The 115,343-nt window shown below is 69.9% G+C and carries 93 protein-coding genes and 7 pseudogenes (1 of these 100 running past the window's edge); 55 read left to right on the top strand and 45 right to left on the bottom strand.

Translation table 11 applies throughout. The annotated features are described in order from the left end of the window. From AC067Z_RS28770 to AC067Z_RS28745, 6 genes are all read left to right on the top strand, one after another. On the top strand, positions 1-354 hold the 3' portion of the coding sequence (locus tag AC067Z_RS28770; RefSeq protein WP_478792537.1) for a UBP-type zinc finger domain-containing protein. It extends 6 nt beyond the left edge of the window; the window shows 354 of its 360 coding nt (coding positions 7-360); its start codon lies beyond the left edge, outside the window; its stop codon occupies positions 352-354. A gap of 101 nt (positions 355-455) precedes the next feature. Then, positions 456-890, top strand: a complete 435-nt coding sequence (locus AC067Z_RS28765) for a hypothetical protein (protein WP_478792536.1) — start codon at positions 456-458, stop codon at positions 888-890. Between the two features lie 93 nt (positions 891-983). Beyond that, positions 984-1,556, top strand: a complete 573-nt coding sequence (locus tag AC067Z_RS28760; protein ID WP_478792535.1) for a YceI family protein — start codon at positions 984-986, stop codon at positions 1,554-1,556. Positions 1,557-1,970: 414 nt separating this feature from the next. After that, on the top strand, positions 1,971-3,218 hold the full coding sequence (locus tag AC067Z_RS28755) for a PP2C family protein-serine/threonine phosphatase (RefSeq protein ID WP_478792534.1): 1,248 nt from the start codon (positions 1,971-1,973) through the stop codon (positions 3,216-3,218). Positions 3,219-4,119: 901 nt separating this feature from the next. Next, positions 4,120-4,905, top strand: coding sequence for a CAP domain-containing protein (locus AC067Z_RS28750; protein WP_478792533.1), 786 nt, complete (start codon positions 4,120-4,122; stop codon positions 4,903-4,905). 141 nt (positions 4,906-5,046) lie between these two features. Then, positions 5,047-5,544 carry a hypothetical protein gene (locus AC067Z_RS28745; protein WP_478792532.1) on the top strand — a complete coding sequence of 166 codons (498 nt, stop codon included), beginning with the start codon at positions 5,047-5,049 and terminating at the stop codon, positions 5,542-5,544. Between the two features lie 252 nt (positions 5,545-5,796). Here the strand turns inward: AC067Z_RS28745 and AC067Z_RS28740 are convergent, their stop codons facing one another. After that, complete coding sequence (locus AC067Z_RS28740) at positions 5,797-6,204, bottom strand: hypothetical protein (RefSeq protein WP_478792531.1); 408 nt, start codon at positions 6,202-6,204, stop codon at positions 5,797-5,799. Between the two features lie 36 nt (positions 6,205-6,240). Here AC067Z_RS28740 and AC067Z_RS28735 point away from each other — a divergent pair, with 36 nt between their 5' ends. Next, positions 6,241-7,197, top strand: a complete 957-nt coding sequence (locus AC067Z_RS28735) for a hypothetical protein (protein WP_478792530.1) — start codon at positions 6,241-6,243, stop codon at positions 7,195-7,197. A gap of 48 nt (positions 7,198-7,245) precedes the next feature. Here the strand turns inward: AC067Z_RS28735 and AC067Z_RS28730 are convergent, their stop codons facing one another. From AC067Z_RS28730 to AC067Z_RS28710, 5 genes and pseudogenes are all read right to left on the bottom strand, one after another. Continuing rightward, positions 7,246-7,644 (bottom strand): hypothetical protein, encoded by a 399-nt coding sequence (locus AC067Z_RS28730; protein ID WP_478792529.1) that lies wholly within the window; start codon positions 7,642-7,644, stop codon positions 7,246-7,248. Positions 7,645-7,867: 223 nt separating this feature from the next. After that, entirely contained in the window at positions 7,868-8,146 is a 279-nt protein-coding gene (locus AC067Z_RS28725) for a hypothetical protein (RefSeq protein ID WP_478792528.1), read from the bottom strand. 156 nt (positions 8,147-8,302) lie between these two features. After that, positions 8,303-9,136 (bottom strand): cyclase family protein, encoded by an 834-nt coding sequence (locus AC067Z_RS28720; RefSeq protein ID WP_478792527.1) that lies wholly within the window; start codon positions 9,134-9,136, stop codon positions 8,303-8,305. A 394-nt stretch (positions 9,137-9,530) separates the two neighbouring features. Next, positions 9,531-10,712 (bottom strand): cytochrome P450 family protein, encoded by a 1,182-nt coding sequence (locus tag AC067Z_RS28715; RefSeq protein WP_478792526.1) that lies wholly within the window; start codon positions 10,710-10,712, stop codon positions 9,531-9,533. Between the two features lie 117 nt (positions 10,713-10,829). After that, positions 10,830-11,632, bottom strand: a pseudogene (locus AC067Z_RS28710) (methyltransferase domain-containing protein). A 532-nt stretch (positions 11,633-12,164) separates the two neighbouring features. On the opposite strand from AC067Z_RS28710, the gene AC067Z_RS28705 reads away from it, so the two are divergent. Then, entirely contained in the window at positions 12,165-12,800 is a 636-nt protein-coding gene (locus AC067Z_RS28705; protein ID WP_478792525.1) for a GNAT family N-acetyltransferase, read from the top strand. A gap of 571 nt (positions 12,801-13,371) precedes the next feature. On the opposite strand, the gene AC067Z_RS28700 is transcribed toward AC067Z_RS28705, so the two are convergent. Beyond that, positions 13,372-14,646, bottom strand: coding sequence for a phosphatase PAP2 family protein (locus AC067Z_RS28700; RefSeq protein ID WP_478792556.1), 1,275 nt, complete (start codon positions 14,644-14,646; stop codon positions 13,372-13,374). Between the two features lie 597 nt (positions 14,647-15,243). Between AC067Z_RS28700 and AC067Z_RS28695 the strand changes: the two are divergent. Beyond that, a pseudogene (locus AC067Z_RS28695) lies at positions 15,244-15,539 on the top strand (GNAT family N-acetyltransferase); the annotation flags it as partial. Positions 15,540-15,608: 69 nt separating this feature from the next. Here the strand turns inward: AC067Z_RS28695 and AC067Z_RS28690 are convergent. Continuing rightward, on the bottom strand, positions 15,609-16,922 hold the full coding sequence (locus tag AC067Z_RS28690; protein WP_478792524.1) for an IS4 family transposase: 1,314 nt from the start codon (positions 16,920-16,922) through the stop codon (positions 15,609-15,611). A 302-nt stretch (positions 16,923-17,224) separates the two neighbouring features. Here AC067Z_RS28690 and AC067Z_RS28685 point away from each other — a divergent pair, with 302 nt between their 5' ends. Both AC067Z_RS28685 and AC067Z_RS28680 read left to right on the top strand, forming a co-directional pair. Further along, entirely contained in the window at positions 17,225-18,430 is a 1,206-nt protein-coding gene (locus AC067Z_RS28685) for an NAD(P)/FAD-dependent oxidoreductase (protein ID WP_478792523.1), read from the top strand. A 292-nt stretch (positions 18,431-18,722) separates the two neighbouring features. Then, positions 18,723-19,619 (top strand): RNA polymerase sigma-70 factor, encoded by an 897-nt coding sequence (locus AC067Z_RS28680; protein WP_478792522.1) that lies wholly within the window; start codon positions 18,723-18,725, stop codon positions 19,617-19,619. Positions 19,620-19,846: 227 nt separating this feature from the next. On the opposite strand, the gene AC067Z_RS28675 is transcribed toward AC067Z_RS28680, so the two are convergent. Then, positions 19,847-22,354 (bottom strand): tetratricopeptide repeat protein, encoded by a 2,508-nt coding sequence (locus AC067Z_RS28675; protein WP_478792521.1) that lies wholly within the window; start codon positions 22,352-22,354, stop codon positions 19,847-19,849. Positions 22,355-23,030: 676 nt separating this feature from the next. On the opposite strand from AC067Z_RS28675, the gene AC067Z_RS28670 reads away from it, so the two are divergent. The 5 genes from AC067Z_RS28670 to fxsT all read left to right on the top strand — a co-directional run bounded on the left by AC067Z_RS28670 (position 23,031) and on the right by fxsT (position 31,570). Next, the gene (locus tag AC067Z_RS28670) at positions 23,031-23,213 is read left to right on the top strand and encodes a hypothetical protein (RefSeq protein ID WP_478792520.1); all 183 of its coding nucleotides are present in this window, start codon (positions 23,031-23,033) and stop codon (positions 23,211-23,213) included. 56 nt (positions 23,214-23,269) lie between these two features. After that, positions 23,270-25,510, top strand: coding sequence for an FxsB family cyclophane-forming radical SAM/SPASM peptide maturase (locus AC067Z_RS28665; protein WP_478792519.1), 2,241 nt, complete (start codon positions 23,270-23,272; stop codon positions 25,508-25,510). A 180-nt stretch (positions 25,511-25,690) separates the two neighbouring features. Further along, a complete protein-coding gene (locus AC067Z_RS28660; RefSeq protein WP_478792518.1) occupies positions 25,691-26,350 on the top strand; it encodes a TIR-like protein FxsC in 660 nt (219 codons plus the stop codon). 1 nt (position 26,351) lies between these two features. Then, a complete protein-coding gene (fsxC, locus tag AC067Z_RS28655; RefSeq protein WP_478792517.1) occupies positions 26,352-27,578 on the top strand; it encodes an FxsC protein in 1,227 nt (408 codons plus the stop codon). Beyond that, on the top strand, positions 27,575-31,570 hold the full coding sequence (fxsT, locus tag AC067Z_RS28650) for an FxSxx-COOH system tetratricopeptide repeat protein (RefSeq protein WP_478792516.1): 3,996 nt from the start codon (positions 27,575-27,577) through the stop codon (positions 31,568-31,570). Before fsxC ends, fxsT begins: the two co-directional genes overlap by 4 nt. Before the next feature lie 494 nt (positions 31,571-32,064). On the opposite strand, the gene AC067Z_RS28645 is transcribed toward fxsT, so the two are convergent. Both AC067Z_RS28645 and AC067Z_RS28640 read right to left on the bottom strand, forming a co-directional pair. Beyond that, the gene (locus AC067Z_RS28645; RefSeq protein WP_478792515.1) at positions 32,065-33,699 is read right to left on the bottom strand and encodes a sodium/solute symporter; all 1,635 of its coding nucleotides are present in this window, start codon (positions 33,697-33,699) and stop codon (positions 32,065-32,067) included. Continuing rightward, entirely contained in the window at positions 33,696-33,878 is a 183-nt protein-coding gene (locus tag AC067Z_RS28640; protein ID WP_478792514.1) for a hypothetical protein, read from the bottom strand. The genes AC067Z_RS28645 and AC067Z_RS28640 overlap by 4 nt, the downstream gene beginning before the upstream one ends. Positions 33,879-34,402: 524 nt before the next feature. Here AC067Z_RS28640 and AC067Z_RS28635 point away from each other — a divergent pair. The 3 genes and pseudogenes from AC067Z_RS28635 to AC067Z_RS28625 all read left to right on the top strand — a co-directional run. Next, positions 34,403-34,562: pseudogene (locus tag AC067Z_RS28635) on the top strand (IS256 family transposase); the annotation flags it as partial. Positions 34,563-35,015: 453 nt separating this feature from the next. After that, on the top strand, positions 35,016-38,750 hold the full coding sequence (locus AC067Z_RS28630; RefSeq protein WP_478792513.1) for a S8 family serine peptidase: 3,735 nt from the start codon (positions 35,016-35,018) through the stop codon (positions 38,748-38,750). 137 nt (positions 38,751-38,887) lie between these two features. After that, complete coding sequence (locus AC067Z_RS28625; protein WP_478792512.1) at positions 38,888-39,886, top strand: transcriptional regulator TrmB; 999 nt, start codon at positions 38,888-38,890, stop codon at positions 39,884-39,886. A 461-nt stretch (positions 39,887-40,347) separates the two neighbouring features. Here AC067Z_RS28625 and AC067Z_RS28620 read toward each other — a convergent pair whose 3' ends face one another. Continuing rightward, on the bottom strand, positions 40,348-41,385 hold the full coding sequence (locus tag AC067Z_RS28620) for a DUF2332 domain-containing protein (RefSeq protein ID WP_478792511.1): 1,038 nt from the start codon (positions 41,383-41,385) through the stop codon (positions 40,348-40,350). A 109-nt stretch (positions 41,386-41,494) separates the two neighbouring features. Here AC067Z_RS28620 and AC067Z_RS28615 point away from each other — a divergent pair, with 109 nt between their 5' ends. Both AC067Z_RS28615 and AC067Z_RS28610 read left to right on the top strand, forming a co-directional pair. Then, the gene (locus AC067Z_RS28615) at positions 41,495-41,860 is read left to right on the top strand and encodes a hypothetical protein (protein ID WP_478792510.1); all 366 of its coding nucleotides are present in this window, start codon (positions 41,495-41,497) and stop codon (positions 41,858-41,860) included. 46 nt (positions 41,861-41,906) lie between these two features. Continuing rightward, positions 41,907-42,965, top strand: a complete 1,059-nt coding sequence (locus AC067Z_RS28610) for a phosphotransferase (protein WP_478792509.1) — start codon at positions 41,907-41,909, stop codon at positions 42,963-42,965. Between the two features lie 624 nt (positions 42,966-43,589). Here AC067Z_RS28610 and AC067Z_RS28605 read toward each other — a convergent pair. The 3 genes from AC067Z_RS28605 to AC067Z_RS28595 form a co-directional block, all read right to left on the bottom strand. Next, positions 43,590-44,111, bottom strand: coding sequence for a hypothetical protein (locus AC067Z_RS28605; protein ID WP_478792508.1), 522 nt, complete (start codon positions 44,109-44,111; stop codon positions 43,590-43,592). 84 nt (positions 44,112-44,195) lie between these two features. Next, on the bottom strand, positions 44,196-44,513 hold the full coding sequence (locus AC067Z_RS28600) for an anthrone oxygenase family protein (RefSeq protein ID WP_478792507.1): 318 nt from the start codon (positions 44,511-44,513) through the stop codon (positions 44,196-44,198). Next, positions 44,513-44,701, bottom strand: a complete 189-nt coding sequence (locus AC067Z_RS28595; RefSeq protein ID WP_478792506.1) for a hypothetical protein — start codon at positions 44,699-44,701, stop codon at positions 44,513-44,515. The genes AC067Z_RS28600 and AC067Z_RS28595 overlap by 1 nt, the downstream gene beginning before the upstream one ends. 438 nt (positions 44,702-45,139) lie before the next feature. On the opposite strand from AC067Z_RS28595, the gene AC067Z_RS28590 reads away from it, so the two are divergent. The 3 genes from AC067Z_RS28590 to AC067Z_RS28580 are packed head-to-tail and all read left to right on the top strand — an operon-like array spanning position 45,140 to position 49,088. Continuing rightward, complete coding sequence (locus tag AC067Z_RS28590) at positions 45,140-45,832, top strand: FadR/GntR family transcriptional regulator (RefSeq protein ID WP_478792505.1); 693 nt, start codon at positions 45,140-45,142, stop codon at positions 45,830-45,832. Further along, positions 45,832-47,229: a hypothetical protein gene (locus tag AC067Z_RS28585; RefSeq protein ID WP_478792504.1), complete on the top strand. Its 1,398-nt coding sequence runs from the start codon at positions 45,832-45,834 to the stop codon at positions 47,227-47,229. Before AC067Z_RS28590 ends, AC067Z_RS28585 begins: the two co-directional genes overlap by 1 nt. Further along, positions 47,226-49,088 carry a GMC family oxidoreductase gene (locus AC067Z_RS28580; RefSeq protein ID WP_478792503.1) on the top strand — a complete coding sequence of 621 codons (1,863 nt, stop codon included), beginning with the start codon at positions 47,226-47,228 and terminating at the stop codon, positions 49,086-49,088. The genes AC067Z_RS28585 and AC067Z_RS28580 overlap by 4 nt, the downstream gene beginning before the upstream one ends. A gap of 109 nt (positions 49,089-49,197) precedes the next feature. Here AC067Z_RS28580 and AC067Z_RS28575 read toward each other — a convergent pair whose 3' ends face one another. After that, complete coding sequence (locus AC067Z_RS28575) at positions 49,198-49,917, bottom strand: DinB family protein (protein ID WP_478792502.1); 720 nt, start codon at positions 49,915-49,917, stop codon at positions 49,198-49,200. Between the two features lie 432 nt (positions 49,918-50,349). Here AC067Z_RS28575 and AC067Z_RS28570 point away from each other — a divergent pair, with 432 nt between their 5' ends. Then, positions 50,350-51,738 carry a (2,3-dihydroxybenzoyl)adenylate synthase gene (locus AC067Z_RS28570; protein ID WP_478792501.1) on the top strand — a complete coding sequence of 463 codons (1,389 nt, stop codon included), beginning with the start codon at positions 50,350-50,352 and terminating at the stop codon, positions 51,736-51,738. Positions 51,739-51,808: 70 nt separating this feature from the next. Here AC067Z_RS28570 and AC067Z_RS28565 read toward each other — a convergent pair whose 3' ends face one another. Then, entirely contained in the window at positions 51,809-52,195 is a 387-nt protein-coding gene (locus AC067Z_RS28565; protein ID WP_478792500.1) for a VOC family protein, read from the bottom strand. 329 nt (positions 52,196-52,524) lie between these two features. Here AC067Z_RS28565 and AC067Z_RS28560 point away from each other — a divergent pair, with 329 nt between their 5' ends. Further along, on the top strand, positions 52,525-53,220 hold the full coding sequence (locus AC067Z_RS28560) for an alpha/beta fold hydrolase (protein WP_478792499.1): 696 nt from the start codon (positions 52,525-52,527) through the stop codon (positions 53,218-53,220). A gap of 47 nt (positions 53,221-53,267) precedes the next feature. Here AC067Z_RS28560 and AC067Z_RS28555 read toward each other — a convergent pair. Continuing rightward, positions 53,268-53,405 (bottom strand): annotated as a pseudogene (locus tag AC067Z_RS28555) (IS5 family transposase); the annotation flags it as partial. 54 nt (positions 53,406-53,459) lie between these two features. Between AC067Z_RS28555 and AC067Z_RS28550 the strand changes: the two are divergent. Continuing rightward, on the top strand, positions 53,460-54,314 hold the full coding sequence (locus AC067Z_RS28550; protein WP_478792498.1) for an alpha/beta fold hydrolase: 855 nt from the start codon (positions 53,460-53,462) through the stop codon (positions 54,312-54,314). A 137-nt stretch (positions 54,315-54,451) separates the two neighbouring features. On the opposite strand, the pseudogene AC067Z_RS28545 reads toward AC067Z_RS28550, so the two are convergent. Together AC067Z_RS28545 and AC067Z_RS28540 are read right to left on the bottom strand one after the other, a co-directional pair. Continuing rightward, a pseudogene (locus AC067Z_RS28545) lies at positions 54,452-54,607 on the bottom strand (IS630 family transposase); the annotation flags it as partial. A 114-nt stretch (positions 54,608-54,721) separates the two neighbouring features. After that, positions 54,722-55,375: a M15 family metallopeptidase gene (locus AC067Z_RS28540; protein ID WP_478792497.1), complete on the bottom strand. Its 654-nt coding sequence runs from the start codon at positions 55,373-55,375 to the stop codon at positions 54,722-54,724. A gap of 480 nt (positions 55,376-55,855) precedes the next feature. Here AC067Z_RS28540 and AC067Z_RS28535 point away from each other — a divergent pair, with 480 nt between their 5' ends. The 3 genes from AC067Z_RS28535 (at position 55,856) to AC067Z_RS28525 (ending at position 58,349) form a co-directional block, all read left to right on the top strand. Next, entirely contained in the window at positions 55,856-56,059 is a 204-nt protein-coding gene (locus AC067Z_RS28535; protein ID WP_478792496.1) for a hypothetical protein, read from the top strand. A 492-nt stretch (positions 56,060-56,551) separates the two neighbouring features. Then, entirely contained in the window at positions 56,552-57,379 is an 828-nt protein-coding gene (locus AC067Z_RS28530) for an SDR family oxidoreductase (protein ID WP_478792495.1), read from the top strand. A gap of 466 nt (positions 57,380-57,845) precedes the next feature. Further along, positions 57,846-58,349, top strand: a complete 504-nt coding sequence (locus AC067Z_RS28525) for a hypothetical protein (protein WP_478792494.1) — start codon at positions 57,846-57,848, stop codon at positions 58,347-58,349. Positions 58,350-58,811: 462 nt separating this feature from the next. Here AC067Z_RS28525 and AC067Z_RS28520 read toward each other — a convergent pair whose 3' ends face one another. Next, a complete protein-coding gene (locus tag AC067Z_RS28520) occupies positions 58,812-59,150 on the bottom strand; it encodes a DUF6204 family protein (protein WP_478792493.1) in 339 nt (112 codons plus the stop codon). 287 nt (positions 59,151-59,437) lie between these two features. Between AC067Z_RS28520 and AC067Z_RS28515 the strand changes: the two genes are divergently transcribed. After that, complete coding sequence (locus tag AC067Z_RS28515) at positions 59,438-61,408, top strand: DUF5107 domain-containing protein (RefSeq protein ID WP_478792492.1); 1,971 nt, start codon at positions 59,438-59,440, stop codon at positions 61,406-61,408. 63 nt (positions 61,409-61,471) lie between these two features. On the opposite strand, the gene AC067Z_RS28510 is transcribed toward AC067Z_RS28515, so the two are convergent. Further along, positions 61,472-61,978, bottom strand: coding sequence for a MarR family winged helix-turn-helix transcriptional regulator (locus AC067Z_RS28510; RefSeq protein WP_478792555.1), 507 nt, complete (start codon positions 61,976-61,978; stop codon positions 61,472-61,474). A 105-nt stretch (positions 61,979-62,083) separates the two neighbouring features. On the opposite strand from AC067Z_RS28510, the gene AC067Z_RS28505 reads away from it, so the two are divergent. Beyond that, complete coding sequence (locus AC067Z_RS28505) at positions 62,084-62,452, top strand: HGxxPAAW family protein (RefSeq protein WP_478792491.1); 369 nt, start codon at positions 62,084-62,086, stop codon at positions 62,450-62,452. Positions 62,453-62,860: 408 nt separating this feature from the next. Here the strand turns inward: AC067Z_RS28505 and AC067Z_RS28500 are convergent, their stop codons facing one another. Continuing rightward, entirely contained in the window at positions 62,861-63,325 is a 465-nt protein-coding gene (locus AC067Z_RS28500) for a barstar family protein (RefSeq protein WP_478792490.1), read from the bottom strand. Positions 63,326-63,414: 89 nt separating this feature from the next. After that, on the bottom strand, positions 63,415-64,542 hold the full coding sequence (locus tag AC067Z_RS28495; protein ID WP_478792489.1) for an NADH:flavin oxidoreductase: 1,128 nt from the start codon (positions 64,540-64,542) through the stop codon (positions 63,415-63,417). A gap of 104 nt (positions 64,543-64,646) precedes the next feature. Here AC067Z_RS28495 and AC067Z_RS28490 point away from each other — a divergent pair, with 104 nt between their 5' ends. Beyond that, positions 64,647-65,081, top strand: coding sequence for a MarR family winged helix-turn-helix transcriptional regulator (locus AC067Z_RS28490; RefSeq protein WP_478792488.1), 435 nt, complete (start codon positions 64,647-64,649; stop codon positions 65,079-65,081). A 278-nt stretch (positions 65,082-65,359) separates the two neighbouring features. On the opposite strand, the gene AC067Z_RS28485 is transcribed toward AC067Z_RS28490, so the two are convergent. Continuing rightward, positions 65,360-65,581: a hypothetical protein gene (locus AC067Z_RS28485; protein WP_478792487.1), complete on the bottom strand. Its 222-nt coding sequence runs from the start codon at positions 65,579-65,581 to the stop codon at positions 65,360-65,362. A 103-nt stretch (positions 65,582-65,684) separates the two neighbouring features. Here AC067Z_RS28485 and AC067Z_RS28480 point away from each other — a divergent pair, with 103 nt between their 5' ends. Next, on the top strand, positions 65,685-65,831 hold the full coding sequence (locus AC067Z_RS28480) for a hypothetical protein (RefSeq protein WP_478792486.1): 147 nt from the start codon (positions 65,685-65,687) through the stop codon (positions 65,829-65,831). 194 nt (positions 65,832-66,025) lie between these two features. On the opposite strand, the gene AC067Z_RS28475 is transcribed toward AC067Z_RS28480, so the two are convergent. From AC067Z_RS28475 to AC067Z_RS28455, 5 genes are all read right to left on the bottom strand, one after another. Beyond that, positions 66,026-67,105, bottom strand: a complete 1,080-nt coding sequence (locus AC067Z_RS28475) for a C40 family peptidase (protein WP_478792485.1) — start codon at positions 67,103-67,105, stop codon at positions 66,026-66,028. A 16-nt stretch (positions 67,106-67,121) separates the two neighbouring features. Further along, the gene (locus tag AC067Z_RS28470) at positions 67,122-67,604 is read right to left on the bottom strand and encodes a poly-gamma-glutamate biosynthesis protein PgsC/CapC (protein WP_478792484.1); all 483 of its coding nucleotides are present in this window, start codon (positions 67,602-67,604) and stop codon (positions 67,122-67,124) included. Between the two features lie 64 nt (positions 67,605-67,668). Next, positions 67,669-69,147, bottom strand: coding sequence for a poly-gamma-glutamate synthase PgsB (gene pgsB, locus AC067Z_RS28465; RefSeq protein WP_478792483.1), 1,479 nt, complete (start codon positions 69,145-69,147; stop codon positions 67,669-67,671). 7 nt (positions 69,148-69,154) lie between these two features. After that, a complete protein-coding gene (locus AC067Z_RS28460) occupies positions 69,155-71,398 on the bottom strand; it encodes a cache domain-containing protein (protein ID WP_478792482.1) in 2,244 nt (747 codons plus the stop codon). A 174-nt stretch (positions 71,399-71,572) separates the two neighbouring features. Continuing rightward, complete coding sequence (locus AC067Z_RS28455) at positions 71,573-72,751, bottom strand: CapA family protein (protein ID WP_478792481.1); 1,179 nt, start codon at positions 72,749-72,751, stop codon at positions 71,573-71,575. Positions 72,752-72,789: 38 nt separating this feature from the next. On the opposite strand from AC067Z_RS28455, the gene AC067Z_RS28450 reads away from it, so the two are divergent. Further along, positions 72,790-73,758 carry a hypothetical protein gene (locus AC067Z_RS28450; RefSeq protein WP_478792480.1) on the top strand — a complete coding sequence of 323 codons (969 nt, stop codon included), beginning with the start codon at positions 72,790-72,792 and terminating at the stop codon, positions 73,756-73,758. A 71-nt stretch (positions 73,759-73,829) separates the two neighbouring features. On the opposite strand, the pseudogene AC067Z_RS28445 reads toward AC067Z_RS28450, so the two are convergent. Then, positions 73,830-74,198: pseudogene (locus tag AC067Z_RS28445) on the bottom strand (hypothetical protein); the annotation flags it as partial. Here AC067Z_RS28445 and AC067Z_RS28440 point away from each other — a divergent pair. After that, positions 74,128-74,324, top strand: a pseudogene (locus AC067Z_RS28440) (hypothetical protein); the annotation flags it as partial. The pseudogenes AC067Z_RS28445 and AC067Z_RS28440 overlap by 71 nt on opposite strands. Position 74,325: 1 nt before the next feature. On the opposite strand, the gene melC2 reads toward AC067Z_RS28440, so the two are convergent. The 4 genes from melC2 to AC067Z_RS28420 form a co-directional block, all read right to left on the bottom strand. Then, positions 74,326-75,153 carry a tyrosinase MelC2 gene (gene melC2, locus AC067Z_RS28435; RefSeq protein WP_478792479.1) on the bottom strand — a complete coding sequence of 276 codons (828 nt, stop codon included), beginning with the start codon at positions 75,151-75,153 and terminating at the stop codon, positions 74,326-74,328. Positions 75,154-75,172: 19 nt separating this feature from the next. Continuing rightward, on the bottom strand, positions 75,173-75,571 hold the full coding sequence (gene melC1, locus AC067Z_RS28430) for an apotyrosinase chaperone MelC1 (protein ID WP_478792478.1): 399 nt from the start codon (positions 75,569-75,571) through the stop codon (positions 75,173-75,175). Positions 75,572-76,131: 560 nt separating this feature from the next. Next, entirely contained in the window at positions 76,132-77,331 is a 1,200-nt protein-coding gene (locus AC067Z_RS28425) for an IS4 family transposase (protein ID WP_478792477.1), read from the bottom strand. A gap of 101 nt (positions 77,332-77,432) precedes the next feature. Then, positions 77,433-78,431, bottom strand: a complete 999-nt coding sequence (locus tag AC067Z_RS28420; protein ID WP_478792476.1) for a helix-turn-helix transcriptional regulator — start codon at positions 78,429-78,431, stop codon at positions 77,433-77,435. 100 nt (positions 78,432-78,531) lie between these two features. Here AC067Z_RS28420 and AC067Z_RS28415 point away from each other — a divergent pair, with 100 nt between their 5' ends. The 4 genes from AC067Z_RS28415 (at position 78,532) to AC067Z_RS28400 (ending at position 82,629) form a co-directional block, all read left to right on the top strand. Then, positions 78,532-79,839, top strand: coding sequence for an ATP-grasp domain-containing protein (locus AC067Z_RS28415; protein WP_478792475.1), 1,308 nt, complete (start codon positions 78,532-78,534; stop codon positions 79,837-79,839). Next, complete coding sequence (locus AC067Z_RS28410; protein WP_478792474.1) at positions 79,836-81,152, top strand: MFS transporter; 1,317 nt, start codon at positions 79,836-79,838, stop codon at positions 81,150-81,152. The genes AC067Z_RS28415 and AC067Z_RS28410 overlap by 4 nt, the downstream gene beginning before the upstream one ends. Positions 81,153-81,249: 97 nt before the next feature. Beyond that, a complete protein-coding gene (locus tag AC067Z_RS28405; protein WP_478792473.1) occupies positions 81,250-82,221 on the top strand; it encodes an NAD-dependent epimerase/dehydratase family protein in 972 nt (323 codons plus the stop codon). A gap of 36 nt (positions 82,222-82,257) precedes the next feature. Continuing rightward, complete coding sequence (locus AC067Z_RS28400) at positions 82,258-82,629, top strand: VOC family protein (RefSeq protein ID WP_352268581.1); 372 nt, start codon at positions 82,258-82,260, stop codon at positions 82,627-82,629. 157 nt (positions 82,630-82,786) lie between these two features. Here the strand turns inward: AC067Z_RS28400 and AC067Z_RS28395 are convergent, their stop codons facing one another. From AC067Z_RS28395 to AC067Z_RS28375, 5 genes are all read right to left on the bottom strand, one after another. Then, positions 82,787-83,101, bottom strand: coding sequence for a hypothetical protein (locus tag AC067Z_RS28395; RefSeq protein WP_478792472.1), 315 nt, complete (start codon positions 83,099-83,101; stop codon positions 82,787-82,789). Positions 83,102-83,217: 116 nt separating this feature from the next. Then, the gene (locus AC067Z_RS28390; RefSeq protein ID WP_478792471.1) at positions 83,218-84,456 is read right to left on the bottom strand and encodes a mannosyltransferase family protein; all 1,239 of its coding nucleotides are present in this window, start codon (positions 84,454-84,456) and stop codon (positions 83,218-83,220) included. Between the two features lie 96 nt (positions 84,457-84,552). Then, positions 84,553-84,996 carry a hypothetical protein gene (locus AC067Z_RS28385; protein WP_478792470.1) on the bottom strand — a complete coding sequence of 148 codons (444 nt, stop codon included), beginning with the start codon at positions 84,994-84,996 and terminating at the stop codon, positions 84,553-84,555. After that, entirely contained in the window at positions 84,989-85,489 is a 501-nt protein-coding gene (locus AC067Z_RS28380; RefSeq protein ID WP_478792554.1) for a SigE family RNA polymerase sigma factor, read from the bottom strand. The genes AC067Z_RS28385 and AC067Z_RS28380 overlap by 8 nt, the downstream gene beginning before the upstream one ends. Before the next feature lie 289 nt (positions 85,490-85,778). After that, positions 85,779-85,985 carry a hypothetical protein gene (locus AC067Z_RS28375; RefSeq protein WP_478792469.1) on the bottom strand — a complete coding sequence of 69 codons (207 nt, stop codon included), beginning with the start codon at positions 85,983-85,985 and terminating at the stop codon, positions 85,779-85,781. Between AC067Z_RS28375 and AC067Z_RS28370 the strand changes: the two genes are divergently transcribed. The 8 genes from AC067Z_RS28370 to AC067Z_RS28335 all read left to right on the top strand — a co-directional run bounded on the left by AC067Z_RS28370 (position 85,921) and on the right by AC067Z_RS28335 (position 93,664). Beyond that, complete coding sequence (locus AC067Z_RS28370) at positions 85,921-86,790, top strand: hypothetical protein (RefSeq protein WP_478792557.1); 870 nt, start codon at positions 85,921-85,923, stop codon at positions 86,788-86,790. The genes AC067Z_RS28375 and AC067Z_RS28370 overlap by 65 nt on opposite strands. Continuing rightward, positions 86,685-87,890, top strand: a complete 1,206-nt coding sequence (locus tag AC067Z_RS28365; protein WP_478792468.1) for a helix-turn-helix transcriptional regulator — start codon at positions 86,685-86,687, stop codon at positions 87,888-87,890. Before AC067Z_RS28370 ends, AC067Z_RS28365 begins: the two co-directional genes overlap by 106 nt. Positions 87,891-88,434: 544 nt before the next feature. Continuing rightward, the gene (locus AC067Z_RS28360) at positions 88,435-88,788 is read left to right on the top strand and encodes a hypothetical protein (RefSeq protein ID WP_478792467.1); all 354 of its coding nucleotides are present in this window, start codon (positions 88,435-88,437) and stop codon (positions 88,786-88,788) included. Next, positions 88,785-90,899 (top strand): bifunctional polysaccharide deacetylase/glycosyltransferase family 2 protein, encoded by a 2,115-nt coding sequence (locus AC067Z_RS28355; protein ID WP_478792466.1) that lies wholly within the window; start codon positions 88,785-88,787, stop codon positions 90,897-90,899. The genes AC067Z_RS28360 and AC067Z_RS28355 overlap by 4 nt, the downstream gene beginning before the upstream one ends. Continuing rightward, positions 90,896-92,050, top strand: coding sequence for an LCP family protein (locus tag AC067Z_RS28350; RefSeq protein WP_478792465.1), 1,155 nt, complete (start codon positions 90,896-90,898; stop codon positions 92,048-92,050). The genes AC067Z_RS28355 and AC067Z_RS28350 overlap by 4 nt, the downstream gene beginning before the upstream one ends. A gap of 237 nt (positions 92,051-92,287) precedes the next feature. Then, complete coding sequence (locus AC067Z_RS28345; protein ID WP_478792464.1) at positions 92,288-92,527, top strand: hypothetical protein; 240 nt, start codon at positions 92,288-92,290, stop codon at positions 92,525-92,527. 223 nt (positions 92,528-92,750) lie between these two features. Then, complete coding sequence (locus AC067Z_RS28340) at positions 92,751-93,140, top strand: VOC family protein (RefSeq protein WP_478792463.1); 390 nt, start codon at positions 92,751-92,753, stop codon at positions 93,138-93,140. Between the two features lie 320 nt (positions 93,141-93,460). Beyond that, complete coding sequence (locus AC067Z_RS28335; RefSeq protein ID WP_385427059.1) at positions 93,461-93,664, top strand: cold-shock protein; 204 nt, start codon at positions 93,461-93,463, stop codon at positions 93,662-93,664. Positions 93,665-94,078: 414 nt separating this feature from the next. On the opposite strand, the gene AC067Z_RS28330 is transcribed toward AC067Z_RS28335, so the two are convergent. The 4 genes from AC067Z_RS28330 to AC067Z_RS28315 all read right to left on the bottom strand — a co-directional run bounded on the left by AC067Z_RS28330 (position 94,079) and on the right by AC067Z_RS28315 (position 97,381). After that, positions 94,079-95,119, bottom strand: coding sequence for a vWA domain-containing protein (locus AC067Z_RS28330; RefSeq protein WP_478792462.1), 1,041 nt, complete (start codon positions 95,117-95,119; stop codon positions 94,079-94,081). Between the two features lie 184 nt (positions 95,120-95,303). Continuing rightward, positions 95,304-96,104, bottom strand: a complete 801-nt coding sequence (locus tag AC067Z_RS28325) for an endonuclease/exonuclease/phosphatase family protein (protein ID WP_478792553.1) — start codon at positions 96,102-96,104, stop codon at positions 95,304-95,306. A 46-nt stretch (positions 96,105-96,150) separates the two neighbouring features. After that, entirely contained in the window at positions 96,151-96,294 is a 144-nt protein-coding gene (locus AC067Z_RS28320) for a hypothetical protein (protein ID WP_478792461.1), read from the bottom strand. Between the two features lie 193 nt (positions 96,295-96,487). Further along, positions 96,488-97,381: a LysR family transcriptional regulator gene (locus AC067Z_RS28315; protein ID WP_478792460.1), complete on the bottom strand. Its 894-nt coding sequence runs from the start codon at positions 97,379-97,381 to the stop codon at positions 96,488-96,490. 348 nt (positions 97,382-97,729) lie between these two features. Between AC067Z_RS28315 and AC067Z_RS28310 the strand changes: the two genes are divergently transcribed. The 7 genes from AC067Z_RS28310 to AC067Z_RS28280 are packed head-to-tail and all read left to right on the top strand — an operon-like array spanning position 97,730 to position 113,951. Then, the gene (locus tag AC067Z_RS28310; protein ID WP_478792459.1) at positions 97,730-104,485 is read left to right on the top strand and encodes an SDR family NAD(P)-dependent oxidoreductase; all 6,756 of its coding nucleotides are present in this window, start codon (positions 97,730-97,732) and stop codon (positions 104,483-104,485) included. Then, positions 104,478-108,908 (top strand): beta-ketoacyl synthase N-terminal-like domain-containing protein, encoded by a 4,431-nt coding sequence (locus AC067Z_RS28305; protein WP_478792458.1) that lies wholly within the window; start codon positions 104,478-104,480, stop codon positions 108,906-108,908. The genes AC067Z_RS28310 and AC067Z_RS28305 overlap by 8 nt, the downstream gene beginning before the upstream one ends. Further along, positions 108,905-109,207, top strand: coding sequence for a phosphopantetheine-binding protein (locus AC067Z_RS28300; RefSeq protein ID WP_478792457.1), 303 nt, complete (start codon positions 108,905-108,907; stop codon positions 109,205-109,207). Before AC067Z_RS28305 ends, AC067Z_RS28300 begins: the two co-directional genes overlap by 4 nt. 7 nt (positions 109,208-109,214) lie before the next feature. Then, positions 109,215-110,030, top strand: a complete 816-nt coding sequence (locus AC067Z_RS28295) for an alpha/beta fold hydrolase (protein ID WP_478792456.1) — start codon at positions 109,215-109,217, stop codon at positions 110,028-110,030. Further along, the gene (locus AC067Z_RS28290) at positions 110,027-111,193 is read left to right on the top strand and encodes a glycosyltransferase (RefSeq protein WP_478792455.1); all 1,167 of its coding nucleotides are present in this window, start codon (positions 110,027-110,029) and stop codon (positions 111,191-111,193) included. The genes AC067Z_RS28295 and AC067Z_RS28290 overlap by 4 nt, the downstream gene beginning before the upstream one ends. Beyond that, the gene (locus tag AC067Z_RS28285; RefSeq protein ID WP_478792454.1) at positions 111,190-113,049 is read left to right on the top strand and encodes a methyltransferase domain-containing protein; all 1,860 of its coding nucleotides are present in this window, start codon (positions 111,190-111,192) and stop codon (positions 113,047-113,049) included. Before AC067Z_RS28290 ends, AC067Z_RS28285 begins: the two co-directional genes overlap by 4 nt. 5 nt (positions 113,050-113,054) lie before the next feature. Next, positions 113,055-113,951, top strand: coding sequence for a galactokinase (locus tag AC067Z_RS28280; protein WP_478792453.1), 897 nt, complete (start codon positions 113,055-113,057; stop codon positions 113,949-113,951). A 79-nt stretch (positions 113,952-114,030) separates the two neighbouring features. Here the strand turns inward: AC067Z_RS28280 and AC067Z_RS28275 are convergent, their stop codons facing one another. After that, positions 114,031-114,435: a hypothetical protein gene (locus AC067Z_RS28275; RefSeq protein ID WP_478792452.1), complete on the bottom strand. Its 405-nt coding sequence runs from the start codon at positions 114,433-114,435 to the stop codon at positions 114,031-114,033. Between the last annotated feature and the right edge of the window lie 908 nt (positions 114,436-115,343).

Raw genomic sequence — 115,343 nt, 5'->3', positions numbered from 1 at the left:
CACGAGCAGATCCCGGGTATAGATCTCACTGCGCGGCCGAGTGGGGACGGGTGCGCGGAATGCCTGGCAGGCGATGGACCGGGGTGGTGGTTCCACCTGCGGCGCTGCGCGGCGTGCGGGCACATCGGATGCTGTGACTCCTCGCCCTCGCAGCACGGCACGAAGCACGCACAGGCGGCCGGGCACGCCCTCCTGACGAGCTTCGAGCCTGGCGAGTCCTGGTTCTGGAACATCGAGACCGAGCAGTACTACGAGGGTCCGCCACTGACACCGCCCACCTCACACCCCACCTCGCAGCCGACCCCCGGGCCGCAGGACAAAGTCCCGGCGGACTGGCAGCTCCACCTGCACTGATCCGATCCTGAGCGCATAGATCAGTGGGAGTGATCACCCCCGTTTGACATGCTTCGACGGGGTGACAGGGTGGTACGTGGGGCAAATTTGAGAGGCTCCGCATGACACGCGATTCGGCATGGCGTTCTGCAGCGCGACAACTGCCGCTCAGGCTCACGGTCGGCACATTCTTGCTGAACTCCGGGCTCTCGAAACGCGGTGCGGACGAGGCCACCGCCAAGATGCTGCAGCAGTTCGCCGCCACGAGCTACACGTTCCTGGGCAGGTACGACAGTCAGAAGTTCATCCGGCTGCTCTCCGCCGGGGAGCTCGCCATTGCTGCCACGCTGCTCCTGCCGGTCGTCCCTGCCGCTGTCGCCGGGGTTGTGCTGACCGCATTTTCCATTGGCACCCTCGGGCTCTACCTGCGTACGCCAGGGATGCGGGAGGAAGGCAGCCTGCGCCCGACCGAGCAGGGAACTGTGCTCGCCAAGGACGTCTGGATGCTGGGCATCGGCGTCTCTCTCATCGCCGAGGGCGTGAACGAACACCGGTGACGCACCACGAGCACGTCGGCCCACCACTGCCGTGCGCGCTGCGTGGCCCGCCATCGGACCCATCCTGGTTGAAGGGGCAAGTCAGGGGCGCACATGGCCATGACCAAATGGTTCTTCGAGCCCGGTCATACCGCGGCGGAGTTCCGTGCCAGGCACATGATGGTCACCTACGTGCGCGGGCAGCTCAAGAACGTGCACGGCTTGCTGGAGGTCGACCCCGACACGCCGGAGAAGGGTCGCGTCGAGGCGACGGTCGACGCCACCCAGGTGTACACCGGTCAGCCCCAGCGTGACGCCCACCTCCGCAGCGCTGACTTCTTCGACGTCGAGCACCACCCGACGTGGACGTTCGTCGGGTCGAGCATTCACCAGGTGAGCGGAACCGAGTTCGAGGTCACCGGAGATCTCACTGTACGTGGCGTGACGCGCCCCGTGACCTTCGACGTCACGTACTTGGGAGACTGGGACACCCCTTGGTGGGAGGAGGGGCGTGACCTCGGGCCCCGGCGCCGCGCCGGCTTCCTCGCCAGGGCGCGTATCAATCGACATGACTTCGGGGTGAGTTGGAACGATGTCGTCGACCGCGGTGGAGTGGTCGTCAGCCCCATGGTCGATGTCATGGTCGACGTCGAGGCCGTCCTCGAGCCCAGCGAAACGGCCGCCTGAGCACGACCGGCTCGGGCAACGTGCCGCCACGGTGACCGGGGGGTGCCGCCTTCGGGGTGCCGTCCATGTTCCTGGCTTGATTCATTTCGGCCCGCCCGCGTCGCGTGTGCGGAACGGACGTCACCCCCAGCACGGTGGGCGAGGACGGCCACGACCCGGCGGGAGGCGGACTGGTCCGGGGGTGTGGGCGTGTCCGCCGTGCGCTCCAGGCGGAGCGAGCAGCTGCGCAGGGCAGTGTCCCGAGCAACAGGATCCCCGCCCGCCCGCCTGCACGCTCGCACCGCAGGCCAGGGGGGTTGCTGCACCGATGGCATCACGGCGGGCGCGATTGCCGGATGCCTCGTAGGTTGAAACCGGATGCCTCGTAGGTTGAAAGAGGAGAACCGCCGGCCAAGGGAGACGGGCGGGGATTACATGACGTCACCGGAGATCGACTACGGGGCGCTGTTCACCGCGACGCCGAGCCCCTACCTGGTGCTGGACCCAGACCTGATCATCGTGGATGTGAACCGGGCGTACCTGGAAGCGACCGGGCGCACCCGGCTTGACCTGCTCGGGCAGTACATCTTCGACGCGTTTCCCGACAACCCTGCCGATCCTGACGCGGACGGCGTTCGGAACCTGAGCGCATCGCTGCACCGTGTCCTGGCCTCACGGGCGGCGGACACGATGGCTCTGCAGAAATACGACATCCCCGTGGCCAGCCGGCCAGGGGAGTTCGAGGAGCGGTGGTGGTCACCGATCAACACCCCTGTCCGCCGCCCGGACGGGACGGTGGCATGGATCATCCACCGGGTCGAGGACGTGACCGCCTTCGTCCACTCCCGCCGCACGCGCCAACAGCAGGAAGCGGGGGCACTGAGCAGGCGGGAAGAGGAAATGGAGACCGAGCTGTACGCCCGGTCCCGCGAACTGCAGCGAGTGGTCGAAGAGCTGCGCCATTCCCACGCCCGCGAACGTCAGATCGCCCTCACCCTGCAGGCGGCCATGATGCACGCCCCGGACCTGGAACGGCACCGGGACGTGGTGGTGCGCTACCTGCCCGCCATCGGGTCGCTGAACGTGTGCGGCGACTGGTACGACGTCGTCGACCTGCCCGCCCATCGCTTCGCCGTCGCTGTCGGTGATGTCGTCGGCCACGGGCTGGAAGCTGCCACGGTCATGGGCATGCTCCGCAGCGCCCTGTCCGCCGCGACTCGGGCCGTTGACGGCCCTGCCCAGGCGCTGGAGGTGCTCGGGCTGTACGCACGTTCCGTCGTCGGGGCACTGGCCGCCACTGCCGTCAAGGTGCTGATCGACACGAGCAGCCGCGTGATCACCTACAGCAGTGCCGGCCACCCTCCCCCCGTCCTCCTGCATCCCGACGGGACGCATGAGTTCCTGGACCAGGCCACCGACCCGCCACTGGGCGCCCGTCCCGAACACCTTCCCCGCCCCCAGGCCAGTCTCGGATACGGGCCGGACGACACCCTGGTGCTCTACACCGACGGGCTCATCGAACGCCGTGGCGAAGACATCGACGTCGGCCTGACCCGTCTGACCGACGCCCTCTCCCGCTTCGGCCGACTGGACCCTGACCCCCTGGCCGACGCGCTCCTCGCCCATCTCGGGCTCAGCAGCGGTGCCCGCGATGACATCGCCCTGGTCATCGTCCGCCTCTGACCGTCCCGCCACTCAGCTTGACGTCCACCCGGGGCTTCGTCGCCTCGGCCGGAGGAGTGGATGCAGGCGGCGGTGTCCTGCCAGGCGTACAGGCTGTTGCGGTGGGGCAGCGGCTGGACGCGGACCAGGGTGAGCAGGAGGGCGGCGGCTGCGCGCCGGGCCGGGTGCGGAGTAATCGGCGACGGTGACGTCCTGGGGGACGGCTTGTTCCTTGACGTCCAGGAGCCGGGGGACGTTGATGACCGTGCCGGCGGGTGAGGAGGGTGTGCCCGTCGGGCTGTGAGGGGATTGTCCGGAGATAGCTTGGTTTGTTCTGTGCGTAGGCGACTGTGGTCGCGTCCAGGGTGACGACGGCCCCGGTGGTGTCCATCGCCTGCACCCGCACTTCTTGCTCAGGGGTCCCGCCGGGCGCCGGGCAGTCGTCGACGCCGGCGGGCCGGGTGTGCGGGGGTCGGCCTCTCGGCGCTCATGGCCGGAAACAGAAACGGAACCTATGGTTCCGTGACATCCGCCACAGCGGTTTCAGGTATCCAGGAGGGCGGATAGTAGATGTCCCGGTGATGACATGACCGTATTTGTCCACCTCGGTGCGGACATACCGTGCGCGGCGTTCCGGGAGTATTCGGCTCGTTCGGTGCATGTGTCTGCCTGTCGAGCGCGCAGGGCTTTTTGACGGGGTGTCAATAGGTTCGGGAGGCTCACGCGTGCGGGCCTGCATGCCCGTACGCCCGTGGCAAGGGCGGTCCGCACTACGATCGGGAGTAGTAGTGGGTGCTCGTTGCCCTCCTTGTGCAGCGGTCCTAACAATGGCTGCCCGCAAAGGCGTCCCCGCAGGTCACGCGCAGAACGGGCCGGGCCATCCGCTCGCGGTGGCGCTCCGCGACGACGAGTGAGGTCACATATGAGCAAGCACCGCCGAACGACGCACTACCGGAAGGTGACCATCGCTGCCGTCGCCGTGGCGGCCGTGGGTGTGCCCTCTGTCGCGATGGCCTGTATGGACCCGCAGGGGACGCAGGACGGCCAGTGGAAGAGTGCACATTCCGGGCAGCAGTGGGACGGGGACGAGTCCGGCCGGGAGTGGCACGGGGACGAGTCCGGTCGGCAGTGGCACGGGAACGACCGGCAGTGGGACGAGGACAAGCGGAGCCGGAAGCCGGCTGCGCCCGAGTCGCAGACCCCCACCACGAAGCCGGCCGCACCCAAGCCGGCCGCACCCAAGCCCGCTGCACCCAAGCCCGCCGCGCCGAAGCCCGCCGCGCCGAAGCCGGCTGCGCCCAAGCCCGCCGCGCCGAAGCCCGCTGCGCCGGCGTCCGGCAAAGTCGCCCGAATCGTGGCACTCGTCAACAGTGAGCGCAGCAAGGCCGGATGCTCCCCGGTGACGTTGAACGCGAAGCTGACCAAGGCCGCGCAGGATCACAGCAAGGACATGGCAGCCCACCAGAACATGTCCCACACGGGCTCCGACGGATCGGACCCGGGTGAGCGGATCACGCGTGCCGGCTACGCCTGGAGTACGTACGGCGAGAACGTCGCCTACGGTTACGCGACCCCCGAGAGCGTCATGGCGGGCTGGATGGACAGCCCCGGCCACAAGCGCAACATCCTCAACTGCGAGTTCAACGAGATCGGCGTCGGCCTCGCGCAGCCCGGCAATTACTGGACGCAGGACTTCGGCACGGCGTAACAGCTGGCACTGCGAAGCCGGGAGCGACAGCGTCATGCCCCTGCCGTGATCAGACGGCGGGGGCGGCTTCGCCCTTCACCGCACGCTGTCCTCCCGGTCCGTGAAAGGATCTTCTCCCACGACGGACAGGGACCGACCGCAATGACCACGGAAGAAGCCCTTCAGCTGCTGCGGCGACTCGGCCGAGAGCGCGCATTCGGTCGGCACGTCGGATCGGACCGTCTCATCCAGGCAGGACTGGAGGCGCTCCTCGCCGGAGTCGAAAGCCCGTCGATTCCGCGCCTGGCCGGCCTCGGGCGACGTGAAGAGCCCGAAGCCGCGGAGCTGTTCGACGCGGCGCTGGAGGAACTGGGGCTGTTCTTCCGGCCTCCGACGGACCCCGTCGAGGCGAAGTGGGCCATGGCCTACTGGATCGCTGAACAAATCTCGGACGGCTCACTCGACGCGGCTACGGGCTCCTGGCTCATCTGGGCCGAAGCCGCCGATGCCCTGGGGAACCCCGAGGAACTGCAACCCCTCGTGCAGTGCGCCATGATGATCAACAGCTGGGATGCAGACTGGGACGTCTCGATCGAGGTGCTCAAGGCAGACGCCATCCAGACAGCTCAGGACCTGCTGAGGAACCGACGGACGGACTGACGATTCGTCCCGCGCCACACCGGGGGCGAGGCCGTCACGTTCTCATCGCGCCGGTGAGGCGGTAGGTATGTGTTCAGGGCGTGGTCGTCGGTCACGAGATGAGGTTGGCCTTCACAGTTCTAGGGCCTTCACCTGCTGGGATGGCGATTGACGACCGGTCTGCCCACGGTCATAGTGTCCCCGGCCGAGGAAGATCGGCCTGATCAGGGGTGGGGACACATGCACGGCAGCACGGAGACCGAATCGCCGCGTTCACGCGTGCGCGAACTGGTGAGAGCGGGACACTTCGCGCAGGCGCGGCGGGTGGCGCGCAACGATCTCGACGGACCGGCGGTATAGGCGGACTCCGAACTGCATGTCCTGCTTGGCCGGGCGCATGCGGCCGAGGACGACGACGACCACGACGACGCTGCGGAACGCGTCTACCGCAAGGGCCTTGACGCGTTCCCCGACGATCTCGATCTTCTGGCGGCGTACGCGGAGCTGTGTGTGAGGAGCGATCCGAACGAGCGGCCCGTCCGTGTCAGGCGGGGACGTGAACTCCTCGAGCGGCTTCGAGACATCGCGCCCGACGCGCCGCAGACCCGGCGTGTCCTCCAGACGGCCGGGGGCGGCGAGAGAGCGTCGCGGGGACCGTCCCCGGCGCGGACACAGCGTCACGACGCGAAGGCCGCACTCGCAGCCTGTCCGGTGCAGGTGGCCCGTGACAAGGCCGTTGCCCACGCAGACGCCGAGCCGCACGTGGAGCGGGTGCTGGTGCTCGCCGAGACGCTCACGGCCCTGGACCACCCGGGCCGTTCGGCGCTGCGGGTGCTGCTGCTCAGGCCGGCGGCGAGCGACCTGGTCGCAGCCGTGGCAGCAGGCGCACTGCTCCTCGCGATGCCGGCGTGGGACCTGGCGCCGTGGTGGGGCTTCGCGGCCCTGCTGTGCGGTGCGCCGAAGCTGCAGCTCTCGCGGGTACTGCGCGCGGCGCGGCGCCGGGCCGCGGCACGCTGGCTGCCACCGCTCGGTGCGTCAGCTGGTGATGCTGCGGTTCAACTGCCGCCTGTTCCGGCCAGATCCGTGCGGGACCGGGCGATCGGCATCGCCGCCGTTTCCGTGGTGCTCGGCGCGGCCGCTGTATCAGCGGTCTGGTCGTACGACCGCTCCCTGGAGTACCCGCGCTATGAGGTGGCGGCTCCGGAACGCTTCGGCGATCTGGACCTGCTGACCGACACCGCGGTGAGCAGAGTCGTCGAGGGATTGATGGACGAGAACCCCTTTCCCGACGCGGCGCAGAGCTTCCACTTCGTGTATGGCACCGAGGAACGCCCGCTGGGAGCCGTTGTCGTGGGCGGGGTGGGCGATTTTCACGATGTGTCGTACGACGTCGTACGGCAGTTCCGCGCGGGCTTCGAAGCGGGCAGCAGCGGGACCGTTGAAGCAGTGTGGCGGCCCGACCCCGGACGCTACGGCGGAGCCACGGAGTGCATGTGGCTGGACCAGGACGTCGAAAGCGCACGTGCCGCGTGCACCTGGGCCGACAAGGGCAGCATCGGGCTGGTCCTCTCCCGAGGTGACGGTATCCGTCAGAGCGACGCGCAGGTCGCGGAGACCGCCCGTGACCTGCGCGAGGCGATCCTGCACCGGGACGCCGAACGGACCAGCGGATAGACGGACACGCACAGGAATTGGATCGTGGGAGCCCGTGGCGCTGGAGCGTCAGGACTCTCCGGCCCAGTTTTCGGGGAACAGCGGCGTCGGTATCACCAACGCGAACACGACCTGGGCCGTGACCTGGTACTGCATGGGTTCCGCGTGGCTGCCGAACGCGAGTGGCCATGGGCAGGCGGCCAGCGGCGGGATGAGGAAGACGCGGAACTGATGTCTGTCCATCCGGTCGTGCACCGACACTGCGAAAACGGCGATGAGCAGGGTGGGTATCCCTATGAGGAGGGGCAGCCCGCTGAAGCCGAGTGCCATGTTCTCCATGAAGGCGTCACTGGTCGAGGCAATGGCCACCCATGCCGCGGTGTGAAGCATCAACCAGGTCAGTGCGCACCTGCCCATGCGCATCAGTACGCGTCGCATCCCGGGAGCCGTCCCCTGTGCCTGTCGCATCAGCATCTCCTTCGGGCCCCAGGCGTTTGTGCGACTGCGACTGCGACTGCGACTGTGGTCCGCCGCCCCGCTAGATTATTTGAACGTGTTCAACCTAGACGGTGGGCGGCTTCCTGCGCCATCTCTGTCCCAGCCACCTCGAGCATGCTCAGCGCTGAGCGGTTGGCCATTGGGTGATCTTTGGCAACGAGGGCCGAGGTGGGCGTCACACTGCTGGTGGTGATCAGTGGCGTACGCCCAGGTATGCATCGTGCTCGGCGTAGTGGATGACTGCCTGGCACTTCTCCTCGGCGCTTGGCTGGGCGCCGTCCCGCCAGGATGACCACACTTCGAGGACGTCCTGGGCCAGTTCGACCTCGAGCAGGTAGGCAAGGCCCTGCACCGGCGCGTCGAGTGACCCGACGGCGGCGTCCGAGGTGGCCGTCCAGGGCTGCGCCGCGTGGATGATCCCTTCGGCCGGCTGATCGTCAAGGAACTGCAGAAGGTCCAGGAGAGTAGGCATACGAGAGCGAAAGGTAATGCAAGGGGCCGGTTGTGATGTGCCTGCCGGCCTGGATGGTCGCCGGCTCCGCCCGAGCTGTCTGCTTGTCTGCCCGCACCGATGCCCAACTCGGCCTGCTGAGGACCTGCTGTGACGGGATCGAGTCGGCAGTCCGGTTCAGAACAGGCAGAGCGGGTTGACGGGAGACCCTGTACCACCGGGCAGTGGCAAGGGGGCGACGACAAGAAGGAACTCCCACGTGCGCAGTTCGCGACACATTCGGGAAAGACCCTCCACGAGCGGCCAGTCGAGAAGTGTCAGGCCCATCGCGGTCAGTCCGATCTGGTGCAGGGGGAGTGGGACGCGGGGATGAGGCGACGGGAGTGCTTCGATGCAGTCGCCGGCGTAGAGAGCGGCCTCACGGTGATGCAGCCATTCAACGCACTCCACAGCCAGACCAGCTCGGTCGGCCAGTTGCTGGGGCCCGTCAACGGCTTCACGGGCTTCCAGGCCCACCCGGACCAGGACTGCGTCCCCGCTCTCGACCCTGACTTCCTGTAGTGCCTCCGCCGCCTCCAGGTCGGCCGCCGTCACGACGTCAGATGAAGCGAGCCATTCCACTCCGCGCGCACGTGCGACGTCCAGCAGAATCCCTCGAGTGAAGATCCCTCCGCGTTGGGCGTGGACCGAGCCGAACACCAGGCCGTGTGGTGTGAGGATTTCCTCGATATCGCGGCCGTTGTAGCACGTTCCTTCCCAGTGGACATGCGCGACAGCATCGATATGGGTGCCAAGCCCGTGCACGTTCAGTCCCACGTAATCCAGCGCCGCGGTCTCCGGCCTGTGCGGGTCGCGGGTCACCAAGTGCAGCACCGGCTGAGGATTGGTGGGCCCCTGCCTCGTCGACAGATCCCGGGCAAGAGACACCGATCTCCCGGTCCGCACCAAAGCAGCAGCCCGGCGCCGTTTCTCCTCCGTGATGAAGTTCAGCGTCCCCAGCTCGTCGTCCACACCCCACCGCCCCCGGTTCGAGCATCGCTCGAAAAGCGCGGTGACCTCATCACCCTCCACCTGCACCGTCCTCTGCCGAGTGCTTCGCCTGCCCGAGTAACTGCACCGCAACCATCGCGGGCCCTCACCTTGGTGCCTCTCGAGTCCGCCCACATACTGGCCTGCGATCTCACGCAACAGGCGATGCCACTCCGGCCAGGACGCGCATGGCTGTTGTGCCACCAGCGTCGAAGAACGGCCCCTCACCTGGAGAGGTCTTGCTGTGACGTTCCGGATCGAGCCGGGCGTGTGCCGATCACCGGGTACTGGGAGATCGTCGACCCCTACAGGGCCCCTGCAACGGCAGTTGTCGACAGCCGCCTCGAGCACGCACAGCTTCGCGCGCGCCGTGGGCTCAGTAGCGAACGGGCAGGGTGAGCAACCCCCGGGCACGCATCGAAGGTCGCCACCGCAGTTCGCCGTACGGGACGTCGAGCTCCAGCCGCGGAAACCGTTCCAGAAGCGCGGCCAGCGCGATCTCGGTTTCCATCCTGGCAAGCGGTGCGCCCAGGCAGTAATGGATGCCATGGCCGAGGGCGAGGTGACCAGTGGCGTCGCGGCCGATGTCGAGGCGGTCGGGTTCGGTGAAGCGGTGCGGGTCGCGGTGGGCGGCAGCGAGCGAGAGCAGGACAGTCTCGCCCGCCGGGATCACGACGCCGCCGATGGTGATGTCCTCGACGGGGAAGCGGCGGATGGCCAGCGGAACGGGGCCGTCGTAGCGGGCCAACTCCTCTACGGCACCGGCCAGTCGGTCGGGGTTGGCGCGCAGCGCGGCGAGCTGGTCGGGGTTGTTGAGCAAGGCGAGGGTCGCGTTGCCTATGAGGTGGACGGTGTTCTCGTATCCGGCGAACAGGACGAGGAAGGCCAGGGACATCAACTCGTCTTCGCTCAGCCGGTCTTCCTCGTCGCGTACCGCGATCAGGCCGGAGAGCAGGTCATCGGCCGGCTCCGCACGCTTGCGGGCGATGAGCCCAGTGAAGAACGCCAGCATGCTGCCGACGGCTTCCTTCGCCCGGGACGGCTGCGCCGGGTTCGGGGCGACCAGGGCGTCGGTCCAGGCCCGGAAGTCGCGTCGGTCTTCCGCTGCCACGCCGAGCAGGTCGCAGATCACAGTGATCGGCAGCGGTGCGGCGTACGCGGCGATCAGGTCGGCGCTGTCCTGCTGGGCGATGGCGTCCAACAAGCGGTCGGCTGTCTTCCGGACAGGCTCGCGCAGTTGAGCGATGCGGCGCGGGGTGAACGCCTGGGAGACCAGCCGCCGGATACGGGTGTGGTCCGGCGGGTCCATGTTGAGCAGATTCGCGTCCAGCGCCGGCGGCAGTGCCATCCCTCGGTAGCCTCCGGGTGCCGCGTTGCGCTTGTCCAGGGAGAGCCGGGGATCTGCGAGTGCCTGGCGTACGTCGTCATAGCGGGTGACCAGCCAGGCCGGCAGCCCGTCGGTCCCGGTGAAGGGGTGGACGGGCCCGGCCTCGCGGAGGCGCGCGTAAAAGGCGTAGGGGTCGGCCATCATGTCGCTGGTCTGATCATGTAATGCCATGGGCACACCCTAGACAGCCGTCGCCTCGGCCTCTCAAGTACCCAGCTCCTGCTCGGCCTGCTGGTGGCGACGGATCTTCGTGAGGGCGAACAGCGGGGGAGGGTGATCGAGGGAGCGTTACGGGCGGCGTCCCCATGCGGAGATCATCGGGGCGGTGGCCAGGTCCAGGCGTCCGGTGGCGACGTTCGCCAGGTGGCGTCGATCTCCTCGTCTGTGGCGAGCCCTTCCGCCACCAGGCGGCGGCGGATCTGCCGCACAGTGGCAGCCTCGAGGACGGCACATGCCGGCGAGGTGATCGGGAAGTACGCGTCGGCCTGAACATCGTCCAGACCGGCCTGCCGCAGCAGCCTGGGCAGGGTTCGCCCGTAGGCGAGGTCCGCGCCGTGTGCTGCCATCAACGTGCGAAAGCCGGATCGCAGCCGGTTGGCGAGCTGCTGTTCGGGACCCGACTCGTCCGGACACAACAGCGGCTGCAACCCCGGGTCGGCGTCCTCCAGGAGCAGCCAGCCGCCGGGCCGCAGCGCCTGGACCATCTGGCGCAGCGCCTCGGAGCGGTCGGTGACGTGTACCAGGACCAGTCGGGCGTGGACGAGGTCGAAGCCCCCGGGCGGCGGCGGTTCGGCTGCCACGTCGTGGCGAAGCACCTCGATCACGCCACCAGCGAGGTCCCGGGTCCAGGACAGGTCGATGTCGGTGGCGATCACGGTTCCCTCGGGGCCGACTCGCTCGGCCAGCGCGAGGGGTACGGACGGACCGCCGGCACCGACCTCCCAGCACCGCATGCCGGCAGCGATCCCGAGCTGGTCGATGTGCCGGAACGTCACCGGATCGAACAATTTGCTGAGGGCGTCGAATCGGATCCCTGCTTCGGATTGCCGGTTGTCCAGCAGGTAGCCGTGATCTGTGTCGTGCTCGGCCATGTGGCGATTCTGGCAGAGGGCAGTCGGGCCCCGGTTGCGGGTTTCTGGGCCCGCGGTCTCCTGGACAACCTCTGGAGACCACCACCCCGGCCCGTGCCGGATCGGCCCGCCAATCGAAACGCTCGGCCCTGGCAACTCGGACGCCAACCCGCCAACCAGAACGCTCAGCGCAGGTCCACTGAGGCAGCGCGCCGGCCTCGGTCACATCGAGGCTGGGCAGCTCATCCCGGCGTTCGCCGTCCTCTGCACGGTCGACGGCGCGCTCTTCATGAGCCTCTTGCGGCGAGCGACCTTCCTTCAGCGCCGCGGTAGACAGGGGTGCTACCAGGGTCGGGTCAGCGTTGCCCCCACTCCCGTTCCCCTGAGAAGAACCGAACCGATCACCGTTCTCCCAGGTCAGCCGGCCCACTGCGACAAAGCCGGGTTCTCTGCACCGAATTGGATGTTGTTACGCCGCACGCCGACGTAATATGCGCTGATAGCTTTTAGCTATTACCTGTTGCTGCTGTGGCTGATGATGCGGGAGGGCTTGATGGTTGCGGACGTAGTCAGGACCTGGGCGGCGGGCTGGGCTGTATCACGACGGACGCCGCCGCCTGTCGAGAAGCCCTGGGGGTTCTACATCGCGGTGGCCGACAATCCCGCCGAGGTGGGACGCCACGTCCTGCCCGAGGCCGACGAGGCGCTGATCCGCAGCGCCGCTGCCTCGGTGACCGTGCCGCGGACCTGGATGAAGATGCCCGCAGAGCCGCAGGAGATCGAGCCCTGGCTGCTCCCGGGCTGGGTGGCGGCCTACGAAGAGACCGGACATCTGATGGCAACCGACCTCACGGCCACGAACCCGGTCGCGCCCGAGGGGTACACCGTGGCCGTGGAGACGGTCGGAGCCGTCGTCTGCGTGCGGGTGCTGGACGCAGCGGGCGAGCAGGCGGCCAAAGGCCAGATGGCGGTGCTCGGGGAGGCTGCTGTCGTGGACCGGGTGCTGACCGAGGACGCCCATCGGCGGCGCGGATTGGGGCGGTTCGTGATGCGCACGCTCGCCGACCACGCCCTGGACGCGGGCGCCGGCCTCGGCGTCCTCGGCGCGACTGATGCCGGGCGGGCGCTGTACGAGACGCTGGGCTGGAAGAAGCACGCCACCCTGGCCGAATGCATCTACCGGCCCTGACGCCCGAAGCATCAGCCGCACGAGGAATGCCACAGAGATGCCCTGCTCCGGAAATTCCCTTCAGAGGTTCCGCACCCCAGTACGCGCCCCCACCGGGTGCGGCCCTGTTGACCTCGGGGGCGTTACTTGGCCGAAGCGGATCGGCAGGTTCGGGCCCAGCGGCGCCGCGCGGTGAGGTCGGCCATACCCCTTCGGCCTCCAGCAACAGTTGGGAAGTGGTTGAGCGACGCGTTCGGGCCGGCGAGGACTCGGCGCGAGGGGCGAGGGGCGAGGGGCGAGGGCACGGCCACGATCTCGTGCAGGCCGAGATTCACGCACAGGTCGTAGGCGGGCGCCCGACAATCGCCGGCTGCACGTAGAGGGTTCCGGCCGCGCTTCCGTGATGGCTACGCCACGGGACGATCCTCGTGGTCCTGGTATCCGCCCTGCCGCCTGAGCGGCGCGGGGCTCTGTCGGGGAGGGGGACTCGGAGTCGGCGGCAGGCGGAGCCTTCACGGAAGCGCGGTCAGAACCAACCGCACTGCCGGCCCCGCCTGGGGGGCGTTCAGCCCACGCCCCGCTGCAGCATGACTCAAACCAGTTCGGGCTGCGATTCGGGCTGCGGTTCGCGTCGCGGTTCCGGCAGATGCGCCGACGCGGCCTTCCGTTCCCACAGCTTGGTGGTCCGTATGAAGCCGTAGACCACTGAGGTCGTCCCCAGAATGAGCAGCGGCCCGAACACCCACGGATATGCGGCCATCTCCATCGACAGATAGCGATACGACGCCAGGAACGCAGCGAACACTGCGGCGCCGTAGACGACCAGCAGGATTCCCGGCCGGTCCCAGCCGCGGTCGAGCGAGCGCAGCGCCGTGTCGATCGTGAGCGTGAACACCACACCGGCGACGATGTCCGCGCCGTAGTGGTAACCGAAGCCCAGCGTTGCGCCGAGCGTGGCGATAAGCCAGAACGTGCCTGCGACTCGCAGAGCCCGTGGGCCCTTGCGGGAATGAATGAAGATCGCGGTGGCCCACGCTGTATGCAGGCTGGGCATGCAGTTGCGCGGGGTGATCCCGTCGAAGGGCATCGGGTGCGGGGTGGTGACCTGCGGCAGCGTGTCCGGCCACAGGTTGGCCGCCGCCCAGTGCCCGCCGTCGGCGCCGTAGGCGAAGACCGGTCCGACCACCGGGAAGATCATGTAGAAGGCCGGCCCGAGCAGACCGATGACCAGGAACGTGCGCACCAGGTGATGGCCGGGGAAGCGGCGCTCGACCGCCACGTTGCGCAGCTGGTACAGCGCGACGACGACCGCGGCCACCGCGAGCTGCACATAGACCCAGTCGAGAACGCGGAAGCCGACCGGGCCGGTTGCCTCGACGATCCGGCCCACCAGCCACGACGGGCTGCCCAACGCACGATCGGCGGCTGCCATGTACTGGTCGAGCACCATCGGACGGGACTTCGACGTGATCAGCAGCCAGGTGTCGCCGGTCTTGCGGCCGGCCACCAGCAGCAGGCCCAGTCCAACGCCTTTCAGCAGCAGGACACGTTCCCGGCCGGTGCGGCGCGTGACAGCAATGACGGCATGGGCCAGGACCACCCACAACGCGCCGTTGCCGGCCATCATCGGGGCGCCGATCGACCACCGCACGAGCCAGAAGACGACGTCGATGCCGATCGCGGCGCCGACCGCGACGAACCGCTGCCGCCAGGTGAGCACCACCATCATCAACGCCATACCGGCGTACAGCAGCGGCCCTGACTTGGGAGCGAGTATCACCTCTCGCACCTGGTTGGTCATCGGCCCCGGCACGCCGTACCGACGCGCGGCGATCTCCAGTGCGATGAGGAATCCGAGACCCACCACACTCGCCGCGACCCACAGCAGGACGCGTGGTTGACGCCATGCAGCCAAGCGCAGGCTGCCGTCCCCTCGCGAAAACCTTCGCGTTACCGTAGATATCAATTTTTCAACCGATTTGTGATATTTGAACGTGATCATTGAGAGAGCTCGAACATATTAGCGGAGCGGGTGGGTTTCGCCCATCGCCGGTACGTCATGAAGCGGCGATCGGCTTCCCATCGCCCGCCGCCACGGCGGGACATGAAACGCGGCGCGGCCCCGCGACTGGGGCGGCGCAGGCGGCTCGGTGGACGGGAGGGCGGGTGTCGGGTCGGGGCTTGACGGCGCCGGTGGCGATGCCGTGGGCAGCGCGAGCGACACCGGCAGCGGATTGCCGCCGACGAGAGTGCTCGGACTGGCCAACTGCGGGGTTCTGCCCGCGCTTCCGTGATGACCACACCACGGGACGATCCTCGTCCGGGCCCGGCAGCTGCCGCGCTACCGCCTGAGCAGGGCGGGGCTCTGTCGGGGAGGGGGACTCGGAGTCGGCGGCAGGCGGAGCCTTCACGGAAGCGCGGTCAGAACCAACCGCAGCGCTCAGCCGCAATGTCGTGACCGAGCATCGGCGCAGTGGCCGTCGCACCCGACATGCAAGGCCAGGGGCCGGCTCGGCTCGTCGTCACAGCGGCACTTGACCACGCGCGCACGATGGGTCCTCAGCACGCACTCCTGTTCTGCCGGCCTCCCCTCGTGCCGCTGTACCAGCGCCTCGGACGGCGTCCGCTCGACAAGGACGTACTCGTCGAACAACCCGAAACCCGCTTGGTGACCATGCCGCTGCGGACCATCGTGACGCCCCTGGCGACAGCGCGTACTGGCCTTCAGGGCCAGTGCGTCTGTTCTCCCTCCCGATGTGACGGACCCCTGCCGCAGCGGTGTCAGTTCTCGCTGGCATTTCGGCTCTGCGACGCAATGCCGTTGCTTGACTACTGAACTATCGCGGGCTGCAAGGTAATGACCTTGGCTGTGACCCGTCGTGTCGGGCGCCGGTCCCGGGTATTGATCCGGTAGGAGAGCTTCGAGGAGTACTTCGAGTCCGGACGCTTCAGGTGCCGGTCCGCCTCACGCAGGCGCCTGGCGCCGTTGTCAAGTTTCCGACACACCTTCGCCGCCAGCGCAACCAGGAACTCTTTGATCTTCGTGGGCGTGTCCGTGCACTGGCGGACCACACTGCGCCGTGCGTGCTTGAGGACCTTGACGAAGGAGATCCGGTCCGGATCGATTCCGTTGTCGTCGGCCAGAGCGGTGATGACCTGGGTGAGGCAGTGGTGTACGACCAGATGTGCCCAGACTTCCTGACGCACCAGATCCGGGTCGCCCGAGCGCAGGACCTCCGCCGGCCCGCGCTGGAAGGTCTTGATCTGCCGGAACGCCGACTCCGCCTCCCATCTCGCGTGGTAGAGCCCTGCCAACTCCGCCGCCGGACAAGCGTCCGGGTCCACCAGGTCGGTCAACAGCCTGACCACCTCGCCGCCGTCCACGCGGTACTCGATTACCCGGACCAGCACCCCACCGGGGTGCGCGCCTTTCTGCCCGGCCAGGTTCATCCTCGCCAGGTAGGTGCCGTCGGGCAGGTGCTCGACCGGACGCGCCGCGACACTTGAACGCGCCCGGATCAGCAGATGGGCCCCGGCCCCGGTGTATGTCTTCCACAGCGCCACCCCGGGAAAGCCCCGGTCCATGATGACCAGCATCCCGGCGGCCGAGTCGGCCATTTTGATCGCCAGCTCCGGCTCGCCACCGCTGAATCCGCCCACCGCCGCGTCGATCTGCGCGTGCGTGCCGCACTCGGTCAGCGTCACCACCCGCGCCTGTGGGAACCCCGCGGGCTGTCCGTTCTTGACCGGCCCGCCGAACGCGGCCCGGTTGACCGTTGTGTCCGGCGCATCCAGCACGAACCCGTCCACCGCGGCCAGGCGCATCCCACGGTAGAAGGCGCTCTTCAAACCGACGGGAGCCAGCGGGCCGGCCAGCTCGCGGAACAACGTCTCCAAGACCCGCGGACCCAGACGCCTGCGCGCCCGCGTGAACGAAGATTTGTTGGGAATGTTCTCGCTCAACTCAGGTACAGCACCGACCAGTTGCTCGGCCACGTCGTCGTAGGAGTCCTGCTGGAACAGAGTCAGGGCGAGCGTGAAGTAGACCATGAACCCGGCTGGCAGGGCGCCGGACTTCTTGTCGCGAACCCCGCATCTCTCCAGCACGTCACCGACGAGCTCCGGCGTCACCCAGCGGGTCACCAACCCCAGTCGCACATGATCGGATATTCCCACCCAAGGATGCATGCCGGGTCCAACGACCCCATGCCCCCAACGTCACCGCGAACTGCTTGCCCTACTCAAACAACGGCATTGCTCTGCGACGAGCAAGTGCTGCCCGAACGTGGCGACAAACGGAGGCAGCTCCCAGTGGCGAAGCCACGGCCGTCAGGCCGGAATCCGTCCAGGCAGCCACGCCTGTGGGGTGATCTGCCTCACATGCTGTCACAGGGATCGATCAAGAGGTGTCTTGTGCCCGAACCCCTTGAAGCGGAGGAGACACCATGCTGGAAAACACCGATGTGGTCGTGATCGGCGGCGGATACGCCGGCGTCATGGCGGCCAATCGCCTGACACAGCGCGGCGACGTGACGGTGACGCTGGTCAACCCGCGCCCGTCCTTCGTCCATCGGGTCCGCCTGCACCAACTGGTGGGCGGGTCCGACGCCGCGGTCGTCGACTACCGAGAGGTACTGGCCGAGGGCGTCCGGCTGGTGGTCGACACCGTGGCACGGATCGACACGGCCGACCGCAGCGTGGCGCTGGCCTCCGGCGGCACGATCGGCTACGACTACCTGGTCTATGCGGTGGGCAGCGGCAGCGCCGACCCGCGTGTTCCCGGAGCGGCCGAGTTCGCCTACCCGATCGCCGGCCTGGAGGAGGCGCAGCGGCTGCGGCCGATCCTCGACGCCGCGCCCGCGACGGCCGCGGTGACGGTGGTCGGAGCCGGTCCGACCGGCATCGAGACCGCCGCCGAGCTGGCGGAGGCCGGCCGCGCCGTGACCCTGGTCTGCGGAGGGGTGCTCGGCCCGTACCTGCACCCGCGGGGTCGACGCTCGGTGGCCGGGCGGCTGGCCAAGCTCGGTGTGACCGTGCTCGACGGCCCCGACACGAAGGTGACGGCTGTGACCCGCGATGCCGTGCGGCTCGCCGACAACCGCGAGCTGCCGAGCAAGGTGACCATCTGGACCGCCGGCTTCGGCGTGTCGGATCTGGCCGTACGCAGCGGGCTGAGCACCGACGCCCTGGGCCGTCTGCTCACGGACGAGACGTTGACCAGCGTGGACGACGTACGCATCATCGCGGCCGGGGACTCGGCGGCACCGTCGGGCCTGCCGCTGCGGATGAGCTGCCAGGCCGCGATGCCCCTGGGCGCGCGGGCCGCCGACACGGTGCTCAGCCGGATCGCGGGTGAGCAGCCCGCGACCCTCAACCAGTCGTTCGCCGCCCAGTGCATCAGCCTGGGCCGAGGCGCCGGCATCTTCCAGTTCGCCAACCGGTCCGACGTCGCGGTGTGGTTCAACATCGACGGCCGCCTGGGCGCCAGGCTCAAGGAGTTCGTGTGCAAGGGCATCGTCAAGCACCTGGCCGACGAGGCACACAAGCCCGGTGCGTACAGCCTGCACCTCATCTCAGGAGGTGCCAAGCGTCAGCAGCTGCTGCAGGCCAAGCGCAGCGACGCACCCGCCACCGCTGAACGGACGGCCTAGCCAGGCACTCGTGGCCGATCCGTTCTGACCACAAGGGATCCGGAACGCATGTCGTGCGGCGACGCCCTTGTCACGGGCTCCGCAGCAAGCAGGCGCTCATCAGATGCACTTGAGCAAGGGATCGTCGTCAACTCGGCGTGTCACAGCCGTGCGCCGGGTTGTGGCCCACTGTCGACCGCACCCGACAGGTGGGGCAGATCGAACGGCTACTGGCGAAGGAGAATCTTGCTGTGGATGCACGCTTGAAGGCCGTCGGCAATCAGGGCCGGCCGCGAAGGAGAGGGGTCGAGATATGAGCGACCACGCCACCGACCCGGCGACCGAGACGTTCGTCGCCCACCGCAGCCTGCTCTTCACCGTCGCATACGAGATGCTCGGATCGGCCGCCGACGCCGAAGACGTCCTCCAGGAGACCTGGCTGCGATGGGTCAAGGTCGACCTGGCCCAGGTGAGCGACCAGCGCGCCTACCTCGTCCGGATCACCACCCGGCAGTCACTCAACCGACTGCGCGCAATGAAGAGCCGCAGGGAGGCGTATGTCGGCCAGTGGCTGCCCGAGCCGCTGCTCACCGCACCGGACGTCGCCCAGGACGTCGAGCTTGCCGAGAGTGTGTCGATGGCGATGATGCTCGTCCTCGAAACGCTGTCGCCGACCGAGCGCGCCGTCTTCGTGCTGCGCGAAGTCTTCGATGTGGGCTACGACGAGATCGCGGCCGCCATCGACAAGAGCCCCGCGGCCGTCCGCCAGATCGCGCACCGTGCCCGCCGGCACGTCGATGCCCGCCGCCCTCGCCAGGCGGTCTCCCCGAGGAAGACCCGGGCGGCTCTGGAGTCGTTCCAGCGCGTACTCGAGACCGGGGACCTGCAGGGCCTCCTCGACGTGCTCGCCCCGGAGGTCGTCCTCGTGGGCGACGGCGGCGGAATCAAGCAGGCCGCGCTGCGGCCGATCGCCGGCGCCGAGAAGGTGGCCCGCTTCATGATCGGCGGTCTCGGCAAGAACGCACTCCCGCTCACCATCACTCCCACCGTGGTCAACGGCAGTCCGGCACTGCTCGTGCACCGGGACGGAGAGATCGACGGCATCATGGCGATCCGGGTCGAGGACGCCCGCATCACCGGCCTCTACTACGTCCGCAACCCGCAGAAACTGTCCCGCGTCGAATCCGAGACCCCGCTCACGCTGCGATGAATTCGCGGTGGCGGCCTGGCCACTTCGGGCGTCACGTACGCGATGGACGAGGAGGGGGACCCGTCCACACCGACGCCGTCCCCGCCCAAGTCGGAGCAGCCTGGCAGGGGCGTAACAGCCGAGCATCCCCGCAACGACCGAGGGCGGCGCCTGGCGGACGAGCTGACCCTGCTCCGCGGATTTCGGGTGGGGTAAGACGAGCCGGTGCTGCGTCATCATCGGCCGGATCAGAGGGCGTTCAACCGGGCGCGTGTTTCTTCCGCTTCAGGGGACCGCATGGATTCGTACAGGGGCAGGGCCGCCTCCCAGTGTCTCCGCGCGACGGCTTCCTCACCCCGCTGGGCGGCGAGGCATCCAAGTTCGAAGTTGCCTCTGGCCGTACCCGAGCTGTCCCGGATCACCGCGTAGGTCGCCATCGCTCTGTCGATGTGTTCCTGTGCGGCGTCCACGGCGCCGGTGAGACGGTGCAGCGTGCCCAGTTCCAGTTCGGTCCAGGCCAGTCCGCGCCCGTTCCCGATTTCGCGATAGATGGACTGCGCCCGGTCGAGGTACGTCTGTGCCGCCTCGGTGTGGCCACTCACCCGATGAAGGGTGCCGAGTTCGACAAGCGCGTCGGCGATGTTGCGCCTGCCGCCGAGTTGCGTGAAGACCTGCAACGCGGCGGACAGGAGGGCCAGCGCCTCGTCGTGGTCACCGGTCATCCGTGCGACGATGCCGAGTTCACGATCGGCCCACGCCTGCCCGTTCAGATCGCCGGTGCGTTCGGAGATCTGCCGGGCCTCGTGGAAGTGTTGTCGAGCGTTCTCATGGGCGCCGGTTTGGCGGTGAATGGTGCCGAGCTCGCAGTGGATCCACGCCTGGTTGCGTTCGTTTCCGATCTCCGAGAACAGCGCGAGTGCCAGGTCCAGATGTTCGAGCGCGGTGCGGTAGTTGCCTGTCCGCCTGCCCAGCATGCCGAGCAGGCCCTCGTTGTCGGCACGGCCCCGTTTGTCGCCGGCCTGGTGGTACAGGGCGCCCGCTTGTGCCGCATGAGCCGCCGAGTCCTCGAACCTGCACAAATGATGGTCGATGTAGCCCAGTTCGGCATGACAGGCCGCCTGGCCGAGGACGTTGCCGAGTTCCGTCGAGATCGACAACGACCTGTTCGCATGTGAGCGTGCCAGGGTGTACTCGGACATGGTGCGCGCCATCCGGCCGAGCCAGAGATGGCAGGCAGCCTGCCCCGGCCGATCGTCCATGGCGACCGCGAGCTGCAGCGCTGCTTCGTTCAATGCCTCGGCCTCGGGGATGTTCCGGTGCAACCGCATGTAGTAGGAAATCCCGCTGACCAGTTCCCACGTGCCGTTCCACCGCCGGTCGATCGCCAGACGGATCACCGCGCGCAGATCATCGAAGTACACCGACATCCAAGTCAGTGCCTGCGTCTCGGTCATCGGCGGAACGATCGCGGAACCGAGGCTGGGAGGCGGGCTCGTGATCACTGGCGCGTTGATGAGCGCAGCGAGTTCGCAGACGACCTCCAGGCTCGTCCGGAAGAGCCGGGAAAGCGCTCGGTCCTGTTCGTGATCACCGTGGGGACCGCGGTCGTCGGCAAGCGCGAGCGCCCGGACCACGTCATGGAAGCCGTAACCGAACGGATCCGGCTTGTGGATCAGTCCCTGCCGGTGCAACTCGGTCAATGCCTCCTCGGCTTCCGCCGCGGAGACGTCCGCGAGGGTGGCTGCGAAGGTGGCGGTCACATGTGGCCCCGGGTAGAGCGCGGCACGGCGAAGGACGAGCCGCTCACGTGGTCGCAGGCGGCCGAACGAAGCGGTGAAGACATTGGCTCCTCGTCCCTGGTCCGGCATACGACCAGCCTGTGGTCCGACCCCGCCGACGAGCTGGTCGACGGCAAGCCGGATGGTCAGCGGCAATCGGTGGACCGCCGCGAGCTCATGGACGTCCCTTTCCGCCAACTGATACGACGCGCGTCGGACGATCTCACCGATCATCTGCCCGGCCTCTTCCTGGGACAGTCCCTCGAGTCTCAGGTGAAGGTCCGGGTCAATGCCGGCGATGAACCGACGAGCGGTCGAGATGACGAGACACCGGTGGGAGCTGGGCAGCAGCTGGAGTACCTGATCGGCTGTCACCACATCATCGAGGACCAGCACGATTCGGCGGCCCGTCGTGGCCGCGCGCCAGCTGGAGACAAGCCGATCAATATCGAGAGTGGCCAGGGATACTTCCGGGGCGAACGTTCCGAGGACGTCCAGCAGAACGTCACGGACATCCAGACTGCTCGACCGGCCTCCGTGACTACGGAACGCCAGAAAGAGCTGCGCGTCAGGAAAACGGTGAGACAGCCGATGTGCGGCCTGCACCGCGAGCTCGGTCTTACCGACTCCGGGCTCGCCGGTGATCAGGAATACCGCCGCCCGGTGGTCCGAACGCTCCGGCTGAGAGGTACAGCTCTCCAACTCGGGACTGCGCCCCGTGAAGACCGCGCTCGCGGGAGGAAGTGTGGAAATCGTGCTGGTCCGCTCGTCGACTGGTTCCTGCGCATCCATGGGAGTGGGCAGGTACGCGGCTCCGGCCGCACACAGCGAGACAAGCACGACCAAAGAGGCGAACAGCCACCAGTTCCAGTCGGAAGTGATCACATTGGTCACCACGCCCACGGCCGCTCCGAGCACCGGTCCTGAGACGAGGACGAGAGTGTCCCGACGTCGCCGGGCAGCGCGCTGACTGGGCAACCGTTCTCCGGACCTTGTATCGGGGGCTGGACGGCGATGACGCCTCTCCGGGATTATGGCCGACCCGAGGAAGGAATGTCGGACAACAGTGCAATCGGGCCGATCGTCGGCCGGCCGATGCCGGTCTGGTCCAACTCGTGGCCGCCGCAAAGGGATCAGACACCCGTGGGCCCAAGACAGCTTCCCTCAGCAGCAGTAAGCCTTCATCGGCTCCCCGTCCCGCACGCCCCGAACGTCGGACGCACAGTTGGCGGCATGACGCGGAGAGTACGTCTGCCCCACACCGGTGAAGGTGGCGGATCCTGCCGTTCGGCCCGGATCGAGTGCGGTCGGCGTCGGCGCGCCAGGCGAGTTCGCGGGTCATCCGAGTGGCGGTTCCGCCCAAGGGCGCACGCAATGGACTTACCGATGAGGCGCACTGCATCGGCAGGAAGAGGCCATGAGGCGGAGGTGGTTGGACACTTGGCCTGTGGGCATCGAGGTAAGCCTGAGGTGCCGGACAGTCTCGATCCGGTCCCTGAGCGCCTCCCAGGGTCCCCTGCAGCGCACCGAGGGGGTGGTGGTGCCCGTGGTGTCGCGCGTCCCTCGCCCGAGTTGGCCGGTGAGCGCCCTGTCGTCAGGTAACCCGGCAGTCACCATGTGAAGCAGCCCGCAGTCATCCGACCAAGGAGCCCGAATGGACAACAGCGACGAGCCGCAATCCGCGATCGTCCCCGGCGCACTGCCGAACCACAACGACATCCCGCTGCTCCGGGTGCCCGAGTCGGCGCAGACCGCCGTTCTGGCGCGGGTGGGGACTGATCGCGCACTGATTTCGTTTGCATTCCAGTCCGGCGCTTCCGCGCAGCCTTCGTCTTGAGCCACCGGTTGTACGAGCGTTCCGGGCACCTGGGAACTCGGCCATTTCGCCAGTTCGTGCTGAAGGTGCACAGTCGGTGCGACTTGGCCTGCGACCACTGCTATGTCTATCGGCACGCCGATCAGAGCTGGCGCGGCCGCCCCGTCACCATGTCGGACGAGATCTTTCGGCTCACCGCCGAGCGAATCGCCGAGCATGCGGCCGCGCACGCTCTGCCTCACGTCCATGTGGTGCTGCACGGTGGTGAACCACTGCTCGTCGGCCGAGAGCGGCTGCGTGGCTTCGCCCGCACGCTGCGCGTCGCACTGCGCGGCGTGAGCGCGCTCGACCTGCGTATGCAGACCAACGGGCTGCGGCTGGACGACGAGTTCTGCGACATGCTCGCCGAAGAGGGCATCGTCACCGGAATCTCGCTCGACGGCGACCGGATCTCCCACGACCGCCACCGGATCAGGGCCGACGGTTCCGGCAGCTACGACGGCGTCGTGCGCGCCGTTCGGCGGCTCGGTTCACCCGGACACAGACGTGCCTTCGGAGGGCTGCTGTGCACAGTCGACGTCGTGAACGACCCCGTCGCGGTCTACCGTGCCCTGGCCGAAATGAACCCGCCCGGCATCGACTTCCTGCTGCCGCACGCCACCTGGGACCGCCCGCCGTTCCGGCCCCGTGGCGAGACGGACTACGCGGACTGGCTGATCGCCGTGCATCGGCAGTGGAAGGAGGACGGCAAACCGGTCCGCATTCGGATGTTCGACTCGATTTCCCGGCTTTCCCACGGTGGCCTGAGCCTCACCGAGGCACTGGGCCTGGGCAGTTCGGACCTGCTTGTGGTGGAGACCGACGGGGCGATCGAGCAGGCGGACTGGCTGAAGACCGTAGCCCATGGCGCTCCGGAGACCGGCTTCCATGTGGCGCGCGACCGCTTCGACGAAGCCGCAGCGCATCCCGGAATCCTGGCCCAGCGGCGGGGCCTGGACGGTCTGTCGGCGCAGTGCAGGGCGTGCCCGGTTGTCGCGGTCTGCGGCGGAGGGCTTTACGCGCACCGCTTTCGCACGTCGGCGGGCTCGCGGACCCCCGTCGAGTTCGACAACCCCTCGGTGTACTGCGCCGATCTGTTGAAACTGATCCAGTACGTGGAGGGCGCTGACGACAGCACCCCCTTGCTCGGCCTGCGCCGCTCGAACTTCGACGACCTCGCGGCGGGATACGGCAGTCCGTCGGCGGTTCAGGAGCTGGCACGGACACAGAGCAGCATAGGGCGAGTGCTGCTTGCGGCCGCTCATCGGGCGGCGCCGCACTCCTCCGCTGCCTGGCAGTCACTCCTCGGCCTCCCTACCGACGCCCTGGACGCCGTCCTGGCCGACCCCTATCTGAGGGTTTGGGCGCTGGGTGTCTGCGAGGGGACGGCACTCGACGAGGGACGGCCGGCCGAGATCGCCCTGGCCGCGGCCGTGCGGATGGGGAAGCAGCTCAGCCTTACCGTGCCCTTACGGGAAGGCACCGTACAACTGCCCGGCCTGGGCCGACTGGTGGTCGGCGGACCGGGGCGGGCCATGTCCATTGCGGCCGAGGCCGGTGAGCTCACCGTCGACGGCCGAGGACTGGGCGCACTGCCGGACGGCGTCGTTTGGGAGCCGCTGCGGCATCTGGAGGCCGACGGCATACGAGTGGCGCTGGAGGACACCGATCCGTACCGCACGTGCTATCAGACCGAGGTATCGCCCCGGCTCAGCGTGGCCGGATTCCGGTCCTGGCAGCAGGCGTTCCGCGAGGCATGGAGAGTCATCCGGGCCGAGCATCCGCAATACGCCGATGGGCTCGCCGCCGGGCTGCGCGCGGTGACCCCGCTGGCCGTCCCGACGGCGAGTGAGACGTCCCGGCACGCCTTCGGCGCGGTCGGGATCGCGTTGTCGCCTTCGCCCGAGGCGCTCGCCTTGTCGCTGATCCATGAGTTCCAGCACGTCAAACTCGGTGCGATGCAGGACATGTACGACCTGTTCGAGCCGGGCGGTGGTCGGTACTCAGTTGCCTGGCGCACGGACCCCCGGCCTGTCGATGCCGTGCTTCAAGGCGCGTACGCCCACCTGGCAGTCGCCGACGTCTGGTGGACCCGCGCCCGGCGCGGGGCGCAATGCGGGAGCATGGAAGACGCCACCCGCCAGGCGGAGTACTGGCAGGGCGCGGTCCTGGACGCGCTGGACACACTCTCCGGGGCCGGTGCGCCCACCGGTGTGGGGGAGCGGCTACTGGCGGCCATGCGCGCAACCGCGCAGTCCCTCGGCGGGCCGGTGAGGTGAGCCACCGTAGGGGCAGCGCGGGGGCCGGTGGGAGGGCCCGGTACCGGCGGAGCGGCCAACCGGCTCGCTCCGGCCTCTGGCACCGGCAACGGATTTCGCGCTCCAATGGATCCCAAGGCGCCCGCCCGTCGGCTCAACTCGCCAACACGAGGGGGGCATTGACGAGAGGGCGGCGAGGTCATGACGCATCCGATTTCGCACTCGTCGCCGACTGCGAGCACAGGACCCGATCCGTACTTCTACCTCAGCTACGCGCGCATCCCCTCCACCGAGGACACGAGCGGCCGAGAACAACCGGACCAGAATCTGGTCGACTTGTACCGGGAGCTGTGCCGGCACGTCATGGAGCTGACCGACCACGACGGCACCCGGGCGCCCGGCTTCCTGGATCGGCGGATGGCGATCGGCGCCGATTGGGAACGGGACATCAAGCAGGCACTGGCAACCTGTCAGGTCTTTGTGCCCGTCTATACCCAGCGGTACTTCTCCAGGGAATGGTGCGGCAAGGAGTGGGCGGCCTTCGCGAGGCGGCAGGCCGTGCATCGCAGAAGCCGGCCGTACACCATCAACGCGATCGTCCCCGTCCTGTGGGTGAGTCCCGAACATCTAGAACTTCCCCCGGTCGCCGAGGCGATCCAGTACACGCATCCGGACATGGGACTTCACTACCTCAAGATGGGTCTGTACGGACTGCGTGAGAGTGGGCACTCGAGCCAGTACCGCCGGGCCGTGTGGGGCATCGCGCAATCGATCGTCAAGGTGGCCCACCAGGCTCGCCTTGAGCCGTGCGACATCGGACTCTTCGGTGACCTGCACAACGTCTTCGAGCGGGGAAGGTAGTATGCCGCTCTTCTTTCTGAGTCACGCGCGGACCCCCGGCACCCGGCGCACCGAACACGGCCCGGACAAACTGGTCTTCGACTTTTTCGAGGTGCTGCGCAACCGCGTTGCGGTCCACGCCGGAGTACCGAAGGCCGCCTCCGGCTTCGTCGACGAGCCGGGGACGCCTGGAGACGAGTTACTGCGCGCGCTCTGCACCTGCCGGGTCTTCGTCCCGTTGTTCTCGAAGCGGTACTTCACCGATCCACTCTGCGGCCGTCAATGGACCGCTGTCACGCAGCGGAGCCCATCGGGCACCGCGCCCCGGATCGTGCCCGTGCTCTGGACCCCCCACCCGGCGGCCTCCGTCCCGGCAGCGGTCCATGAGACACCGGTCATGCCGGAGGGCAGGGGCGACGCCGAATCGTGCTACGCGGCCATAGGATTGCACCAGTTGCTCGACCTGGATGAGAGGCAGGCGCTCCAGGCCACAGATTGGCTCGCGCGGCGGATCGCTGCATCCGCCCCACTGGGGTCCGGTGTGCAAGGGGTGACCGATCTGGAGGGCCTGGCCCGGCTGCCGGACGCCTTCGCCACGGCCCCGCCCCGTCCACGACTGCGGATCTCCGTACTCGCCCCGTCCCAGGAGCGCTTGCCGATCGGTCGCGGAGCCTCCCGCTACGGTTCCCGGCCCATCGATTGGCGACCCTACGGACCCATCGCAGGCGGCCCAGTCTCTGAGCAAGTCACCGAACTGGCGCGCCACCAGGGCTTCGAGCCGGACATTGTGTCGTTCGACAAGACTCTGGTCGATCTGCCTGCCACCCGCACTCCGGCCGCGCCGTGGATACTTGTTGTCGACCCCTGGGCGCTTCAGGACCCGGAGGTTGCTCGCAAGGTCAGGGCGTTCGACGGAGCCCATCGGTCCTGGACCGCCGTGCTGATCCCACTCGCCGACGACGATCAGCAGTCCAAGGAGCACTTCGAAAGGTTGGCGGCACTGGTGAGTTCCAGTTTTCCGCGCCACCTGCGGGAGGGGACAACAACACAGCAGTTCGCCCTTCGCGGCCTTGCTACGGCCGATGCTTTCGCCCTGTGGTTCGGTGAGTTGGCGGAGTCCGCCTATATGCGGTATCTGAGCTGCATACAGCCGACATCGTCCCCCCGAAGCAGTACGACCGGGAGAATGCCAGGGGTCGATGCCGACGGACTCGGCACCAACGAAGGCGGCGCGGAGGCCAGGCCATGACCAGCGAGGACGCGGGCACGATCATCACGTTCTACTCGTACACGGGTGGTACGGGAAGAACCATGGCTCTTGCCAATGCCGCCTGGATCATGGCTTCTTCGGGCAAACGAGTCCTGGTGGTCGACTGGGATCTGGACGCCCCGGGCCTTGAGCTCTTTCTCCACCCCTTCCTCGACCAGGAAAGGCTAAGGATCACCCCTGGAGTCCTCGACATCGTCAGCCGCTTCAACCAGTCCCTGCTGGAGGAGCAGCGGCGGGGCGAGGTGCAGTACCTGCAGTACCCCGGACTCGACGGAAGTGACCGGGCCACAGTCGTCGACGAGGAATGGATCGCCGAACGCGCTCGCTTCAATCACTGTCTCATTCCTGTGATCTGGGAGTTCCCCCAGCAGGGTCGACTCGACTTCCTCCCCGCCGGCACCAAGAACAAGGGCTATCTGAGCGCGTTCTCGCAGTTCGACTGGAAGCCGTTCATGGACGGCCCGTGGGCGACCGAATTCATCGAGGCCCTCAAGCGCGAGTTCGTCCAGAACTACGACTATGTGCTGATCGACAGCCGCACCGGCCTCAGTGACATCGCCGACATCTGTACGGTCAGCCTGCCGCACACCCTCGTCACCTGTTTCACGCCCAGCAGCCAGAGCATCGACGGAGCGGCGGCGGTCGCGGAACGGATCGATGCGATGTACGGCTGCCGCAATATCCGCCTTCTGCCCGTTCCGATGCGGGTTGACGACACCGACGGACAGGCGGAGCGGCTGGATGCCGCCCGTGGCCGGATCAGGCTGCGGTTCGCCGGCATCCTCAGCCGGCACAGTGACATCCCTGCACAGGATTACTGGGGCAGAGTGGAGATTCCGTACCGCCCGGCCTACGCGTACGAAGAGCTGCTGGCTCCCTTCCGCGACACCCCCGGCACCGGCTCCTCCCTGCTGGCCGCCTATGAGCGGCTCACCGCGGTGATCACCGACGGTGAAGTGGGCACGATGCCGCGGATCGACGAGAGTCTGCGACAGCGCTGTCTCGATCTGTACACCCGACGCCCGTCGCTCGATGTCTCCGACGTGTACATCAGCTACGTCCCGCAGGACCGCACCTGGGCCGAGTGGATCTGCGCCACACTCGAAGCCGCGGGATTCCGGGTTCATATGCCCCCGGACGGCAGCGATGACGTGGCTGATCTCAAGGCCGAAATCGAGCGGGGGGTTGAGTCCACCTCTCACACCCTCGTCGTGCTGTCCACGGCCTATCTCCGTTCCTCCCGCCACAGGACGACATGGGAGGCCGTCTTCTCCGCCGACACCCTCGGACCTCGGCGCACTGTGGTCCCGGTGCTGATCGAACATGTTTCACTGAGCCCGCCGTTCACCGAGCGGCTCGTCGACATGTCCCGCTGCGACACCGAGCCGGTCGCCGCAGAGACGCTGTTGAGTGCCTTCGACCTCGGCTCCGAGCGGCCTCGCTTGCGCAGCCACTTCACCCGGGCGGATCGCCTGGCACCCCGCTACCCAGGGGCAGAGCCGCCCGTCTGGTCGGTGCCGCTGCGCACGACCTCGTTCACCGGTCGCACCGAACTGCTGGAATCCATCAGGGAACAGCTGCGTACCGGGAAGCACACCATCCTCCTCAGGGGGATAGGCGGCATCGGGAAGTCCCTTCTTGCGCAGGAATTCGCCCACCGTTACAAGGGCGACTACGACATCGTCTGGCACATCCAGGCCGAACAGCGAAACCTTGCGGTCGAGCAGTACGCGGCGATGGCCCGGCCCCTCGGACTTCCGGAACGCGAGAACCCCACCGACACGGCACGCGCAGTCCGCCACGCGCTCGACCTCGGGGAGCCCTATCAGCGGTGGCTGTTGATCCTCGACAACGCGGACGACGCCGGAGACCTGCCCGAGCTGCTCGCCGGTGGGCGCTCGGGACACGTCCTGATCACCAGCCAGCGCTCCGAGAGCTGGAACCACCACGCGGAGACGGTCGAGATCGGCGTCTTCCAGCGCTCGGAAAGCATCAGCCACCTGCGCCGCCGGATCCCGGACTGCAGCGCGGACGAGGCTGATCTCGTTGCCGAAGCCCTCGGAGACCTGCCGATCGCCATCGAGCAGGCGGCGGCAGGCATCCAGCAGTCCGGCATGAGCGCCCGCGCGTACGTCGAACTGCTGCAACGGCCGACATCCGGCGCGGAGACGAGCGCCAACGGCGCCCAGACCGCCGTAGTCACCATGGACACCGGTGGCACCTGGGACTTCGCCATCGGCCGACTGCGGGAGAACCACCCGCCCGCGGTGCGACTTCTCGAGCTCTGTTCGTACTTCAGTCCCGAGCCCATCTCCATGGACCTGCTCGCGGGCATCGAGATCTCCCGAGCCCTGGGTGGCACCCGCACTGTGGCCCGTGCCTACCAGGAACTCAGCCGCTTCGCCCTGATCCGCGTCGACCGCGCGGCCAGGAGCGTGCAGGTACACCGGCTCGTGCAGCACTCCATGCGCAACAGCATGACCGCGGAGGAGCAGCGGGAGGCGCGAGAGATCGTCTACCGCGTGCTGGTCGCGGCCAGACCGGGCAAGGACGACCCGGAGGACCCCAACACCTGGGATCAGTACCGGATCATCTGGCCGCACCTGGCCACTCCATGGGCGCTCACCTCGCCCGATGACGGAATTCGAGAGCTGATCGTGGACCGTGTCCGCCAGCTGCGCCGCCGCGGCGAATTCACACAGGCGCTGAGCCTGAGCGAACAGTGCGTGGCCGGCTGGAACGAACAAGGGGACCCCGACGAGCGCTGGGCGCTGCACATGCGTTTCCAGATCGCCAACATTCTGCGCGCGCAGGGCAAGTACGAGGAATCCCTGGCCGTTGATCAGGAGGTGCTGGAGCGCCAGCTCGCGGTCCTCGGCGACAGGGACGACCAGCACCTCCTGATGACGTGCAACAGCATCGCCGCGGACCTGCGCGGTCTCGGACGCTTCTCGGAGGCGCTGGAGTACGACCGCGAGGCCCACCAGAGATACAGCGACGCCTACGGGGAGGACCATCCGCGCACGTTGACCTCGGCCAACAACCTGGCGGTCTCCCTCGCGGCGTCCGGAGACTGCTACGCCGCACGCGACCTGGACCGCAGGACACTTGAGACCCGGGAGCAGATTCTTCTCCCCGACCACCCGCTGACCATTGAATCGGCCGTCAACCTCGGTCGCGATCTGCGGGACTGCGGCGACTACAAGGAGGCGGTCATACTGCTCAGGCGGGCGCATGACCGCTGCCTGCGCAGCCTCGAACTCACCATGGACGGGCCGACAGTCCTCAACACAATGAGCGGACTCGCCGCTTCGCTGCGGCGTGACGGCCGGCCCGCCGAGGCGGAACAGGTCACCCGGCACGTTCTGCTGCACACACCGGAGAGCGACGGAGAGGTCACTCCGGAGCGGCTGCTGCTCGAAATGAACCTCGCCGGCGACCTGATGGCCCAGGACCGGTCGGACGAGGCACTCGATCTCGTGCGCAGGGTGCTGAGCGACCTCCGACGGACGATGGGCGAGGAGCACCCGCACACCATCACCTGCTTCGCGAACTACGCGGTGCATCTGCTGAGGGCGGGTGAAGTGACCGAAGCGGAGCGGCTGTCGGAGAAGGCCGTGGCAGCGTTCACCGAGATCCTCGGTGAGAGCCACCCACATGTGCTGGTCAGCGGGGTCAATCTGGCCTCCGCGCAGGCGGAGGGAGGACGGCACGAGGAAGCACGCAGGACACACGAATCGACCTATGGCCATTTGCGCGAGGTGCTGTCCGCCGGCCACCCCGCCACGCTCGTATGTGCGGGCAATCTCGCCGTCGTGCTGAGGGACATGGGAGACCTGCATGCTGCCGAGGAGATGCGGGACTGGGTCGTGGCCGACATGATCAGGACCCTCGGCACGGACCATCCGTACACGCTGGCGCTCACGTCGTGGCGTCGGACGGGTCTCGAGCTCGAACCGCATCCGATCTGAGGGCTGAGTAACTGTCAGGGGCTTTGCCGCGAACCCAGACCGGCATCCAGAGCCGAAGCGCGCCAACGTTGGTTGCGCGGGCCTGCAGAACCGCCGATGTCCCGGGGATGTGCCACCGGACATTACTGAAGGGATCATGCGCCCCGTGCGAGAGCCACGACCGGCACGCGCCTCGATCCCTCCGGCCTGATGTCCCATGGCTCGCGGCAGGACACGAGGTCGTCCACCCGGCCGGCGGGCCCGGGCGGATCGCTTGACCTGGCGATGGCGGCTGATGCCGCCCCAGGCCCATCCGGGCCACGCCCAGCCCCGTCCGGGATGAAACCCGGTCCGGCGCTGTCACACCGTGATGCGGATGCGGCACGTGGAACAGTGCGTTCCCGCGGACACGTCTGACTGCGCTCATGCCGCTGACGCTATGCCTGGCGCCCCCGTTGACCACGCTCTTGACAGGCGCCCCGGTCACCATGACCCCGTCACGGACCAATGGTCGGTCAGCTCATGAGGGACGAGTGCGCGTTCTCTGTTCCCGGACCTCCACGTCCTCCCTTCCAACGGGGCCTTCCCACGACGCTGCCCAGCCAGCCGAACAGGAAGCCGGTGGGAATCGACACGAGGACGACGGTCTGGAGCGGGAACCAGTCGATGTGCCACTCGGGGAAGAGCGCCAAGGGGGTGCCGGAGAAGACGGGGCTGCAGATCTGCAGTCCCACGGAGCAGACCAGGCCCCCGTACAGCGTCCAGAGGAGGCCTGCTCGGGTGTAGCCGCTCCAGAAAAGGGAGTACACGAGCGCGGGAAGCAGACAGGAAGCCGCCACCGCCAAAGACATCGCCGTCAGGAACTGGACGTTCCAGCCCTGGACCCAGACCGCCAGTGCGATGCTCAGGATTCCGACCCCGGCGGACGCCAGGCGGGCGGCGGCCACCTCCCGGCCCTCGGTCGTGCGCCCACGGCGCAGCACCTTCGTGTACAGGTCGTGGGCGATCGCCGCTGCGGCGGCGAGGGTGATGCTCGCCACGGCGGCCAGCGTGGTGAGGAACACCGCGGAGGAGATCAGGACGACGAGGAGTGCCCCGTTCGCGTCGGTGGACGTGCCGCCCGCCAGTTCGCCGGTGAGCAGCAGCAGGGCGGTATTGCCTCCGGGGTCGGCGGCCATGATCGCGGGTGCGCCGATTAACGCCGCGGCTGCGAAGCCCATCAGAGCCGTCGTCAGGCAGAAGGAGACGACGATGCCGATGGTGTGGCGCACCGTACGGCGCGCGGTGGCCGCGTCGGGTGCGGTGCCGAGTTGCATGGCGACGTGTGGCAGGCATGCCACTCCCAGCACGATGGTGATCATCAGGCCGATGAAGTCGAGAGTGCCCACGGATTCGGCGCTGTCGGCGTAGCGGAGGCCGGGACGCAGATAGCCGGCGGGCCGGCCGCTTCCCTGTCCGGCGGCATCGAGCAGGGCGTCGGCGCTCCAGTGAAAACGATGGAGCAGCACCGCTGTCACCGTCAGAGCCGCGCCGAGCAGCACCACCGTTTTGATCAGCTGAATGACGACCGTGCCGCGCATGCCGCCGAACACCGTGGCGCAGACGACCAGGGCGCCGATCATGACGATGGCCGTCTTCTCGGCGCCGGGCCCGGTCATTCCCAGCAGCGCAGTGGTGGTCACGCCCGCGCCGGAGAGCTGTACGACCAGAACGGGAACGCACACACTCAAGGTCACGACGGCGGTCGCGATCCTCGCCCCCGGCCCTGGAGCCCGCAGGGCGAACGTGTCACCCAGGGTGTAACCGGCGTACTCGCGCAGGGGGCGCGCCAGCAGGAGGAGGACGCCGAGTGACAGCGCGGTGCACAGGGCGATGAACAGACCGTCGTAGCCGAAGACCGCGACACTCCCCGTGGTGCCGAGCACTGCGGCCGCGGGCAGGTAGACGCCGGACAGGACAAGGGCCCCGCGCAGCGGCTTCAGCCTGCGGCCCGCTGTGTAGAAGTCGTTGACCCGGTCCCTCTCGGGGCCGCCGCTGAGGACGCAGATGAACAGGATGGGGACGATGAGCGTCAGAAAGCCCAGCAGGACGACGGCCTGCGTGTCGCTCTCCAGGGCACCGGGCGCGGCGAGCAGGATCCGCTGCCTCATCTGTTCTCCTCCCCGTCCTCCTGAAGGGCATGGACTGCGCCCGCGCGGCGGTCGTACCGCCTCGCCGTCCACACCAGCAGGGAGCCCTGGAAGAGCAGGGCCAGCACGCCGATGCTGGTCCCTCCCCAGACACGGGTGGCCATCAACTCGGCTGCGGAGCAGGCGAGTAGCACGTGCACGGCAAAGGCCGATCCGTTGACCAGGGCAAAGGACGTGCCTGGGCGGTGGGGCCGTGGGCGATGATGCAGGCGAGGGGCGTGCGGGTGGGTCATGGCGGTCTCCGTAAGTGTCAGGCGGCCCAGAAGGGTCGGGCGTGGCTGATTGCGGCTTGTCCTGTGCGACCAGGAAGGAGTGGCCGCCCGGCTCTTCGGGCCCCCTGGCTGCTGATGGAGATGTGCGTCGTAGCCGCTGTTTACGGAGATGACGGCGGGGTGTTCCTCGGGCCGACAACTGCTGCTCGGAATGAGGAGGGGCGGATGAACCGGCGACGGGCCCGGGTACGGGCCGCCGCGGCGCGTCCGTTCAGGTCAGAGATCAGTGCCGCTCCGCAGTGACAGGCGACTACGGCGGGTCGACGACTCCCGGCATGGAGGGAAAATAACGGAACTGGCAGTCACGTATCTAGGGGGAGTCGTTCAGTTTCTGGGGTTCGCGTACGGATTCAGGTCGGCTGCTGGGTCCTTGGCCGTGTCTGACGTGCTCTTTCCTCAACGACGAGGCCGCGTGGAAGCGCGTCCACCTGGCGATCGTGTTGCCCGCCCCCGACCGGCAAGGGGCAGGCTCGCTGGACCATGCGCAGGAGGACAGCGCTGAACGCCTTCGCCCTCACCTTCGACGGCCGACTCTCAGCAGCGCGTCAGTGATCCCAACCACCCTGGATGCACTGATCCATTGACAGACCCCGCTCCACCCGGCGGCTGGGCCTGCGGGTCGGGGAGTGCCCGGAACCGGCGAGACCGACGTCGCATGTCGGGTGCCGCGAATGCGGCCGGCGGCGCGGGGGCCGGGGTGACGCCGGCAACGAGACGTCCCGTACCTCACCACCGAAGAACGATTGGCTGCGCTCATCGGTAAGGACGAGGGCTCCATCGCGTTGATGCGGCACTTGCCGGAGAGGAAGCACCTGCGTCCGCCGCTGTGCGCGGACGGCCGGCGGCGACACGGGTTTCGCGCGGCAACCGCTGACTGAATGCCACGTGCGCAAAGTGCGACCTTGCCCGGATTCGCGCAGTTCACGGCTGGCAAGTCCTTGCCATGGCGAGGACTTGCCGTCACCAGACCTTCACGTCGGCCGTACCGGCCGATAGACCCATGGCATGTTCTCCCCCTCTCAGTCTTCCGCCTTCCGGCGCAGACGCTGGCAGCTGCTCTCTGCCGCCATCGCGGTGCCGTTGCTGGCGTCGGGGCTCGCAGTTCTGCAAGCGCCCGCACAAGCCGCCCCGAGCAAGCCCCCCGTTCCCGCCAAGCCCTCGGCGACCCACAAGGTCACCCTGGTCACCGGCGACGTCGTCACGGTCACCACGACGGCCGACGGCAAGCAGATCGCCGACGTCGACCGGCCGGACAGCGCCGTCGGCGGCGTGAAACTCCAGGAGATCAAGGGCGACCTGTTCGTCATCCCGGACGAGGCGGCGCCGCTGCTGGGCACGAACAAACTGGACCGGCGGCTGTTCAACGTCACCGACCTGATCGAGATGGGCTACGACGACGCCAAGTCGGCCGCGGTACCGCTGATCGCGACGTACGCCCAGCCGAAGTCTCGCGCGGCCGTCGAGCCGACGGCCCCCCGGGGCAGCAAGCTGACTCGTAAGCTCAAGGGCATCCGCGGTGCCGTGCTCAGCACCGAGAAGCGGCAGGCCCGCACGTTCTGGTCCACCGTCGCGCCGCAGGGCAGCGCCACGTTGGGCGCGGGCATGGCGAAGCTGTGGCTCGACGGTCGAGTGAAGGCCAACCTGAAGGAGAGCGTGCCGCTGATCGGCGCGCCCGAGGCCTGGGCGGCCGGCCACACCGGCAAGGGCGTCAAGGTTGCGGTGCTCGACACCGGCATCGACGTCAACCACCCCGACCTCGCCGGCCTGATCGACGGCACGGCCAGCTTCGTGCCGGGCGAGGCCGTCACCGACATCAACGGGCACGGCACGCATGTGGCCGGCACGATCGTCGGTTCGGGCGCCGCCTCCGGAGGCGACAACAAGGGCGTCGCTCCCGGCGCCGACCTGTTCGTCGGCAAGGTGCTCGGCGGCGCGGAGGGCTACGGCCAGGACTCCTGGGTCATGGCCGGCATGCAGTGGGCCGCCGAGTCCGGTGCGGACGTCGTCAACATGAGCCTCGGCGACTCCTACCCGACGGACGGCAGCGACCCGATGTCGCAGACAGTCGACGCGCTGTCCGCGCAGTTCGGCACGCTGTTCGTCATAGCCGCCGGCAACGCCGGCCCGGAGAGCATCTCCGCCCCGGGCGCGGCAGCCTCGGCGCTGACCGTGGCCGCCACGGACAAGGAGGACCGGCTCGCGTCCTTCTCCAGCACCGGCCCGCTCGCCTACTCCGGCGGCATGAAGCCGGACATCGCGGCGCCCGGCGTGGACATCACCGCGGCCCGCTCGCAGGAGATGACCGACGGCGGCGAGGGCCACTACCGCACCATCAGCGGCACCTCGATGGCCACCCCGCACGTGGCCGGCGCGGCGGCGATCCTGGCCCAGCAACACCCGGACTGGACCGGCGCGCAGCTCAAGGAACACCTGATGAGCACCGCGAAGGGCCTGGACGGCGGGTACTCGCCGTACGAGGTCGGCACCGGCCGCCTCGACGTGGCCGCCGCCGTGCGCACCACGGTCCGCGGAACGGGATCGCTCTTCTTCGGCAACTACACATGGCCGCACGAGCCGAGCGACATCGCCGTCACGAAGGACCTGACCTTCACCAACACCGGTTCCGCCGACGCCGAGCTGAAGCTGGCGCTGACCGACGACGACGGGCCGTTCACCCTGGGAGCCACCACGGTGACCGTCCCGGCGGGCGGCACCGCCACCGTCCCGGTGACCGGTGACCCGCAATCCGCTTCGGCAGGCCGGCACGTCGGCTACGTGACAGCCACCGACGCGGCGACCGGGCAGCCGGTGACCCGCACGTCCGTGGCGTTGCTCAAGGAGGAGGAGCGCCACGACCTGACCATCAAGCTGGTCGGCCGGGACGGCAAGCCCGCCGCCGGCCAGGTCACAGTCAACCTCGCCGGGGACTTCTGGCCGTGGTCGGTCTACGTCGACGGCCAGACCACCATGCGTATGGCACCCGGCCTGTACACCGTCGCGGGGTACCTCGACGTGGCCGGCGAGAAGGCGGACCGCTCGGGTCTGGCCGTGATGGTCGCCCCGGAGACCGTGCTCAAGGACGGCTCCGCGGAGGTGGTGCTGGACGCGAGCAAGGCACGCCTGCTGCAGACCGAGGCGCCGCAGCGCACCGAGGACCGCCAGCGCAAGGTCGACTTCAACGTCCACTACAAGGGCCTCGACCCGTTCATGGACTACCGCAGCGCGTACGTGCTGCCGCCGACGTACGACGACGTCTACGTCGCGCCGACGAAGCCGATGGCACAGGGCGAGTTCATCCTGACCACCCGCTGGCGCAAGGGCGAGCCGGCGCTCAGCCTGAGCACGTTGGGCGGTCTGCTCCGCTTCGAGACACTGGTGCAGGCGGGCAGTGCCCTGGGCACCGCCACGGACAAGCTGGACGCCGCCTACGCGGGCAACGGCGCGGCGGCCGCATACGAGAAGATCAAGGCCAAGGGCAAGGTCGTCGTCATCACGCGCAGCGACGAGGTCTCGCCGCAGGAGCGCACCGAGGCCGCGGTCGCGGCCGGTGCGAAGGCGCTGATCGTGGTCAACGACGGTGTCGGTGCCCTGATGGAGTACGTCGGCGAGTCGACCATCCCGGTCGCCACCGTGCACCGCGACGCGGGCAAGTCCCTCGTGTCGATGGCCAGGACCGGCATCCTGAAGCTGACCGTGGAGCAGACCGAGCACACGCCCTTCGTCTACGACCTGACCCGGGAATACCCCGGCCAGGTGCCGGACCGGGCCCTGGTCTACAAGCCGACCAAGCGTGACCTCGCCCGGATCGATGCCCGCTACTACTCGGCCACGGGTGGTCGGGCGGCGGAGGGCTACCGGTCCGACTTCACCCTCAGCCCGTCGTTCAACTTCCCCGAGGCCGAGTGGCACCCGGGCACCCGCACCGAATGGGTAACGCCGGGCCAGGTCTGGAGGGAGTTCCACGCGCAGGGCGTCGACGGAAACCTGCCGTGGGTGATGGTGTCGGGCGACAACACGTACGCCAAGGGCAGCACCACCGAACTGGACTGGTTCGCTCCGGCGACCCGGCCCGGCCAGGGCGAGTCCTTCGGTGTGTACAACTCCCGTTGGCAGAACTACATGACCTGGAACGTGCAGGCATGGGCCTCCGCGAGCGACAACATGCGGCTGGGGGGCTTCCTGCCGTGGGGTGAGACGCCGTCCCACCTGCAGGTCTTCCAGGGCGACACGCTGATCCACGACAACCCGGTCAGCGGAGACATGCAGTGGGTGGAGGTGCCGGCGGGCAACCTGCCCTACCGCGCCGTCCTCGACGTGGAGCGGCCGGGTGACGTCTTCCGGCTGTCGACGCGCACCCACACCGAGTGGACCTTCATGTCCGACACAGTCGACTCGGACTTCTTCGAGCCGTTCTCGGTGCTGAACCTGGACTACAAGCTGGAGTCGGACCTGCACGGGGATGTCAAGGCCAACGCCACCCAGCAGATCGCGCTCAAGCCGGTGTCGATGGACCTCGGCGCCGTGCCGGGCACCGTCAACAAGGTGACGCTGGACGTCTCGTACGACGACGGCGCCACCTGGCAGAAGGTGACCCTGGCCAAGGGCGCCAACGGCTACTGGACGGGTTCGTTCAAAACGGCCAAGAAGCCCGGCGGCTACGTCTCGGTACGCGCGAGCGCCGCGACGGACAAGGGCTTCAGCGTCAAGAACGAGATCATCCGGGCGTACGGCCTGCGATGAGCCACACTGTCGGGCCCCGGGGAGGCGACTCCCCGGGGCCCTACCCCTCGCACCTGCTCCCATCAGGGACTATTCAGGGTCTGCCGCCATGGCGCATACTCTCTCCGCTGCGGCAAGCGGAAGAGAGTCGGTCGCCGATGCTGGATGTTCTGGGTCTCGGACCCGATGACGAGCGCGTCTACCGGGAGCTGCTCGGACGGCCGAACTCCACCGCGATGCTGCTGTCGGATCTGCTCGCCCTGTCGCAGGCCCACGTCGACAAGGCATTGTCCCGCCTGGTCGGGTGGGGACTGGTGACCGGTTCGGCGGACGAGCGGTTCACCGCCGCGCCGCCGGCCATGGCGCTCGGCGCCCTCATCAGCCAGCGCCGGGACGGGCTGCGCGCGGCTGAGCACGCACTGGTGACCTTCGCCGAGGAACACCGGGCGGCGATGACCGGGAGCAGCATCAGCGATCTGGTCGAGGTCGTCACGGGCGTCGACGCCATCCGCCATCGCTTCCTCCAGGTGCAGCAGGCAGCCCGCACGCAGGTCCGCTCCTTCATCACCGCACCGTTCGTCGCCTTGCCGCCCGACGAGAACACAGCCGAACCCATGGCCATCGGCCGCGGCGTGCACTTCCGGGCGGTCCTGGACCGGGCAGTGCTGGCGGAGCCGGGCATCATCCACGATGCGATCGATTCACTGCGCAACGGCGTACAACTGCGTGTCGCCGACGAGCTGCCGATGAAACTCGTCCTGGCCGACGCCGACCTCGGCCTTGTCCCGCTCGCGACCACACCGGCCGGCGAGCCCGGCGCCGTGCTGCTGCACCGCAGCGGCCTGTTGGACGCCCTGGACGCGCTGTTCGAGACGGTATGGCGCACCGCCCACCCGCTCGAACTGTCGGGCACCGGCACGGAAGCCGAACCCACCGTCGAGCTCGGTGCGGAAGGCCCGACCGACCTCGACCGAAGGATCCTTGCGCTACTACTGGCCGGCATGACCGATCCGACGGCGGCGACACAGCTCGGTCTGTCACCGCGCACGCTGCACCGACGCCTGCGCCACCTCATGGACCTAGCCGGAGTTCGGACCCGGATGCAGCTTGGCGGTCACGCCGTCCGACACGGCTGGGTGGGGCCCCGGTCAACGTGACCCGGCCGTGAACGACCGGGCTTTGAGGCAGTGCCAAGCCGGCTGCTGGGTGGGTTCCTCCGTCCGGGCGGCCCGACCGCCGAGAGCTGGGATGCGCTGGTCACCGGATTGACCCGGTCATCGCGCTCCCCACTGCCACGGACCCCCACGCCTCCTCCTCGGACCGAGGATCCCCGCAACGGCCCTCAGTCGTGGGCGACTTGCTGAAGGACCCCATCGGCCAGTGATCCGCCCCGGCGGTACTACGACGGATCGGGCCCCCGAGCCGGGGCTATCGGTCCCGGCTCGTAGCGTTGGGAGCGAGGGCCTGTCACCTGGTCCGGGTGACCGGAGCCCCTGTGACCCAACCTCGTCCGAGTGCACAAGGCCTTATGTCGAGGCTCTTGCCTCCTCGGAACCAGCTCCGGACCACGAAATCTCGAGTTCAGGCGAATTCGTCGATGGATCAGCCTGACGGGACACTAGGAGTCTGCCAGCCACGCCAGCAAGCGGCCCTGCGACCAGCAGCGGCCAATGGCCTCGGCGCGCAGAGCCGACCGGTCGAGCACCGCCAGGCCGATGATGCTGTGGCCGGAGGCGCGGCGATCGCCAAGTGTCGGTACCGTCGGCGCGACTCCGACACCCTCCGCTGACACCCACGCCACCGCCCGGCCGGCCGCCGCTTCGTCGAGGCGGTGCAGGAAGCGCAGGCGGCTCTCGAGCGGGAACCGCGACAGCGCCCACGACGTGGTGACGACAGGCAGGGCGTCCGCGGGCACGTGGGCGAAGGCGTCGGGCAGCACCTCGACGGCGTCCCCTTGCAGCAGCAGCGGAGGGGCCGTCGCCGCCAACGCCATCTCCGCTTCGAGCCTCGCGACCCGCTCCGGCTGATCCGGCCACAGGCAGGCACGCATCCATCGGGCGTCATCCGCGTCGGTCACGTCGACCGGATCGAGGTCGACGCCGACCCGGGCGACGACCTCGGGCATCGCCCACGTCGGGATGGGACGGTCTCCCACGATCGAAGACGACAGCTGGACGGGAGATGAGGGGTCGCCCAGCGTTTGTCCGTTGCTGTACGTGATGCCAACGCGATCGACTTGGAGATTGAGCCCAGCCGAGCAGCCCACGTCGATCAGCCCAACCGCATTCGCGCCTACCCGGCGCGCCGCCTCGGCAATGGCCGGATACAGCACGGCGCAGCGTCCGGTTTCGTTGGTCCGCGTCTGCCGGCGCACGGCGATGGCCACGACCGAGTCGGTCTTTCGCAGCAGTGCGTCGATCGCCGCGCCGGCGGCAGCGTCGCCGTCCGCAGCGGCATAGGCGGCGGCAAGCTCCGGGGCGCGTCCGGCGAGGGCGAGGTCGTGCAGCGCGGCGAGGATCACCGTGGGGTGCCGCTTGCGCGCCGGCGCCGCCTCGATGGCGCGCAGTGCCTCGTCGGACTCACTCAGGGCGAGGGCGACGCGCTCATACAGCGGCGATGTTTTGGCGGCATCGACCTCACCGAAGCGTCTGTACACCTGAGCGAGTGTGCGGGCCTTACCCACGGGATGCGGCGCTTGCTGCGGTCGGTCCTGGCATCCCGACGATTCTAGCCATGGGAAACGACACCCCCGGACCCGATTCGAGATGGCGGACATGCTGGGCGTGCCGGTGACCGTCGTCGCGTACGTCGCGTACGTCGCGTACGTCGCGTACGTCGCGTACGAGGTCGGGCGCCGGGCCGCCCAGCTTCTGCTGGACCGGGTCGAGCAGGGTCCAGGACGCGCCGCCGGAACCGGCGCGCCGAACGGTTGTGCCGACGACGGTAGTGCGCAACGGCGTGTAGGGGACTGGCTGGCAACGGTCGTCGAGGCCAGCCGCCCGGGTAGGCCGACGCAGGACGCCCGCCCGACCGTCCGCTCCGGGCACCACCAGGCCGCCGACCGCGCGGGCGAGGGTCTGATGGCGGCGGCGCGTGTTCATCGGCCGGCACGACAACGCTGGTGTCCGTGACCAAAAGTCCGTACACCGTGCTGCGGAGCGGCCTACGCTGCAATTTATGCCGACCCCGGTGCCGATCAGCGACGAACTGCGTTCCGTGCTGGGCTCGCCCACGGAGGCCACGCTCCTGGACAGCAGCCCGCGCTCCCGGGTGTGGAAGGTCGAACTGCGCGGCGGTGGCCGGGTGATCGTCAAACAGATCGCCGACGGAGGTGGAACCGGGCCTGACGGGGATGCGCGTTATGCGCGGGAGGTCGCCGCGTTGCGGCTCGCCGCGCGGGCCACCCGGCCGACCGTCGCGCCCGCGCTGCTCGGAGCGGACCCGGCGTCCCGCGTGATGGTCCTGGAGCACCTGGACGATCTCGGCGCGGCCGACGACTGGATTCCCGGCTACGCCGAGTCCCTCGCCCGGCTGCACGCGCTCACCGGACCGACCGATACGGGCACGCTCCCCGCCTGGTCCGGACCGACGGCCGCCGACGCCGAGTCCTTCCTTACTCTCGCCAAGGCGCTCGACGTCCCCGTCGAACCCGCAGTGCCGAACGAACTCGCCGGCCTGATCGACCGACTCGACCCTGCGAGCCACCATGCGTTGCTGCACGGCGACCCCTGCCCCGGCAACGACCTACGCACCGCCACCGGCGTCCGCTTCATTGACTTCGAGCAGGCGTCGCTGGGCAATGGCCTGGTCGAACTCGCCTACTTCCGCATCGGGTTCCCGACCTGCTGGTGCGCGATGTCGGTCACGGCCGCGCCGCTCGCGGAAGCCGAGGACATCTACCGTGCCACCTGGCGGAGTCTCACCGGCACGGACGTCCCCGGCGACCTCGCCGACGCCTGCGCCGGCTGGTTGATCCGTGGCGACGCACTCGTCGAACGCGCTCAACGCGAATCGGTCGACCACCTCGCTCGGGTGCCGGCGGAGGACTTCGAGTGGGGCTACATCTCCGCCCGGGAGCGCCTCGTCCACCGGCTCGGTGCGGTCGCCGACCTGACCCGCGACCACGACCATCTGCATGCCCTCGGCCACCTCAGCGAGGCCCTGGCCGCGCGCCTGCTGGAACGCTGGCCCGCACTGCGCCCACTGCCCGCGCAGAACACACGACCTCGGTACTGACAGCCTGTGTGATCACCGAGTGTGGTCGCCGGGTGCGTAGTGCTTCCGGGGTGCTCCGGCACTCGTCGGTTGGTCCACTTCGGCGTGGTCTTCAGCGAGTATCAGGAAGCTGCATCGTTTGCCGCAGAACTTGCCCGGCCGCTCGGCATCAACTGTTTCGACCCGCAGGACGGGCGTCTGATCGCCTGACCGAAGCCCCTCCTGGCCATGATTGGGTGCTCAGCGCAGCCACGGCGACCGTGCTGCCATCGCCGGCACAAGAAAGCCGGGCAAGGACGCGCGGTCCGGCTCCACGGAAACGAGCAAACCCACCTCGTGGACAACGCCAGCGGCCCCACACGGCCGTCAGGAGGGCCGATCTCCGCCACTGAGGCCCTGGTCGTCGCGGCCGAACGGGAACGTGAACCCCGGCAACCTTGCCGCCGACGGCGCGTCATGTCCCGTGCGACCGCTGCCGTCGCGGCTCGCCGCTGGCCAGTGTCCGATGAGTCGTGTGACTCGGACATGTCTGTGTCGTTCCACCCACCGTGGGGCGGGGTGACTGCTCGGACCTGGAGTGGGCTCGGTTGGAGCCGCACCTGCTCAGGAACGTGGGCGGGCCGGCGTCGGACGGGGACAACGGATTCAGGTAGCAGGGCATGCCCCATCGTCGATGTAGAGGGCGACGGAGTCGTAGCCCATGGCCAGCTTGCGCTTCATGGCGTAGGCGCTGAGGCAGAAGGCGGTGTCCGTGCCGTTCGCGGTGACGGTGTAGTCGGCCTGTTCCACGCCCCCGCTGAACAGAGCGGACTCCGGCGGCTCAGAGGCGAGGGTGACGGTCAGAGCGTCCTGGGGACTGTGGCCGTGCCCCGCGATCGAGGCCTTCAGGATGTCGGGGTAGTTGATGGTCCCGGGCCCGAACTCCGCTTTGCTCGACAGTTCTGCCGTCGCTGCTTTCACGGCGGACCGCAGCTCGCCGCCGTCCCAGGTGTCGGAGCTGCTGAGGAGGCCCGGGTGGTAGAGCAGGTACATGCCGCCGCCGGCGAACAGCAGTGAGCCGACGATGAGGGCGCGGCCGACGGGGTTGCGTCGGTTGTAGACGTAGTGGTTGGTGCCCCACTTGCTGCGGATGAATACGCGGTCTGCGCCGTCTCGGCTGTCGGACATAGCGAGATTCTCGACGCCGGAGGGTCCTTGTGGCCAACGGATTGGGGAGCGGCTGCAGCCGAACTGCCCGCAGAGGGCCGCTGGTTATCGATGGCGGGTGTACCAACGCGGCTCGCCCGAGGCGGTCACCGGCCGCTCGGTCGGTCGGTCGGTGGCCTGGCCGAGCCCGCGATGAATCACCAACGCCCAGGCGAGACAGCCGAACCCGATCGTTGCCGCGACAGCCCGCCCGGTGTTCCAGGCCGTCCACGTCGTTTCATCGACCAAGGCGCGTACCGCCGCGAGTTCGGTGGTGCTGCCGGTCTCTGTGGCCGTCCGGATCTTCTCGTTGAGGGGCTCGTGGACGCCGAACGTGATCGCGAACACCACCAGGCAGCACACCAGTGCCGCCCCGACCCACATCAGTACCGGCCGCTGCCCCGCGCGGAGATGGAGGGCGGCGGACAGCCCGTGAACAGCAGCGTGCCGAGGAACCCCACACCGAGGAACAGCGGATTGGTGATGGCCGTATCGAGTGCCCGGAAGGCCGCGACGAAGGTGCGGTCGTCGACGTTGCTCAGACCGGGCATGACCGCGTTCGACCAGTTCACTTTCAGCACCGCCTTCACGCCACTACGGCGTCAGCCCGCTCACCTACCGACAGCAACGCGCGATCCCCGCGTAAGCCGCGGGACGACGGTTCGGCCGGGAGCGGCGGTGCTCACCGCCGGCCCTCGGGTGGCTGGTCGTGCCACATCGGCGCACGCCGCTCAACAGTCCGCCAGTTTCTGTTCATTCGAGAGCGGATCACGGCCGAGGGGCAGCGCGAGCACGAACGCCGACGAGGGGCCGAGGTGCGGCCGCCGGTCCCGGACTGGCTGCTCGAGGGCGCGACCTTGCTGGGTTCCCGCTCACGCAGCCGCCGTTGCACCCGACGAACCGAAGAAGGACGCGGACGCCCCGTAGCCGGTTCTGCCCGGCACGGACCCTTGCCTCCCGATCCCACAGCGTGGTTCAGTGGCTCATCCACTCAGCCACTGAGGAGAGTTGTGGAGACACTGCCCCGCGAGACGATCGTCGACGCACTGGAGATGCGCCTGAGGGAGGACATCCTCACCGGCCGCCATCCCACCGGCAGTTATCTGCCCCCCGAGCGTGAACTCGCCGACGGCTACGGCGTCACCCGCACCACCCTCAAGCACGCATTCGGCCGCCTGGTGCAGGCCGGGCTGTTGGAGACCCGGCACGGTGTCGGCACCCGGGTGCGGGACTACGCGCGCCTCGGCGGCGCGGATCTGCTGCCGATGCTGGTGCGGCACAGCCCCGGCTGGCTCGGCGAGATCTTCGAAGTGCGGCGCAGCATCGGCGCGTTGATCGCGGGCCGCGCCGCCGAGAAGGGCACGGCGGCGCAATGCACCGAGCTGCGGGAGCTGCTGGCCGACGTGGCAGGCGGCGAGGGCGGGGATCCGGTCCAGCTCGCCGACATCGAGGTGCACCGTGCGCTGGCGCGCGCCACCGGCAACCGGGTCTACACCCTGCTGACCAACACCCTGTTCAACGCCTACGTGCCGATGCGTGCCCATCTGGTCGGGCCGTTCCTCGACCCGGAGGCCGCCCATGCGCGACTGGCCCCAGTCGTCGAAGCGGTCTGCGCGGGGGACGGCGCGGCGGCCCGCGCCGCAGCCGACGCCTATATGAGCGCCACCGAGCGGATCATGCTCGACGGGCTGGGGGTCGAGTGATGGCCGGGCGCGGAACGGAGTTCACCGAGACCATGGTCGGTTCGGTGCGGCTGGCCGGCGAGAGCGAGACGCGAGCAATGCGACTCGATCTGGCCGTCCGGGCCGAGGGGTTGATGCTCCCGCACCGGACGACCGACGGCACACTGACCGGCCGCGTACGGATCGCGGGACTGGCCGACGACCGTGATGTCCGCGGCGAGCTGGAGATTTCGCCGATCGCCCGGCGGCGGATCCGCTACCGGCTGGACTTCACCGCCGACGGTCGCCGCTACTCGCTCGACGGGTGGAAGTCCGTCTCGGCGCTGCGGCCGGTGAAGTCGATGACGGTCCTGCCGTTCACGCTGCTGGCGGACGGCGAGGAGGCCGGGCGGGGCACCCTGCGCTTCCCCGTGACGACCGCACTGATGCCGTTCCTGGGCAGCTTCCGCTTCCCCCGAGCGCAGGACGCGGAGGACACGGCACGGCATCTGGCACCACGCTGGAACGGCAGCCCCGGCCGCACCGAGGTCTGGTACACCACGCTCACCGACCCCAAGACCCGTACCGGAGTGTGGCTGCACCATGAGCTGACCGCGCCTGCCGACGGTGCCCCCGCCCACGGGCACGGCTGGGTCGCCCTCTTCCCGCCCGAAGGTCCCGTCGAGCATGCCCGGTTCGGCCCCGAGCCGTTGGAGCCGGATCCCGCCGGCTTCAGCGTGGACGGTATCGAGGCCGGGCCCGGCCGGCTGCGGGGGTCAGCGGGCGCCTTCAGCTGGGATCTCACCGAACGCCCGCAGGGCGAGCCTCTGTTCACCTTTCCGCGCTGGTCATGGCGGCGTCCGCTGCTGCCGGCCGCGCAGATCCTTCCGTCCGCGCACGCCTCCTACACGGGCACGGTCACGCACCCCGGCGGAGAACTCCAACTCGACGCCGCCCCGGGCGCCTCCGCCCGGATCTACGGACACGGCAACGCCCGCCGCTGGGCCTGGCTCCACGCCGACCTCGGCGGTGGGGACGTCCTCGAGATCGTGGCAGCCGTGTCCATGCGTCCCGGACTGAACAAGCTGCCGCCGCTCACCTTCCTGCGGCTGCGCAGGAACGGCCGCACCTGGCCGCGCCACGCGGAGCGCAGCGCCGTCGGCTGGGCGGGGCTCGGCCGCTTCCGGACGCGCATCGGCCTGCCCGTATGGACCGTGAGCGGCACGGCGGGGCTTCGCCGCATCAAGGTCGAGGTCACCCAGCCCGAGGAGCGCACCCTGGCGCTCGACTACACCGATCCCGACGGCGGGGCCGCCGTGTGCCGCAACAGCGAGAGCGCGGACGCTCAGGTCCTGCTGGAGCGGTGGTGGGGCCGGTGGCGTACGGAAGCCGAGTGGTTCCTGGACGGCACGGCGCACGCGGAGGTGGGAGACCGGTGAGCGGCAGGCTCGGCGGCCTCGTCGCCGCTCTTCTCGCCGACGACGGCAGCGCGCCCTGGCCCGGCGCTGTGCCCGACCGGCTCGGCAGGATGCTCGACGCGATGCCCGCTGCGGCCCGCGCCGGGGTGCACGGAGCGGCCGCTGCCATCGACCTGTACGCCGCGGTGCGCATGGGTCGGCAGCTGCGCCGTCTCACGCCGGTCGAGCGGGAGAGCGTGCTGGCCTCGTTGGCCGCCCACCCCGCGTTGGTGCCTGTGCTGGACGCTGTGAAAGTCCCGGTGATGCTGGCCGCAGGCACGGAACGGATGCTCCATGAGGAGCCGGGCCGCGCGCCCTCTGCACCGCCGTTCGAGGATCCGCCGCTGGACTGCGTGCCGTCGGCCGAGTGGCCGGACCGGTCGACGGCCGACGCCGTCGTGATCGGCTCCGGCGCGGGCGGCGCGATCGCCGCGCGCACGCTCGCCCGCGCCGGGATGCGTGTCGTGGTCCTGGAGGAGGGGCGCCGGCACACCACTGCCGACTTCGGGCGGCGGGCACCCCTGGACCGGTTCGCGGAGCTGTACCGCGACGGAGGCGCGACCGTGGCGCTCGGCAACCCGCCCGTGGTGCTTCCGGTGGGCCGTGCGGTGGGAGGCACCACCGTCGTCAACTCCGGTACGTGCTACCGCACTCCGGACCATGTGCTCGCGCGCTGGCGGGAGGCGTTCGGAGTGGGCCTGGCCGATGCGGCCGCCTTCGCGGCGCGCCTCGACGAGGTCGAACGCACCCTGCGGGTGGCGACCCAGCCGCTCGACGTCCTGGGCCGCAACGGGCGCACGGCCCTGGTCGGCGCCGAGAACCTCGGCTGGAAGGCCGGACCGCTGCGGCGCAACGCGCCGGGCTGCAAGGGCTCGTGCCAGTGCGTCGTCGGCTGTCCGACCGGTGCCAAGCAGAGCGTTCAGCTGTCCGTGCTGCCCGACGCATGCGCGGCCGGGGCACGTATCGTCACCAGCGCTTACGTACGCCGGATCCTGACCGATCCGGACCGGCCCGGCGGCCCACGCGCGTGCGGCGTCAGCGTACGGCGGCCGGACGGAACGGACTTCGAGATCCTCGCACCGCTCGTCGTCGTCGCGGCCGGGGCGCTGCACTCTCCGCCGCTGCTGCGGCGCTCCGGCCTCGGCCGTCACCCCCGGCTCGGGCGCAATCTGGCCGTCCATCCGGCGACCAGCGTCGCCGGACGCTTCACGGAACGGATCACCGCGTGGCACGGAGTGCTGCAGAGCGTCGGCATCGAGCAGCACCACGACGACGGGATCCTCATCGAGGCCACGGCCGGGCCTCCGGGCATGGGATCGTTCGTGCTCCCCGGCGTGGGCCGCGCGCTGCGTACGGAGCTGGAGGAAGCGGGCAACCTCGCCACGCTGGGCGCGATGATCGCCGACCGGCCTTCGGGCCGGGTCCTTGGCGCTCGGCGCAGTGTGCTGCGCTACGACCTCGATCCGGGCGACGGCCGACGGCTGCTGCGCGCGATCGAGGTGATGGGAGAGCTGCTGTTCGCGGCGGGCGCCGAGGAGGTCCTGACCGGGATCGCGGCCGCGCCACGGGCCGGTTCCGTGGAGGAACTGCGGCTGCTGCTGGGCAATGTGACGGCACGGCAGCTGCATCTGTCGGCGTTCCATCCGACGGGGACGGTCGCCATCGGCGCCGACGCACAGACCGCGCCCGCCGACCCGCATGGCCGGCTGCGCGGCGTGCACGGCGTCCTGGTCGCGGACGGATCGGCGCTGCCGAGCTGTCCGGAGGTGAACCCTCAGCTGACCATCATGGCAACGGCCCTGGCAGTGAGCGAGGCCGCTGCCGCGGGCGGCCCGGCCTGATCCGGGAGGCAGACCGTCGATGAAACGGGGCACCGGGCCGTGGCCGGTGCCCCGTCGTGTTGGCCATTGAACTCCTTGGCGCTTGAACTCCTTCGCGGTGTGCCCGGGCCTACGCGGAAGTGGTGAAGCGGGCCTGCCACAGGTCGCGCAGCAATGCGATCTCGGCCATGTGGTGGATGAATTCGAGGTTGGCCCCCGACAGCACCGCGAGGAATGGGTCGTCGGGGTCGGAGCCGTACGGGTACTGCGAGAAGCCGACCGTGTCGAGCTGCTCGTCGGTGATGGCGGCGACGCTGTAGCGCCAGCGGTCGATCAGCGTCCAGAACCGCTCGAGTGCCAAGGCGGCGGAGGGGGTGAAATCGACCAGCAGTTTCGGTTCCTGCCGCCGTTCACCGAAGGTCCACTCCCATCCGCCCGCGAAGCAGAAGTGCAGGTGCCCCAGCCGCCACGCGATGGTTGTGACCGGCGTTTCGTCAGGCTCCGGCGCACCGGTGTGGGCGAGGATCTGCTCGACCCGCTCGACACTCACGCTCCAGTCATCGGCGATCTTGGCGACGGTCATGCCGCCGGCGGCCTGCCGGGCAACCTCGGCGTACTCGTTTGCCGGGATGTCCGGGGCGCCCAAGTCGAGTACCCACTCGCCTGGGCCGAACGCCCTGGGCGTCGCCGCCTCGCCCCGGCGCCGGATCGACCAGCAACCGGGCAGCGGCTCCCACAGGTATTCCTCGTCGCCGAGCCCCGTCAGCCGTACCAGGGCCATCTCCCTGGCGCGGTCGAACTGGTCGAGCAGCAGGCCCAAACGGCCGGTCCGCGCACCCTCGATCTCCATGCCTGGCTCCCTTCGCGGTCGCTTCTCGTACCTCACTGCGCTCCGGCGGAAGTTAACGGCTCACCTCACGGGGCGCGACCGATTTCCTCGCCTATGCAGCGGTGCAGCACCACCCGCATCACCGCACTCGTCGAGTGGGATTGCGCCCCGACCATTCCTCCTGGTCAGCGGCGCTCATTGGTCTTTCTGCTGAGGGAACTCGGCGTCAGTGGTTGGGAAAGCTCATTGCGTATAGGGGTGTTGACAGATTGGGTTGCCAAGGTCAAGACGGCGGGGTTGCGCCCCGGCGTTGAGAAGGGGGCGATGTGGGGTCGCATGGCGGCATGACCTCCATGAACAACACCGGCCGGCCCGACTGTCGGCGGGAGTCCGGCTCCTCCTGGAGGCCGCCGTCGTGCTGGACCGGCCCTTGACTGGTACAGAAGGAAGCGAATGACATCCATGCTCGACGGCTGCACGCCCTGGCCCCAGGAGTTCGTCGACCGCTACTGGGCGGCCGGGCACTGGCGTGGCAATACGCTGGACAACCTGCTGCGCGGATGGGCTCTGCAGTACGGACCGCGGACCGCGCTCGTGCACGGCGGCACCCGTATCACGTACGCGGACCTGAACCGGCGCGTGGACCGCATGGCCGCCGGATTCCGGCTGCGCGGCCTCCGGCCCGGGCAACGGGTCGTCGTCCAGCTACCGAACGTTCCCGAGTTCGTCATCACCGTGTTCGCACTGATGCGCGTCGCCGCGGTCCCCGTGTTCTGCCTGGTCTCGCACCGCGCGTCCGAGGTGTCCCACCTCGTACGGGTCACCCAGGCCGTCGGCTACGTCGGCCCCTCGACGTACCAGGGCTTCGACCACACGGCGATGGCCGCGGACATCGCGGCCCGAGGGCCCTTCCTGCGGCGGGTGTTCACCCTTGAGGCGCCGGGCGCCTCGTCCCCGTACGGCGGCCTGACGACCGACCCGTCGGGCTGCCACTACTGCCCGCTGGGCTCCATCGACGCCCCACCCGAGCCGGCGCTTGCGCAGAGCGCCGACCAGGTGGCGTTCTTCCTGCTCTCCGGCGGTACCACCGCGGCGCCCAAGCTCATTCCGCGCACCCACAACGACTACGCCTACCAGGCGCGGGCCGCCGCAGAACTGGTGTCGCTCACCGAGAACGACGTGTATCTCGCCGCGCTGCCCGCCGAGTTCAACTTCACCTTCGGCTGCCCCGGCATCGTCGGCACCCTCTCCGTCGGCGGCACCGTCGTCCTGGTCGAGAACCCGGGACCCGCCACATGCTTCCCGGCCATCGGACGAGAGCGGGTCACCATCACGTCGGTGGTGCCCGCCGTCGCCCAGCTCTGGCTCGACGCACGTCCCACGGTCCAGGCCGACTTGAGCAGTCTGCGTCTCGTGCAGATCGGCGGCGCGCCCTCCCACCGGGCGACCGCCGAACGGATAGGCCCCGAATTGGGCTGTCGCCTGCAGCGGGTCTTCGGCATGGCCGAGGGGCTGCTCACTCTCACCCGGCCCGCCGATCCGGAGGAGACCGTGCTCACCACGCAGGGCCGCCCGCTCTCGCCCGACGACGAGATCCGCATCGTCGACGTCGACGGCAAGGACGTGCCCGACGGGGAGCCCGGCGAACTGCTCGCCCGCGGTCCGTACACCCTGCGAGGCTATTACCGGGCACCCGACCACAACGCACACTCCTTCACCACCGACGGCTACTTCCGCGCCGGCGACCTCGCGCGGCGCACCCCGGACGGCAACCTGGTGGTGACTGGTCGCCTCGAGGACGTCCCGCGATGGGCTGACCACGAAGATCCATCCGGCCTGTGACGGGCAGGCAGGCCGCTGTCCGTGTGGGTAGGCGACCGGAAGCAGGTCTGGCGCGGTGTGCGGCGTCCGATCAGGGACGGCGGCTCGCAAGGACGCAGAACTCGTTCCCCTCGGGGTCGGCAAGTACGACCCAGCTCGCATCGCCTTGGCCGACGTCGGCGTGTCGAGCACCCAGGTCGAGCAGACGACGGACCTCTTCGTCCTGCTCCCTGTCGGTTGGGTTGACGTCGAGGTGGAGCCTGTTCTTGACGGTCTTGCCCTCGGGCACGTGCGCGAATGTCAACGTCGGTGGCACTGGGCCAAGGTGGTTCTTGCCTTCCGGCGCCGAAGGGGAGCCAATTGTGACAATACCGTCGTCTTCGTCCAGCACCTCGTAGTCAAGGACCGAGCACCAGAACCGGGCGAGACCGTGGGGGTCGGCACAGTCGATCACAAGCTCGGTGAACTTACTGGTCAAGTCAGGACCTCCCAGCCCCGTAGCGAGTGCGCCGAAGGCCACACGTTAATCGCAGGGGTCGGCTGGCGAGGTAAGCCGCGCGTGGTGTGCGTTCGTCGAGGGCCTGGTGGGGTCGCAGAGCATCGTAGGTGTGGCGGGACAGGTCGACTTCGACGGCGAGGGCGGTGCCGTCCCCGATGGTGGCGCCGTAGAGATGCTTCGTACTTCAGCGTGCCGAAGAACCGCTCGACTACGCCGTTGGTCTGTCGGACAAACCGGCAGTGGCTTGTTCGGATCTCGTCCTAGGCTGAGGGCCTGAGGGCCATGAAGCTGGAGAAGGGGTACTGACCATGGACATCCTGCTCATCGGCGGACTGTGGCTGGACGGATCCGTGTGGGGCCGCGTCGCGTCCGCGCTGGAGACGCTCGGCCATCGCCCCGTGCCGCTCACTCTCCCGGGCCAGGGGGACGGCCCCGCGTCCGCCACGCTCGACGACCAGCTGGCAGCGGTGCTCGCCGCGGTGGACGCGGCGCCCGGCAAGCCCATGGTGGTGGGGCATTCAGCCGCATGCACGCTGGCTTGGCTGGCTGCCGACCGGCGGCCGGAGGGGCTGGCCAAGGTCGCCCTCATCGGCGGCTTCCCGTCCGCCGACGGTCAGCCGTACGCCGACTTCTTCGAAGTGAGGGACGGCGTCATGCCCTTCCCGGGCTGGGACCCCTTTGAGGGGCCGGACGCCGCCGACCTCGACGACGAGGCCAGGCGAGAGCTGGCGGCTGCAGCGATCCCCGTGCCCGCAGGCGTTGCCAAGGGCGTGGTGCGGTTGTCGGACGAGCGGCGGTTCGGCGTCCCGGTCGTGGTCGTTTGCCCGGAGTTCACGCCCGCACAGGCGCAGGAGTGGATCAACGCCGGCGACGTGCCGGAACTCGCCCAGGCAAAGCACGTCGACTTCGTCGACGTCGACTCGGGCCACTGGCCCATGGTCACCCAGCCTGCCGAGCTGGCGCGAATCCTGGCCGCGGCGGCCGGCGCGGCTGGCGCGGCCTGACGGGCAAACGGCTGGGCATGGGCAGTCCCTGCCGGCGTAAGTGCTCGTCACAGCCACGCGTTGATGGCCGCCGCGAGAACCGTCGCCTCGTAGCGCACGGCGAGCTTGTCGTATCTGGTGGCCACGGCGCGGTGGTGCTTGAGGCTGTTGATGCCGCACTCGACAGCAGGGCGCTCGCGGTAGTCGGCCTCGGTCAATCCGGTGTCCGAAATGCTGTGTGCCCCCTACCGTGAAGCCCAATGACACGCCTACATGCTCATGACTATGGGGGCCATGGCCCTCAACTGGTTCTCCTGCACGGTTACGCACGGTCGCTCACCGACTGGGACGCCTCGGCCGCCCTGCTCACCGCCGGGCACCGCGTCCTCGCCGTCGACCTTCCCGGGCACGGCCGCTCTCCCGGTATCTCCCCCTGGACCATCCCCACCGTGGTGCGGCACATCGCGGACACGCTCGACGTGCATGGCGTGCCGGAGGCCGTTGCGGTGGGCCATTCCCTCGGCGGACTGGTCGCGGTCGAGTACGCCCGGGCGAACCCCGACCGTGCCCGTGCCGCCGTGAATCTCGACGGCTTCTGGTGGGGACGCGAGTACCCCGGCGCTGACCGGGTGAGTGAGGGGCTGCTGGCGTCGGCCGGGACCATCGCGCCACCCGAGTACATCGAGGAACAGGTCATCAATCACGCCCGGCTCGGCATTCCCGCCGACCGTGCGGAGGCCGCTGCCCGCGCGGCCGCACGCCCGTTGCCCGACGGTAAGTGGCAGACGCTGCCGGAACGGGCGGAGGCGCTGGGGATCCACGACGAACTCCACAGGCTCGGCGGGCTCGGTGTCACCACGTGGCTGGACGGGGTCGACTGCCCGCTGCTGCTGGTACAGGCCGGCCGACGGCTACCGCCTGCGCCTGGCATGGAGTGGTTCGACGAGTTCAGCGCCCGGTTCGCACGAGGGGTCTCCGCTGAGCTGGCCGCGCTCTCCCGCACCCGGCCGATGATCAGCGTCGACCGGGTCGACGCCACCCACCCCATGATCCTGGAGACTCCAGAAGCGGTGGCGACGCTGGTCGCCGGGTTCGTTCGAGGACTGCCCGGCTGAAGAAGCCGGCACAGCTCCTGAACCCCGCTTTCGCCCGGCTCCACTGCTCGAATGCGGACTCGAAGAAGCCCCGTTGACCTGTTTGCACAGATCATGTCCGTCGCGAACTCGTCGTCTGTGGACGGGGGTTCACGGCACGTCACCACGGCGACCTTGGCCACGTTCCTGCCCTGGGCGGACAACAGCACCATCTGGGCACGCCGCCAGGTCACCACCGAGCCGGAGCCCTGCCGGACGATCCGCAGCAGCCGTGTGCCCTCGTCGTCATCGATCTCACGGCTCAGCCCCCGCACAGCATGACGCACCCCGCGCCGCCCGGACTGCCTCCGGACGGCACCCACAGCAGGACGGATCTGCGCCTCAAGGTCACTTGGCATGTCGGGGGAGTCGGCAATGGAGTGCTCGTCTCAGGGCAGTTCCCGCGGTCCGTAGCAGGCGTGATCCGCCCCTGTGGCCAGGGCCCAATAGCGGTCTCCGAGCGACCAGTGCCACCACTCTGTGGGGTAGTTCACCAAATCCACAGCAGTCAGAGCGGCCCCGAGGATCTTCCTGTTCCCGCGTGCCTCGGCGCTGATGCTGTCGGCCCCGGTGTAGCAGGCGCCCGCGCTCTCCTCCGGGGAAGCGTTCATCAGGGTGCCCAAATCCAGTTCGCGCCCCTCGATGTCGGCCAGTGTCAGATCCACCGCAGCCCCCGCGCTGTGCGGCGCGATCTCAGGCGGGGAGACATAGCGGCTCGCCGCCGCATGGATCTGCTCGGCGGACCACTCCGGGTGGAGCGACTGCAGCTTCTCCGAGTAGCCCTCGAAGTACGTCCGCTGCAACGACAACGGGCGGTAGCCCTCGACGAACAGCAACCGCAGCCCATGGGGAAGCAGTGCTTGGGCCTCCACAAGCCGGTTGACGACGCCTTCCCGTAGATACGCGAAGGCGTCCGCTGCGTCCTGCTGGCGGGCATCGACCAGCAAGGCGCCATCGCGACGGACATCCACCAGCGGCTCACCGCATTCCTGTACGGGAGTTGCGGTGACCCTCGGATCCGACATCAGGATGATCTCACTCATAGGGAGATCATCTTCTCCTGAGTCCCCTCCTCGCCAGGCACGGTTTCGTCTCCACCGTGTCGTCGCACCCGGAACAGGATCAGACCGCCCGTCAGGATCAAGCCCCATGCTTTGTCGAGAGCGTCACGAACCGTGCCTTCGGTGCACTCCGCGTAGCCCTACCTGGCCCAGGCCCAGGCCAGGCGTCCGGCACGGGGCCGACAGCCCGGGGTGACGCAGACCTCGGCGCCCGACCATGGAGAAGGGAGTAAGAGGCACCGGATCGATCAAGGAGCGTCGGGCGTACGCATGATGCAGGAAGTACGACGCCCATCACTCGACATGTGGCGCAGCCGTCCGCACGGCCAGACCGTGCGGGCCACCTCTGAGCTTGCTCAAATAGGCAGTAACACCGTGACCTGCGGGGGACGCTGACCCCATGAATCAGGACATGAGTCTGCGGTTGTCCGCGGACCGCGGGGCCGAGGCGAGGTGGCATCAGTGCACATGTGGGTGGTGATCGGCGGTTTCGCGGCGGTCGTCGTGCTGTTCGGAGCAGCGCTGTGGGCCATCGATGTGCGGCGCGAGCGTGAACACGGCAGTAACAGTCACTGGCAGAATCCTGTCGACCCTGCCGACCACGGCGGTGGCGCATCCGGTCAGGAATTCTCCCTGGGTGGCGGGGGCGGAGGGGACGCGTCATGAGGCGGGGAGGTCGGGAGCCTTCAGGGACGTATTCGGCCATGCCAAGCGGGAAATCTTGATCAGAGCGGACGCTTCTCAGTCCGAATAGGTGTAAAGGCGTTGCCTGGCCCTGCGCCCCCTGTTCTCCGGCCGTGCCCACGCCGGTGCTCGGGCAGCAGGGTCAGCTCCGCCGCGGAGCGCACCGCACCCGGCGTACACAACACAGCGTCCGCCGGCTCGAACAGTTCGTCGCCCTGCTTGGTCAGACACCCCTACAACTCGTCCCGGAAGCGTGACGCTTCCGGGAACGCTTCCCCACAGCAGTTCAGGCAGACTCACCCTCAAGGCCTTCGTCTTGATCGGTGCATTTTGGTCGGAGCGCATGATCAGACGAAGGCCGCCTCAGCGTCGGGCGAATGCCGAGGTGACCGGCATGGTTCGAGGCGCACTTCGACGCGTTGTCCCGTCTCGGTGAAGTGGGAGCGGGTGCGAGATCCTCTACCGTGTCGCTTCATGACAGTCCTGATCATCGGCGGCAGCGGGTTCCTGGGCACCGAGCTGGTCCGCCAGGCGGCAGCGGCCGGGCACGCGACGGCCGCGACCTTCGCGACCAGACCCGGCAGAACTCCGGAGGTCACGTGGCACGCCCTCGACCTGCGGGACCCCGAGCGCGTCGAAGCAGTCGTAGCCGAGGTGGGCCCGCGCCTCATCGTCAACGCGACGAGCGGCAAATCCGACTGGGCGGTCACGGCCGAGGGAGCTGTCCGCCTGGCGATGGCCGCGGCACAGTACGGCAGCCGCCTGGTCCATGTTTCCAGCGACGCGGTGTTCTCCGGCGCCCGGGTCCACTACGACGAATCCTGCCTCCCCGACCCAGTCACCCCCTACGGCGCGGCGAAGGCCGCAGCGGAGACAGGCGTCCGCCTCGTGCACCCGGAGGCCGTCATCGCTCGCACCTCGTTGATCATCGGCGACCGGAAGTCCGTGCACGTACGCATGGTGCACGACCTCGCTGCGGGGACCCGGAACGGCGTCCTGTTCACCGACGACATCCGCTGCCCGGTGCATGTCGCAGACCTGGCCGCCGCCCTGCTGGAACTCGCGTCCTGCGAGACGAACGGCGTTCACCATCTGGCAGGAGCCGACGCCGTGAGCCGTCACGAACTAGGCACCCTCATCGCCGAGCGAGACGGGCTCGACGCCTCCCGACTGCCCTCGGGCCTGCGGGCCGACAGCGCACTTCCCGGGGCGATCGACGTCCGCCTCGACAGCCGCGCCACCCAGCACAGGCTGCACACCACGTTGCGCGGCGCCCGCCAGTTCCTCGCCATGGCGGATTGAGCACCTCCTAGCGTCGGGTCCGGGGTGTCGCCTCCGCCGGAGACGTCGGAGGAGACGGTGTTGCCGCCCAGGAGCAGAATGTTCGCGTCGCCGTCCTTGGCGTTGTCCGTCAGCGCGTGCGCACCGATGACTTCGTCTCGCGAGGGAGGTAGCGGTGCTCGGTGTCGAAGCGGACCTTGGGCATGTTCCGCTTGGGCTGCTTGGAGAAGTCCACTCAGCCCACGCTCATGGTGTAGGGGCCGCCGCCGGCCTCGTGCTCCCACTGGCTCGGGCCTTGACCTTCAGCGGCGTGTCCAGGATGTGGACGCCGCCGTTCTCCTCGCGGACGACCGCGGTGTCCGGCTCGATCCAGTTGCGGACCTGGAGCCAGCAGGTAACTCAACTCTGCTTCCACGCACCCGTGTTGGGCCACGACACGCCGGGTCGCTGCCACACCGGGCAGTGACACCGCATAAGGTCGGCCGGCATGGAGATGACCGAGGACAAGTACCAGGAACTGGCCGAGCTGGACCGGATCCGCTCCAGCAACCCCGTCCTGGACGCCTGGCTCCAGATCCAGCAGCAAGAGTTCCCCGCATGGGCCCAGCAGCACGACGGATACTGGGACTTCACCCCCGACTCCCTCGAGTGCCTGGAGAACGTCGTTCGCTCCCGCTACACCTGCAGCGACCGGGCATGGGAGGAACGCGGCAGCGACTTCCTCCAGACGGCCGCCTGGTATGTGGGCGAGGTCCACAACCGCACCTGCGGCACCCAGTGGCAGTACCACCCCGACTCCGCCGCCGCCGACCCGGTCGTGTGGCCGTTCGTCACCGTGCCGTTCGACCGGCTCTTCGACTTCGAAGACGAGGACGACATCGAACCCGACGCCAGGCCCCTGTACACGCCGGTCAACCGCCTGTGCGGAATCCTCGACGCGGACGGCGGGAGCCTCATCACCGACATCGACATCCACACACCCCCGCAGTAGTCGTAAGGATTACCTCAACACGCCCAGTGGCAAGGCTGGTTACCTCACCATGGTCCGACCGGTGCTGCGCATCCGCGCGCCCGACCATGGAGAGGAACCCTCCTGAGACGGATGGAGACCTGCCAGGCAGGGATGGAGACTGCGGCGGTGACGTCATGGCGGCTGAGCCGGGGCCACCTACTGTGGTGGTCATGACGCTGCGACGGCTGTACGCGGGGCATGACGGAGCCGCCCGATTCGAGTCCTGGGAGCCGGGGCTACTGCCGACGGTCCTGACCCGGGCGAGTTGCGTGCCTCTGCGCCGCTGAAGGCGTCGGCCTGCATGGTGGTTCGGGCACCGGCCGGGGGCGGCCACCCGGAGCAGCCTGAGGCTGGTCGGCGGGATCGCCTGGTACAACCGGTCGCTCACGTTGGCGTCGGTCCAGTTCTACGTCGCCGCCCGCGAGCGGAGGGTCGGACCTGTCAGCGACGGCCCTTGTAGTTGATCTTCATGGTGTCCATGTCCGTCACCGTCGACTTCAGGTCGCGGTAGCCGTGCCCGAGCCCCGCCAGCGCCCTCTCCGCGCGGTCCTCGGCGATCGCCGCGGCCATCTCCTCGCCGTCCGCCGCGTCCGAGACGACGACGAAGCGGTACGAGAAGTGCTTGAGCCGGCTGTCATAGGTGAGCGAGCCCTCCTCGGTGAACCGCATCTGCGCGAGCCCGTGCTCGTCCACATGCGCGAGCAGCACCGCGCGTCCCTCTGCGGTCAGCGCGTCCCAGGTGCCGCGCACAATCACCCGGTACGTGTGCTGCGTGCTCATCTCCGCCGCCCTCTGCGTCGTCACTTCCGTCCCAGTCCTCACAGTCGTCATCGTCGAATCGGCCGGACTCCTACCGGACTTTCGAGCACCGAGACTACGGCGGCCGCCGCACGCAGCCCACTGGATATCGCTTCGCCCGCAGTCGCCTTCGCCCGAGCGAGACGGCCTTTGCCGAAGCCTGACGCGCGAAGCCCCTGGCCCGCGCGTTCACTTGGATGTTCCATGGTCCACGGGACGCGTCGACCGGACAGGGTGCCGACCGCCCGCGCGAGCGAAGTGAGGTTGCCTTGGCCACCACTGTGCGCCGTACCGTACTGACCCTGCCCGCCGCCCCGCTGGGCGCGCCGAACCCACTGCCCGCCCTGCGTCCCCTCGACGGGACGCACACCCTCGACGAGCGTGCGAAGCAGGACCTGCCGAGGGAGATGGCCCGCCAGATCGGTTACGAGCCGCTGCGCACGCTGCTGCCGGTGCGGGTGCTCGACGGATACGGGCGCGAGCGCACCCCGACCGCCTTCGATGCCATCGTGATCGAGAATGAACGACTGCGCGCGACGGTGCTGCCCGGCCTCGGCGGCCGTGTCCACTCCCTGCACCACAAGCCGACCGGCCGCGAACTGCTCTACCGCAACCCTGTCCTCCAGCCCGCCGACTTCGCGCTCAACGGCGCCTGGTTCTCCGGCGGCATCGAGTGGAACATCGGTGCCACCGGCCACACCACCCTCGCCTGCGCGCCGCTGCACGCCGCGCTCGTGCCCGCGCCCGACGGCGGCGTGATGGTGCGCCTGTGGGAGTGGGAGCGGCTGCGGGACCTGCCGTTCCAGGTCGACCTGTGGATGCCCGCCGACTCGGACTTCCTCCATGTGGGCGTACGGATCCGCAATCCCCACGAGCGTCCGGCGCCCGTCTACTGGTGGTCCAACATCGCCGTCGAGGAGCACGAGTCGACGCGGGTGCTCGCGCCCGCCGACGAGGCGTTCCACTTCGGCTACGAACGCAGTCTTCGCCGGGCTCCCGTGCCCGTCCACGGAGGGGTGGACCGCACCTACCCGCTGGGAAGCGAGTACCCGGCCGACTATTTCTACGACGTGCCAGAGGGCGCCCGGAAGTGGATCGCCGCGCTCGACGCGGACGGGCACGGGCTCGTGCAGACCTCCACGGACACGCTGCGTGGCCGCAAGTTGTTCCTGTGGGGTGCGGGCCGGGGCGGACGGCGCTGGCAGCAGTGGCTCACGGAGCCGGGCACCACTGGTTACGCCGAGATCCAGGCGGGTCTCGCCCGCACCCAGCTCGAGCACGTACGCCTCGACGCCGAGGGGGAGTTCAGCTGGCTGGAGGCGTACGGTCCGCTGGCCGCCGACCCGGCCGTCGTGCACGGCGACGACTGGCACGCCGCGCGAGCCGAGGCCGAGACCCGCCTGGCCGGCGCCCTGCCCCGCGCCGATGTGGACGCAGCCTACGAGGCGTGGCTGCCGTACGCGGACGCCGAGCCCGGGGAGCGGCTCGCCACCGGCTCGGGGTGGGGTGCCCTCGAAGTGCTGCGGGCCGGGTACAAGCTGCCCGGCACCCCATTCGACGAGGCGAGCCTCGGTGAAGAGCAGCGGCCCTGGCGGGAGTTGCTGGCCACCGGCGTCCTACCCGCGCCGCGCCAGGTCGTGCCGCCCGGACCCTCGCTCGTCGCCCCGCAGTGGCGCGACATGCTGGAGACGGCGCCCGCCCAGCCGCTGACCGAGTACCACCTGGGTGTTGCCCAGTGGCACGCGGGCGACCTCGCGCAGGCGGTCCGCAGCTGGGAGCGCGGTCTGACTCTCGCCCCCTCGCGCTGGCCGCTGCTGCGCTGCCTGGCTGTCGCCGACCGGCACGGCGGGTACACGGTGCGCGCCGCGGAACGCTACGCGGAGGCCTTCGACGACATGTGCGCGGAGCGCCGGGACGACGGCGAGGCGTGGACGGCCGCGGTGGCCGCGCTGGGGCGCGAGGCGATCGAGGCACTGCTCGACGCCGGCCGTACCGCGGAGGCCCGCGGGGTGTGGGACCGGCTGCTGCCCGCCGTACGCCGACGCGGTCGGTTCCGGCTGCTCGACGCCCGCCTGCTCATCGCGGAAAGCCGCACCGAAGAGGCCCGGGCGCTCTTCGACGAGGGCATCGAGGTCGCGGATCTGCGCGAAGGCGCGGAGATCCTGGGCGAGGTGTGGTCGGAGCTCACGGACGAACCGCTGCCGGAAGCCTACGACTACCGGATGCGTCCGCAGGACTGACCCGGTCCGTCGCGGGAGACCGGCCGGCGAGGGCCAAGGGAGTCGTGGCGATCGGTGCGGCGTTCAGCGGTCGGACGGAGGCCATTCGGAGACACCCAGGCGGATCTCGTCCAACGAGTCCTGGAGCAAGGCTTTGGCACGGGTGAACCAGTCCGCCAGTACGGCGATTTCGGCCGGGCCGTAGTCGGCGAAGAGCATGCCCAGGCGCTCGTAGAAGGGTCCGTAGACCTCGAGGATGCGTTCCAGTGCGGACTCCTCCATGACCACCTGGACCCGTCGGCGATCCCGAGGGTCCACCTGGCGACGGATGTATCCGGCCTTCTCAAGGCGGTTGAGGACACCAGTCACCGCTCCGGTGGTCAGCCGGGCCCGGGCGGCGAGGTCGCCCGCCACGAGGGACTCGCCGGCCTTGGCGGCCTCGATGAGGAAGCCGAGACAGGTGAGATCCGTGACGTTGAGGCCGAGCCGCCGCGCGATGTCCTGCTGGCCGAACTGCGCGGTCGCGATCATCCGGTCCATCGCGTACAGCGCCTGATCAGCTGTGGCCGTCGGACGCGCCTTGCCCTGCACCACGAATCCCCTTAGCATCTAAGTTAATTATCTCGCGAGATAAGATATTTCTGGCGGGCGAGCCCTGACCAGCCGCTCCAGCATCCCACTTCCCGAAGGGCGACCATGAGCATGCACGGAGACCACGACATGGGCCACACGGTCGCCGGTTGGACAGGCACTGTCATGGCCACTGTCGGCAGCGCGGCGATGGCGGTGGCGTTTGCCGCCGGCTCGACCACGGGACTGCTACTGGGCGGGACCGTCGCCGCCCTCGCCGCGCTCACCAGCTGGCTCCTTCACCTGGCAGGGTGGGGCAAGGCCACCGGACCGCGGCCGGTCGCCCAGCAGCCCTGGCGCGTCCGCGACACAGCGGCACGGCGGGGCCACCCCGACTGCCTCGGCTGTCGCCTGGCAGGACGCAGTCCCGCCGCTGCCCCGGTCCTCGCCCTCACCGTTGCAGTCGAACCCGCCCCCGCGGAACAACCGTCGTAGTCATGGTCTTCTCAGCGAGAAACACGCAACGGTCGCCGTCAGCCCAGGGCGTCGAGCGGGTCTCGCACCGGGCGGGCGCTGGGGTCTCGGGAGTGCGGACGTGGCCCTGGCCGACCAGGCCCTCTCCTCACGCGCCATTCGCGACCACCTGAGGGTTGCGCGGCATCGGAGTGGTGATCCCCGTCCCGGCGGACCAGCGGGCCACCGACTGCGTCGAGGCAGCCGCGGGGGCCGGCCACCCGCCTTCGACCGCGAGGCGTACCAGCAGCGCAGACGGTCGAGGGGAGCATCAACCGCTGGAAGCGGTGGCGCGGCATCGCCACCCGCTACGAGAAGACCGCGACCATCCACCCGGCCGGACTTCGCGTTGCGGGCACCTTCCGCCGGTCCGCGAGGTGAAGCCGTTCCTTATGGCGAGACCGTCTCTTCCCAGCACAGTCGCAGCTGTTCCTGCAGGTCCGGAACGGAGGCTGCGTCGCAGGACAGGACGACCACGAGCCTGCTGAGGTCGATGCCCTCGGGCCGCTGTGTGGAGGACCATCGCTGTCCTGCCCGCAGAAGGGTTTTGAAGAGAAGGCACTGTCCGGCGGCATCGCCTGGCAGTGCCTTGTCCGCGGCCTCGACGATCAGTACGTAGTGGTCCGCGGGCAGCCACTTCAGATCGCGCAGACAGTCGAAGAGGGCATTCCAATTCCAGCCGAAGTAGTCAGGCAGCCTCAGCCCGTCGTAGAACTGCTGGAAGACGGCGTCCGTGTCGCGCATCTGCCGGCCGTCGAGACGTGCTACGTACGCCCTGCCGCTCGTGGGGGGCAGCAGATCGACGGGCAGCGCGCCGTGCTCGGCGACGACGTGTACCCAGGGCACGGTGTGCACCGCCCCCTCCCTCCAGTGATCCACGGCTCCACCGCCGTCAGAGCCGGTGACGGCGGCGAGCCGTACAGTCCAGATCCAAACGCGGCGGCCTAGCTCAGCGTCTTCAGCGCCGCCGCGTCGTACGGCTTCAGCTCCTCGACCCGGCCCCCCAGGACCTTCGCCGCCCACTCCGGGTCCTGGAGCAGGGCGCGGCCGACGGCGACCAGGTCGAACTCGTCGCGCTCCAGGCGGTCGAGGAGGTTGTCGATGCTGCCGACCGCGGCACCCTCGCCCGCGAACGCGCGGAGGAAGTCGCCGTCGAGGCCGATCGAGCCGACGGTGATGGTGGGCCTGCCGGTGAGCTTCTTGGTCCAGCCCGCCAGGTTCAGGTCCGAGCCCTCGAACTCCGGGAGCCAGTAGCGGCGGGTGGAGGCGTGGAAGGCGTCGACGCCGGCCGCGGCAAGCGGGGTCAGGATCGCCTCCAGCTCCTCCGGGGTCTGGGCGAGCCTCGCGTCGTAGGCTTCCTGCTTCCACTGCGAGTAGCGGAAGATCACCGGGAAGTCGGGCGAGACGGCCTCGCGGACCGCGGCCACGATCTCGGCCGAGAACTTCGTACGGGCCACGGGGTCGCCGCCGTAGGCATCGGTACGCCGGTTCGTCCCCTCCCACAGGAACTGGTCCAGGAGATAGCCGTGGGCGCCGTGCAGTTCGACGCCGTCGAAGCCGATGCGCTCAGCGGCCGCGGCAGCCTCGACGAAAGCGCCGATGACGGCGTCCAGGTCGTGCCGGGTCATCGCCTTGCCGGAGCCCGCGGTGCCGTCGAGGCGGATGCCGGAAGGGCCGACGGCGGGGGCGTCGACGTAGGGGGCATCGCCGTCCTTGCGCACCATGCCGATGTGCCACAGCTGCGGGACGATCGTGCCGCCCGCCGCGTGAACGGCCTCGGCGACCTTCGCCCACCCCGCCAGCTGCTCCTCACCGTGGAACCGCGGCACACGGTCGCTCTGCCCGGCCGACTCGTGGCCGACATACGTCCCCTCGGTGACGATCAGGCCCACACCCGCGGCGGCACGACGGGCGTAGTACGACTGCACGTCCTCACCGGGGACGCCACTCGGGGAAAACATGCGCGTCATCGGCGCCATCACGATGCGGTTCGGGACGGTCAGGCCGTTCAGCGCGATGGGCCGGGACAGGATCTCGGCCGCGCGTGTGGGCGAAGACGCAGTGACGGTCACGGAGGTACTCCTCGTAGGTACTCGTTGCTTGAGAACTTCAAGCAACGAGTAGACGGTAAATGTAGATATTTGAGATCGTCAAGTTTCCTGGGTAAGGTGACCCCATGACAGGAATCGCACGCGCCGACACGGCCCGGCTCATGGAGCTGCTCTCGGTGGCTCTCGGTGCCTATTACGGCGACTTCACGGTCGCGGCTGCGAGCGAGAACCTCACCGCGAGCCAGGGCAAGGCACTGACCGTGCTGCGCCGGGGCCCCGCCGCGATGCGCGCCCTGGCCCAAACCATGACCTGCGACGCCTCCAACATGACCGGGATCATCGACCGACTGGAGAAGCGCGGCCTGGTGCGCCGCGAGTCCAGCCCCTCCGACCGGCGCATCAAGAACGTCGTTCTCACAGCCGAGGGCGAGCACGTCGCCGACGCGATTCGCGCGAAGATGTGCGCCACACGAGAGGGCCTGGACAGGCTCAGTGACCAGGAGCGGGACACCCTGCATACCCTGCTGGAACGAGTCTTCCTCTCCCAGCCCGCTGCCTGAACCGGAGGGTGTCGGCCGGCCCTGAGAGTTCCCGCGCTGCAGCTGGGCCAGGGCGTAACCGTCGGCGTCTGTCCGTGCCTCGGTCGCCGACGCGCTGGTGGGGCTGAGCGAGAAGCGGGCAACCCGTCACCTCCCTCGGTCGCCGTCGGCGAGCCCCGGCGTGGCAGGAGGCGTCCGTACCCGTTTCTCCGGAAGTGGCCCTCCGCATGCTGTGCCTCGGCCGGCGCAACGTATCCGGCGACACCGACACCGGGCTTCGGTGGGAGGGTCGGGGAACGTCAATCGGAGTCGTGCTCGTCGGCCGGCCGATCGGTCGGGGCCGCGGCGGCGTCCTCGTCGACGGCGCCCACGTCTGTGCTGTGCGGCCTGGCGGCACGTTCTGCTGCGATTTCCTCCCGGCGGCTGCGGCGTGCTTCGCGGAACGCCATGACGGGGAGGGCGAGCAGGAACGGAAGGAGCACCAGAGCGGGTGCGGCGGTGATCAGGCGTGTCAGGGTCATCGGCTCGGGTTCTTGTCGGCCGGGCGGGACTCCAGGACAACGCTGCACCGGGGCCGGAGGATGCGGTCGCCGATGTACGCGGTGCACGGCCGAGGCACGAAGTGTGAGGGCCGCCTGCGGGTTCCCCGAGGGTCGGCTGACCACGACCGTCCTGACCACGCTGCGACACGACGACCCGAGCACAGCACTGGTCAGCGTGGTCGCCGCCGGGGTCCAGGGCATGGCGATGTCTCTGGAACGCGTGTCGTAGGCCCGCCGGGGATCGGCGGCGGGCTCGTCAACCGGTGCCGCCCGCCGATCCGCGGCGGCCAGGAACAGCCCGAACGCCCCGGGCGCGGGCTGGTCGCCCACACCTGCGGGAACAGCCGACAGCCCGGGACACCCTCGCACGGCCCCTTCCCGGCGGCGGCGCCGCTTGAGGGGCTCGCCACTCCGCCCGTCGACTCAGAGGCGCTTCGCGCTGCGGAGGGTCTTGGCGTAGTAGCCGTTGCCGTCGAGGCGGGAGACGCCGCCGATGTCGCCGATCGTGGGTCCGTTGACCTCCTCGCGGCTGGAGACGAAGATCAGGTGGCCCTCGGTGTCGTGGCCGAGGACCATGCCCACGTGGTCGAGCCGCTGTCCGGTGCGGGCGTCGAGCTTGAAGAAGACGAGGTCGCCCGGCTGCAACTGGTCGATGGCGGAGGGGCGGTCCTGTGCCGCGACGCCGGTCAGTGGCAGAACGTCCACGCCCTGACGGGAACGGGCCATGCCGTTGGCGGTGCGGGGCAGGCCGTCGCCGGAGGTGTCCGAGGACATCAGCGGGTGGCGTGCGCGGTAGCCCAGGACCATGCGGATGTAGCCGGAGCAGTCCAGGGACCGGGCACGCATGGTCTCCGGGGTGCCGACGTTGCCGTCCCGGAACGGGTAGGGGGTGCCGAGGTAGTCGTAGAAGTCGGACTGCTCCAGGCGCAGGTCGCCGCCCTCGCCTCCGGAGGGGTTCAGCGGGCCGAAGTTGGCGTCACCGGCGTAGACGACGCCTTGGTCGTCCTTGTGCTGCGAAGCGCCCGCCACGTACTGGAAGGCGAAGGCGAAGAGGTCGTCCTCCTTGCTGCCGGCGTACTGCTCGTACCAGTCCTTGAACCACTTCTTCTTCTCCGCGCCCTTGGACCAGGGTTCGGGCATGAGGCGCACCCAGTCCGTCGTGGAGACCGTGGATGCCGTGGAGGTCGGTTCGGCGAAGGTCCGTGCCGGGCCGGTCAGTTTCGCGGTTCGCGCCCCGTCGGTGAGGACGGCCTTGACCTGGCCGTCGGCGCTCCGGAGGACACTGCGCGCGGGGTTCTCCAGCCGGGACCACCGACCGCCGGTCGTGTCCCCGGACGTGCCGGCCTGTCCCCGGACACCGTTGAGGACGCCGACGTTGCGCACCTCTGTGACGCCCTGTTCCTCCTGCTTGCGCAGTTCCAGGGTGAGGTATCCCGAGGTTGCGACGAGCCCGAGGAGCACGAGGCCCGAGAGGAGCGGGCGGGTCTTCTTCTTCCCTGTCATGGTTGTTGCTCGATTCTCAGACGGCGGGCATGACGCCGAGCAGGAGGCCGGCGGCGACGGCGATGTAGGTCATGAGGGAGACGGAGGCCGTCGCCAGCAGGGTGGGCCCCTTGGGCTGGCGGACCAGCTGGTAGGCGATGAGGCCCGGGACGATGAAGCCGAGGGTCTGGTTGCCGTACAGCAGCGGGAACTCGAGCGAGAGCACGATCATCACCGTGGCCTGCAGCAGCACGCCGAGGAGGACCACGGCGGCGAACAGCCTCTTGCCGTAGAGGATGACCAGCCGCTGCATGATCTTGGTGCCCGCGTAGGTCAGGGCCGTGACGCCCACGACCATGGCTGCCCGCTGCAGGTCCTCGATGAGGGTGAGGGCGAGCCAGCCCGGGGTGATCATCCCGCCCGGGGAGAGGTTGGTGGTCAGGTAGCACACCAGGGAGAAGAGCAGACCTATGGCGATGCCCAGGGCAGCCATCTCGGGGGTCAGGGCGGCGGTGGTCAAGGAAGGGCTCCGGGCGCGTGTACGGGTGGTGAGAACGGTCGGCAGCGACCGGCTGCCGTCGGGGTCAGGAGTGCGGAGTGGGCGGTCGGTCGCCCTCGTGGGCCGGCTCGTGGAACCAGCCGAAGGTCTCCTCGGTTCCGTGCCGGCTCTGCCGGTCCGCGGGCTCCTGCCGGGTGGTGGGCGTCCTCGGCTCGGGATGCGCGACGGCTGCCTGGGCGGGGATCCGCACGAGGGGGATCTCCTGGGTCTGGGCCGCCTGGTACCGCTCCTCGTAGGCCACGGGATAGGAGGCGTAGGGGTCCAGGTGCGCCGGCTGGGCGGCGACGGTGGGCGCCGCGTCCGGGCCGGTTCCCGGGCCGCTGTCGTCCGCCGGGAGTTCGGCGAGGTGTTCGAGCAGTTCCTCGCCCTGGCCGTGGATGTTCCCGATGGCGACGAGAGAGGAGCCGTCGGGCATCCGGTCGAGGATGGCGTGCATGAACTCCTCGGCCGGGCGCCGTTCGCCGCCCAGGTCGATCGCCTTGTCCCGCCACGGGGCGGGGATGGCGTCGATGGCGCTCTTGGAGGGGTGTCCGATGACGAAGACGTTGTCCGGGCGCAGGTCGGGGATGATCTCGCCCATCTGTCCGTTTCGTTCGACCCGGTCGGGGCGGCAGTTGATCACGACGTTCAGCGGACGGCTGACGGCCTCCAGGTCGAGCAGCTGGTTGACGTTCATCAGCGTCGACTCGGGGTCGTTCGCCGCGAAGACGTTGGCGAAGGCGAGCCGCCTGCCCTCGGGTGTCACATAGCGTTCCACGGAGAGGACGCCCGGGTCCGGGGGTGCGTCGTACATGCCCTGCAGGGCGACCTGCCGTTCGACGCCGAGGAGTTCGGCCACGGCCAGGGCGATCGCGACGTTCTCCTTGAAGGTGAACCAGCTGAAGCCGCGGAGCTCCGCGTCGGTGACCGTCTCGGGGTCGGCGTAGACGAGCCGGCAGTTCCGGGCGTCCGCCTCCTCCTGGAGGATGTGGAAGCGCTCCTGCTCCGCGGTGACGCAGATGCCGTTCTCGGGCATCGAGCGGCACAGCGACCGGGCCACGTCGTCCAGGGTCGGCCCCATCTCGGCGAGGTGGTCCTCGCGGACATTGCACAGGACACCGATGGTGGAGCGGATCAGCTTGCTCTGGTTGACCTCCTGCAGAGCAGGCATGACGGCCATGCACTCGATGACGAGCGCGTGGGGCCGGTAGGCGGCGGCCCGGCGCACGATGCCGATCTGTTCAACCACGTTGGCGATGCCGAACTTCCGGTAGACCGGCTCCTCGGTCGCGTCGGGGTGGATGAAGCGTGCGGCGGTCCCCGTCGTCTTCGCGACGGTGACGACACCACCGCCGCGCAGTGCTCCGGCGCACAGCCGGGTGATGGACGACTTGCCCCGGATGCCGTTGACGAGCACCCGGGTGGGGATCGTGTGCAGCGCGGCGTAGTGCCTGCGCTGTTCCACGATGCCGGCGATCAGCAGGAACACCCCGCCGGTCAGCAGGACGAAGTAGAGGTAGAGCACGCCGTGGTCACCTTCCCCCGACGCCGGTCCGGGGCTCCGCGAGCCGGCGCGCCTGGTTGTGTCTGTGGGCCTGCGCCTGCTGGCGCAGTAGTTCGAGGCTGCGGACGACGGCCCCCACTTCGTCCTGGTAGCGGGGGTAGAGCACGGTTTTGAGGTCCCCGTCCGCGAGCTTCTCCGCGCCGGCGGCGAGTGCCCGCAGGGGGCGTACGACCACCAGGTGGACCCAGCCGAGGCAGAGGATGATCGCGGCCAGTCCGAGCATCCCGGCGAGGACGCTGCGGTCCTCGCGCTCGTACGGGGCGATCTGGAAGCGCTCGGCGTTCTGCCAGCTGACGACCGTCCAGCCGATGTCGGCCGTGACGCCTCCGCCGGAGAACGGGGCCGCCGCGGCGACGGTGACACCGTCCCCTTCGCGTATGAGCAGCCCGTTCTCGACCGGCTCTGCGCCCGCCTGGACACCGGCCGCCCTGACGAGGTCGGTCAGTTGGCGGCGGGGCAGGTCCTCGAAGGCCAGGAATCCGTCGCTGCCGGCGAGGGTCAGGCCGTCCGAGTCCACCACGCGGACCTCCCCGAGCCCCGGCCGGGTCAGCAGGGAGTTCAGGAACTCCACTCGGATCTCGCCGACCAGGGTGGCGCCCTTGTGCTCCGGTACCGGGGCTCCGGCCTGGATCACCGGCTGCTTGCCGCCCTTGCCGGACACCCGGACCAGCGGCAAGTCCTCGCCGCGGCTCCAGGCATGGGGCTCCGCGCCCACCTGGGCAGTGACGTCGCCGTTGTCGTCGACGATGTACAGGGCCCGGTAGCGGGGGTGCTTGGCCAGGGCGTCCTGGAGCAGGCTGTCGGCGGTGGCCGGGTCGTCCTCGCCGATCAGACGGGACGTGGAGACAAGGTCGGCCTGTGCCTCGTTGAGGGCCCTGCGCAGCCGGTCGGCGATCAGGTCCGTGCGGTCCCGCTGGTCGTTGACCATGGTGGTCGGCACGCTGACGGACCCGTCCGTGCGGTTGAGCAGCAGACCGACGGGCACGCACCACATCAGCAGAACAGCGGCCGTCAGCACGAGCGGTCCGCGTCCGCCGATACGGATACTCCGGCGGATGGGGGCGTCGGGTCCGCTGTCGTCGTCGCCCAGCTGCCGGCGCAGCCGCTCCAGGGCGTAGCCGATGCGGGCCGGTTCGCCCCAGCGGGGCACCGAGACGGGCCGGGTCAGATCGCCCCGGGCCAGTCGGCGCGACTCCAGGAACAGCCGCAGCAGCGGCCGCTGCACGGTCGCCCAGAGCACGATCACCGCCAGGAGTCCGAGCAGGACGAGAACGCCCGACACCGCCAGCCCGTACAGCTCGAGGCCCTGGTCCGTGGCCTGCTGCCGCACCACGGGCAGGAGCGCCACGACCGTCAGCCCGAGACCGGCGGCCACGCTCTGCTTCTCCTCGGGGTTCGACGAGGAGAGCGAGGCGTACCCGGCGGTGGCCACGCGGCCGTTGTACTCGCTGCCGACGAGGGTGCCGCTGACGCCGGGGTAGCCCCGCGAGCCGGGCTCCTTGGCGCGGACGGGATGTTGCTCGGTCCGCACTGCCGCCTGCTCGGAAAGCCGGCTCATCTGCTTGTGAAGGAAGGCGAGCTCCTTGCGCTCCTGATCGGAGTTGAGCGCTTCGGCCTGCTCGAAGCCGGCCGTGCCGAGGATCTCGCCGTCCTGTGCCACGACGGCCATGGTGCGGAACGGGCCGAGGTTGATGGCGGGCACCGACAGGCTGCTCGAAGCGATCAGCATCTGCTGCGGCCGGTCCTGCCAGTCCAGGACCGCCATCGTCATCAGGCGGACGTCGCCGGTCTCCAGCCGGACCATCCGGGGTGTCAGGGCCTTGTCCCCGGTGAGGACGTCCTCGTCCAACCAGGCCAGCGGAATCGTTTCACCGCGCGCGGCGAGCACCTCGCCGCTGTCCAGGTCCACCACGGTGGTGCCGGTCCACTTCTGGTAGGTCCGGCTCAGGTCCGACAGGATGCGCTCGGGCTTCACCGGACGACCCGCGCTCACCGCTGTGGCGGTGCGCTCCAGGTCCGTGACCCGCTCGTCGATCGACGCGCGCAGGGCGATGGCGCCGTCCTCCGCGAAGTACTGCTGCGAGGACAGCACCGCCTTCGGAGCGACCGTGTCCTCGCGGGGGCCGAGCACCTTGGCCGTCAGGCCCGCCAGGGCGAGGATCAGTACGCACAGGACCACGATCGGCGGACGGATGCCGCCGAGGAGCGGCATGTCCGCGCGCCTGCGGATCCGTCGCCGCCCTCCTCGTAGGGAGTACGCGGCTCTACTCGATGTCACTGGTGATCTTTCTGATTCCTGCGGCTGCGGTACGCGAGGGGACCGCAGCTGACGCGGGTCCGGGACGCGGTGGCTGTGAACGGTGAAACGGTCGGTCCGGGGTGCGGTTCAGCTCTTCAGGGAGAGCTCCGCCAGACCGTCGCCCCCCGGAGCTCCTCGATTGAAGAGGAAGCCGCGTGTCCGGTCCGCTGCGAGGTGGTAGCGGGCGAGGCGGTCCGGGGACAGGTCACCCGGGTTGTCCATCATCTGCCGGACGTCCACGAGTCGGTGGTCGTCGACGGCGCCTTCGGGCTGCTTCTCACCCGGTTCGACCTCGGGTGGGATGTCCACGAGAGTGGTGCGGTAACGAGCGGCGACGTCCCAGCCCGAGTTCGTCTCCCGGAACTCGAACCAGCCGATCGCACCCTCCTCGGTGAGCCCCGTGGGTGACGAGTGCCGCGCCACCTGGTTGCCCAGGCTGTAGGCGACCCAGGTGCCGTTCAGCTTCTGGATCGGCTGCACCACGTGCGCGTGGTGTCCGATCACGAGATTGATCCCGGTCTCTTTGGTGAGGCGTTCGGCGAGCTCCAGCTGGGGGACGCTCGGCTCGTTGTAGTGCTCCAGGCCCCAGTGGACCGAGAGGATCACCACCTCGGCGCCCTGCTTCCGGGCCCGGACCTCTGCCTGCTTGACCGCGTCGGTGTCGATCCTGTTGAACGCCCAGCGCTCCTTCTCGGGTGTCGGGTTGAGGAACGACTCCCACGAGTAGGACAGGTGCGCCACCTTCACGCCCTGGACGGTGCGGATATTGATCTTCTCCGCTTCCTCAGGAGTGCGCGCAGAACCGCTGTGCCCGAGCCCCAGCCCGTCCATCGTGTCCAGGGTGCGGCGCACGGCCTTCAGACCGTGGTCGAAGGTGTGGTTCGAGGCGGTGGAGCAGGTGTCGTAGCCCACGTCCTTCAAGGCCGTGAGGATCTGCGGCGGCACCAGGAACTCCGGGTATCCCTGGAAGGGGCCCCGGGGCTTGCCCACGGGAGTCTCCATGTGACAGATGGCCAGGTCGGCCTTGCTGATCACCGGCTGCACGCCGGCCAGCAGCGGGCCGAAGTCCAGCCCGGCGCTGCCCTTGCCGGTCTTCTTCGCGTCCGTGGCGGCCTGCTCCACCAGCTCGGGATGGATGAGAACATCTCCCGCGGCGGCAACGGTGAACACCCGCCCGCCGGGCTTGCTCTGCGACTCCGACGGGGTCGACGCGCAGCCGACGGCGAGAACGGCGCAGGCCACCGCCGCTGCCAGCGCACGACCCATACGGAGAGAATCACAGAATGTCACCGGACGATCTTCACATGAGTCTCAAGATCGACTGCTCACGCAGCATCACAAGGCCATCACATTCTCTTCGCATATGCGCAGCCCTGGGCATCGTGCTGGCGCTGCTCGGCTGTCAGGCGACGGCGCACGACACGGAGGCGGAGCGTCCGCAAGCCCAGGAGCTCGCGGACCTCGACCACCGGATCATCGAGTACGCCCAGCAGGCCGAAGCCCGCGCGCCGTACAGACCCCCCGGTGACGCCGAACGCAAGCGCCTCGGCCGAGGCGTCGGCCACCTCCTGGACGGCGACCTCGAACAGGCCAGGCGAGACCTCGCAGACGCCGGCTTCCGGGTGACCCGGCTCACCGACGCCGCCTCGGGCAGGCGCTACGACGAAGTCGCCGCCCGGGAACCGGGAACGAAGCAGGCCCGGTGGGGGCGTCTGTACGTCACCGCCGATGCCGCCGTCCGCTGGAACGTCCAGGTACCGCACCCGGTCGCCGACCGCGACACCGAGCTCCTCGGAGCGCAGCTCCTGGAGAACACTCCGGGTGGCGCACTCGTCCTCGCCGGCGCTCACCGAACCGCCGGCAAGGGGGACGCCGCGGACGTCGCCCACCGCACCGACAGCGCCTTTCACGCCATCGTCTCGGAACTCCAGGAACGCGATGTTCCGAGCATGCAGCTGCACGGCTTCGCCAGGTCGTCGGACCGCCCGTACGACGCCATCCTCTCCACCGGCGTCGCGCAGACCGCCCCCGAAGAGGCCGGGACGCTGGCCGACCGCATGGAAGCCCGCGACCTCCGTGTGTGCAGGGGTTGGTCCAACCGGTGCCCCCTGGAAGGAACCACCAACGTCCAGGGGAAGGCGGCCGAGCGCCACGGCACGACCTTCGTCCATGTCGAACTCGCCCCGGCGGCACGGGGCGACGACACGCAGGCGGCGCGGGCGCGGACAGCGCTCTCCAAGGTCCTCTCGACATGGGCCGACGCAGGAACGTAGGGCCGACAGCCCACTCCGGCATCGGCCGACCCCGCGCACCCCGCCCGCGGCAGCCGCGTCCAGCCACGTCCCATGCGCCACGGCTGCCCCGTTCCGGGTGTGGAGGGGGCCCTCTCCAGGCTGTCGCGCCGGGGGAGTCGGGCGGTGTCCATGTGCCGGGGGATGTGGGGAAGACGAACTCGAGGACGTCCTGGTCGAGGCCGGGCGGTTGTCGTGCGGGTGAACCACCGTGGGAAGGCCAAGGGGTTGGCGTCGGGGCGGAGGCGCTCGGCGAGCGTGCGGTCCAGGAGCCAGGAGCCAGGAGCCAGGAGCCAGGAGCCAGGAGTGGCAGGTGGCGTGGGTGTGCGTCCGCTGCGGATGGTGGCGGGCCATGGAGGGGCGGATGCGGGCCACACGGTGGTGGTGGTCGAGCACGACAAGGACGTCGCGGGCGCGGGCATGGTGATCGATCTGGGCCGGGCGGCGCCGCCGAGGGCGGGCGGTCGTCGTCGGGGGGCATGCCCGAGGAGGTGGCGCGGGCGGCGGGCAGCCGCACCGCGCCGTATCCGGCCCGGTCCCTGGGCTGAGTCAGGCGGCTCGGTCGTAGGTGTAGTGCGGGGTGTGGTCGAGCATGTCGGCCGGGGTCACATCGTTCCAGGGGCGCATGGTGTCGCGGAGGTCGACGACGTTCGCGGTGCTTGCCTCGGGGAGGTACGGGGAGTCGGGGTGCAGGGCCTGCCACTCGGTCCAGAGCTTGTCGATGAAGGCGTGGTGCAGCCAGAACACCGGGTCGTTCGGTGAGGCTCCGGTGGCCATGTGGCCGCCGACCCAGACGTGCACGCGATTGTGCAGGTTCACTCCACGCCAGCCTTCGAGGTGGTTACGGAAGCCGTCGGACGCGCTGTTCCAGGGCGGCATGTCATAGGTGCTCATCGCGAGGACGGTGTCGACCTCGGCGCGGGTGGGGAGTTGGCGGCCGCCTGCGCCGAGCGCCCGGCGCAGGTAGCCGCGTCCGTCGACCCGTATGGAGATGCCCCAGCCGCCCGTGGCGGCGGCGAACGGCCCGTCCATCACCTGTCCGTCCCTGCTGCGGCCGGTGCCGCCGAGGAAGTCCGCCGCCCAGAGCGAGGCGGCGGGGGTGCGGTCGGCGGTCCAGTCCCAGTACGGGAGGGCGACGGACGGGTCGACGGACTGGAGGGCCTGCTCGAATTCGATGAGGAAACGTCTGTGCCAGGGCAGGAAGGACGGGGATCGGTGGCCTACCCGGTCGCCGCTGTCGGTGTCGCCCATGATGAAGGCGTTGTGGGTGGTGACGAACGAGTCGTACCGGCCGCTGCGCTTGAGTGCGAGGAGTGCGTCGACGAAGGCGCGCTTCTCGGTGCTGGTCAGCTCTGCCTGGTTCTTGCGTACGGTCATGGTTGCTGGTGCTCCGGGCTCAGGAGAGGTCGAGGGGGACGAGGGCTGCGCCCTGGAGTTCCCGGACAGCGGCGCGGGCCGCGGCGCGCGGGGTGGAGAGCGGCTCGTAGTGGGTGATGACGCTGATCCAGGTGCCGTCGGCGTTGCGCATGAGGTGCAGTTCCTCGCCGTCGATGTGCACGGTCCAGCCGCCGCCGTGGTGGTCGTGGTGGCCGCCGCCGTGGCTGGGCGTGCCCTCGATACGCCGGCCCAGGTAGACCTCGTCGAAGGCACCGGATGCGTCGTGGGTGTGCGGCGTGGCCGGTGTGCGCGGAGCTCGGTCACGTGCGCTGCCGACTGCGGGCGCGGCGCCGATGACCGCGAGGCCGGCGGCGGCGCCGACGGCGCTGATGGCCTGTCGGCGGGTGAATCGGGACATGGAGGGTCTCCCCAGGTGCAAGGTGTTTCGGGACTGCAGTGCGATCGGCACCGCAGTCGCCATGCCTACCTGGGACCGGCCGGTGAGCCGAAACCGGTGGAACGGGGTTGGTCGCCAAATGGACAACTCACCACGTGAGGTACAGACTTGAACAAAGTTGATCTTGCTTTGGTGCCGTCTTCACCTCATCCGTGAAGCGAATATTCCGCCGTCAATGTGGCTAGAGTGTGAAGAATTTGCGGTGAGGGGGCGCTAGTTGTGCCCATCCTCACGTTCTCAACATGACCGGAACATATGCACCCGCCGGGTGCCGCGGGCGCTCGTGCGCCGGGCCGTCGGCGCCGGACCTTGCGGCTGGCCGGCAGCCACTCCCGGTTCATCGCCGCGATCGATCGCCTGCACCGTCCCGCTGTCGGGTGGCGGTGAACGTACCGTCGCAGTACCCGAGCGACGGCAACGACCGCGCCGGCATCTCCTCCGACGCCGCGTACAGCCGCGCCGGCATCTGCCGTCCCGCCGTATCCAACAGCGCGTCTGCATCTGCCCGCGGCGCCCTGCTCTCAGTGTTTTGAGGAAGCTGATCCGGTCCGGTCCGGGTCGATGTCGGCGCCGGTCGCGGCCTGGCAGATCAGGGAGTTGATCGCGTAGTGGACCAGCAAGTAGGCCCAGATCTCCTGGTGGACCAGGTCCGGGCTCTTGGACCGCAGGACCTTTCCCGGACCGCGCAGGACTGCCTTGAACTGGCCGCTTGCGCCCTCTTCCTCCCATCGTTGTTGGTAGGCGGAGGCCAGTTCGGCGGCGGTCGCGGACTCCGGCTCGGTGACGGTGGTGATCAGGCGGACCGGTTCCCCGCTGTCGCGGTCGGGGACGTCGTATTCGATGACCCGCACGACGTGAGCTGCGGCTGGGTCCGGCTTCGCGCCGCTCCTCGCTTGCTGCAGCAGTTCCTCCCGCTTGTGGCCACGCAGGCGGGGATCGACCAAGGCTGACAGGTACGTACCGTCGGGCAGGACCTTCAGGACGGGCAGGGACAGTTGCGTCGGTGCCCGCCAGCACAGCGCCGCCCCGGTCTGAGCGGCAGCGCTGAACGCGGCAAAGCTGTAGAAGCGATCGGCCAGCAGCAGCCAGTCGTTCGAGATCGAGGGCAGCAGCGTGGCCGCCATCGTCTTCTCGCTCCGGTTCCACGGCCCGACCTCGGCATCGATGAAGGCGTGCGATCCGCACTCGACCACCGCCACCACCCGGGCCTTGGGGAGGGCGGAGCGGGACTGGTCGTTGCCGGCGTAGCCGAACTCGGCGGCGTTCTCGGCCGAGTCGGGCAGGTCGAGTTCGAACCCATCGATGGCCATCAGCCGCCATCCGCGCAGCTGCGCGCCCCGGGTCTCGCTGGTGGCAACGGGTTCGGCCACCCGGTAGAACGTCTCCCGCAGCACGTCGCGCCCCAACCGCTCACGTGCCTGAATGATCCCCGACGAGGTCGGCGGCTCCCAGGCCGCGTCCCACACACCGAACTGCGACAGCGCCCCGGCGACCTTCTGTGCGACCTCCTCAGCCGCGTCGTCGGAGAAGAGGCAGAGCGCCATCGTCAAATAAGCAGTCACGTACGGAGGGAGCTTCCCGCCCCGGCGTTGCTCGGCCACCCCGCATACCGCCGCGGCCTCATCCACCTTGAACCGCGGCACCGCCGCGACCAGGACTCCCAGCGACACCTGGTCCGGTCGCGCAACGAACCCACCCGAACCCACGGAACCCTGAGCCATGCGGCAACCCTAGCCTCGTGGCTGACGCGACATCGAGCACCGCACCAAACCCTCTCCCGCCCTGTACGAATCGCCGGAGTTGTTGGATGGCTCCGCGGAGTTCAGGGCTTGACGACTTCATCGGGAATCCTCTGGTCCACCTGGTGATCCAGACGAAACGGCCAGGGCTCCACCGCCGCCGTGAAGCGCGCCGCCACCGCCGCCACCGCCGCCCGGAGCTCCGGCCCGCCCTCGACGCGGAACCCGAACGGAATCCTTGCCAGCCACTCCTGCACGTACCAGGGCGGGTCGCTCGTACTGCCGACCAGCACACACCCGTCGCCCGACGCCTCCAGCCGCCCCATGGGGGGCCTGACCCACCGCGCCACTTCGGACAGGGGGGCGTCGAACACCACGCGGGTGGGGTACTCCCGGCCCGTGCCCAGGTTCTCCTCCAGCACAGCCACTGGGTCGAGGTCGTCGGGCGGGTCGAAGGCGCGGGTCGTCTGCTGGACCGCGGTGATCCGGTCGACCCGGTACGTGCGGATCGCGTTCGCGCGATGCGAGCGGCACAGGAGATACCAGCGCCTTCGGCGGACGACCACCGCCCAGGGGTCGACCTCTTGCTCCGACTCGTTCCCCGACTCGCTCCGATAGGCCACCCGCACGCTCCGTCGGACCGCGGACGCCGCGACCAGAGCGCTCGTGGTGGCCGGATCAGGCCGAGCCGAGTACGGGTCGGGCGCAGCCGACGCATGGTCGCGCAGCGTCGCCGCCTGCCGGCCGACGTTCTCCGGCAGCGCGCGGATGACCTTGCTCAGCGCACTTGCCACGAGCTCGTCGGTGTCGTCCAGCGCCGCCATGACCAGCCCCAGTGCCTCCGGTTCAGTGAAGACCACCGGCGGCAGCCTCGTCCCGCGTCCCAGCCGGTACCCGCCGTACGGGCCTCGGGTCGACTCGACCGGGATGCCCGCCTCCCGGAGGATCCCGATGTACCGGCGCGCAGCCCGTTCCGTGACACCCAGCGACGCGGCGAGCTCGTCCGCCGTCGCGCCGGGGCGGGTCTGAAGGATTTCCATGGTGCGCAGAGCCCGTGCGGTGGGGCTGAGATCGGTCGGCACACGAGCAGATTAGGTGGTCACTTCCTATACCGGAAGTGGATTGTCCGGAACCCGTCGTAGCGTGATGCGCCATCCAACCGCACGGAAGAGGGCAGTGATCGTGACAGAGGGAGCCACGTTGTCCGACGAGGTCGTACCCACCGGCCAACGGTCCTCGGCGGTCGCCACCGGACGGCCTCGCGTCCTGGTCGTCGGCGGCACGCTCAAGCACGTGCGCAAGGCCCGGGAGCTCGGCCTGGACGTGGTTCACGCCCAGTTCCCGGACGAGTACGACCGCGGCCACTGGCCCTACGTCGATCAGGCGCTGCTGCTCGACTACGGCGACATCGACCGGCTCCTGCCACTGGCCCAGGCGTTGCACGAGGCGTACCCGATCCAGGCGGCCGTGTCGCTGTTCGAGCTCGGGCTGCTGCCGACGGCGCGGATCAACGAGGCGCTCGGCCTCGGCGGCGAGTCCGTCGCCACCGTGGAACTGCTGCTGGACAAGTGGCGGATGCGCCGGCAACTGGCCGCGAAGGGCATCAGCCCGGTGGCCTCCGCGGTCGGCCGTTCCGCGCAGGACGTACGGGAGTTCGTATCGGCTCACGGGCTCCCGATCATCGTCAAGCCGATCCGCGAATCGGGCAGCCTGGGGCTGTTCTGCATCCGCGACCGAGCCGACGTGGACGTCGTCGCCGAACGGTTCCGAGCCCTCGACGACGGGCATTGGGCCGCCAGGGACCTGTCCTGTGCCGATTCCTTCGACGAGTTCCTCATGGAGGAGTTCCTGGACGGCTCGGAGATCAGCGTGGAGACCCTGACCTTCGACGGCCGGCATGTGGTCGTCGCGGTGACCGACAAGGAGTGCGGCGGCCCCAGTTTCGTCGAGATCGGACATTCGCAGCCCAGCGGCTGCTCGGCCGAGACGCTGCGCCAGGTCACGCAATTGGTGACGGACTTCCTCGACGCGGTGGGGCTGCGCAACGGTCCAGGGCACACCGAGGTCAAGCTGACCTCGCGCGGCCCGCGCATCGTCGAGTCGCACAACCGCATCGGCGGTGACCGGATCAACGAACTGGCCGAGATCGCCTACGGCATCGACATGGAGCGCTACGTGCTGGGCGCCGGTTTCGGCCTGGTGGAGCCGCTGACCACGTCGCCCGAGCCTCGGGGCGGAGCGGCCGTCCGGTTCCTCACCCCGGAGCCCGGACGAGTCGTGGAGGTGACCGGCGTCGACGCCGTGCGCGCGGACCCGGCGTTCGTCGACGTCCAGTTGGAGGTGGAGCCGGGCGACGACGTACCAGCGCTGACCTGGAACGAGGACAAGGTCGGTCACATCATCGCCCGCGGCGCCACCGCCACCGAAGCGATCGCACACGGCAGGCGGTTGGCGGCGGCGATCCACGTGCGCACCGAGCCCGTCGCGTGAGCACCGCGCCACCGGACCGGGCGAGCGTCGACGAGCCGCGATTCCGCGACGCGCTGCGCAGCCTGCCCGGCCGGGTGTGGATCATCAGTCTCGGCATCCTGGTCAACCAGGTCGGCAACTTCCTGCCCGTGTTCATCGTTCTCTACCTGACCGAACGCGGCTACTCCGCCGGTGCCGCGGGGTTGGTGCTGGGCGTGTCCGGGGTGGGCAAGGTGCTCGGCAACGCCGTCGGCGGCCACCTCGCCGACAGGATCGGCCGGCGATGGACCATCGTGCTGTCCGCGGTGACCACCGCCGGGCTGACGGCGGTCGTGCCGTTCCTCGGTCCGTTCCCGCTCATCGTCGCGGTGGTCGGTCTCATCGGCGTGATGTCGCAGATCTACCGTCCGGCTGCCGCCGCCGTGCTGGTCGACGCCGTGACGACCAACCAGCAACGGCTCGCCGCCTTCGGGGTGTTCCGGTTCGCGATGAACGTGGGCGCCGCCCTGGGCGGTGTCCTCGGCGGTGTGCTGGCCAGCACCTCCTATGTGGGGCTCTTCCTGGGCAATGCCGCCGCGTGCCTGCTGTTCGGCGTGGTCGTGGCGATGCTGCTGCGAGATGCGCCCCGGTCGCGGTCCGACCAGGACGACGCGGACACGCGGGCGGAGCGGGCGGTGGGATACCGGCAGATGCTGGCCGACCGCACCGTGGTGCGATTCCTGCTGATGACCTTGGTCGCCGAATTCGGCTACATCCAGTCCACCGTCGGCCTGCCCCTGCACGTCAGCGACGTGGGTCTGAGCCCGAGCGACTTCGGTCTCCTCATCGGGCTCAACGGTCTGTTGGTGTTGGTGCTGGAACTGCCCATCACCGGCGCGGTCTCCCGGTACCGGCCGGAGTACGTACTGGCCATCGGCAACCTGATCACCGGTGTCGGTCTCGCGCTGACCGGGTTCATGAGCAGCATGGTCCTGCTGTCGGCGACGGTGCTGATATGGACGTTCGGCGAGATGACAACGAGCACCATCTCCCAGGCCTACCTGGGAAGTCTGGCTCCGCCGCACATGGTCGGGCGCTATCAGGGGTTGCACGGCGTCGCGTACACGACCGGTACGGGCGCCGGGCCGCTCATCGGCGGCGCCGTGTACGCGTTCGGCCCATGGGCGCTGTGGGCCCTGATCGGCGCGGCCGGACTGCTGTCCGCCCAGCTCAGTCTGCCGCGCCGGCGCGGGGCGTCCACAGTGGACGAACCGGATTACCGACCAGGTGCACACGCCCCGGCTGTCCCTGCCGGGAGCGACAGACGAACAGCCTCACCCCGCTCCATGACGTAGTGCGCACCAGACAGTCCGACTTGGGCTCCGGACGCCTTGGTGCAGTCCGCCCCTGAGGCCTGTCCGGTGGATCTTCCCGGAGGTAGTGTCCACGGCCATGCACCTACTCGTTCTGGGCGGGACGTCGTTCGTGGGCCGCGCGATCGTAGAGGATGCCCTGAGCGCAGGGCACAACGTGACGGTGTTCGGCCGGGGCAAGACCGGCACCGACCTGTTCCCCGAAGTGCCCAGGTTGATCGGTGACCGGGACACCGGCGACTACGACGCGCTGAGCGAGGGCAGGTGGGACGCCGTCGTGGACGTCAGTGGCTACGTTCCGCGGCACGTCGGGCAGGTGATGGACGCGCTGGGGGACCGTGTCGGCCGGTATCTGTTCATCTCCAGCCACGCCGTGTACGAGCAGGCGGGACTCGGTCCCGGCTCCACCGAGGACGCGCCGCGCGTGCCACCCGTACGGCGAACCGAGGAGTTGGACGGCGAGACCTACGGGCGACTCAAGGTGGCCTGTGAGGACGACGTGCTGGCCCGCTACGGGCAGCGGGCCACGATCGTGCGCCCGGGCAAGGTAGCCGGGCCACACGACCCGCAGGACACCTTCACGTACTGGGTGCGCCGGGCCGCGCGCGGCGGCCGGATCGCGCTGCCCGCAGACCCCGCGCAGCCGGTGCAGATCATCGACTCGCGCGACCTGGCCCGGCTTGTCGTCCGGCTGGCGGACGATGAACGGCCTGGCGCCTACCACGCGGTGGGCCCCGCCGAACCGACCACGCTTGGCGGACTCATCGAGACGTGTGCACGCGTGGCGGGCGCCGAGGTCGATCTCGTACGCGTGTATGTCCCCGCCGACGAGTTGCCGCCCCTGTTCCCACTGTTGCGTCCGCACTGGCCTTCACAGCAGCGCAGCGCGGCGCGCGCCCGGGCCGCGGGCCTGCCGGCGACGCCGCTCGAGGTGACGGCAGCAGACGTCCTCTGCTGGGACCGCGAGCGCGGCGAGCCACCTCTGACGAAGGGCTTCACTCCCGAACACGAGCGGGAGGTTCTGGCACAGCACGACCGAGGGAAGGGCTAGGTTCTGTCCGGGCGATCACCGGGCACACTGGCCGACATGCCTGTCTCGCTGCATCACATCGTCATTGACGCCCACGACCTGCCCGCCCTGGCCCGGTTCTGGGCTGAGGTGCTGGGCTGGCGGATCCTGTCCGAGCGGGAGCGGGAGGTCGTGATCGGGCCGGACGAGACCGCGCCGGTGGGCATCTGCTTCATGCCGGTGACGGACCGTAAGGTCGTCAAGAACCGCCTGCATCTCGACCTGACGTCCGCCGCGGAGGACCGGGAGGCCGAGATCGAGCGCATCCTCGCACTCGGCGCCCGTAGGGCGGATGTTGGGCAGAGCGGCAGCGAGTCGTGGACCGTGCTGGCCGATCCGGAGGGGAACGAGTTCTGCGTAGTGCGCCCGAAGGAGACCCTCATCGGCTAGGACTTGTTCGGGCGATCACGTTCGGAGCCAGATGACGACAGCTGCTGCTGTCGCGGTGCCGAGGAAGACGTAAACCGTCGCCTTGATGTAGATACGGGTGACACCTGCGCCGAGTTCGAGCGCGAAGAGGTCGATACACGTATGCAGGTGCCTGCCCTCAGGGGTGGTCAGCTCGTCGGGGCACTCGCTGCCTTGTGTATTCCTTCGACGAGGGTCTCCGGCTCTTCTCGTCCCAGTTGTAGCGGTCCCATGCGTTGACCTGGTAGTCCAGGCTGACCTGGGGCTGTCCGTTCGTGTCGGGAACAACAGTCACCACGCCGGTGACGTTGGTCCGCGTGGAACCGACCGCGTAGTACCAGTTCCCCTGGGTCTCCTTCGGGAAGGAGTAGTCCCGGAGGTTCTGGGTTTCCGCGGGCGGCGCACTTCCTGGAGAGGTTCCGTCTCCTGCGTCGTGGGTGTGCCGCCCGGACATTTGCACCGCCTGCACCGCCTGCACCGCCTGCACCGCCTGCACCGCTGGCGAGGCGGCGACGGCGGGACGCGCAGGTTGCCCGGCGGCCGAGCGGCCGGCCCGGCGACGCGGCAGACCTAGCCGGCCCATCGTCCTGACAGGAAGGTGACGGCGAAGACCGTGCCGAGGGGGCCCACCAGGCAGAGGTACGCGGTCGCGACCCGCGGTCGGCGCAGGCTCCAGGCAGCCAGGCCGATCCACAGCGGCCACCACAGGAGGGTGGACCGCGGGAGGGACATGTACCAGTACGAGGTGCCGAGGGCCGCCAGGGTGAGCCCGACGTACACTGCCTCCGGCCAGCGCCGACGCCGCAGTTGGACGCCGCAGAGGATCAGTCCGGCGGCCATCGCGAGGAGTTCGGCCTGGAACATGAAGGCGTAGCCGGTGGTGTGCACCTTGTCGAAGGCCGCGTTCCAGGTGACGGACCAGGTCTCCCAGGGGGTGTGGAACGTGCGGTACCAGCCGCGTTCCTGGGCGTGGCTCCAGGCCAACCAGTCGCCGGTGTGCGCGTGCAGATACCAGGCGTACAGGGCTGCCGGGACGGCGGGCAGCGCCAGCCAGGGCAGTGCGCGCAGGTCGGCGCGGGCCCGGACGGCGACGAGGAAGTGCACGGCGACAGCGGCGGCGAGAAAGAGGCCGCTGACGCGCACGGTCGTGGCGAGGGCGGTCAGAGCGGCCGCGAGGGGCCAGTGGTGCCGCAGGGCGGCCAGCCAGGCGGGGAGGGCCAGCGCGAGGAAGAGCGCCTCGGTGTAGCCGGCGGCGAGGAAGACCGCGCACGGGGAGAGCAGGAAGAACAGGACGGTGCGCCGCCCGGCGCGTGCGTCGGGCAGGTACCACCGCGCGAGGCGGGCCAGGGCCAGGACGGCAACTCCGCCGGCGACGAAGGAGATCAGCAGACCCGCAGCGGTCCAGTGCGGCACGACCGTGTGCACGGCACGCAGCACCAGCGGGAATCCGGGGAAGAACGCTTCCCGGTTGTCCCCGTCCTCCTGCCCGGAGCCCGTCGGGTCGGGAAAGTAGCCGTCGCGGGCTATGTGCAGGTAGTGGTGCCAGTCCCATTGCTCGAAGGGCGCGAGAACCGCGTCGGCGTCGCGGGTGTCGGACCGCGCGGGGAACAGCCACCGGGTGCAGCAGGCGGTGACCCACAGGGAGAGCCGGGTCAGCAGGTACAGCCACAGCACCTCGCGGTCGGCAGGAGTCAGCCGGTTGGCCGCCCGCACCCGGAGCGGGACCCGGGGCTGCGGCGGGGGCTGCACGCGCGGTGCCTGTGGGCGCACGGGACGGGGGCGGCGCAACTGCGGCGGCGTCAGGGTCATAGCGGCATCTTTCGGGCATCGATGGGTGCGGCTGGGCGCGGGCGGGCGTGCGTGATCACCCGGCGGCGGGCCGTCGGGGATCGGGTGACGGCAGGGTCAGTTCGCCGTGGACGACGCTCCGGACGACGGCGGCTGAGTGGTGGCCGGATCGGTGCGCGTGCCCGACGGGCCGTCCGGCGGCGTCGTGCCCGGCGCGGTGGACGTCGGAGGCGGGGAACCCGGCGCGGTGGAGCCCGACGGTGCGAGGCTGGTCGGTCCGCCCGACGGTGCCTCGCTCGACGGTGTGGGAGAGCTGTGAGCGGGCGAAGGGCTGATCGCCGGAGGAGCGGGCACGGGGTCGCTCTGCATCAGAGCGAACGCGGCTGCGCTGCCTCCGCCGGCGAGCAGGCAGGCTCCCGCGGCGAGCGCGGCGAGGCGTCGCCGGTACGTCTGCTTCCCGCGCTCGGTGATGTGCGCGGCGGGGGCCGGGTGGGCACGGCTTTGCCCGAAGTCCCCGGCCTGTCGGAACAGGGACCGCAGCGGATCCTGGGGGTCAGACATCGGGGCCCTCCTCGATGCGGGGGTCCCGCAGGCGGTCGGCGAGTGCGGCCCGCCCGCGGAACAGGTGCGTCTTGACGGTGCTGCCGGACAGTCCTGTCTCGGCGGCGATCTGCTCGACGGTCAGGTCGCACAGGTAGTGCAGGGTCAGCGTGCGGCGCTGCTGGGCCGGCAGCTCACGCAGCGCGTCGACCAGCACCACCTGATCCGGCCCCGGCGCTTCGACATGGGGCGGCGGAGCGTCCCCGCGCTTCCAGGCGTCGGCCGTACGGCGCCGGCCCCGCCATCGGCTCACCGCCAGCCGCCAGGCCACCGTACGGATCCATGCCTCGGGGTGGCCGTCACGGTCGAGTTGCCGTCGGCGGGTCCACCCCTTGACGAACGCCTCCTGCACGACGTCCTGCGCCTCGTGCAGGTCGCCGAGCATCACGTACAACTGCCCCGTCAGGCAGGCGACCTTCTGGGCGTAGAAATCTTCGAACTCCTCGACGGTCAACACGTTCTCCCGGATCTCTTGCTTCACGGGGCATACGCCCGCCGCCGGGCGTTCGGTCGACATCGCACGCGAACAAGCGGAGTGATCGTCGTCACAGTACCGCTGGGGCGTTCGAGTGGGCCGGTGCCGGGCTGGACCCAACTCGCCGACAGGACGCCTTCGCTGGCCTCGACCCCGGCGTGCTGCTGAGGTCGTCAGGGCGCTCGGCCGACTGCCGACAGAGGCGCAGGAACAACTGCGCGTCTCGAGGCCTCAGCAACCACCCAACCGGGCGCATCACTCACCGGCATCACCTTCCCCCGGACCGGGTCCATCCGGCGGAGGAACCGGTGGCCGCCGCGCAGCGTGGTGCGCAGTTTGCGCTGCGTCGCGCGGCTGTCCCGTACGGGGTGGCGGGATCGGGCAGGCAGGACTCGTCGTAGGGGACGCGGGTGCCGGAGAACACGTCGTCACTGGAGACGCGGATCAGACGGCTGCCGAACTTCGCCGCCGCCATCGCCAGACGGACAGGACCCTCGGCCGTGGCCGCCCAGTCCGCCTTGCCGCTCGATGTGTTGACGATGACACGAGGGCTGACCGGCCTGCTGTGGAGTGCGGCCGAACTCCTGGGCATCGACGCGGCTGCCGCCGCGGAGTCCGTCCCACTGGTCGAGTTCGCCACCCGGATCCGCTTCAGCCACCCCCTCGCCCGCTCGGCCGCCTACCGCGCCGCGGCGCCGGAGGAGCGGCGCAGGGCGCACGAGGCGCTGGGCGCCGTGACCGACCCGGTCGCCGACCCCGACCGGCGGGCGTGGCATCGCGCCCAGGCCAGCGTCGGCCTGGACGAGCAGGTCGCAGCCGAGCTCGAAGCCTCCGCCACCCGCGCCCAGGAACGTGGCGGTGTCGCGGCGGCGGCGGCCTTCCTCGAACGCTCGGCCGCGCTCACGATCAGCCCGGTCCCACGCACCGAGCGGGTCATCGCCGCGGTCCAGGCCAAGCTCACGGTGGGCGACTTCGACACGGCGGCCGACCTGCTCACCACCGTCCGGACCGACGATCCGAGCCCGGCCGCCAGGGCCGAACTGCTCCGCGGCAGGCTGTCGTTCGTCCGCCGCCGGGGCGACGAAGGCCCCACGCGTATCTCCTGCGTGCCGCCGCCCGGCTGGCGGCCACCGACCCCGCCTGGTCACGGGAGTGCTGTCTGGACGCCATCGAGATGGGCCTTCTGCTCGGCGGCCTCGACCACGTGGTGGAGGCCGTCAGGAAGGCCCAGCCGTCGGGCGAGCCTGCATCCGGCGCGGCGGCGGTCCTGGCCGGCCTGATCAGCCTGGTGAGCGACGGGCATCCGGCGGCGGGGGAGATCCTCGGGCCGGTCGTCGGCGACGCCGACGACGAGGTGTGGGCCAGACGGCCGTCACTGGGCTTCATGGTGGCCACCGAGCTGTGGAACTTCGATGTCCTGTACGGCATCGCCACCCGTGCCGTCGTGGCCGGCCGCGAGTCGGGCTCCTTCCACGCGCTGCCCATCGGACTGGCCATGCAGGCCACCGCGGCCGTGCACACGGGCGACTTCGGTGCGGCGATGGAGCTGATCTCCGAGGAGGAGGCGATCGCCGACGCCACGGGCGCGGCACCGCTGGTCTACCCGCGCCTCCACCTGGCCGCGATGCGCGGGCGGCGCAAGGATGCCGTCGAACTGTTCGCGTCGGTGGATCACCGGATGAGCCTCAGCGTGCAGTGGGCGACGGCCGTGCTCAGCAACGGCCTGGCCGACTACCCGGCCGCGCTGAAGGCGGCGCAGCAGGCGGTCGCGTACGGCGCCGTCGGCACGGCGGGCCTTGCCCTGCCCGAGCTGGTCGAGGCGGCCATGCGGTGCGGCGAGACCGAGGTCGCCGCCGCGGCGCTCGCGTCCCTCCACGAGCGCACGCAGGCGGGCCGGCACGCGTGGGGTTTGGGCGTCGAGGCCTGTGCGCGAGCCCTGGTGACCGAGGACGAGTCCGCCTACCAGGAGGCGATCGGCCTGCTCGGCGACAGCGCACTGGTCGTCTACCGCGCCCGGGCACATCTGCTGTATGGGGAATGGCTGCGCCGTCAGGGCCGACGGCGTGACGCCCGGTCCGCGCTGCGGCCTGCGCACGAGTCGCTGTCCGACCTCGGTTTGGAGGCGTTCGCCGAGCGCGCCGCCGGCGAGTTGCGCGCAACGGGCGAGCAGGCCCGCAGCCGCACGTCGAAGGCATCGGACCAGCTGACGATGCAGGAGGTGCACATTGCACGCCTGGTCGCCGACGGCGCCACCTCCAAGGAGGTGGCCGCGAAGCTGTTCCTCAGCCCGCGGACGGTCGACACGCACCTGCGCAACATCTTCCGCAAGCTCGGGCTCACCTCACGCAGGCAGCTGCGGGACCTGCCCGACATTCGTTAGCCGCATGGTGGTGGCCGCGGCCTCGTGCCCGTTCATCGACTCCACGGGGCCGGGCCATCCCAGCCAGGCGGGCTTCGCCGATGCGAGGGCGGTGCTCTCGCGACGAGGCCGAGTGCCATGACGAATATCGACATGAACCCCGCAATCGCAGCGCCCGCCACCCGTCCTGGCCGGCAGCGTGACGGTCGCGCACCGTCGCGAAGAGTCAACGCACTGTGTGCCTGCGCCGGTATCCGGGTATCCCGGTATCAGGGTGTGCGGTCGGCGTGGCCGGGTGCGCCGCCGCTGTTGTCATGGGCGCGGCGTGGCGGGTGCGGTGGGGCGCGGTGAGATGGGGGTTTCGGCGCGTAGGAGTGGGGAAGACGCATCAGTCGGTTTGCCGCCGCATCCGAGGGGATGCGGCGGCGTTCCGGCCGTCCGGTATCGCCGCCCTTACGGACGGTGCCACTGCGTCCGTTCATGCGGCGTGAGGATTTTCACGCGGTTCTCACACGGGTTGAAGTGCTCGTGCAAATGAGCAATGCGCTGGTTAGACTCACCGCCCATGTATCTCACCCCCCACGGTAGGACGCAGCAGGGGCAGGTTAACCGCCCTATATTCATTGAACGTTCAGGCAAGCGCAGGAGGATACTCCGCCTCACCGCGATCGCCCTCGGCGGTGCGTGCGGGGCCTACCTGTTGTTTGCCGCAATCGTCGTCGCCGGGCTCTGGCAGCCCGCCGGGCAGCAGCCTCCCACCACCGGCGGGTCCCTTCCCGCCGCGCCGGCGCACCACGAGGCCGAGCAGGGCGTCGGCGACGGCGGAAACGGCGAAGAGGGGCGACCGGGCGCCGGGGCGGCGTCTTCGCCTCCGGGTGACAGTGCCTCGGCCCGCCCCGCAGAGGTCAACGGCGGATGAGCTCCCGGCACGCACTGCGCCGTCCCCCACGCGGGCACTGGGTGCTGTTGATGCTCATCCTCGCCGTCGTTGTGGTGAGCCTCCTCTTTGAGGGATGGACCACACACGAGGTCGATTCCGCGCGGAGCAAGCGTCCCTGCTCCGAGCCCATTCCGCCCAGCGCGGACACCGGGGAGCCCGTTCTGAGGTTCACCGGTGCCGGTGCCGGTGTCGAGACGGCCGCCATGCCTGCCCGCACGGCGGCTCTCACCTTCAACGGCGGACCGGATCCTGTCTGGACGCCCCGTCTGCTCGACCTGCTGCGGGCACACGGCGCACACGCCACGTTCTTCGTCTACGGCAAGCAGGCCACCCGCCATCCCGAGCTGGTCCGGCGTATGCGGGACGAGGGGCACGAGATCGGCTCCTACACCTACACCGGTGGCGATCTGGGGGCGGCCTCCCAGGCCCGTGCCCGTATGGAACTGGGCTTCACGCAGATGGCGTTGGCGGGTGTGACCGGTGAACACACCCGGCTGTTGCGGCTGCCGCACACCACAACGGCGGACACCCTGTGCGGCGCCGAGTGGCCGGCCGCACAGCGTGCTGCCCGTCAGGGCTACCTCGTCGTCGCCGCGGACCGTAAGAGCCGGCAGCCCGCCGAGGGCGTCGTGCGGCAGTACAGCCACACCGATCTCGGCTTCCGGGAGGCTCGGTCGTTGCTGCGCGATCCCGGGGTGGAGCGGTTCACGACTCTCTCGGCCGGCCTGGGGCAGAGCGGGTTCACCAGCCGGGCGCCGCTCGTGGAGCGGCTGAAGGGCGCAGGCCTGCTGCATGCTCAGGAGCTGGGGCGGGTCTTGTCCCGGGCGATGTCCTGGGCGCTGCTCGTGGCGGGCGCGCTCGGTCTGTTGCGGCTGGCGGTGCTCGGCTGGTTCGCGCGGGTCCATGTCCGCAGGCGCGGCAGGCTCCGGCCCGGCAGCCCGCGGCTGCGTGAGGTGACGGGTCCGGTCACGGTGCTGGTGCCCGCGCACAACGAGGAGGCGGGCATCGCCCCCACCGTGCGGTCGCTGCTCGCCTCCACCTACCGGGACCTGCATGTCATCGTCATCGACGACGGTTCGACGGACGGTACGGCGGCTGCCGTCGACCGTCTCGCCGACCCGCGGGTGACAGTGGTGCGCCAGCCCAACACCGGCAAGCCGGGGGCCCTGAACACCGGTCTGCTGCACGCTCGGGACGACATCGTGGTGATGGTGGACGCGGACACTGTGCTGGAGCCGGACGCCATCCATCACCTCGTCCAGCCGCTGGCCCACCCCGCGATCGGTGCGGTCAGCGGAAACACGAAGGTCGGCAACCGCGGGCATCTGCTGGGCAAGTGGCAGCACCTGGAGTACGTGCTCGGCTTCAATCTGGACCGGCGCATGTTCGAGGTGCTGGAGTGCATGCCCACCGTGCCGGGCGCCATCGGCGCCTTCCGCCGGGACGCCCTGATGGGCATCGGCGGCGTCAGCGACGAGACCCTCGCCGAGGACACCGACCTGACGATGGCCCTGTGGCGGGCTGGCTGGCGGGTCGTCTATGAGGAGTCCGCCGTGGCGTGGACGGAAGTGCCCAGCACACTGGGGCAGTTGTGGCGGCAGAGATACCGCTGGTGCTACGGGACGCTCCAGTCGATGTGGAAGCACCGGCGGTCCGTGGGCGAGGTCGGCACCGCCGGCCGGTTCGGGCGGCGCGGGCTGAGCTACCTGGCGTTGTTCCAGGTCGTGCTGCCGCTGTTCGCACCGGTGGTGGATGTCTTCGCGGTGTACGGCGTGTGCTTCCGCGACCCGGCCGAGGCCGTCGCCGTGTGGCTCGCCTTCCTCCTCGTGCAGTTGGTGACCGCCGGCTACGCGCTGCGGCTGGACGGCGAGCGGCTGCGTGCGCTGTGGTCGCTGCCGCTCCAGCTGTTCGTCTACCGGCAGTTGCTGTACCTGGTCGTTCTGCACTCGGTAATGACGGCGCTGCTCGGTACCCGGCTCAAGTGGCACCGTATGCACCGCACCGGCACCGCCGACCCCTACCGGCTCGACGAGCCGGCCGGGGACGAACCCGGCCTCGCCCTGCACGGTCGGAAGGGAGAGCTGCGGTGACCGAACCGCTCGAGGGCGCCGGCGGGCCGCCGCGGCCGGCCGTGCCGCGGCCGCTCGGCCAGGTGGCTTCCGCGTCGGGCGCCGTGCGACGTGCGGCGGCGTACGGATGGCGCGGTACCACGCCCCGGCGGCGTGGCCGCGGCCGTGCCCGGCCGCGTCGTGGACGCCGGGTGACACGGGCCGTGCTCGCGATGGTGATGGCACTGGTGGCGATCGCGGGCGGTACGTTCGCCTGGGCGCAGACGGAGCTGAACCAGGAGGTGGACCTCGGGGCGTACGGCGGCGGTCCGGCGGCAGGGGAAGGCACCAACTACCTGATCGTCGGGTCCGACAGCCGTGACGGTCTCTCGGACGCCGATGTGCGCGATCTGCGTGCGGGCGGCGGGGGCGGCCGCCGGACGGACTCGATCATCGTGCTGCACACCGGGGCCGACGGCACGGTGATGGTCAGCCTGCCGCGCGACTCCTGGGTGACGATCCCGGGCTTCCACAATCCTGCGACCGGCAAGCGCGTCGCGCCTGCCAAGGACAAGCTGAACGCCGCCTTCGCCTACGGCGGTCCGGAGCTGCTGGCGCACACTGTGGAGCACAACACCGGCCTGCGGATCGACCACTACGCGGAGATCGGTTTCGCCGGCTTCGTGAAGGTCGTCGACGCCCTCGGCGGCGTCCGCTTCTGTCTGGACCGGGACATCAAGGACGAGAAGTCCGGGGCGGACCTGCGTCGGGGTTGCCAGACGCTGCGCGGCCGTCAGGCACTGGCCTTCGTCCGCCAGCGCCACCAGGAGACCGAGGGCGACCTGGGGCGCTCCCGCAACCAGCAGCGGTTCCTTGCCGCCCTGGCGGACAAGGTTTCCACGTCGGGCACTCTCCTGGACCCTTCGCAGCTGTATCCGGCGCTGGACGCGGGTCTCGACACGCTGGTCGTGGACCGGGACATGGACCTGCGCCGGCTGGCGCAGATGTTCCGCTCGCTGCAGGGCCCCGGCGACAGCGTCAAGCGGGTCACCGTGCCGGTGGACGGGGTGGGGATCCCCACCTCCAAGGGCAACGTCATCCGCTGGGACGCCGACCGCGCCGCGCTGCTGTTCCGGCAGGTCCGCGAGGATCTGCCGGTCACGGTCGCCGAGGCCGGCGCCCGCGGGGACTGACGTCCGCGGCGGGGACAGCTGTGCTGTTGCATCCTCGGGACCGGCCCGGTCCCGAGGATGCAACAACCCGTTCGCGCAGGCTGGGTTCCCGAGGCCGGGGGCCGCCGACGCCGGGGACGTCGCTCAGTGGGCCGGGTCGTACTGCCCGCTGCGGCCCGTAGGCCATACAGGGGGCGTGATCAGCGAGGTCACGCCTGCTACGTGGCGGTGCCGCCGAGGCGGCTTAGGGTCCTCGTCGTGGCAGAGATCCCGGATGAACTGATCGAGCTGGAACGTTCCGCACGGGAAGAGCGGGCGAAACTCGCCGGCCTGGACGACGAGGAGGGCCAAGCGCAACGGAAGCGCTGGCGCGACGCGGCCGACAAGTTCGAGGCTGCGGTGACGAAGTACGCCGAGACGACCGGGCGGAGCCGGGACGATGTGAGGGCGGCGGCGAGGAAGGCCCTCAGGAACGCGGAAGAGGACCCGGCAGAGTAGGTTCCCCTCCCTCTCCCGCTCCTCCGCTCCTCCGAGGAAGCGCCGGAGGGCCCGGAGGGCGGGGAGCGCCATGGCGGGAATCGGGCCGGACCACCCGGCCGGGAACCCTCATTCGACCGACAAGCGAACCTCCCGGTACGACACGGCTACTTGGTGCCTGTTGTCGTACCGAGCGGCTGGCCGTGTCGGTCGAACGGGACGTCTGGGCGGGTAGCGTACGAGCATGGCGGTGTTCAGCTCTGTTCAGGTAAACCTGTGGTGCGACGACGTGGAACGCTGCGCAACGTTCTTCCGCAGCCTCGGGATGCCGGAGAAATTTCGCTTCCCATCCGACGGCGAGCCGCATCAGATCGAGGTGGAGGCTGCAGGCGTCCGGATCGGGTTCAGCTCGGCCCGCGTGGGTAGCGAGCTTTTCGGCATCGCCACGACGCCCGGGGAGAACACTGAGGTCGTGTTGTGGTGCAACGACGTTGATGGCCTGCATCAGACGGCGCTCGATGCAGGAGGCGAGCCACTGACAAGTCCGACGGACTCGCCTGACGGACGTCTTCGATATACCTGGCTGCGCGATCCTGAGGGTCACCGCGTGAAGCTCGTGCAGGAACGCAGCTGAGCGGCTGTCGTCGGTCCGGTCTTGAGGGGTGTGTCGAACGGGAGAGCTTCCTTACTCCCCGCCAGTTCCTCCTAAAAGCCGTCCGGGGACAGGACTCTGGACGTGGCGTCGAGCAGCTGCGCGGGAACCGGCCGCCACAACCTTGGTAGTTACCTTCTGGTGATCGGCCGATTCGCCGTGTAGCGTCAGCAGCGATGTCGTGGTTCGCAGTACCTGCCCACGCGAAGGCGTGGGTTTCTTGCTGTGCAGGACCTGAGGACCAGGGCGATCACCTCCGGGTCCGCGCGGTGCGGGCCCGAACTCGGCTGAGAGGCACAAGCGTGGCCAGCGGAACCGTGAAGTGGTTCAACTCCGAAAAGGGCTTCGGTTTCATCGCACAGGATGGTGGCGGTCCCGACGTCTTCGCGCACTACTCCAACATCAACTCCACCGGCTTCCGTGAGCTCCAGGAAGGCCAGGCCGTGACCTTCGACATCACGCAGGGCCAGAAGGGCCCGCAGGCGGAGAACATCACGCCCGCCTGAGCCTGCGCCCAGGCGACACCATGGCCCCCCGGAGCATGCGTTCCGGGGGGCCATGGTCCTGCGCATCACCGCCGTTGCGCAGGGTGTCAACGGCGTTGGCGCGGGGCCATGGTCGGCCACCGACCGGCTGACTCGGATCGGACGGCCAGGACTCCGCCGCGCAGCTCGTTACGCTTCGGATATGCGGACGCCGAATGGGTTCTGATCGGCTGGTGACACAGGCGGAGGGCCGACGGGATTGCACGAGCCCTGACACAGGCGCGGGGCCAGGTGCCCCGCGCCGTGCTTGCGTTTCCGCTCAGCTGGCGTCCTGCACGGCAGCGCCCGCGATCCGTCTCTCGCCGATTCTGCTGCGGGTGGGTGCCCCGGGACGACGAGGGCTGTGGGACCCGACGGGCTGGGTCAAAGGCGGCGTCAGCCCATCAGCAGTAGCCGCGTGTTCGGTACGAGTTTCCGGTTCACGCTGGTGCTCTGCACGAAGATCGTGAAGTCGTCGTTGTGGTCCGGCTTGACGCGGACCTCCACGTCCGGCAGGCCGAGCAGGGCTCGGGCCTCGGGCCCCGTGTACACCCGGTCCGTCTTCAATTCCAGCACCGCGATCTGCTTCTGCGCCTGGATCTTCTCCGACTTGCTCAGCTGGTAGAACGCACCACCGGTACGGTAGGTGTGCCCGCATTCGATGACCCAGTCCCGGATCGCCGCGGCACGAGCCACGGGGATCAGCTGGTACCCCGACGGATTCACCGGAGTGAGGCCTGCCGCCTTGAGGGTGTCCTTGTTGACCGCCTCCGCACCTATGGAGAACACCGCCCGCGATCCCCGGATGCCCTGAGCGCGGCCCACCATGAATTTCTCGGTGGCCTGCTGGATGACCTGCCCGGCCTCCTCCAGGCCCTGGGTGCTCGTGGCGTCCCAGACGGCGATGTTCTCCTTCGGGAACCCGCACTGCATGGCCTCGCGCTTGCCCATCTGGTCCGGCACAAGGACGGCCAGCGTCCAGTTGTCCTCCTGCGTCTCGATCATCCCGGCCACGGCCTCGACCAGTTCACGTGCATCCCTGGTCGGGGCATCCGGGCAGCGATGACTCGCGTTCTCCTGCCCGTCGGTGAGTACGAACGTCAGGAAGCTGTGGTCGCCGTACAGTTGAGCGGTCTGCGCCAGCTCCCGCTGTGACTTCAGTGCGGCCGCCAGCAGCGCCGTCATGCCACCGACCCGATACAGCTGCTTCAGCGACGGCATCCGCAGCACGTCCTTGTCGTAGATGACGCACTCCACCTTGTCTGCGAAGACGTACACCGTGACGCGGGTCTCCTGGTCCAGTTCCCTCGACCGGCGGGCAAGATAGGCAATCTGCTGGTCGGCGACCTCGACGACCTTGCCGCTCAGGTGCGACATGGACGAACTGGCATCCAGCACAAGAGCAACGTGATTGATGTAGTTCTGGCTTCCGGACATGGCGGCTCCCCCTTTTTCCGACTCGATGCACCTACCGTCTCACCCACCACTGACAGTCGATCCTGGCTCCCGGGCTGGATGAAGAGCCCACCCCGCCAAGGGCGCAGCCGGGACGCAGCACGAGACCCCTGGGCACCTACACAGCCGGGTCCCTCTGCGCACTGATGTGTCTGACAGACCCCACTTACGTGGGGTCCAGGTCGGCGTGCAGCAGGTGGTGGTCCGAGTACGGGCTGGGATGCACACGGTGCTCGAGCGGGACGATGCCTCGCAGGAAGACGTAGTCGAACTTGCTCTGCCAGTCGGTGGTCGGCTTGCAGGTGCCGACGGGCGAGGGGCGACACTGTGGGTCTGCATCCGCGGCCAGTGCCCACATCCGGGCGAGTTCGGGAGCGTCCGGCACCGCGTTGAAGTCGCCGAGAACGATCGCGCGCTCGTGCCGGGCGACCTCTGCGGCGAGTACGCCGATCTGGTCGGCGCGGACTGCTTCCTGACGTCGTTGGGCGAGGTGTGTGTTGAAGACCCGGAGGGGCTTGCCGCCCACCATGGTGGTGACTGCCACGTACCCGCGGTCCTCGGATCCGCCGTCGGGGTATTCCACGTTGACGCGGTCTGTCATCGGGGCCGCCGAGAGGACCGCCTGGCCGAAGGCTCCCGGACTCCACGGCCATCCCCCGCAGCGGCCCCGGTTCCGAAGAACCGTCCCGTACTCGACGTGGTAGACCAGCCCGTAAAGGCTCTCCAGATGGTCCCGGATCCTCTCGACGTCACGGACGCACGCTTCTTGCAGGCCGATGACCTGGGGCGCATATGTGGCGATCTCCGCTGCCCGGTCGACGTTGCTTTCATCGCAGGGGTTGCAGATGTTCCACGTCATGACCCGGTTCGGTACGACGTCCCTGAGGGCTTCGACGGGCAGTGACCTGGCGAAGAGGGCACCGCTCGGTGCACTGGGGCCGACGAGCATCATGCAGGCCACGACCATGGCACCCGCGAGCAACCGCGTGCCCCTTCCGAGCACTGTCGCCTCCTCATGTCCAGACGAATCGTAGCTCGCCGAGAGCACCGGTTTCGATGAGGATGGTCTCGATGCCGTGCCGTCGCGGATGGTCCCGCAGCCGGCCGTACTCCACGCCTTTGGCGTCCAGCGTTCCCACCAGCGCAACCGTCGCCATGACATCCGTCCTCATGGCCGTCGGCAGCCGCGGTAAGAAACAGATCGCGACACGGCGTCACAACGCCAAGAGCCTGGTCGGAAGCCGGCCGTCGGGGCGCCGAACCATCAGCGACGTCGAGCACTCCAGGCGCCAAGCGTGTACCGCCGGCTGGGCATGGGCCGATGCCCGGCAGGCACGAGGACCCGTCGCCCTATCTCGCAGGCTCCCGCACCGCCGCGTTGTGCCGGGCGTGCGAGAGGAACGCGCGAGCGGCGCGGCTGAGCGGGCGGCGCGGGTGCACGATGTCGACGGCACGCAGCAACGGCGGTGTGAACGATCGGACTTCCACGCGACTGCCGAAAGCCCGTAAGACCATGTCCCGGTACCAGATCAGCGAGCCACGACCGTCCGCGACGCTGGTCACCCACGCCGGCCGCTCGTCCGACTCGACCACCGCGACGGGCCGTACACCGAGCCGGCCGAACATCGCATCGAGCTCCGCGCGAGGGCCGGTACCGGGCGTCGGCAGCACCATCCGCAGACCGTCGAGCATGCGGAACGGAACCGGATCGGGCAGCCCCGAGCCGGGCGGCGAGATCAGCACGATCTCCCGGTCCTGCAGATGGTGCGTGGACAGTTCTTCGTCGACCGGCAGATCGACCAGCGCCAGCTCCGCCGCGCCGTCGGTCAGGGCCCGTGCGAGCGCCTCGCGGCTGTGGTGCTGGAGCAGCCGTACGTCGATGGCGGGATGGCGCTCGGCGAAGGAGGGCACCAGGTCGGCGGCGAGATCCAGCGAGAGCGTCGGTGTCGCGGCGACCGTCAGCGAGGCGCGCGAGCAGCCCGCATGCGCCGGACGGATGTCCTCGATCGCCTCCACGGCGTCAAGGACGGTGCGGGCCAGCCGTACGACACGAGCGCCTTCCGGCGTGAGTGTCGCGCCCGAGGTCCTGCGTTCGAGGAGCTCCACCCCTAAGTCGCGTTCGAGCGACTGGATGGACCGGGAGAGCGCGGGCTGGGCGACGTAGACCGAGTACGCCGCGGCCGTGATGGATCGGCAGTCCGCAACGGCGACGAGGTAACGCAGCTGCTGAAGTGTGGGGGTCATGTGCGGACGGTAGCCCTGGGGTGTTGCAGGTGTAAGAGCGCGAATGGGAACAAACTCCCGTCAGCACGGGGGAGTTGAGGTTGCTCCGCAGGCGCAGGCCATACCTCTGTGGCATGGCTGGCGGCTGAGCGTTGACTCTGACGGCCGACCGCCGCAGGATTCAACGCGGCATGGCGGGTTACCGCCCGGTACCGCCTTGACGGACAGGAGCCCGTGCCTCCTGGACCCGTCGCGGTGCGCCTTGTCATGCCTGCGTATCCGGGGTGCCGTGCCACCGGTATTCCGTGGACATGAGGCACATGCGCCACGCTCCCTCGCCCGGCCCTGCTCGGAACCCAAGGAGAGCCCGTGATCCCTCACCCCACCCTCCGGCACGCCGTACGGGATCTCGTCGTCGTGGTGAGCCCGTTCGAGGAGCCCGACGCGCGGATGGTCGCGGCCGCGGAACGCGCCGGCGCGCTGGGCCTGCTCGACCTCGGCAGGGATCGTGAACGGGCGCGGGCCGCGATGGACTCACTGCGCGGACGGGGGTACGGCGTACGCATACCGGCCGGGTGCCTCGTCGCACCGGACGAACTGCCCGACGCAGTGGACACCGTCCTGCTCACCGCGGAGCACTGGCGCACCGGAACGACACGGTGGGGGGCGCGCACGGCCACGCGCAGGGTATGGGCCGAGGTCGTCGACGTCGCCGAGGCCCGTGCCGCCGTCGCCGCCGGAGCGTCCGGACTCGTTGCCAAAGGACACGAGGCGGGCGGCCGCGTGGGCGAACTGACCACCTTCGTCCTGCTCCAACTACTCCTTGCCGACGCGGAGTTGACCGTGCCGATCCATGCGGCAGGGGGCATCGGAACGCACACGGCAGCCGCAGCCGTCGCGGGCGGGGCCGTCGGCGTCGTACTCGACACCCAGCTCGCCCTCACCACCGAAGGCGCGGCAGGGCTGCCCGGCGACGTCGAGGCCGCGATCCGGGCCATGGACGGCAGCGAAACCACTGTCGTCGCGGGCCACCGCATCTACACCCGCCCCGATCTGGCACCCGTTCAAGGCGACGTCGCCGAACAGCTCGGCGCCCGCGGTCTGCGCATCCAGCCGCTGCCCGTCGGCCAGGACGGAGCCGCCGCCGCCCGGCTCGCCGCGCGCCACCGCACCACCGGCTCCGTCGTACAGGCGGTGCGAGCGGCCATCACCGGCCACCTCGAAGCGGCCGTACGGGCCCGTCCGCTCCAGCCTCGCCCCGGCGAAGGCCGTCTGCCCGTCGCCCAAGGGCCCATGACCCGCGTCAGCGACCGGCCCGCCTTCGCCTGCGCCGTGGCCCGGTCGGGCGGGCTGCCCTTTGTCGCGCTGGCCGTGATGAACGGCCCCGACGTACGCGAACTGCTCACCGAGACCGCCGCACGCCTGGCCGGCCGCGACTGGGGCGTCGGCCTGCTCGGCTTCGCGCCCGACGAGCTGCGCCGCGAGCAGCTCGCCGCCGTCGCCGACGCCCGCCCCCCGTACGCGATCATCGCCGGCGGCCGGCCCGCGCAGGCCGCCGAGCTGGAGGCCGCAGGCACCCGGACCTATCTGCATGTGCCCTCACCAGGACTGCTGGAGCAGTTTCTCGCCGAAGGCGCGCGGCGGTTCGTCTTCGAAGGGCTGGAGTGCGGCGGCCACATCGGCCCGCGCGCCGCCTTCCCGCTCTGGGAGGAGCAGATCGACCGGCTGCTCGCGTGCCCGTACGCCGCCGAACTCGACGTGCTGTTCGCCGGCGGCATCCACGACGAGCGGTCCGCCGCGATGGCCATGGCCGCCGCAGGCCCGCTGGCCGAGCGCGGCGCCCGCACCGGGGTCCTCATGGGCACCGCCTATCTGTTCACCGAGGAGGCCGTCACCGCAGGAGCCGTACTGCCCGGCTTCCAGCAGGAGGCCATCGGCTGCGAGGCCACCACACTCCTGCACACCTCCCCGGGCCATGCGACCCGGTGCGCCACCACGCCGTACGTCGACGCCTTCACCGCCACCGCGGAACGGCTGCGGCAGGATGGCGCGAGCCCGAGCGAGATCTGGGCGGAACTGGAGAAACTCAACCTCGGGCGGCTGCGGCTCGCCAGCAAGGGCCTGCGCCGCACCGAGACGGGACTCGTGCCGGTGGACGAGGCCGTGCAGCGCGGTGAGGGCCTGTACATGCTCGGCCAGATCGCCACCGCACGCACCGCCGTCACCACCGTCGCCGAACTGCACACCCAGGTCACCGACGGCGCGACACAGCTGCTGGAAGAGCGACGCGAGGAGCTGCGAGCGGGCGCGCCGGCGTCCGGTCCCGAGGAACCGCTGGACATCGCCGTCGTCGGCATGGCCTGCCGCTATCCCGGCGCGGACGACCTCGCCGCGTACTGGTCCAACATCGTCGCCGGCACCGACTCCGTCACCGAAGTCCCGGCCGACCGCTGGGACCCCGAGATCCACTACGACCCCGACCCGGCACGCGCGGGGGAGCGCACCCCGTCGCGGTGGGGCGGGTTCCTTTCGGCCGCACCGTTCGACGCGCTCGCGCACGGCATAGCTCCCGCCTCACTCGGCAGCATCGAGCCGGTGCAGCTGCTCGCACTCGACACAGCTGCCCGCGCACTCGCAGACGCCGGATACGCGGGCCCGCGGCAGTTCGACCGCTCCCGCACCTCCGTCGTCTTCGGCGCCGAAGCGGGCACCGACCTCGCCGGGGCGTATGGCTTCCGCACCCTGCACCCCGGCTATCTCGGCCAACTGCCGCCCGAACTCGACGAGCAGTTACCCAAGCTGACCGAGGACTCCTTCCCCGGAGTCCTCGCGAACGTCATCGCCGGACGCGTCGCCAACCGACTCGACCTCGGCGGCGCCAACTGCACCATCGACGCCGCCTGCGCGTCCTCGCTCGCCGCACTCGACCTGGCCTGCAAGCAACTGCGCGACCGTGACAGCGACATGGTGCTCTGCGGAGGCGCCGATGTGCACAACGGCATCAACGACTACCTGATGTTCGCCTCCGTGCGCGCCCTGTCGCCCACCGGCCGCTGCCGGCCCTTCGACGCATCCGCCGACGGCATCGCACTCGGCGAAGGCGTCGCCTGCGTCGTCCTCAAACGCCTCGCGGACGCCGAACGCGACGGCGACCGCATCTACGCCGTCGTCAAGGCCGTCGGCGCGTCCAGCGACGGACGATCCCTCGGCCTCACCGCGCCCCGGCCCGACGGACAGCGACGGGCCCTGGAACGTGCCTACCGGCGCGCGGGCATCGCACCCGCCGAGATCGGCCTGGTGGAAGCACACGGCACCGGAACCGTCGTCGGCGACAGCACCGAACTCGCCGTCCTCACCGAGGTCTTCGCAGACTCCGGGACGGGATCCTGCTCGCTCGGATCCGTCAAGTCGCAGCTCGGCCACACCAAATGCGCCGCGGGCCTGGCCGGACTGATCAAGGCGGCACGCGCCGTGCACTCCGGCGTACGGCCGCCGACGCTGCATCTGGCCGGCCCCAACCCCGACTGGAAGCCCGACGCCAGTCCGTTCTTCTTCGACACCGAGGCCAGGCCGTGGACCGCGCCCCCGGGAAAGCGCTTTGCGGGCGTCAGCGCCTTCGGCTTCGGCGGAACCAACTACCACGCGGTGCTCGCCGGTCATGAGGACGGACCCGACGGCGGCGGTGAGCCCTGGCACGGCATGGACGCCTGGCCCGCCGAGCTGTTCTGCTTCCGCGGAGCCGACCGGGACGCCGCGCTCGGCGCCGTCGACCGCCTCGCCGCGCGACTGGAGCAGAACGACGCGGCCGGCCGGCCCTGGCCCCTGCGCGACCTCGCCGCCGAGACCTCGCGCGGCGAGGGAGCCATCCAGATCGCGGTCGTCGCCACGGACCTGGACGACCTGCCCGCGAAGCTGGACCGCGCCCGGACCTTTGACTCCGGCGACGGCGTCCACGTGCGCGACGCCACGCCCGCTTCCGGCGGCCGGTCCGCCTTCCTCTTCCCCGGCCAGGGCAGCCAGCGCCCGGGCATGCTGAACGACCTGTTCATCGCCTTTCCCCACCTGCGCGGGCCGCTGTACGAGGCGGATCCACGCCTCGCGGCCGCGATGTTCCCGCCCGCCGCCTTCACCCCCGAGCAGCGAGCCGCCCAGCGCGCCGCCGTCACCGACACCCGCACCGCCCAGCCCGCCCTCGGCATCGCGGGCGCCGCCGCACACCAGTTGCTCACCTCGCTCGGCATACGTCCCGACTGCACCGCAGGCCACTCGTACGGCGAACTCGTCGCGCTCTGGGCCGCCGGTGCGTACGACACCGAGACGCTGCTGCGGCTCAGCAACCGGCGTGCCGATGCCATCCTCGCCGCGGCGGGCGACGACCCGGGAGCGATGGCAGCGGTGTCCGCGGCGCCGAGCGAGCTGCCCGAACTGCCGCCCGGATGCGTCCTCGCCAACCACAACGCACCGGCGCAGAGCGTCGTCTCCGGCCCGACCGCGGCGGTCGACGCCGCGATCGGAGCGCTGCGAGACGCCGGAATCAGGGCCGAACGCATCCCGGTCGCCTGCGCGTTCCACAGCGAGGTCGTCGCGGCGGCAGCGGATGCGCTGGCTTCCGAGCTGGCCGCTGCGCCCGTCACCGAGCCCGACATCCCTGTGTGGTCCAACACGACCGCGAGCCCCTACCCGGTCGAGGCGTCGTCCGTACGGGCGCTCCTTGCGCGTCAACTCGCCGAACCCGTGCGGTTCGCCGAACAGATCGAAGCAATGTACGCCTCGGGAGTGCGGACCTTTGTGGAGGCCGGCCCGGGCCGGGTGCTCACGGGCCTCGTCGGCCGCATCCTGGGCGACCGGCCGCACACCGCGGTGCCGATCGACATCGCGGGCGAACACGGCCTGACCCGACTGGTGAACGCGCTGGGCGAACTGGCCGCCGCCGGCGTCCCGTTCGACCCGGAGCCCTTGTTCGCCGGCCGCGCCTCCGCCCTGCCCGCCGAGCCGCCCCGCCGAGCCGGATGGCTGGTCGACGGCCACCTCGTCCGCACGGCGGACGGCGTTCCGGTGGCGGGCGGACTGCTCCCGGCACGCCGGGTGACACCGGTTCCTCCGGCGGCGGAGGCCGTGGACCGGCGTGAGGACGCAGTACTGGAGTACCTGCGCGGGGCACGGGAACTCGTGGCCGCGCAACGAGATGTGCTGCTGGGGTACCTGGGCGCCGATGCCGGTCCGAGAGCAGTGTCGGAGCCGCTGCCGCTGCCGGAGCCGCAGGCGGTGCCTGTGCCAGTGCGGGCCGACTCCGAGGAGCCCGCTGCCGGCCATCCTCCCCTGACGCCCGATCAACTCCTGGACACGGTCCTGGAAATCGTCCACGTCAGGACCGGCTACCCGAGGGAGATGCTCGACCCGACGCTGGATCTGGAAGCCGACCTCTCGGTCGACTCCATCAAGCGAGTGGAGATCATCGGCGCGCTGGCCGACCGGATAGGGCTGCCACGGGGAGCGGACGGCCCGGCGAATTCGGCCGTCGAGGAACTGTCCCGGCTGAAGACGATCGGCGGGATCGTCGACTGGATCGTGACACGGGACGCGGCGGCGGAAGCCGTGGCGGCCGACGGGCCGGTGCGCGCCGCCGGCCCTCCGGCCCCCGAGGAAGCGGCGACGGCCCCGGTGCCGCTGCCGGAACGGCTGGTCGTCGAGGTCGCCCCCATCGGGCCGGCCACCACCCGCGACCCCGCCGACGTACTCCCCGGACTGCGGCTCGCCGTCGTCGACGACGGGCTCGGTGTCGCCGCCGCCCTCGCCGCCGCGCTGGAGTCCCACGGCGCAGAGGTGCGCACACTCCACCCGGACCGGCTCGCGGACGCTGCAGGAGCAGACGGCGTCGTGGACCTCAGCGCCCTGCGACCCGCCCCCGCGCCCGTGCTCCCGGAGAACTTCGCCGCGCTGCGCGACATTCTGACCGCAGGAACGCACCGGCTCCTGCTCGTCACCGGCCGCGGCGGAGACTTCGGCCGGACCGGCGCGCCCGACCCCGTCCCCGGCGCCGGACTGTACGGCTTCGCCCGTACCGCGACGATCGAGCACCCCGGCACCGCAGTACGCGCCGTCGACGTCGACCCCAAGGACCGCCCCGAGCGGATCGCCGCCCATCTGATCGCCGAACTGTGCGCCCCCGAGGAGCCGTTGGTCATCGGCTACACCAACGGCACCCGCAACACGCTGCGGACCGTGGCCGCACCCCTGCCGGTCACCGAAGCGATGCCACCGCTCCCGATCGGCCGTGACGCCGTCGTCCTCCTCACCGGGGGAGCCCGTGGCATCACCGCCCGTACGGCCCTCGCCCTCGCCGACGCGACCGGCTGCCACATCGAAGTCGTCGGGCGCACCCCACGGCCCGAGGACGCCGAGGACCCCGCCGTCGCCCACGCCCACGACCGTGTGTCCCTGCGTGCCGCCCTGTTCGGGATAGGTCTGCGCACACCCGCCGAAATCGAGAGCGAGGCAACACGCATCCTCGCCGCGCGTGAGGTGCGTGCCACGCTCGCCGCCCTCAACAGCACAGCCGCCTCGGTGCGTTACCACGTCGCCGACGTGACCGATGCCGAAGCCGTACGCGCCGTCGTGCACGACATCCGTACGCGCCACGGCCGTCTCGACGGCATCGTGCACGGCGCCGGAACCATCGAGGACCGCCGGCTCGCCGACAAGGACCCGGCATCCTTCGCGCGGGTCTTCGCCACCAAGGTCGACGGCGCCCGCCACCTCGCCCACGCCGCCGCCGACCACGGCGACGGACCGGCCCCCGCCTTCCTCGCACTCTTCGGCAGCGTCGCCGGTGTCTTCGGCAACCGCGGCCAGGCCGACTACGCGGCCGCCAACGAAGCCTTGGACACGCTCGCCACCACCCCCGCCTGGTCACGCCGGTTCCCCGGCCGTGTGCTGGCCGTCGACTGGGGCCCGTGGGCAGCAGAGGCCGGCGGCATGGTCACACCCGAGCTGGAACGGATGTACGCGAGCCGCGGCATCCCGGTCCTCGATCCGGCAGCGGGGACCGCGGCGTTCCTCGCCGAACTGGCGCACGGCACCGAGGGGCAGGTCGTGCTCATGGCGGGGGAGACCTCCCATGGCTGACGGCGGGCCCCGCCCGACCGACGCCGCCATCGTCGGCATGGGCGCGGTCTTCCCCGGCGCCGGGGACCTGGCCGCCTACCGGCGGAATCTCTTCGCCGGCACCGACGCGATCAGCGATGTGCCGCCAGACCGCTGGGACCCCGAGGTCTACTACGACCCGGGCGCGTCGGAGGGCCTCGCCCGCAGCGACCACTTCTACTGCCGGCGCGGCGGATTCATCGACGACCTCACCGCGTTCGATCCGACCCGCTTCGGCATCATGCCCGCGGCCGTGGCGGGCGCGGAGCCCGATCAGCTGCTGGCGCTGCGCGTCATCGCCGAGGCCGTGGCCGACGCGGGAGGCGAGGAGCGGCTGCCTGCCGACCGTTCCCGCATCGGCGTGATCCTCGGCCGCGGCGGGTTCATGGGCGTCGCCACCGCCCGCCTCGACCAGCGCGTACGCACCGCCCATCAGCTCGCCGCGACCCTGCGTGAACTCGTACCCGAACTCGGCGACGAGCGGATCGCCGCCGTACGCGACGCCTTCCAGGCCGGGCTCGGTCCCGAACAGCCTGAGGCATCCATCGGCCTCGTGCCGAGCTTCACCGCGGCCAGGGCCGCCAACCGGCTCGACTTCCGGGGCCCCGCCTACACCCTCGACGCCGCCTGCGCGTCGTCGCTGATCGCCGTCGAGCAGGCGGTCGGTCTGCTGGCGAGCGGGAGCTGCGACGTGGTGGCCGCCGGAGCCGTGCACCACTGCCATATCGCCACGCTCTGGAGCGTCTTCACCCAGCTGCGGGCGCTGAGCCCGAGCCAGCACATCCGCCCGTTCGACCGCCGCGCCGACGGCACGCTGTTGTCCGAGGGCACCGGAGTCGTACTCCTCAAACGCCTGGCCGATGCCGAACGCGACGGCGACCGCGTCTATGCCGTCGTACGGGGAGTGGGCGTCGCGGGCGACGGCCGGGCCGCGAGCCTGATGAGCCCGCTGGTCGACGGCCAGGTCCGTGCTCTGCGGAAGGCCTGGTCGCAGGCCGGCCTCGACCCGACAGCGCCCGACGCGCTTGGTCTGCTCGAGGCGCACGGCACCGGAACGCCGGTCGGCGACGAGGCCGAACTCACCACGCTCGGCGAGGTGTTCGGACGGCGCGCTCCGGGCTCCGAACCGGTGGCGATGGGCTCGGTGAAGTCGATGCTCGGCCACACCATGCAGGCGTCCGGGATGGCCGGGCTGATCAAGGCGGTACTCGCCGTGCACCACGGGACGCTGCCGCCGACCCTCCATCTGGAAGAGCCGCACGAGGGCTTTGCCGGGACACGGATGCGTCCGGTGACGGAGGCGGAGCCCTGGCGGCGGGGGAGCGGGCCGCGCCGGGCGGGGGTGAACGCGTTCGGGTTCGGCGGGATCAACGCGCATGTGGTGCTGGAGGAGGCACCGGGAGCGGTCGTCCCGGCCGGCCGTGTCCGACGGCCCGTGTCGGCCGACGTCACGCTGCTGGCCGCCGCGACTCCTGCCGAGCTCGGCCGTCTGGTCGAGGCGCTGCCCGGAGATGACATGCCGTCGTCGGCCGGACCCTGCCGCCTCGCCGTCCTCGGACTGACCCCGAAACGCCAGGCGCTGGCCGCGGCGGTCGTGGCTCGTGGCAGGCCGTGGCGCGGTCGCGGCGGCGTCTGGTTCACCCCCAGCCCGCTGCTCGCGCGCGACGGCCGGCTGGCGTTCGTCTTCCCCGGCCTGGAGCCGGACTTCGCGCCGTACGTCGCCGACGTCGCCGACCACTTCGGCCTGCCCCGGCCCGCCCTGACCGACGGCGGCACGCTGGTGGAGCGAGCGGTGGACGCCATCGCCGTCGGCCGGTTCTTCGCCCGCGTTCTGCCCGAACTCGGTATAGAGACCGACCTGTTGGCGGGTCACAGCTTGGGCGAGTGGACCGCGATGGTGGTCGCCGGGATGTACCCGCAGCGGGCCGTCGACACGTTCCTCGACTCGCTACGGCCGGGCGATCTCGATGTTCCGGATCTGGTGTACGCGGCCATCGGCTGCGGATCCCGGCAGGCGGCCGACGTGTTGGAAGGCCTGGACGGAGTGGCCGTCAGCCACGACAACTGCCCCCACCAGTCGGTGCTCTGCGGAGAGCCCCGCCCGGTGGGGGAAGCGCTGCGGCGGCTGGCCGGGCAGGGTGTGCTCGCGCAGGAGCTGCCGTTCCGTTCGGGCTTTCACACGCCGATGTGGGCGCCGTACCTCGACCAGGTCCGCGCCGCGTTCGGCCGCCTGCCGCTGAGGCCCCCGACGGTGCCGGTCTGGTCGGCGACCACGGTCGCGCCGTACCCCGCCGACGAGCGCGAGGTACGGGATGTGGTGCTCCGCCACCTGCTGGAGCCGGTGCGTTTCCGGGAGCTGACAAGCCGCCTGTACGCGGAAGGCGTGCGCGCCTTCGTCCAGCTGGGGCCGGGCAGCCTCCCGGGCTTCGTCTCGGACACCCTGCACGGCCGCCCCCACCTGGCGGTCTCGGCGGGTGCGTCCCGGGGAGACACCGGTCTCGCCCAACTCCGCGCGGTGGCGGCGGCGTTGTGGACGGAGGGCCTGGACATTCGCTGGGACGCTCTGGTCGAGCGCGAGCCGACGTCTGTTGCCGTGATGAGCACCGCGCCGGTGGCGCCGATGGCTGCCGCCGCCTCCTCGAAGCACGCCGGCCCCGCGCCCCGCTCCATGCCCCTCGACCTCGGCTCGCCCCTGATCTACCTCGGCCCCGCCGCGCCTCCGCTCCAACTGGCCGGACCGCCCCGGACCGCCCACCCCCACCTGGCCGATCGGCCGCGACTGCAGTCCGCCCTCGACGCCGTGCTCGACGAGGCCGAAGACGCGGCGCGCGCCGTCTCCGACCGCTGGCGTACCCCGCCGGCGTCCGCGGCCACGACCCGACGGCTGTCCCTGGACACGATGCCCTACGTCCGCGACCACTGCGTCTACCTCCAGCCCGACGCCTGGCCCGAGCCCTCCGACCGCTTCCCCGTCGTCCCCATGACCACCCTGCTCGACCTCGCCGCGGACGCCGCCCTCGAATCGGTGCCGCAGACCACCGTGACCGGTTTCGACGACGTACGGGCTCTGCGCTGGCTGCCCGTCGCGCCCCCCGTCGACGCGGAGTTCACCGTCACTCCACAAGCCGGCGGGCGCGTGCGTGTGGAGATCGGCGGGTGCGCGAGCGTCACCGTCGTGCTCGGAGCCCGCCACCCCTCCCCTCCCGCACCCGACTCTTCCGCACTGACCCGCGAAGGGCCGGCTCCCGTCAGCGCCGAGGCCCTCTACCGCGACCGGTGGATGTTCCACGGTCCCGGCTTCGCCGGAGTCCACGAGGTGTCCGCCGTCGCCGACGACGGCATTCGCGGCGTGCTGCGCGCCCTGCCCGCGCCCGGCGCGCTGCTGGATGCGGCCGGTCAACTCCTCGGCCACTGGATGCAGTTGCGGCTGCCGGTCGACCGGCTGGTGTTCCCCGCGTCGCTTGAGCGGGTCAGCCTGTACGGACCGGTGCCCCGCGACGGCTCGCTGATCCGCGCCACCGCCCGCATCCGCTCCGTGCGGCCGGACGCCGTACAGGGCGACGTGGAGCTCGTCCGCGCGGACGGCACCCTACTGGCCCGGCTGGACGGCTGGACGTACCGGCGCTTCGCCGCCGACGAGCGGGTGTGGCCGATGAAGTTCACGCCGGAGATCTGCGGCATCGGCGAGCCGCAGCCCGACGGCTGGTGTCTGGCCCGGCGCCGCTGGACCGATCCCGCCTCGCAGGAACTGGTGATGCGGCGCTATCTCGGCGCCGCCGAGCGGGCGGCGTACGAGCAGCGCGCGCCGCGAGCCCGCGCGGCCTGGCTGCTCGGGCGGATCGCCGCGAAGGACGCCCTGCGCCACCTCCTCTGGGACCGCGGTGCCGGACCCCTGTTCCCCGTGGAGGTCACCGTCGGCAACGACGAGGCGGGCTGCCCGCACTGCGAGGGCCCGCTCACCGCGGGGCTGCGGATCTCGCTGGCCCACAAGGACCGCCTCGCGGTGGCGTATGCCCACCCCACCCACGCCGTCGGCATCGACATCGAGACCGTCACCGAGGACCCCGCCGCCCTGAGCCGTATCGCGCTCACCGCCGACGAACGGCGGCTCGCCGAGAGGCTCGACGCTCGCGACGGGCACGGCGAGGCGCACGCGCTCACCACACTCTGGTGCGCCAAGGAAGCAGCGGCCAAGGCGGAGGGCACCGGCCTCGGCGGACGCCTTCGGCAGTGGACCGTCACCGACGCAGCGGCCGGGCTCCGCGTGGTCTCGCCGGAGGGCCGCGCCCATTGCGTACGCACCGAAACCGTGCACGACCTGTCCGGACCGGACACCGCACCCACCCCGCACGTCGTCGCCTGGACCGTACCCCCCACCCCCGACCCGGACGGAGCCCAGCCATGACATCCGACCCCACGGCGATACGAATACTCGCCGAGATCACCGCCATGCTCGTGCAGACCGTCGGCGACGAGTTCCTCCTCGCGGAAGAGGTCACCTTCGAGACCACCTTCAACGAGGACCTGGCGCTGGAGAGCATCGAGTTCGTCGCGCTCGCCGAACTGCTCCAGCAGCGTTACGGCGCCGCGGTGGACCTGATCACCTTCCTGGCCGAGAAGGACATGGAGGAGATCCTGGCGCTGACGGTCGGCGACCTCGTGGCCCACATCTCCGGCACCCCCGTGTCGGCTCCGGCCGGCTGAGCACGCGATGGCCGAGATCCTCGCCAACTCCCTACGCTTCCATGTCCACCGGCTGCCGGCCGCCGACATATCCGGTGACACGGGCGCGACCGCCGTCTTCCTCCACGGTCTGGTCGTCGACAACCTCTCCAGCTTCTACGCCACCCTCGCAGTCCCGGCCGCACGGGACGGGCACGACATCGTCCTGTACGACCTGCGCGGCCACGGCCGCACCGAACGCCCGCCCACCGGCTACGACACCGCCACGGCGGTACAAGACCTGACCGCCCTGCTCGCGGCCCTCGGACTCGACACCCGCCCGGTGACCCTCATCGGCAACAGCTACGGCGGCACGATCGCGCTGCGTACCGCACTGGCGCGGCCCGATCTCGTCGCCGGGCTGATCCTGATCGAGGCACCGCTCAGCGGCCCGTGGATCGAGAACATGCTGGACACGCTCTCCGTCGCGGCTCTCGACCTCGAAGGCAGCAACGTACCGAAGGAACTCGCCTCGCTCGGAGCGCGCAAGGCGGCCCGGCTGACGGCGACCGCCGACGAGCTCCTCAACCGGACGTCGCTGATCGACGACATCGCGGCGGGCCGGGTGTTCACGGCCGAGGACTTCGCGCAGGTGCGCTGTCCGGTGCTGGCCGTGTGCGGTGAGCACTCCGAACTCGTCCCCGGTGCCGAGGAATTGGCCCGGCACGCAACCGACTGCACCGTCCGTGTCCTGCCCGGTCTGGGGCACGACGTACTGCAGGGCGGCACCGACGAGCTCCGCCGGGTCGTGCTCGACCGGCTGGCCGCTGCTGCCCGCCGACAGCCCGAGGCGGTGACGGTATGAGGGCGCTGTTCGTCGTGCCGCCGCTCGCCGGGCACGTCAACCCCACCGTCGCCGTCGCCGCCGAACTCACCGCGCGCGGACACGAGGTCGCGTGGAGCGGCCCAGCCGAGGTCCTGTCCGGGCTGCTGCCCGCCCACGTCACGCTCCTTGCGTCCGGCGACCACGGACCCGGAGGCTATGGCGCGCTGCACGGCCGCTGGCGCGATCTGCGCGGCGTCGCCGCACTGCGCTTCCTCTGGCAGGAGGCGTTGATCCCGCTCGCCCACGCGATGGTTCCCGGCGTGGAGGCGGCGGTCGACGCGTACGACCCCGATGTGCTCGTCGTCGACCAGCAGGCGCTCGCCGGGGCCGTGGTCGCGCGGCGGCGCGGACTGCCATGGGTGACATCCGCGACGACCACGGCCGAGTTCACCGGGCCGTTCGCCGGATTCCCGAAGGTGGGGGAGTGGGTGACGGACCGGATCGCCGGATTCCTGGCCGACCGCGGCATGCCCGTCGACTGGGATCCGCGGTTCTCGGACCAGCTGGTCCTGGTCTTCTCCACTCGTGAACTGGTCGGCGGGGACGGCACGTTCCCCGATCACCATGCCTGGGTGGGACCCGCCCTTGGCTCCCGTCCCTCCGATGCCGCTTCGTTCCCGTGGCAGCGACTGGATCCCGTACGACGCCGGGTGCTGGTCTCGCTCGGCACGCTCAACCGGGAGGCAGGCGGCCGCTTCTACTCCGCTGTCCTGAAGGCCGCGGAACGGCTGGCCGAGCAGGTGCAGCTGATCGTCGCAGCGCCCGCGGACGTGGTCGGCGAGGTGCGTGAGGACCATGTCCTGCTTCAGGAGTACGTCCCCCAACTCGCCCTGCTGCCGCATCTCGACGCCGTGATCTGCCACGGCGGACACAACACCGTCTGCGAGACGCTCGCCCACGGTCTGCCGCTGGTCGTCGCGCCGGTCCGGGACGACCAGCCGATCATCGCCCAGCAGGTCGCGGCGGCCGGGGCCGGAGTCCGGGTGCGCTTCGGCCGGCCTCGCGCCGACGAGATCCGGGCCGCGCTCACCGCAGTGCTCGACGACCCGGACCACCGGCGGGCCGCCCGCCGTATCCAGGCATCCTTCGCGGCGGCCGGCGGCGCCGCGGCCGCGGCCGACAGGTTGGAGAAGCTCACATGACACCGTCTCGTACCCGCCGCGTCCCCTGGACCGCCGTCGCCGTTCTGGCGGGCCTCACCGCGGGCACGGTGCGCGCCCGCCGCCGGCTGGCCGCTGTACCCGTCCTGGACATGACCGTCGAGAGTCACCCCACGGACGGCTGGCACGTGATCGCGGCCCGGGGCGTCGAAGTCGACAAAGCGACGGTGAGTGCCGCAGTCGCCCACGCGGAACGTACCGGTCTCGAAGTCCTCGACCTGCTGCCGGGCAGCCTCGACGCGGAACGCGCGCTGGGCCTCCTGCGCCTGCTGGAGATCGGCGACGGACGCTATGCGCGCACGGCGCAGCCGCGCGGCGCGGGACATGCCGTCCTGGTCGCCGAGGACGTCCGCACGCGCGCGGGCATCGACACCGACGACGACCTCACCACCGCCGAACTGCACACTCTGCTCGGCCGGTTGAAGGACTACGCCCCGGCCTCCACCGGCATCGCCATCGCTCCGGGACTGGCCGCCCCGGCCCGTGAACCCGCTCGGCGGGCAGCGGAGTTACGCGCCCAAGGGCTGCCGCCGGGCGTGGTGACCGCGGCCCAGCTCGCAGGTCTTGCCCTGCTGGCACGCGCGGCCGTCAAGGACGGCCGGTGGGGTGTGGCGGCGCTCGCGCTGTACTGGCTGCAGCCCTCGCTGATCCTGGGCCGCCCGGACAGCCCGCTGCGACCGGCCGATCTGCCGCGCGCCACCGCGGCGCGGCCGCTGCACTCCGTCCACACCATGCTGCGAACGGCCACCAGCGGGGGCCCGTCCCGGTCCGGTCCGACTCCGGAGATGGAGGCGCTGCGGCCCCTGTACGCGGCCGAACTCAAGGCCGGCACCGAGCGGTTCTTCGAACCGCGCCGCCCCGACTGCCCCTGGTGCGGCTCCGCCGACCTGTCCGTACGCACCCGGATGCCGGATCTGTTCCAGGCCAAGCCGGGCAGCTTCACCCTCGAGGAGTGCGGGGTGTGCGGGCATGTGTTCCAGAACCCGCGCCTGTCCCTGGACGGTCTCGACTTCTACTACCGCGACTTCTACGACGGCCTCAGCGTGAGCAGCGCGTCCCACGTGTTCGGCCAGATGAGCCGCTCCTATCTGGCCCGTGCGGAAATGCTCAAGCCGTACGGCACCCCGTCCGCCTGGCTCGATGTGGGCACCGGGCACGGTCACTTCTGCAACAGCGCGCGCGACGTCTGGCCCGAGACGCGCTTCGACGGCCTCGACATGGCCGCCGAGGTCCGGGGCGCACAGGCCCGCGGCTGGATCGGCACGGCTCACTGCGGGCAGTTCCCGGAGCTGGCTGCCGGGCTGGTGCACCGCTACGACACGATCAGCATGTACCACTACCTGGAACACACCCGTGACCCGTTCGCCGAACTCGACGCCGCCGCCAAGGTGTTGCCTCCCGGCGGGCATCTTCTGATCGAACTCCCGGACCCCGAATCACGCCTCGGCCGCATGCTCGGCCCGTACTGGCTGCCGTGGTTCCAGCCCCAGCACCAGCACCTGATCCCGGTCGGCAACCTCCGCGATGCGCTGGCCGACCGCGGGTTCACGGTGCTGGCCGAGGAACACGGCGCGGCCCACCAGTCCTGCGACTTCGTCGGCGCGGTCCTGCTCGCCGCGAACCGGATCGCGCCCAGTCCGTACGCCCCGTGGGGCCCGGGCAGCGCGACCCTGACCGGCCGGGCGATCCGCCGTGGCGTCTGGACGGCTTCGCTGCCGTGCTTCGCCGCCGCCGCAGTCCTGGACAAAGTCCGCGCTGCCACGGCCCGCGTCACCGACGGCGGCAACGCCTACCGTCTGCTGGCCCGCCGCACACCGACGCTCGACGAGCCGAGGTGACGGCGATGAACCCCGAGCCGGTCGGGCCGCTCGGCATCGCCCGGCGGCACACCGCCGACCCCCTCTTCCGACTGGTCGCCTACGCCCTGGAGGCCGCCCACGACCGGCCACCGGCCACCGTGTGGAGCGCTCCGCACGCCTTCCACCTCGGGTCACCGCGGCTTGTTGCCGCGGCCGGGTGGCCCGTGGCCGCCGCAGCCGCGCCCCGCGACGACGGGATCGTACGGCTGAGTTCCCTCGCCCATCCCGCACACAGCTGCGAACTCCCGCTCACCGGACCGCCGCTGCCACACCCCGAGTGGGCAGCTCGCACCTACGCCCTGCTGCGCGCCATGGCCGGCGCCGGATACGGCAGAGGCGGCCTCGATCTCCACATCCACTCGACGCTGACCGCCGCGACCGGGCTGTCCAGCGCCGAGCCGCTGGAGTGCGCCGTGGCGCTGGCGGTCGCCGATCTGCACGCCGGCCGCGCCCGGCCACGCCTGCCGCGCGGCCGGCTGGCCGCCCTGGCCCGGGCGGCCGTCCCCGAAGGGGACGAAGTGCTGCGCGAGGCGGCGCTGTTCGCGCGGCCCGGACAAGCACTGATGCTCGGCCGCGGCACTCGGCGCCGGGTCCGCTTCGACCCGGACGCACATGGTTCGCGGCTGACCCTGCTGGTGACCCGTGGCGACGAGCCCGCGCCGGACGAGATCGAGCACGCGGTGGCCTGCGCCCGGCGAGCCGGTGCGACGGCCGCCTGGTGGCCCGGGCTGCGGCCGGAGCGCAGCGCTATGGTCCTGCTGCCGCGGGAGCGGCTGACGGATATCCGTACCGCTGTGACCGAGGAGTTCCGCGACCGCGGGCTGCGCGTACCGCGGCTGGTGAACATCACCGTGGCAGGCGCGGCCCGCCGCGAGGAGTGAACGGGCGTGCAACCGGCCGCCGGGTGGCGTGCGCGCGCGGAGCCGTCCGTCGGGCGGCTCCGCGTACGACGCGTCGGGTTCAGTCGGTGATGTACCAGTCGTCCTTGAGGTACTCCAGGGTGTAGCTGCCGAGGTTGCTCTCGGAGAAAGTGACCGAGGCCCTGACCGCTTCGACCGGCATCTCGATCTTGTCGGGCTTGTGCACGACGATGCGCTGCGGGTCGACCGTCGCGGTCTGCAGGGCCTTCTTCTGCACGGGCGAGATCATCTGGAACACGGCGGCGTACGTCGACGTGCACGGGCCCAATCCCTGGTCCTGTGCCTTCTTCGCGGCCGGCGCGGCCACTTCGCAGACCGTGCCGATGTCCTCACGGCCCAGGGCGTGCAGGTACAGCTCGTACCGCTGGATCGCACCCTCCTTCGTGCTGGGCGCGGGCTGGTCGCCGGTCGGCTCGGCCGACGGCTTCTCGGTCCGAGCGGACACGGACGGCATGGCCGACGGCTCTTCCGTCCGCGTGGACGCGGACGGCTGCGAAGGCTTCGCGTCCGTGTCCTGCTTCGATTCATCCGGACCGCACGCGCACGCCACCAGCGCCACACAGGCCGATGCGGCCACGCTCACCATCGTCCGCGCTCTCATTCGGTCCCCTCACCACCAGCCGACAACACCTCAAGAGATCACGCAGGATCCGGGGGAACGGTTCCCGAGCCTGTCCAGGCCGGACGCCGGCCGGTCACGGAGGGCCGCGAGTCCGCCTGCGCCGCTGTGAGAGGACCCAACACGCCACCACCAGCACGGACACACCAACCTGCCATGCCGTCACTGACACCCACCCACAGGGGCTGCCCCCTGGGTTTGATCCGCTTTGACGAACGACCGAGATCAGGGGGTTCTGCCCCGGGAGGATCTCCATCATGGAGAGCAAGGGGAAGAGGAAGCCTCGGCCTCGCCGTTCGTTCACGCCGGAGTTCAAGGCCGGGATCGTCGAGCTGTTCCGACGTGGTGACCGTTCGGCCGGGATCTCCGAAATGGCTCTGGCCGCAGTTTCGTGAATGATCTTGAGGGAGCCGTCGGTCTCGCGGTGCCGCTAGGAGAGCCCGCTGAGGTCAAGCAGTTCATGAAGGCGTTCAGCAGCTGAGCCTGCCGTCCTCCTCCGCAGCGATGTCGTCGACGGTTACCCACTGCTGGACAACGAGCTTTCGCACGTTCAGGATCTCCTCGCGTAGGTAGCGGTCATATTGGTTCCGGCCGGGTGGTGGGGCTTCTCCGGTCGAGGCAGGGTGGCTCGCTCCATGGGCCGGATGGTCATCACTTCGACGTTCCTGGCTCGTCGGACCGCACGCTGTTGCCACTCTGCTGCTGACGTTCCGCACGCTGCTGGACGAGTTCCT

This window comes from Streptomyces sp. NPDC043812 (assembly GCF_056436245.1).
This window is presented reverse-complemented; position numbering and strand designations above follow the sequence as displayed.

Coding starts and splice junctions, on each gene's coding strand:
- AC067Z_RS28765 (WP_478792536.1), top strand. CDS start 456: ATGACACGCGATTCGGCATGGCGTTCTGCAGCGCGACAACTGCCGCTC.
- AC067Z_RS28760 (WP_478792535.1), top strand. CDS start 984: ATGGCCATGACCAAATGGTTCTTCGAGCCCGGTCATACCGCGGCGGAG.
- AC067Z_RS28755 (WP_478792534.1), top strand. CDS start 1,971: ATGACGTCACCGGAGATCGACTACGGGGCGCTGTTCACCGCGACGCCG.
- AC067Z_RS28750 (WP_478792533.1), top strand. CDS start 4,120: ATGAGCAAGCACCGCCGAACGACGCACTACCGGAAGGTGACCATCGCT.
- AC067Z_RS28745 (WP_478792532.1), top strand. CDS start 5,047: ATGACCACGGAAGAAGCCCTTCAGCTGCTGCGGCGACTCGGCCGAGAG.
- AC067Z_RS28730 (WP_478792529.1), bottom strand. CDS start 7,644: ATGCGACAGGCACAGGGGACGGCTCCCGGGATGCGACGCGTACTGATG.
- AC067Z_RS28725 (WP_478792528.1), bottom strand. CDS start 8,146: ATGCCTACTCTCCTGGACCTTCTGCAGTTCCTTGACGATCAGCCGGCC.
- AC067Z_RS28715 (WP_478792526.1), bottom strand. CDS start 10,712: ATGGCATTACATGATCAGACCAGCGACATGATGGCCGACCCCTACGCC.
- AC067Z_RS28705 (WP_478792525.1), top strand. CDS start 12,165: ATGGTTGCGGACGTAGTCAGGACCTGGGCGGCGGGCTGGGCTGTATCA.
- AC067Z_RS28685 (WP_478792523.1), top strand. CDS start 17,225: ATGCTGGAAAACACCGATGTGGTCGTGATCGGCGGCGGATACGCCGGC.
- AC067Z_RS28680 (WP_478792522.1), top strand. CDS start 18,723: ATGAGCGACCACGCCACCGACCCGGCGACCGAGACGTTCGTCGCCCAC.
- AC067Z_RS28670 (WP_478792520.1), top strand. CDS start 23,031: ATGGACAACAGCGACGAGCCGCAATCCGCGATCGTCCCCGGCGCACTG.
- AC067Z_RS28660 (WP_478792518.1), top strand. CDS start 25,691: ATGACGCATCCGATTTCGCACTCGTCGCCGACTGCGAGCACAGGACCC.
- fsxC (WP_478792517.1), top strand. CDS start 26,352: ATGCCGCTCTTCTTTCTGAGTCACGCGCGGACCCCCGGCACCCGGCGC.
- fxsT (WP_478792516.1), top strand. CDS start 27,575: ATGACCAGCGAGGACGCGGGCACGATCATCACGTTCTACTCGTACACG.
- AC067Z_RS28645 (WP_478792515.1), bottom strand. CDS start 33,699: ATGAGGCAGCGGATCCTGCTCGCCGCGCCCGGTGCCCTGGAGAGCGAC.
- AC067Z_RS28630 (WP_478792513.1), top strand. CDS start 35,016: ATGTTCTCCCCCTCTCAGTCTTCCGCCTTCCGGCGCAGACGCTGGCAG.
- AC067Z_RS28625 (WP_478792512.1), top strand. CDS start 38,888: ATGCTGGATGTTCTGGGTCTCGGACCCGATGACGAGCGCGTCTACCGG.
- AC067Z_RS28615 (WP_478792510.1), top strand. CDS start 41,495: ATGGCGGACATGCTGGGCGTGCCGGTGACCGTCGTCGCGTACGTCGCG.
- AC067Z_RS28610 (WP_478792509.1), top strand. CDS start 41,907: ATGCCGACCCCGGTGCCGATCAGCGACGAACTGCGTTCCGTGCTGGGC.
- AC067Z_RS28605 (WP_478792508.1), bottom strand. CDS start 44,111: ATGTCCGACAGCCGAGACGGCGCAGACCGCGTATTCATCCGCAGCAAG.
- AC067Z_RS28600 (WP_478792507.1), bottom strand. CDS start 44,513: ATGTGGGTCGGGGCGGCACTGGTGTGCTGCCTGGTGGTGTTCGCGATC.
- AC067Z_RS28585 (WP_478792504.1), top strand. CDS start 45,832: ATGGCCGGGCGCGGAACGGAGTTCACCGAGACCATGGTCGGTTCGGTG.
- AC067Z_RS28575 (WP_478792502.1), bottom strand. CDS start 49,917: ATGGAGATCGAGGGTGCGCGGACCGGCCGTTTGGGCCTGCTGCTCGAC.
- AC067Z_RS28570 (WP_478792501.1), top strand. CDS start 50,350: ATGACATCCATGCTCGACGGCTGCACGCCCTGGCCCCAGGAGTTCGTC.
- AC067Z_RS28560 (WP_478792499.1), top strand. CDS start 52,525: ATGGACATCCTGCTCATCGGCGGACTGTGGCTGGACGGATCCGTGTGG.
- AC067Z_RS28550 (WP_478792498.1), top strand. CDS start 53,460: ATGACACGCCTACATGCTCATGACTATGGGGGCCATGGCCCTCAACTG.
- AC067Z_RS28540 (WP_478792497.1), bottom strand. CDS start 55,375: ATGAGTGAGATCATCCTGATGTCGGATCCGAGGGTCACCGCAACTCCC.
- AC067Z_RS28530 (WP_478792495.1), top strand. CDS start 56,552: ATGACAGTCCTGATCATCGGCGGCAGCGGGTTCCTGGGCACCGAGCTG.
- AC067Z_RS28525 (WP_478792494.1), top strand. CDS start 57,846: ATGGAGATGACCGAGGACAAGTACCAGGAACTGGCCGAGCTGGACCGG.
- AC067Z_RS28520 (WP_478792493.1), bottom strand. CDS start 59,150: ATGAGCACGCAGCACACGTACCGGGTGATTGTGCGCGGCACCTGGGAC.
- AC067Z_RS28505 (WP_478792491.1), top strand. CDS start 62,084: ATGAGCATGCACGGAGACCACGACATGGGCCACACGGTCGCCGGTTGG.
- AC067Z_RS28490 (WP_478792488.1), top strand. CDS start 64,647: ATGACAGGAATCGCACGCGCCGACACGGCCCGGCTCATGGAGCTGCTC.
- AC067Z_RS28485 (WP_478792487.1), bottom strand. CDS start 65,581: ATGACCCTGACACGCCTGATCACCGCCGCACCCGCTCTGGTGCTCCTT.
- AC067Z_RS28475 (WP_478792485.1), bottom strand. CDS start 67,105: ATGACAGGGAAGAAGAAGACCCGCCCGCTCCTCTCGGGCCTCGTGCTC.
- AC067Z_RS28460 (WP_478792482.1), bottom strand. CDS start 71,398: ATGCCGCTCCTCGGCGGCATCCGTCCGCCGATCGTGGTCCTGTGCGTA.
- AC067Z_RS28455 (WP_478792481.1), bottom strand. CDS start 72,751: ATGGGTCGTGCGCTGGCAGCGGCGGTGGCCTGCGCCGTTCTCGCCGTC.
- AC067Z_RS28450 (WP_478792480.1), top strand. CDS start 72,790: ATGAGTCTCAAGATCGACTGCTCACGCAGCATCACAAGGCCATCACAT.
- melC2 (WP_478792479.1), bottom strand. CDS start 75,153: ATGACCGTACGCAAGAACCAGGCAGAGCTGACCAGCACCGAGAAGCGC.
- melC1 (WP_478792478.1), bottom strand. CDS start 75,571: ATGTCCCGATTCACCCGCCGACAGGCCATCAGCGCCGTCGGCGCCGCC.
- AC067Z_RS28425 (WP_478792477.1), bottom strand. CDS start 77,331: ATGGCTCAGGGTTCCGTGGGTTCGGGTGGGTTCGTTGCGCGACCGGAC.
- AC067Z_RS28405 (WP_478792473.1), top strand. CDS start 81,250: ATGCACCTACTCGTTCTGGGCGGGACGTCGTTCGTGGGCCGCGCGATC.
- AC067Z_RS28400 (WP_352268581.1), top strand. CDS start 82,258: ATGCCTGTCTCGCTGCATCACATCGTCATTGACGCCCACGACCTGCCC.
- AC067Z_RS28395 (WP_478792472.1), bottom strand. CDS start 83,101: ATGTCCGGGCGGCACACCCACGACGCAGGAGACGGAACCTCTCCAGGA.
- AC067Z_RS28390 (WP_478792471.1), bottom strand. CDS start 84,456: ATGACCCTGACGCCGCCGCAGTTGCGCCGCCCCCGTCCCGTGCGCCCA.
- AC067Z_RS28385 (WP_478792470.1), bottom strand. CDS start 84,996: ATGTCTGACCCCCAGGATCCGCTGCGGTCCCTGTTCCGACAGGCCGGG.
- AC067Z_RS28375 (WP_478792469.1), bottom strand. CDS start 85,985: ATGGCGGCGGCGAAGTTCGGCAGCCGTCTGATCCGCGTCTCCAGTGAC.
- AC067Z_RS28365 (WP_478792468.1), top strand. CDS start 86,685: ATGGGCCTTCTGCTCGGCGGCCTCGACCACGTGGTGGAGGCCGTCAGG.
- AC067Z_RS28360 (WP_478792467.1), top strand. CDS start 88,435: ATGTATCTCACCCCCCACGGTAGGACGCAGCAGGGGCAGGTTAACCGC.
- AC067Z_RS28355 (WP_478792466.1), top strand. CDS start 88,785: ATGAGCTCCCGGCACGCACTGCGCCGTCCCCCACGCGGGCACTGGGTG.
- AC067Z_RS28340 (WP_478792463.1), top strand. CDS start 92,751: ATGGCGGTGTTCAGCTCTGTTCAGGTAAACCTGTGGTGCGACGACGTG.
- AC067Z_RS28330 (WP_478792462.1), bottom strand. CDS start 95,119: ATGTCCGGAAGCCAGAACTACATCAATCACGTTGCTCTTGTGCTGGAT.
- AC067Z_RS28325 (WP_478792553.1), bottom strand. CDS start 96,104: ATGGTCGTGGCCTGCATGATGCTCGTCGGCCCCAGTGCACCGAGCGGT.
- AC067Z_RS28320 (WP_478792461.1), bottom strand. CDS start 96,294: ATGGCGACGGTTGCGCTGGTGGGAACGCTGGACGCCAAAGGCGTGGAG.
- AC067Z_RS28315 (WP_478792460.1), bottom strand. CDS start 97,381: ATGACCCCCACACTTCAGCAGCTGCGTTACCTCGTCGCCGTTGCGGAC.
- AC067Z_RS28305 (WP_478792458.1), top strand. CDS start 104,478: ATGGCTGACGGCGGGCCCCGCCCGACCGACGCCGCCATCGTCGGCATG.
- AC067Z_RS28300 (WP_478792457.1), top strand. CDS start 108,905: ATGACATCCGACCCCACGGCGATACGAATACTCGCCGAGATCACCGCC.
- AC067Z_RS28295 (WP_478792456.1), top strand. CDS start 109,215: ATGGCCGAGATCCTCGCCAACTCCCTACGCTTCCATGTCCACCGGCTG.
- AC067Z_RS28290 (WP_478792455.1), top strand. CDS start 110,027: ATGAGGGCGCTGTTCGTCGTGCCGCCGCTCGCCGGGCACGTCAACCCC.
- AC067Z_RS28285 (WP_478792454.1), top strand. CDS start 111,190: ATGACACCGTCTCGTACCCGCCGCGTCCCCTGGACCGCCGTCGCCGTT.
- AC067Z_RS28280 (WP_478792453.1), top strand. CDS start 113,055: ATGAACCCCGAGCCGGTCGGGCCGCTCGGCATCGCCCGGCGGCACACC.